This is a genomic window from Acetobacter oeni, assembly GCF_011516825.1.
Lineage (GTDB): Bacteria > Pseudomonadota > Alphaproteobacteria > Acetobacterales > Acetobacteraceae > Acetobacter > Acetobacter oeni.
Map to the genome: position 1 here is coordinate 1 of NZ_WOTA01000014.1, position 97,703 is coordinate 97,703.

Below are 97,703 nucleotides of genomic sequence, written 5' to 3' on the forward strand. Positions count from 1 at the left end.
TCGGTGAGAGGTCACATGACATGGCTTTCCGGCATAAAAAAGCCCGCAGCAGTCAGGGACTGTGCGGGCGCAATTCTCGATAATGTATGTCTGGATGCCTGTCCCTGTACAATAGGGCCACAGCTTTTTACGCGTGCTATAACTCTGTCGCCGGCCCCGACGCCCCGTCGACAGGCCTTCCCAGTTCATCGCCGGATCAAACCAGACCGTTTAAAGACCCACGCCGCTTCAGCGCAGCGTTGTAGGAAGGCCAGTTCGTCGTTCGACAGGTCACGGCTTGCTCATGACGACCGGCTATCAGACCGCACGCACTCAGTGAATCCCGCCGACCCCATTTACGCAACAGAGACCAACAGAACCGATATGGCCGGGATTTGCGAACGCGGATTTAGAATGCCCGCATGATGCGTTGATTTTTCCAGACCGGCGTGATTGTGTCGAATTCGATCCTTTTTCAAGAATCGACATGACCGAAAATTTCATCAAGATTGCTATTAATCGTATCGGAAGGTCTACCTCATTGAATGGTGCAGTCGAGACGCGCCCCGAGCTCTGGCCTCATGTGACCCACACAAAACGGCGGCGAGACACAACATCCTTGTTTCGTCCGAATATGTTTTACGCTCTCTCGCAGAACACGACTGGAATTAAATCAAGCACACTACTCGTTAATGGGCACCATATCGGAAATTATACACAATATTAAATAACATAAATTTATTATTGAATTACCGAAGGCCAGACATGGACAGAACCACCCGCTCACCTAACATGTCGTGGAGGATTATTTTAAGAAGAATCCCTCGGGCGCTCGATATCACGCGGCGCTCGTGCGTTTGTGTTGGCGCGATTGGTGTATTGTCGTTGACGTACGCTCACGCCCGAGACGCGCCTACACCACCCACCCGCTCCCCCAGCGAAACTATCGTCGTGCACGGGATGCCGCCCGACGTGGTGCAAGGGGAGGTCCAAAAAATATTTTATGAGCAGTGGGACAGCCAGATCCCACGTTGGGGATCGAAATTTTGTCCGGTTGTGTTGGGGCTAAGCGACCCCTTCGGCGGCATGGTTCTTGAGGCACTCAACCAGACGGCTCGCTCCCTCATTCCTGACATCCCTCCACAATGCAACGATAAGAACGTATTTCTTCTATTTTCAGACGATGGCACTGCATTGTTTAATATGGTCTACAATCGAATCCCGACACTCGGGAACGGTTACGATTCGAGCGGGATCAGCCCCAGTGATTTGGATTTACCGGATAAGCAGCTTGTCAAAGAACTCCGTCAAAACCGTCCAGTGCGCTGGTACCGAAGTATAAGCACGGACCACGAAGCAGGGACGCTGCTCGGCTCACGAGCTCAATCTGCATTGGTCGGCGCCAAAGGTACACAAGCGCGAACTACTTCGACTATTGTTATTGTTGACCAGAATCTCGCTTCCGGTGCGACATGGCAACAGCTCATTGATTATCTGACTGTGGTGGTATTGGCCGCACCAAAACTCGGAGGGACATTTAACGAAAATTCGATCATGAGTTTGTTTAATGACAATCATTTCCAAACGAAAGCTCCTCCGCGCCTGACTTCTTTCGATACGGAGTTGCTTCATGCGCTATATGAGGCCGATCCGGCGCAAGATGCGCACTCAGAACAAATGGATATCGCCCGAACTGTCAGTAAAAACGTCACGTCCACAATACAGAATTCTACGCCCTGAGAGCCCTTTTGGAAATTCACGGATGAGCGTTTCTGCGTAGCATGAGGCTTCCCATGGCGATGTGGATCATGGCCTCTGCGACGTCGATCCGCTGTTCGTAGTCCTTCACAAGGCGACGCCAGCGGATCATCCAGCCGAAGGTCCGTTCCACAACCCACCGACGCGGCAGGATTTCAAACCCTTTTGTTGTATCTGACCGCCGGATGACCTCCGACTGTGAAGTCGAGCGGGTGATGATGACTGACGCGGTCCGCCTCATAATAATGATCTGCCAGCACTTCCAGCACCAGTGCGATCTGCGCTGACGCCTGCCGGCATCCGGTCGGGGAGCCCGGAAACAACAGATCCCCGATCCGCGCGAACGGCAGTTCCTCGACCAGCATAAGGATGAGGCGTTGTTCGCCGGCACGGCCGATTGCGGCGCGCGCACCACGCAACGCCTCACCGGCACCGACGCGCGCCAGCTGGAAGCTCTCCTGATCGCCGGAAATACCGCACCGCAAAAGTGGATCCTGATCCCCGACGCCAAAATTGAAGAAGACATAATCGACACGCCATCTCTCGGCCGCAGCGGCCTGCGCCTCTGTAATACGGCTTCGCCGCAAAAGCGTCTGGACGGTGGTGATTACCCTTGAAACGCCGCCTGTTTCGTCGACATCGCTATGATATTTGCGCTCGGCCGTCGCCGATAGTCCAGTCAGCAAAACAAAATCCTTAAAAGTGCGCGTGTGGACAGGGAAATTTATGCGTCTTCACAACACGTGTGCATTACGTCGCACACCGATCCGGGCTGCCCGACGCTCGGCACGCTCCCCAGCAGCGCAGCGGCCATCGTTGTGGCCGCCTCGATTGCCTCAATGCGCCTCCTCGTGACCTCAAGCCTGTCCCCGCTCAGTTCCGGCAGGTGGCGCCTCAGTCCCTCTGACAGAGCAACGCCTGTCAGCCCGGTGCAGTCATCCGGCATCCATGCGCCATGCTCGCGAATTTTCCTTTCATCCTCTTCGCGTGCCCGACGCTCAGCATGCAACTCATCAAGCCCAGCCCGGACCGCAGCCTTTTCCTCGTCCGTTGGCTTCTGGCGCGAAGGTGCGCCGGGTTTCCTCTGCGCCATTTCAACAATCCGCCTCGCACCGATGACCTGACGCCTGAGAGGCTCACCAAATCGGTTCAGATGTGCGTAGAGTTCCGCGATAGACGGCCACCATGTTCCTTTCTCACCCTGGCGAACCCACGCCTTTCGCCCCTCCTCGGTAAACGCTCCAGCGGGAAGATCCCCGCAAATCTCAGTTGCCATCCGGGCATAACCGGAAGCCTCGGCTGAGGACGAAGGTGCGTTTCTGACGAGCGGGGCGAGCTTCTTCAGCCACGCTGAAACGATAAGTGGACCTGCGGCCTCAGTCATTCTAGCCCCCGAAGCAACAATTTCCCGCGCTTCCAAAACTCGGGATGGCGTGAGCTCTCGTGCCGTCAGGGCGCATCCGGACTGCATCACATCAATGACCGCACTCAGATCGGGCGAGATCGAAGGAGCATCAGATGGGATGGTGTGTTTTACGATAATGTTCATCAATCAAACTCCCTCAAGATCTGGCACCCCGGCCCACGCATTTTCCACGGCGATGCTTCGAGACCCGGTGCGTCCCCGAAGCGTTGCCTCGATCCACGCAACCGGCTCCGCAGGCCTCAAATCAGCAGCTTCGAGCAGGATCATGTTCAATAAAGCACAGTCATCTTTGGCGGTTTTCAGCCATTTGCCGATCAATGGGCGGGATTGAACCGGTGACTTCCCGGTCAGCCTCGAGACCACAGCCAGGCCATGGCGAAAGAGAGAGGTTCGTGCATCCAGCGGCGCATCCTCGTCGGGCCTGACCGGCTCTGATCGCGACTTCGGCGGAATGAGTTCGATCTGCTGACCGGCCGCAGATGGCGACGGAGGCTCGTCCGACGTCGTGAGCGAAGCGAACGTTCTTTCTTTATCTATATCCCTCTCCCTCTCCCTCTCCCTTGCATTGCCACGGGATATGCCGTGGCATGTGTCCGGCATATCCTCCGGCACGCCATTGGCATTGCCGGTCTCGGTGGTTTTCTTATTCCAGCGCTTTGCCGCACGATCTCGCTGAGCGATGCGGGCCTTCCATGCGTGACATGCTTTTTCCGATACCGTGGGATGATAGAGGCGTCCGTCAGAACACTTCACCCATCCACGAAGAGCCATATCCCGAACCTTCTTCCAGCGCGCTCCTGCACCGGACAGGTGGGCAAGAACACGGTCGTCGTCCGGGAGGCTGGCCGCAGGGATCTGAACCCATGACTTGCACCAAAGCGCAACCGCAGCCTTGAACTCATCTCCTGTTGAAATCGCAAAGAGGTCACAGTCGATAATACGAATTACGTCCAGCGGCATGTACGGAAGTCCGCGCAGGTCGCAGTCCTCCGGCGTCATTGGATCGGGTAGATCTATCATTCTTCTGCCTCCGATTGCGGAGCCGAATAATTCTTATCACGACCTGACGCGCGCAAAGTTTTTTCGTCGCTTTTCAGTGCAAGCCACGTCCAGGTCTCGCTGTCGCATGAGGGGGTTCGACTCATCCCACACCTTCCGCCATCGGATGCGGAACCCACTTCACCATGCGTGGATGCCCGGTCGCCTCGGTAAATGTCTGCTCAGACAGAGTGCGCAAAGATGGGCAAGTGATGACGGGTCTGCCTCCTCGCATCAGCCTTACCGGAGCGTCAGGCGCGCCAGCATCAACGAGCGCCCGTGCAAGTTTGCATGACGCTCCATTGCGGCTGCTCGCTGAGAACTTTCCAAACGTGGCCATATCCATTCCATCACTGCGCTGCGACATGATGAAGCAATATTCTTTGATCCGAATGGTCATCCCACGATCTCCTCAATCACCACTTCCGTGCGCTGTTCTGCGCGGCGGCATTTCACGCCCAGCACGACCAGCTCACAGTGAACCGGGCTGTCATCGCGGATCAGGCCGATACCGAACTTATTCCTTACTTTTCCATTCGCCATCAGCGACGGAGTTGTCATGCAGTCGCACAAGTCCTTCACAGACCCGACGAGATTGTCGTGATCCGGAACCCCGATCGAGAATCGCGTGACCGTTACCCGGGCCTTCTCGAACGGCTCAGGAGGGCGTCCGCCGATCAGGGCAGCAATCTGCACTGACGTCTTCCGTTTGTTCTCCGACCGGACACGGTAATGCTTGCGCATGAGCACGTTCAGCAGCGGCGTTGGTTCTGGAAGAGTAAATGATATTATCCGGGTCATCGGCATCACTCGGAGCCCCTGGCACCAACGCCTGTCGGAATATCCATAATCTCAAAATACGTTTTCTGTCGTATTCCAAGTTTCGGCAGCATCCCTTTCGGATACCCGCTCCGGCCACACAGAGCATCAGACAAATGGCTGTCCGTTACACCGATTGCTTTGGCAAAATTACGTTGTGTTCCGTAAATATCTTTAATCCGACGCTTGATGTGCGGGAGAACTCCAAACACATCAACCATTCCAGGTTTGAGCATGCCTTGTTTCATTTCCGCAATTCCTCCCCCATAAGTCGCAGCGCGCGACTTTCCAGATCAAACGCCTTCTGGTTCAGCCTCTCCGATCTGGCCCGAAGATGAATGGCTTTCTGGATGAGCCGCGTTGCTCGCTGCCGGAGGCGCGGAGCGCGCCATCTGAGAAATCCCTCTCGCATGCATCATCCCATTCTTTACTGAGCGCTCTGTAGATTTCAGCCTCATGACGGGCCTTTTCTTCCAAACGCCTGATTGTTGACCGATATTCAGAAACCAGACGCAAATAGACGTGCGCTGGCAGGTTGAGGCTTTCCCCGTAATAAATTGACCGGGCCATGCGCTCGGTCACGGAAAGGAGCCGCGCCAGTCTGTGAAAAATCTGCTTCACCGGCAGGCGATGGCCAAAGCCATCCGCGATGGCGCGAGCCTTCTTCTGCGCATCAGCAGCGATGGCCTCAGCGCTCGTCATCTGTTTTTCCATTCTGGCGGAAAACTGTGTCAGCAAATGCTTCATATCCTGCTCCATTCTCAGACTCGCCAGAGCAGAGAACGGGGAAATGAAACATGGAGGTGCAGAATCCGAAGGACACAGATGCGGACGGTTCACGCGAGGAGGACCGTCTGCCAGTGCTTGCGCGCCAGATGCTCACCTTCGCCCAGGCATGGGCGGTCATGCACCCGGCAGCAGACGCAGAGACGCGCCGGCTGCTGGTGGCAATGATCGAGGTAGAGATCATGGCGCACACGATGTGATCAGGTGCCCCGACCGCGGGAAAGCTTCTTCACGCAGATCAGCGTGCGGTTGCCGTCAGGGATTTCCTTCACTTCAACGCGGCGCTGCGCTTTCCAGAGATTGATCTGATCCATCGCGGGAGGGTTCGGCATCCCCGGCACCAGCCTGTCGCCATACCGGGCATAGGCAATGCGGAACCCGGCAGGGGCTACAGTCACCGCGCCATCCCTCGCAGGGAGATCGACCATCCGGCGCACAGAGCGATAGCGCCGACACACCAGATCGCGAGGCCGCCTGCTCCGATCATGAGGATCTGGATCATGCCGCTGGCTCGTTCGCCGGGGAGCGCTGGAACAGGTCGGGGCGCAGTTCCTCGCGGGGGATATCAAAAGCCCGCTCAATCGCAGGGCAGTGGTGCGGCGGAATTTTCTTCCACAGCATAGGGGTTGTCCGACAGACGCCGAGCGCCTTCGCGACAACTGAAGCTCCGCCAACGCGGTCTATGAGTTCACGGGGTGTCATGAATAAATGTTTGCCACACGAACGCATAAATGCGCAAGCATTTTGTTTGCCACATAAACACACGCAAATTCCGGGCGTGTCATAGTCCGCCTATGTATGACCGTCAGATCATGGCCGACAGACTACGCGAGGCACGCCTGAAGAAGGCTGCCGATATGGGGGTAAAACTCACTCAGGAAGATGTTGCGGCCGCGACGAACGTGTCTCGCTCGCATGTTGCGAACGCCGAAGGGGCTAAAACAGGCATCAGCCTTGATGCGGCATATGCCCTAGCGCAATTTTATGACGTCTCCCTTGACTATCTGACGGGCCTTTCTATTGCGCCGCTCCAATCTCCGGGAGGCGTTTTCCAGAACCCAGAGGAGAGAACCCTCATCCGGTCCTGGAGAGCTATGGACGAGGCTGAGCGCGTCGCGCTGGCAATCGTCATTGACCGCCTCGGCGCCAAGGCATCCCCATCCGATGCCGCTTAATTCCCCCACGCGCCCCTCCATCTTACTTGAGAGACACCATCTCACAAATGAGAACAGAATAGGAACACTCAATCCGTATCTGGCGGGTATGCGGGAAATTTTGTTGCGTAACGATAGAGACGGTGGCCGTGTTTAATCGCTGACCGCAAGGCAGCCACTGCATTCTGAGGAAATTATGAGCGTATTTTTTAAGATTCTAGCCGGTCTTGGTGTGATTTCGGTTGCTGCATGCGCCACCACAAGTGATGTGATGGACAGAGGAAACGGTGTGTATTCTATCTCAGGTTACGCGTCGCACCTCAGGGGTGGAGCGACGGGGGCCATTAACGTGGCGTATAGAGATGCTCAGGCATTTTGCGCAAAAACCAATCCAGGTGCTCACGCTATCGTTTTAAATGAATCTACTCGGGATGTTTACCAGTCATCGGGATCGTTTTCGTCGACACAAGGAAATGCGTCCGGATCTTATGGGAAATTCGCTTCAGGCAATGCTGATTTAATATTCCGCTGCGGATAATCGCAAGAAACTAAAGATTGCCAAAAAAAGGATTATGGCGATTGTCCAGCATTTTGGGCGTCGGCAAGCGTGATGCTTGGCCGTCCCTTCTGGAGCAGTCCGCTCCGAGGGGCGGGAACAGAAAATGTTCGTACGGGGGTTATGCGGGGAATTTAGCTTGCGGAGATGTGGGGCCGGTCATGGATCATGACATGCCCACGGTGCTGTGACGCCGAAATAAAGGGGCGCCACTTCTCAGATTTGCCTGCGCTCCATGCGCTTAGACACCGAGACGGGAGAGGGTTCCTATGCCGCCAACAAACCGCAAAAAGCTGATCCGGATCCTAGTGTTTGGCATCATAATGGTAACCATCGGAGTGCTGGTGTTTCTCGCTGCAGGACGGCGCGGTGGGCTGGATGGACACCGCCCGAACGACCAGTCAATTTCAGGGCAGGCGCCTCGCCGGTTCTGACGCCCATCGATCAGTACGAACTAAGGCGTGTGGACATTAGGGGATTCACTGGTTCCCCCACCCGGCAAAGCAGCCGGGTTTTTTTTGTGCATATTGCGGCCGCCTTCTCTGACATGATGTTGTCATCATGTTTTCATGCTGTTCCCAGCGAGGCCAGCAAGATATCGCCATGATGTAGCGAAGATCCATCTCATCGCGCCGGATTTTTTGCCGCGCTATGTTTGTTTCACAAACTTTTTGCTTGCACAGTAAATGTTTGTGTGACACACCTTCTCTATCAACGCTGCCCACGAGCCGAGCGGAGGATGGAATGACGACACCACACAAAAATCCACATGTAGTCCACCAGGGAGACGTGCTTCTTATCGAAGCAAATATATCCCCGCGGGCTGTGTCGGTTGCGACTGAGATCGCAGCATGAACCGGCGCGTAACCCTTCTCCCGATCGGGATTTACCCAAAAGCCGACGCAATGTCCGCTGGCTGCTCAGGTGTCATCGTCGGAAAATGCCTGAACGGTGAACCGGAAATCCGCCTGGACAATGGAAATGTCGTCTCGTGGCCGGCTGACCGGCTTGAATATGAGGACACGGGCAATGTGGTGCATGTGGATTTCAGGAGGGTGGCGTGACAACCACCATAGCCCGCGCACTGCTCTGGCTCGGTGCATCAGCAGTATTCGCATCGGTAATGGCACCGATGTTCCTTGAAGCGATTGCCTCCTGATCCCCCTGTGTTTTCCGGGTCGCGGCCCGGACTGCACAGACGGATTGCCCGTCACCGTTTCTCTGAAACAGGAGAGTAATCATGCCGTGTCCATATGGAATGGCTTTCACAAACACGCCGTCAGGCGCCCCGCATTTCAGACGCAACATCTGCTTGCCGGCAAGCGTTCAGCGTGACCAGCGGATCATTGCCGGCGTCGTGAATAAGCTTGAAGCTGCCGTGAAGTTTGCACGGGAGCAGCTCGCAACGCTCGACGACACGAAAGCGCCTTTGACCGTAACGGATGTTGTCGAGGGCATCGAGGCGAACATCGAGGCGAACATCGAGGATATGCGTGAAGATCCTCAGGTTGTCGAAGATCGCTGGATGGAGGATGCGTGATGCGCGCACCGAATGAAATCACAGTCGCCATCAGGGCCTTCTCTGACCGGGACGAGGCGCAGCATGACCGGGCGATGGGTTCTCTGGCGGTTCTGGTTGCGGAGCAGGATCGGACGATCCGCGAACTGGCAATAAAAATATCCGACCACGAGACTGCACTTGGCACAGTACGCGCTCAGGCGAATCTTCCTCTGGCCATGATTGTTTATGACCGGATGGAAAAAGCATTGGAGCGTATGTATGTGCGCTTCTCCGGGCGCATATTTCGTCTGTCACGTGTTTTCGGAACAACGCTTGTCTCGGCAGGAAGGTTTCTTGGGGCATGATCTCCCCGTTCACCATGACGGCCCTCTGCGAACTCGTGCTCGCACTGGTCCTCGTGGTCGCGGTGCCGGCAATGGCGCTGCGGTGGGGCAGCAAAGACATGCACCGCGATGATGATCTTAACTTTTGGAGGGGATGAGACGATGACGAAAATACTTGTGACGTTGCCGCTGTATTCGCCTGCACGCGCGGGCGGTAAATATCAGCATTTCTTTGCCGGACGCTGGATCGACGTCCCCTATAGGGTTTACCTGGATCTGCCGTCGGAAGAGACGCGATTGTTCGAGGATGCGCACCCGGCGCTCGTGCGGCAGGATGACGCGCTAGCGGCGCTGGCGGAGAAGGATGCAGAGATTGAACGGCTCAGGACTCTCCTGAAGCCGACGTGGTGGGGCGAATTCGGGGACGAAAACAGTTCATCCGATCTGGATACGCTGCTTGACGATCACTGCGAGTTTGAGATCGTGCAGGTTGAGGGATACGCAACCGTAGAAAGGAAATTCGCATTTTCTGGCGCAGGCACGGTGCATACCTTCGACACGTGCGAAGAAGCCGCAGAAGCGGCGCGTAAACAGTTGGAAACGGCGTCCAACGCAGAGAAACGGCCATGACCGACAAAAAACAGCGCAAGCCCATCAACATGCGCCCATGGACCCCTGAATGGAACGGCGAGACGTGCATGAGGAACGGAAGGCCGCTCTATGTTATCTGTAAGGATCGGGGCGCTCTGATCGGCAGTAACGATAAGTTCCTTAATGAATATCCGGTGGTGGCGTTAAACCGGGGCGGTTCTGTAAGTTCTTTTACCAAGGATGGCAGTTATCGTACTGACCGGGCATGCCCTGGCAGTGACCTGATGGCCTGCGCGAGTATGCCCCTGAGCCAATGGCGGTGTGGGTGAATATGCTGCCGATCAGCAGGGAGACAACAAGCAGAATGGCCTACAGGGACAAGGAAACAGCCCTGAAATGCCTCCTTGGGAGTGAGAGAACAGTAAAGTTCATAGAGGTTCCCGAAGATGACTGAAACCTCAAAGGGCGCCATCGATCCATTCGGATCAGTCGCACGGAATGGCAGCCCGTCCGTGAAGGCCGGGAAATGACGCTTCATTATCACGGCACGCCTATAACGCCGGAAAACATAATAATCGGTCTCGCGGGTTGTCATTTCTGCGTCTCGCATGTCCGACCCGACGATGTAATCCGGGCACATAAGCACGGACAGTCTGTGATGCTGGACAACGGCGCATTCTCTGTCTGGCGTTCCGGGAAGAAAATTAACTGGCCGAAATTTTATGATTGGTGCGACGAATGGCTACATTGTCCAACTACATGGGCTGTCCCGCCAGACGTTATCGATGCGGGAACGCAGGAACAGGACGCGTTGCTGCGGGAATGGCCGCACGGGAAAAACCAGTCGGCCCCGGTGTGGCATATGGATGAGCCAGTCGGACGCCTGCTTCAGCTCGTGGATTCCGGATGGTCGCGGGTGTGTATCGGATCAACCGCCGAATACTCACGAGTGATGTCAAAAGACTGGCAGGAGCGGATGGACGAGTGCTGGAATGCGCTTCTCAAAATGTTTGGCCGGGCACCCAAAATTCATATGCTGCGAGGAATGCAGTGCAGCGGGCACCGTTGGCCGTTTTATAGCCTGGACAGCACGGATATTGGCCAGAACCACCGGCGCCCGACAAACGGGGCGGCTTATATGGCAGCGCGGTGGGACGGGATGCAATGCGCGCTACGCTGGAACCCTACCAACAATTCGCAAAAGGAAATCGCGTTATGACCGGCGCGCCACGAACACGCGAAGAAATCATCGCCGGATTGGCAACAGCAACATCGCTGATTCTGGCTCTTGAGGGGGTGTGGCTAGACGGAAACGACCCGCGTGCCGTCAACGCCGCTCGGGGTCTTTACGACGAGATAGCCGCCCGCGTGCTGGCCGATGCCCCCGACACGAAGCGTCTGGACTGGCTGGAGTCATCAAAATACCCGCACGTCCAGAAATTCGACGGAGGCTGGATGTGCTGCATTGATCGGATATGTGGACCAAACTACGAGACAGCACGAGATGCCATCGATGCAGCGATGAAGGGGGCTGCTGAATGAGTGACGCCATCACCCCGCTCCTGACGGTCAGCCGGGCAGCATCAATACTCGGCTGTCACGTTGAGACCGTTCGCCGCGCAATCCGATCTGGACGCCTCGCTGCATTCCGGATGCGGGGCTGCACCCGAATTTCTCAGGCTGATCTCAAGGCCTATCTGGATACCTATCATTGCCCCGCACACGAAATGACAAACCCCATCTGGAACTCAGGCGGGGCAAGTGGTCCGTCGTCTGGTGGGAGGGCGGCAAGCGTCTCAGACGCTCTACGGGTTGCCCGGATGAAACATCAGCTCGGCGTGCTCTCGTAGATTTTGAGACTGAGCTGGCTAAGAGGCCTGTTCGCGTCACATTCGGAGAAGCGCTCGACCGATACATCGCATCCCGTGCCGGGAAAGTGCAGGCAATGAAGCGCCTGCTTGAGGCGATTGTGCCGATCCGATTGGCACTGGGTCATCTCCGGGTTGATCAGGTCACGCAAGCCCAATGGGATGGATATGCAGAAAGCCGCTTCCGAAAGCCGAAAGCTGGCGAGACGGAACCGGTTAAAATTGCGAACGGCACGCTGCGAAGAGAATTCAATGTTCTGCGGGCCGCCCTCCGTCGCGCATGGAAGGATGGATTTCTTCAGAGGCCACCCGAACTGGAGCCCCCGCGAGACAGCGCGCCCCACGATCGATATCTGACGAAGGACGAGGCCAGACGCCTGCTTGAGGCCTGTGAGACACCACACGTCCGGACATTCGTAGCTATCGCGATTTATACCGGAGCGCGCAGAGGGTCGATTCTGTCGCTCACCTGGGATCGCGTGAATTTTCAGACGGGAATGATCGACTTCCAGGAACCCGGACGTGCTCTGACAGCAAAGCGGCGCGCAGTCGTTCCGATGACGCGGGCTCTCCGGTCTGAACTGGAGAAAGCTATGGTGCTGGCTGATGGGTCATTCGTCGTTCACTGGCACGGGAAGGCGATCCCGACCGGCCTGCGGTGGTCATTCGCCAAGGCATGCGAGCGGGCCAGACTGGGATGGAGGCCCACACCGCATCACCTCAAGCACTCTCTGGCAAGCTGGTTCGCGATGGATGGCGTGCCAATCGATCAGGCGGCGGACTGGCTGGCTACAGACCCGGTGACGCTGAGAAAGACATATCGGAAATTCGATCCGTCCTATCTGCGCGGGATTGCGGATCGGTTTTCTCTGTAGTGGTCCATGTGGACCACAAACCACTGTGGATAAGTCACAAAAACTGTGGCGTCCCGTACGGGATTCGAACCCGTGTTGCCGCCGTGAAAGGGCAGTGTCCTAGGCCTCTAGACGAACGGGACGAGGCGGGTTGGTGGATAGACGGCGTTCAGAAACGCGTCAAGCGATCTTCGATAAAAACCACAAAAAATATGCACTTGATGTGTCTTACGGAATAAAACGTCCGCCTATCCGCTCTTGCTCACACGAGCACCGGCACCAAAAGCGGAACCGCTCAGCCGCATGGCTCTCTCAGGAACCCCAAGTTTTTTCAGTGCGTCCGAGAGGGTTTTCCCACGTAACAGCCCAAGCTCCACAGCCTGGCCCTGATCGGGCGCACTCATCGAAACGGCCTCACCACTGCAATGCAAGAAGAGCGTCGCGCCTCCCCGTGACCCTGCGAGCTTACTAAGCGCACTATCCTGTCCTGGGCTCAGCTGATCGGAGCCAGGAAGGAAGTGGATGATAACTCCATCCTGTGCGGACAGATCATAATCGGGACGGACCTTATCCAAGAGCCGGGCATCTGAAGGAACATCAAACCCGGGAAACGACGGAGGCGGAGGCGGCGCGGCAGGTATTTCCGGTAAAGTCTGAGGGGAAGCGCCTGCAACACCGGCTTTATCGCCTATGAATATTGGCAGAGCTACTTCAGGCTCATCAGCTTTTGAGGCGGGCGCTGTCTGTGATTTCGGGGGCGGCGCAGGAGAAGCCGGAGACTGCGAATCCGCAGCATCAAGGACAGCCCCCATCGAGCCGTCAGGAATTTTCGGCTGGGCTGTCTGGCCGGTCGTTCCCTGCGATGCCGGCTGGGCAAAGCCTGCTACAGAAGGCTTTGCATCCGTCGTTTGACCTGTTGCAGCCGCCTGCACCGGGGGCGGCGGAATCACCGGTGTCAGCGTCCCGTTCTGCGCCTCGGTTCGCAGGCTGAGATTCCGCGCGGTGATCAGATTGCTGGTGATTGACTGCCTGAGCGCCGGAGAGGGCAATGGAGGAGCAGCCGTGGGAGTCAAACCCACTTTCGGATACGGGCCGTTCAGCCCAGGCGCCGGAGCGCGCTGCTGAGCGATGATCCCGCCCTCATACTGATGGTACCAGTTCAGCGTGGTATCAACAGGATCCTGATGGTGACACCCGGCCAGTATCAGGAGCGAAGCCGGCAACAGCGCACTCAGCGGACCGCGCCGGGCCGGTCGACGTGAAACGGGTTGAAACCTGGGTGCTGTCATTACCATCTGTCTTATAAGTCATATGTTTCACGAAGAGCAGCAGTTGCGACTCTGAAGCGGACACGCCCCTCTTGGCATGAGCTGCGTAGCAGAGCAGGATAGCACTATGAAGCTGTATCACAGAACCAGGGAAGGTGTCCGGATGGACGCCGCCCGTATGCAGGATGGCGTTATGAAAAATCAGGTCAGATTCGATGATGAAGATCCTGATGGTCCGGATATTCCTGAACCTCAGGGACCGGATACAAAGGAGCCCGACGATAACAAAACACTCTCGTCTCCGATCAGCGAACTGGAGACCCGTCTGTTCGATCAGCGCAAAGTACTGATCTTCGGCGGCATCAATGACAAGATCGCGCGCGATGTAACCGGACGCCTGCTGGCTCTCGCCGGCTCGTCCGACAAACCCATCGACGTCTACGTCAACTCGCCGGGTGGTCATGTGGAGAGCGGCGATACCATCCATGATATGATTCGCTTCGTCGATTCCGTAGCGCCGGTGAATATGATCGGAACCGGCTGGGTCGCATCCGCCGGCGCGCTGATCTTTGCCGCCGGCCATAAAGATCGCCGGTTCTGCCTGCCGAACACACGCTTCCTGCTGCACCAGCCGATGGGCGGCGTCAGAGGTCCGGCAACCGATATCGATATCGAGGCCCGCGAAATCATCAAAATGCGCGAGCGGCTGAACCACCTGTTCGCACGTGAGACAGGGCAGCCCTATGAAAAGATCTGTAAAGACACGGATCGTAACTACTGGATGTCCGCTAAAGAAGCGATTTCCTATGGTCTCGTGACCAGAATCATTTCCGCACCTTCCGACATCCATTAACCCGCAGGATAACCCCGCGCTCCGGCGCGGGGATGGTCCAACATGCGCATGGGGCGGCATCTTCAGGTTCGCCCCATGACCAGCAAAACGTGAGCGCACAGCCAATGAATGCTCTCGCCGATATCTACACACGGCTCCCCGACAGCATCGACGATTTGCCCGCACCGCCAAACGAAGCTGCGGTTGAAGAGGCTGATTACAGATCCAGGCACTGGAGTTCCTCTATTCCCGGCCCGCTGAAACCAGGATCTCCCGAACATAAACGGGCCGTCGCGGACATGTTCCGGGAAACCTTCAATCCTTACAGGCCATCGGTTATCAACTGGCCGAAGCTCGACCCGGTTACGCTCAGACGTGTGACTTCGCTCCCGATCTGGGACATCGCGGTGCAGACCGAAGGCAAGGCCCGTCTCCGGATGGCGGCCTACGCCAATGTGGTCACGGACCCTGATATGAAGGACGCAATCTCGCGCAATGCGTGGGAAGAAAACCGCCACAAAGAAGTTCTTAGCAAACTCGTCGAAGCCTATGGCATCCGGATGGCTCCGGAACCACCTTATATAGAGCCGCATGACGTTGAATGGGCCTATCTGGTGACTGGCTTTTCAGAATGCGTCGACAGCTTCTTTGCGTTCGGTCTGTTCAAAGTTGCTCAGACCTCGCATTTTTTTCCTGAAGAACTGATCGAAACATTCGAGCCTGTCATGCAGGAAGAATGTCGCCATATTCTCCTGTTCGCCAATTGGCTTGCTTGGTATCGCGCCGTTATGCCGGCCTGGAAACGCCCGTGGTTCGAAGCCAAAGTTCTCGCTGTGTGGGTGTTCCTGATCTATGAACGCATCGGCCTTGCAAAAAGCGTTGATGGCGAGGGCAACGAGCAGGCGCAGGATAACAATTTCACCGTTACCGGCACAAAGGAAATGACAAACCAGGATATTACTCTGGCTGATTTTCTTGAGATTTGTCTGACGGAAAACGATAAGCGCTTCTCGGGCTATGACCCACGCCTCCTTTGCCCGAAACTTGCACCAAATCTCGCTCGGACAGCTTTGTGGGTGCTCGGCCTGTTCGGAAAAAAACCGGCTATTCTAAATAAAGCAGAAGTCGGGCTTGCCTGATGGTCAAAGCAATCCGGTGCTCATAAGCCTGTTCTGTGAGCATTTTGTGACCACGTAATAGTCTTTTGAGCAGGAAGACCTGACCTGAGTTTTATTATAGAAAACAACCGCGCTGGCACGAGCGCCGATGCCTTTGGCCTCCACGGCCACATATCCTGTTGTTCAGGAAGCCGTCGAACGGAAGGGGTTGCAGGAAGCACCTTCCGTCCCGGCGGGTCAGCACAATAATTGAATTGCTATGATATCAGCGCCGTTGAACAGTTCAGGGGAAAGTCATAAGGCGGCTTCATAAATTTTGAGTTTTTGATTCTGCTCGCTTCTGTCCTCATGTTACAAATCAAGCAATAGGAATGCCGGATCGCGATTAAGGATGATCGCAGACGTAATTTTGCCAGTTGATGATGAATTTTTCCAGTTCTGAGGTCCGGGTTTTGCGGATGTATTCGCAAGGTGTGAGCCCTTGCAGGGTTCTAAGGCGGCTGCCGAAATTACAGACGGCCTGGAAATCATTAAGCATTGAGTCATAGATTATGTCGAAACGCATGGAGCGCGACCATATCGTGTTCCGGCCAGGTAACTGTTCAGCCAACAGAATGCCGTTGTCGGTCAGGATGGTACGGATACGATAAGGCGCGATGCGTATCAGGTGCTTCTAAAACTCCCAGGCTGTTTTTCTGTCGACTTTGTCAACAAACTGCGCCATCGCAAACTTGCTTGTCCGGTCGATGACAACAAAGAGATGAAGTTTGCTCCGGCCGCCTGAACCCCGGCAATATCGATATGAAAGAGCCAGACGGGATAGCGTTTGAAGTGTTGCTTCCTGCCTTGTCGCCCACCATATCCGGTAATCGCGAAATCCCATGGCGCTGAAGGTTTTAGATCACCGCTGGGCGGGTCAGATGCGGAATGCTCGCCTGTGCAGAGCGTAAAGGCAGTCATCAGTGGCAGCAGAGCATGCCGCCAAAACAAACGGCTACCACCATTGCTTTTTCTGTTTTGGTAGAACCGCTGCGCCACTTCGATACTGTTTTTGGATTGATCCCAAACTCCCGGCCCACCGCCGAAAGCAACGATGTGCATTGCTTCGAGGGTTGAGGCTCAGCGCTCATAATCCTTCACGAGCCTCCTCCATCGTGTTGCGCATGTGAAGGATCTCTCTACAATCCATCGTTAGTGCAGAAGCACAAAAATATGCTTTTTCTGAAGAAAACTGATGATTTCAAGTATAATATTCAGCTCTCCGCCGGCTTTTGCTGCCTTTGAACTGATATAGCTCTGATCGGTCCCACGCCAACTCAACGTTCTCCTGAATAGTCTGCTGAATGGCTTCAGCCAGAGAGTTGGCTTCTGCCCGGTTATCCCGGTTTGCCGGGATACGTGCACCACCAGAAGATGCTCCAAGGTATCAACCACTATGTGCAGCTTCGATCTTTTATTTCTCTTTGCACCTTCATACCCGGCCCGGGAACTGCGTTCCGAAGTTGAGCGCAGCGTCCGGCTGTCGATGATCGCCGTTATCGGTTTTGCCTTCTTCTTTTTTGCCATACGCCGCATAGCCTGCAGATCGTGAACCAGAACCTCGAACATCCCGCTTCAATCCATCGCCAGGATTGCTGATAAACCGCAGACCATAGCTGAAGATCGTTCGGCATCGCGCAGATCATGTGCTTCGCGTCGTCCTTCAGCAGAAGCAGATACACAATAATCAGGAACCATTCTTCGTCGCCCACATTCTCAGATGTCTCCGTCTTTCGACAGATATATCAGGCCGCTGTTATCCGCACCCATTCACGCCGTAAAAACGTAGCTATAGTAACAAGATATACCAGACAATTTTTATTATGACATATGATGTCCAGCGCGTTCCTGTGTCTTCCCTGCAACAGTCTGATATTTCGCGCCCGCATAGGTGCGAATCATTTGCATTTGCAGAAAGTGATCACTATCAAAGCGTTGTCTTATTGTTACCTGTTAACGAATAGCCACTTCGCAAGTGCATATCGGGAGTATTACAAATGTGTCAAAAAGAGCCGCCTCCGGTCACTTCGCAGACCAGAGGCTTCCGGATAGCTATCGCCTTGGGCGTATCCGTCGGACTTGGCGCTATATCCGGAGACGCGAATGCTGAGGAAACCAGCCAGCCGGATCAGACTTCAACTTCCGATCGTACCATCAGGCTTCGCGCTGTCCGGGTAGGGGGGGAAAACCGATCAGATGATCCCGGTCTGGCCGCAGGCAACACGAATAGTCAGGTAATAAATATTGCCCGGATGCCTCTCTCCGTGAGGGACACACCACAAACGATTACGGTTGTACCGCAGGAAATCATAAAAGAGCAGCGTGCTTACACACTGGATCAGGCGCTGGCGAATGTTCCGGGAATCACACTGTCCACGGGCGAAGGCAACGGGGGCCTGAACGGCGATCAGTTCCGTATCCGGGGTCTTCAGGCGCGCGGTGATATGTATACCGATGGTCTGAAGGATTTCGGCACCTACACACGGGATATATTCAACACAGAGAGTGTGCAGGTTATCAAGGGGCCATCGGGGGAGTATTTTGGCGCGGGCAATGTCGGTGGCATTATCAACCAGTCTCTGAAGCATGCACATGCTGGTGATTCTTACAGATACGATCAGGCGTTTGGAAGCGCTTCGCTATTTCGCGGCAATGCGGACGTCAATTACCAAATCAATGATGACATCGCGATCCGGATCAACGGCATGTATAACCGGCAGGATGTTGCTGACCGGGATCGGGTGAATTCCAATCGTTACGGCACTGCTGTGGATCTTGGTGTGGGGCTGCGGAGCCGCACATCCTGGCATCTGAACTGGCAGTGGATGCATGCGGACAGTGTGCCGGATTACGGTGTTCCCATGATCCAGGGACCGGATGGCATTTACCGTCCGATTACGAGTCACGGGCTGGCACGCAATACAACTTATGTTCGTTCTTTTGACCGTGACAACTCAGATATTCATAATCTGACATCTTCCCTGAAATCTGACATCACAAACTGGTTCACCCTGACGAACGATACGCGCCTCTCTAAATACGAACGTGAATATACCGCGACTACTCCTAGTGCCTGCACAGGCACCTGTGCTTCCGAGTTCCGAGCGGGAGGTGATCCGGCGCTTATCTATGGCGCCGGTGGCGGTGCGGCTTACGACCAGAAGGGTTGGGGGGCGCAGAACATCCTTATGGGAAATGCGCATTTCCGGACAGGATTTATACATCATGAAATTAAGGCAGGCGTAGACATAAACTATGAGAACGACGACCGCTATTATGGGACGTTCTACGGGCGTGTAAACGATCAGACCATTCGCAATCCGACCCGCACGTCTGACGGTGCCTATGTAATATTTCCTAATTCCGGCTACCGCAATGCCGATGAGAGAGATGTCGGACTATTCTTCTCTGATCGTATTCATCTCACAAAGCAACTGACTCTTTTCGGAACAGCCAGATGGGATGCATTCAGCAGTAGCTATTACGCGCCGGGGGGAACCGGATATGGCCAGTCTCCGACCGCGACAAGGGGTACACAGAAGGCAGACCGGTGGAGTCCGTCGGGAAGTATCGTTTATTCGCCAGTTGAAATGGCATCTTTTTATTTTACATTCTCGCGATCTTACAAGCCGGTAGGTACCGATGTGTCCTCAATGGTAACGCTGTCAGGCACCACGGGCGAGACGCCATCAGCCAGCAAACCTTTCAGCCCGCAGCGGAGCGATCTTTTCGAGTTTGGCAGCAAGGCGGATTTTCTTCATAAACATCTTGGCACAACACTCGCTTTTTTCCAGATCAGCGAAAATAACTCTTATTACTATGATACGAATGGCGATCTGGTCACCGGATTTGCGGATCAGGGCAGCGGACGGCGTATTCGTGGCATTGAACTGAGTCTGACAGGCAAAATCACGCGAAACTGGCAGATCTACGGTTCTTATTCCTACATGGATGGCAGAGTCACACACAGCGCGGCCAGCGGCGGGAATGAAGCGCCTCAGGTTTCTCACAACAATTTCTCTCTGTGGACATCGTATGATTTGTCCAGAAGAATTCTGAATGATGGATGGGGACAACTCAAGATTGCCGGTGGTGCTCAGTATGCGTCCGGTTACTGGTCCGGACCCGATGTAACGAATACGGCCCGTATTCCATATACATTCTCACTCAACGGGATGCTGTCCTGGGAAATGAAACATTACCGGGTGTCCTTTAACGCCAACAACCTGACCAACCATCTGAATTACGGCTCGGCATTCTCAACTTCCCGCGCTGTGCCGCTGTCCGGTCGAACATTCCTGGGCAATATCGGTCTTACGTTCTGAATTGCAATGACAGAAAAATCGTCACCAGAAAAAGGTTGCCCTTACTACGGGGCAGCTCGGCCCGTTCCGGCTTCGGCTTCGGATCCGATTAACCATACGGAAGCACTTCTGCTTCTTGGGCAGATATGTCTTAATAAGGGAGAACAGCGTCAGGCATTTGAAATTTTCGAGATTGCCGCGCGCAGCAGGTCGGCTTTTGCCCTCAATATGCTCGGACGTGCCTATGAGCGGGAGTGGGGCACGCCCCGCAACACCGCTCTGGCAGCCGGCTTTTTTACTGAGGCAGCTGAAGCCGGGGATGCCTGGGCGATGTTCAATCTCGCAGATCTCTACATGACCGGAGAGGGAGTCGGCCGCGATCTGGCCGTGGCCTGGAACTGGTATGCCAGGGCGGCGCAGAAAGGGATTGTCAAGGCCCTGACCATGCTCGGACTGATCGCTGAGGAAGGCGTAATCTCTTCGGTAGATCAGGAAGCCGCCCAAGATTTTTTTCTGGCTGCGGCAACCGGAGGCGACTGCTGGGGCTGTCTGAATCTTGCGCGTATTTATCTGGATAAGATGGACACCGAACAGGCACTGATCTGGCTCCTTCGCGCTATCGATACTGGTTTTTCCGATGTTTTTCGATCTGTCATTGCACTTCTTGCCGGAGAGAAAGACCCACGACTGGCAGGAATTGCCGGATATGCTGAACAGCGACTACGCGATCATTGCTGAATTCCGTAATTCTGACACTAAAATATTCTGAAATTCTTTGCCTTTTCCCGACAATGGAACTTCGGGATGCATCTGATTATAGAGTATATTTATCACTGGTTGTCACAGTTTTTTCTGTTCGGATGATTTCCGGCGTGACGCTGTCTTTATTTACTAACCCGACAATTTTTCATTCCGTACATGCCCGGTTTGGCATGAAATTTCTGCAATACAGAGGAAGCAGATCATGAAGAACGTAATCCCGAATTTTCTGTCTCAGCCATCATGCTGATCCATATTCCGGAAGTTCTGACACGGAACGAGGTCTCTCATTGCCGTGCAGTGCTTGAAAAATCGCAGTGGGTAGATGGAAAGGTGACGGCGGGCGATCAGTCGGCCAAGGCCAAGTTCAACCTTCAGATTCCGCAGGACAGTGCCGAAAGCCGGGAACTGGGTGATCTGGTGCTGCGAGCGCTGGGACGTAATCCGGTTTTTAACAGTGCAGCCCTGCCCTTGCGGGTCTTCCCGCCCCTCTTTAACCGGTATGACAAAGGTATGTGTTTTCATGCACATGTCGATAATGCTATTCGTCCATTGCCAGGAACAGGGTTTCGTATCCGCACGGATGTTTCATCGACACTGTTCCTGAGTGAACAGGATGAATATGAAGGCGGTGAGTTGCTGATCCAAGACACATTCGGGATTCAGAAAGTGCGGTTTCCGGCCGGAGATCTGGTGCTTTATCCATCCACGAGTCTGCACAGAGTTTCCGAGGTGACACGCGGAAGCCGATGGGCATCGTTTTTCTGGTCACAGTCGATGATTCGTGACGATATGCAGCGAGTACTACTGTATGAGTTCGATCTCTCGATTATTGAAACACGCAAGATTCTGAAGGACGATCATCCGGCGGTGCTGGGTCTGACGGCGACGTATCATAATCTGCTTCGCCAGTGGGCGGAACTGTAATTCCGGGATATTGCTCAGGTTTTGAAAAGGGATACCTCTCCCTTAATTTCATTTTCCGGAATCATGTCATCTGCAATTCCCGCCCTGCGCAGGGCAGAGTTCTGTGTTGTGTAAACTACGGCGTCTAAACTTATTCGGGATCGGAATGCAGTGTGAATATATGATTGCGTTCCCTGACAGGCATTCCGTTGAGTGTGACGGGCTCTCTGGTAAACTGTTCACAATGTTTCAGGGCTGCTGTGTTATAATGCGGGTCTGTGGATGAGAGGACGCAGCAGTTTTCCGTGCTGCCCTGGTCGGTGATATCAGCAGCGATGACGACTGTGCCGGGCGGATGGTGTAGCGCTTATGGCCGATGAAAGGTTCATGATCACGAAGACAGCGGCCAGAAGGTATTTTATCAGCACAATATGATTTTTACTTTCTCTGCAGATCAGAGTCGATACGGCTTACGCGTTACTGACGGACAGTATTTCCTGTTTCTCTGACCTGTGTAATGAAGGGTTTTTAAGTCTCAGCTGATATCATCTGATTTCTGTTCTCTGCGTTCCTGTATCTGGCCAGCGACCTGGGCATGGTTGAGCATGGCGACAAGCGCGATTCCGCCGATACAGTTTCCGATCAGGGTTGGAAGAAAAAACTTCACGAGATAGTCAGTCGGGGCGGCGTGTCCGGTAAAAACAAGATAAGCGGCTTCGGCAGAGCCGGCAATGCTGTGTGGAAGGCCGCACATGGCGACGACGCTGGTGATGATGACGATAATACCTGGACGGGAAGTACCGGCAGCAGGGAGCATCCAGACCATGAGAGCGATGAGCCAGCCGGCAAAGGCGGCCTGCTCGCAGGTGGGCAGGAAAGGCTGGGCGACAACATGGCTGGCGACTCTGACCATGGCTTTTTGCAGAGTTTCGTCGCCTGGCACGCTGGCGGCGACTGTGGCGGCAAACAGGCAGGTACCGACAAGGTTGGCCAGCAGGACGACACTCCAGACGCGCGCCGTATCTCCGAGATTGCCGCGACCGCCGGGCGCAAGGGTGGGGATCAGCGCTGTAAGAGTAGTTTCGGTAAACAGTTGCTGCTGTCCGAGCACGACGATGAGGAAGCCGATGCTGTAGCCAGGAGCGGCGAGCAGTTTGGCCCATCCGGCTTCCGGGAGACCGGCGGCGATGGTGGCTTCGGTTAGAAATGAGAACCCGATGGACAGGCCAGCGGCGAGGCCGGACAGAGCGAGACTGCCGGTCGGGCGCTTCAGCTCCTCCAGCCCTTGTTCACGGATGACTTCATAGATAACCAGAGAACCAACGCCAGCGTGTTTTTCAGCCTGACGCCGTTCATCTTCGTTCAGGTAAGCGGAGCCCGAGTCTGCGGCTTCGACCATATTGTTTTGTCCCTTTTCTTTCCAAAATGGCTTTGGCGACCTGTCTTTGCTGAGACTGCCGTGCGAACTGTCGGATGCCTGTTTTAAAATGTGCGACCTATGACCAGAGTTCCCGAAACTGTTTCTGTCCTAACTGTGAACGCGCGTGCTGACATTGCCTCCTCTGCTGAAGCTTCCGGTCATCCCGGTCCGGCTCAGGTGCAGAGTGCAGGCGGCCCTGCCGGACCAGAGACGGTGCCAGGCGCGCCCCTTTCCAGTGGTGGCGTGTTTGTGGCGACACTGCGTTTCGCGGTTCGGCGGTGGCTGGACTGGCCGCGCGATCTGGCGGTGACGGTATCAGGAGTGGTGGTAGCGACACTGTCTGATGTGCTGACACCCCTGGTGGCAGGGCGGCTGATCTCGGATGTGACTCATGTGGCGCCTGCCGTCTCCGGTGGTGCGCCGGGTGAGGTTGTACTTGCGGCACGGGCTGATGCGATGTGGATGCTCGGGGCGATGGCGGGGCTCGGACTGATCAGTCTGCTGGGCCGGCGGATGTCGTTTCTCGGTATTACCTGGCTGACGCTCAATATGATGCGGGAAGTGGCGCAGACGAGCTTTGCGCGGTTGCAGCGATTTTCGACGGACTGGCACGCGAACACTTTTGCCGGCTCGACTGTTCGCAAGCTGACACGTGGGATGTGGGCGATTGATGCGCTGAACGACAATCTGCTGCTGATGCTGGTGCCGGAAATGCTGGTTCTGACCGGCACGACGCTGGTTCTGGGCTGGCACTGGCCGGTTATGGGCTTTCTGCTGGGCGGAATGTCTGTGGTGTTTGTGGCGCTCTCCTGTGCGTTGACACTACGTTATGTGGCGCCCGGAGCGCGGAAAGCGAACAGGTGGGACAGTCGCCTGGGAGCGGCGCTGGCTGATGCGATTACCTGCAATCCGGTAGTGAAGGCGTTCGGCGCCGAGTCACGGGAGGACGCGCGCCTTAGCCGGACGCTGGCGGTATGGCGACGACGGACTGGCGGAAGCTGGACGCGTGGGACGAACAGCGGGAATATTCAGAATCTGGCAGTAACGATCATGCGGGTTGTGCTGGCTGCCTGTGTTGTGTGGCTGTGGTGGAAAGGGCGGGCGGGACCGGGTGACGTCGCTTATGTGCTGACGATGATCTTTCTGGTTCAGGGATATCTGCGCGATATCGGACAGCAGGTTTCGGTGGTGCAGCGTTCGGTAAACGAAATGGAAGAACTGGTGGCCATCTGGAATCAGCCTCCGGCTGTGGCCGATGTGCCGGGTGCATTCCCTCTTGTGATTACGCTGGGAGAGATCCGGTTTGAGCATGTCCTGTTTCATTATAAGGGTCAGACGGCACCGTTATTTCGGGATCTGGATATGATGATACCGGCAGGAAGCCGTGTAGGACTGATTGGGCCTTCCGGATCCGGGAAATCGACTTTCACGAAGCTGTTGCAACGTCTTTACGATATCAATGACGGACGGATCCTGATCGACGGCGTGGATATTGCTTCGGTTCAGCAGTCGTCTCTGCGAGCACAGATTGCGATTGTGCAGCAGGAACCGATTTTGTTTCATCGTTCTCTGGCCGAGAACATTGCGTATGCACGGCCGGATGCGTCCCGGGCAGAAATCGAGTGTGCGGCGGAACAGGCGAATGCCTCCGGCTTTATTGCGCGTCTCCGGCAAGGGTATGAGACGCTCGTGGGCGAGCGTGGCGTGAAACTTTCCGGTGGCGAGCGGCAGCGTGTGGCGATTGCGCGGGCTTTTCTGGCAGATGCCCGGATTTTGATTCTGGATGAGGCCACGGCTTCGCTGGATTCGGAATCCGAGGCCCTGGTTCAGGAAGCGATGGAACGGCTGATGGCTAACCGTACGGTCATTGTGATTGCGCATCGCCTGGCGACGGTTGTGGGACTGGACCGAATTCTGGCATTTGAACGCGGCGTTATTGTCGAGGACGGGTCTCATGCGGAACTGGTGCTGCATGAAGGCGGGTTGTACCGACGGCTGTATGAATTGCAGATGCTGTGAAAGTCTTTTTAGAAATTTAATATTCCGCACCAGGGAAAGCAGATGCCCGACTGCATCCCGACAGGTCAGATTATTCAGGATACCACTCGCAACACAGGTTATAAGCAAAGTATCTGTTTACCAATAGATGGTTGAACACCTCGTTGAACCACTGGCACTGCTTTATCCGATACCGCGATCAGACGCATCACCGTGGTTGAAACTGTGATTTACGTCGCTACGGGAAGAGCTCTTCCTCCAACGTCTGAACGCCCATTTGTGTACTTTCCCAAAGAGCTCCGGAGACAGCCTGCACAAAGGTCTGAACACCCGACAAACGCCCCGAAAACCGCCGGAAGACGATATATGTGCTGATGATGTTTGCCCTGTCTGTGGCGTTCCATTGAAGGAAGCCGCGAAACCAGGGCGATACATTCCGCAATAGCTGAGGAACCAGGCGGCCGCCACACGAAAATTCCCAGTCCTGCTGACTGAGATTCATCAGCAAGGCCGGGTGACGTAAAGAGTTCTGACCGATATTATCCGATGGAAGCAGCGGCCAATATCATCAATCAGTTCACATATCCGGCTTTTCAACAGCCTTGCCAGCACTGGCAGATTTTCCGTCCGTCAAACCGGGGACTTCGATGTCAATCTCCAGCATTGAGCAACTGGCGCCGCGATCCAGTTTGACCTGAACCTTATCCTGATCGACCGAAACATGCCTACGGATAACCTCCATGATCTCTTTCTGAAGCTGGATCAGAAGGTCGGATTTTCCATCGCCAACGCTGGTCCGTTCATGAGCGAGCAGGATCTGCAGCCGGTCACGTGCAACCGGAGCCGACGACTTTTTCTGAAATAAACCGGAGAGGAAGCTCATGCCGCACCTCTTTTGAAGAGCCAGTCAAACAGGCCTTTTTTCTCGGTCGGGACCGTGACATCGATTTTTTCGCCGGTCAGGCGGCGTGCCGCTTCGATATAAGCCCGTGCCGGAGGACTGTCCGGAGCCGCCAGGGTGACGGGCGCACCGACGTTCGAAGCGGTGAGAACTTCCTGGCTCTCCGGGATAATCCCTATAAGCGGAATGGAGAGGATCTCCAGAACGTCATCAACACTGAGCATTTCACCGCGCGCTGCTCGGGCAGGATCGTAGCGCGTCAGCAACAGATGCTTGGGCATCTTCTCACCGGCTTTCGCCTTCTCCGTCGTACTGTCCAGCATTCCGATGATCCGGTCACTGTCGCGCACGGAAGAAACTTCCGGATTTGTAACAATGACCGCCTGATCGGCGTGAGACATCGCAAGCTGGGCGCCGCGCTCAATGCCTGCGGGGCTGTCACAGACCACCCAGTCGAACTTCTCTTTAAGCTCGGCCATGACCTTTGCCACACCTTCCGCCGTCAGTGCATCTTTGTCGCGGGTCTGCGAAGCCGGTAGCAACGACAGGTTTTCGAGGCGTTTATCCCTGATCAGAGCCTGCGCCAGCTTCGCATCACCCTGAATCACGTTCACCAGATCGAAAACGACGCGGCGTTCGGCCCCCATGACGAGATCCAGATTGCGCAGGCCAACATCGAAATCAACCACCACAACGGATTTACCGGTCTTTGCCAGAGCCGCGCCGAGAGCAGCGGTGGTGGTGGTCTTTCCGACACCGCCCTTACCCGATGTAACGACGAGAACCTGCGCCATAAACCGTTCGTCCTTTATACTTTTTTCAAAAAGCACTCAGCAGAGAGCAATTGATCCAGGTGTGTAATGTGCATGCCGGCCCCCGGCAATGTAAAACCGAAGACCTTACGGAAAGTTATTTAGCAGCGCCGCTCATGTCACAGGCCGGAGTGTCAGCGTTTCATCGACAAGAACAGCCTGTGCCGGTTTCCCGATCAGCGCAGCCGGCATCTCCTCGGCAATCGCATAAAACCCGTCGATGGCCAGAAGCTCCGCTTCCATCACCCGGGCGAAAATCCTCGCCCCGGGTCGCCCGACAATTCCCGCAATCGCCCTGCCCCGCAACGTGCCGTAAACATGGATTGATCCTCCGGCAGACACTTCCGCGCCCGATGCCACCGAACCGAGCACGATCACGTCGCCTTCGGCCCAGACAATCTGCTGGCCGGAGCGCACAGGCTCCTCAATAATCAGCGCTCCCGGCGGAAGCGGCGGAAGCTCAACCGAATCATCGGGAATATCGGCTTCAGGCGATGCGCGCCCCCCGGCCAGCCCCTCCGGCCAGATCCAGTCCGCGAAAACCGGTTCGTCACGATCCGCGCCTTCAATGCCGATCACATACAGCCCGCGTTCTGTCAGGGCCGGCAGAAATGCACCCAGTTCCGGCGTTTCGGGCGGAACGAGACTAAGGTCGAGAATGATCGGCTTACCGGCAAAAAAACCGGCGGAACGACTGACCTGAAGGTCAAGCGCCTCAAGCCAGATCGCAAGCGGCACTTCCGGGGTCAGAACCAGAGCCAGAAATGACCGACCTCCGGCCCGAAGTCTTGGCAGGGTTCCCGGGTCCGCCATTGCAGAGGACGAGTTCGCTGTCGGAGCACTCACTGTTCGGGCATTCTTTCTGTCAGATCTGATGACGCACCCGTCAGCAGCGCGCCTTTCTGTCACGGTGGTATCCTGAAGAAAACCCGCTGTCGAGGATCATCCTTACCGAACATTAATCCATCATATGATGACTGAAGAACCGATACGTTTCTTACACACTGGCGCACAGCCCGGGGATCGCTTAAATCCATGTCCATGCGGATACTCCATCACTTCCCTCTGTCGCCCTATTGTCGCAAGGTCCGACTGGCTCTTGGCGAAAAACGCCTTCCTTATGAGCCGCTGACAGAGCGGGTCTGGGAGCAGCGTCCTGAGTTCGCGCGTCTCAATCCGGCCCGGGAAGTTCCGGTGCTGGTCGAGGATAATGGCCTGACCATTCCGGACTCGAATGTTATCTGCGAGTATCTGGAAGAAGCCTACGCTGACCCCTGCCTGCTGGGCCGCACGCTTGCCGAGCGTGTCGAGGTCCGTCGGCTGGAAGCATGGTTCGACCATAAATTCGCACGGGATGTGACCAGTAATATTCTGGGTGAAAAAGTGTTCAAACGTCTGAGCGGTCGCGGCAATCCGGATGGCAACGCTCTCCGCGCCGGATATGCCAATATCCGCCCGCATCTCGATTATATCGGCCAACTTGCCGAAGCCCGCACATGGCTGGCCGGTGGTTTTCTCTCCCTGGCCGACTTTGCCGCCGCTGCGCATATTTCCTGCCTCGATTTCCTTGGCGAAATCGACTGGAGTAAATCTCCTGGCGCCCGCGACTGGTACGCCCGGATCAAGTCCCGCCCCTGTTTCCGGGCACTGCTGAATGATCGCGTCCCGGGTATCAATCCGCCAAGCTATTACGGAAACCTGGATTTCTGAGCGCACACGGTTCGTCGGACGGGTCATGTAAAACACGGCAGATCTCCGGTCATTACTGCCAGGGCATCAGCTGCGGCTCATAACGCACAGCCTTTATTAAGGTGTCCGAAATTCAGTTCGGTCTGTTTCTGCCCTCATGCCGGCTACTCTGAAGTGCATGATTTTTTCGCAAGGCTGAGCGACAACCGGACTGCCCCTTGCGGCAGGAAGGCCGAACGACGCATCATAGCCATCAGACAGATGCTGCTGCCGGACTGGCGGAGAACAGTGAAGTTAAGGGGACGGCCGTGCGGCGCAGAACAATGCGCGAGGAAGAGCGGGAGTTGTGGGCGCGCTTTGCCCGCAGCGTAAAGCCGCTCGTGCGGAGCGACGTTCCGAAAGTCCCGCCGAAAGAAACGGCTCACGCGCCGCAGAAAGAGGCCATTCGCCGGAACGCCGGATATCCCGCTGAGCCCGTCGTTCGCATCAGGCAGAAACCTGATGGCGGCGACACGCCCCGCACACCGATTCGCCCGCTCTCCCCCGGCGCCATGACTTTTCTTACCGTTGGCGAACTTGCTGTGGCCACCCATCTGCGAAACAGGGCCATCAAACGCAAAAACTGTTCAACTTCCGCAGATGCTGTTCATATCGGCAAACCCCAGCCCGGTCTCGACACCGGAAGCTGGAAGCGGCTGACACGTGGACAAACCCAGGTGGAACGGCGCCTTGATCTGCATGGTATGACTGCTCAGGCTGCCTTCCTGCGCCTGCGCGAATTTCTGGTCACAGCTCACCGTGAAGATGTCCGCTGCGTCGAAATCGTAACAGGCCTCGGTTCCGGTGCCGAAGGCGGCATCCTGCGCCGTGAGCTTCCTTTCTGGCTCGGTCGCGATGATCTCCGGCGCCTTGTCCTCGCCGTCACGCATGCACACGACGCTAATCATGGCGCCGTCAGAGTCCTGCTGCGTCGTCGCTCCGGCGTCCGGCGGTGACGGGCTGTTATTCGTGACAGCAACAGACTCTTCCGATATTACCGGATTGCAGCAGGCCTACCGCGCACTCATGTGGCGACGTATCCGTATCCTGGCCGGTCTTGTCGCCGTTCTTATCGTTTGTTTTCTGACAGATCTGTCGCTGGGGCCCGCGCATCTGTCATTGACGGATGTATTGCGGACATTGACTGGCGGCGATAACGGGGGGGCTGATACGGTCGTCGTGTGGAAACTCCGTCTTCCTTTCGCGGTGATGGCGATCCTTACCGGCGCAGCTCTGGGGCTGGCAGGCGCGGAAATGCAGACGATCCTGGACAATCCGCTCGCCAGCCCGTTCACGCTTGGCCTGTCTGCCGCTTCCGCTTTCGGCGCTTCACTGGCCATAGTGCCCGGCTGGCGTCTGCCGCTTCCCTGGATAGGCGGAGAGTGGATCGTCGCTGTCAACGCCTTCATTTTCGCTATTGGTGCCGCCCTGCTGCTGGATCTGGTCGCGCGATGGCGTGGCGCGGCAACAGGCACTGTGGTGCTGTTCGGTATTGCTCTTGTCTTCACCTTCCAGGCTCTCGTTTCATTGCTGGAGTTTCTCGCTTCAGAAGATGCCCTGCAGGAACTCGTATTCTGGACCATGGGTAGTGTCACCCGTGCCACCTGGCCGAAAATCGCCGTGTTGAACACGGCTTTTTCCATCATATTCCCCTGGTCGCTGCGTTCCGCATGGGCACTCACAGCCCTCCGCATGGGCGAGGACCGCGCCGCCAGCCTCGGCGTCGATGTACCGCGTATCCGCCTCGCTTCCCTGTTGCGTGTTAGCATTCTTGCCGCTCTGGCCGTCGCTTTTTCAGGAACCATTGCTTTTGTTGGTCTGGTCGCACCTCATATCGCCCGGCGTCTTCTCGGAGAAGATCATCGCGTTTATCTGCCAGGGAGTATCCTGGTGGGCGGCATCATCATGTCGGCCGCTGCCATCGCCGCGAAAAATCTTATCTCCGGCGAGGTTCTCCCGGTCGGAATCGTAACCGCTCTTGTCGGAATTCCGTTCTTTCTGGTGATCGTTCTCCGGCAGAACCGGGCAACGTCGTGATCTCCGAAACCACATTCCTGTGCGCCGGACCACTCACCGGCCACCGAGGTCGCCGCCTGGTCCTGGATGCAGTCGAAACCGGACCACTGCCAGGTGGCACAATCACCGCGCTTCTGGGAGCCAACGGCAGCGGAAAATCAACATTATTACGTGCGATTGCAGGACTCTTTCCGGTTCAGGGACCGGTATGGCTTGGTCCGCATGATCTCGGGGCCATGCGTGCGCCCGAACGGGCAAAATATTGCGCCTACATGCCACAGACCCTGCCGCCGCCCATTCACATACAGGCAATGGAAACAATCCTGATTTCCATGCAGGCTGGCGGCACGCGCGCCAATGACCACGCCTTCAAAACTGCTGAATCTGTTCTGGCCTGTCTGGGAATTTCAGATCTCGCCTTACGTTTTCTGGATGAGCTTTCGGGCGGCCAGCGCCAGCTCGTCGGACTGGCTCAGGCCCTGGCCCGCTCTCCGGCCCTCCTCCTGCTCGATGAACCGCTCAGCGCTCTCGACCTGCGGCATCAGTTCGAAGTGATGCGAATGTTGCGACGCGAAACCGAAGCACGCAACATGATCACGGTCATCGTCCTGCATGACCTTACAATGGCGCTGCGCCGGACCGATGCTGCCGTAATGCTGTCAACTGGCCGGGTCATCGCCCGGGGTGCTGTCGAAGATGTTATCACACCGGCCGGTCTCAGCCAGGCTTTTGGCGTACAGGCCCGGATCGAACGAAGCACGCAGGGAGATCCTGTTGTGCTTGTCGATGGCGTCAGCGACGTTTTATAGCGATCGTAACCTTTTCTTCGGTCAGATATGAGTGCCTGGTCGGATATCGTAAGCTTTCTGAACCAGATCCGACCGCGTTCCCTGATCATCCGTATAACGACGGTCCCAGATACCGGCCAGCTGGCTCTTCTGCTGATCAATAATCTCTTTTGGCTCAACATTCCGATAGAGTGCGATCTTACCCGTCAGAACTCCGATTGTTGTCTCAAACACCGGCTCAGGATCGTACTGCTCGTGGGGAAACGCAATTTTCTCATAATCAAAAAGTCGCGTTGCCGGATCATCCAGCCAGCTTTTCCAGGCCTCAAACATCCGATCGTTAAACCCGGTCAGAAACGGCCCCGGATTAATCGTGGCGACTTCAATGCCGAACTCACGCAATTCTTTATAAAGCGCCTCTGCCATCGCCTCGATCGCATGTTTGGAAGCCGAATACGCGCCGGAAAACGGATCCACCGTCAATCCCGCCACAGAGGACATGAAAACAATTTTTCCTTTCCGTCGCTTCACCATTTTTTTCGCAAGCCCCTGAGTCAGCATGACCGGCCCGATGACATTCACCTCAAACTGACGACGCAGATTTTCAGCTGGAATATCGACCATCGACCCGCCTTCGGAAATGCCGGCATTGTTCAGCAACACCTCAACATCCCAGGACTGCGCCTTCTGACGATCTCCCGGATCGGTGACATCAAGTTTCTCAACTTGAAGTGTCGCATTCCGGCTTTTCGCGGTCTCCTGCAACATCCTGACCTGCGCGGCGATCTCCACGCCCGCAATTACCCTGTGCCCGCTTTCGGCAAGACGCAGCGCAACCTCTTGGCCAAAACCGGTTCCGGCACCCGTGATAAGAATATGTCCTGTCGTCATCCTTATTAGTCTCCTCTGGTGGAGCGTTATGCCCGCTCCTGCAGAAACGAATGCAGGCAGAGGTGGTTTTACGGCAGCGATATTTCCATTTCGGCCAGCACCATCAAACCAGACCGCGCTCGGGACCCGCCTTTTCTCCGGCTCCGACCAGAAGCAGAGCAAGTGTCACGAGTCCTGCCAGCGCCAGCATCGGCAGAAATCTGCCGGCAAAGCCGACAGCCAGCACAGCCGCCGCGCCAGAAACATGAGACCAAGGAAAGCGGCCACCCGCGACACGTTTATAGACGGCCGTACCCAGCAGATAGATGACCGGGCCTCCGATCATAACCGCGGCATGAGATCCTTCCGCATGTTCCATCGGGTTTTCCAGAAGCAGATCGGTTCCGACAGCCGTGATAATAATCCCGCTGATCAGCACTGCATGAATGTAATGGAAATACGCCCCCATCCGCCCGGTATCGTCCGAACGGGTAATTGCATGTTCGGCCTCTTTCAAAGAAGTTCCGAAATACAGCCACCACATGGCAATCGAGCAGAGAAAGCTGACCAGAAACGCAAGTAGTGCCGGCGGCGTCCACAGCTCCCTCTCCGCCATCGACAGGCCGGATGCCATGATCGTTTCGCCCAGCGCGACAATCGTGAAAAGCTGACAGCGCTCAACGAGATGCGCGCCGTCGATCGTCCAGTCCCGCGTCCGCGACCGGCCGAGACCGGGCAGCGCGAATCCGAACATCGGCGAAATATATTCGCACAGAACAGCAACGATCCAGAATGGCAGACGCCAGACCGGACTGACGAGCCCGCCTGCAATCCAGAAACATCCGGCAATGCTTACCCAGCCCAGAATACGACGATAATTCGGAGCCAGCGGATGAGATGACGGAAGTTGCCACACAATAAAAGCAGAACGTCCGGCCTGCATTCCCACATAACACAGAGCAAAAGCGAGGCCACGCTCTCCCCATGCTTCCGGCACGGCCGCACCAACAAGCAACGCGAGAGCCATCGTCGAGAAAATCAGGCCACGTATCGCCGGTGTGCGTGGATCAAACCAGTTCGTCACCCATGCCGCATACTGCCAGCCAAGCCAGGCCGCGAACCAGAGGACTGCCGTCTGCAAAACCCCCATAAGTGTCAGGTGATGCAGCAATCCGTGGCTGATCTGGGTAATAGCGAACACATAGACCAGATCGAAGAAAAGCTCCTCGTTGGTCACCGGGGCATGTCCGCCATCACGTCGGCGCAGTAACGGATGAAACCCGATTTTGTCTCTGCTCATGCGTGCTCCGGCAAAAAGCCGGCCCGCGACAATCGTGGGCCGGCCTGCGATCCTATAATCAAAGGCGCTGCATTTTAACCCGCACGGGACAAAACAACCTCTGGCATGCTCAATGGTTACTTCGTTGTGTAACCGCCATTCACCAGAATTGTCTGTCCGGTCATCCACCAGCCATCCGAAACCATGAAGCGAATATAGGAGACAATATCCTCAATATCGGTCAGCCCCGTCTTGCTGAACGCTGACAGAGCGGCCGCAGATTTGTGATACGCCACCGCTTCGGGCGCTTCCTGGCCATAGAAAAACGGAGTGTCCATCGGTCCCGGCCCGATTGCATTAACCGAAATCCCCCGGTCGCCAAATTCTTTCGACGCTGCCCGCGTAAAGTGCTCAACAGGCGATTTGGAGCCAGCATAGGTCGAATAAAACGGCGTATAGGCTCCCAGAAGCGATGTGACGACTGTCACGATCTTGCCCCTGTCATTCAGGTTTCTGCCCGCTTCCTTGATAAAGAAATAGGCTGCCTTGGTATTGATGGCGAACATGCTGTCAAATTCTTCCTCGGTCGTATCGAGGATTGGCTTCTTCAGCACCTTGCCGACCGTATTGATGGCAATATCCGGTTTGCCGATCGCGGCAATCGTGTCCGCAAACAGCTTCGCATTCGCCGCAGCCGAGCTCAGGTCTCCCTGTAACGCCACAGCTTTAAGACCTTTTCCGGTCAGTTCCGCTACCAGTTTATCCGCCGCTGCCTTGGTCGCATCGCCGTGATGATGAATCGCGATTCCCGCTGCCCCATATTCAGCAAGTTCACGAGCGATAAGCGCTCCGAGATTCTTCGCTCCACCGGTGATGAGCACCGTTTTACCCTTGATACTATGATCAGACATCTCCGGTTCCCTTTCGCATTTCAGGCAGCTCTTTACCCGCCGACCTTATTTATAAAAGGTATCTTATCGTTCGAAGTTTCACGATAAATCTGCTATTAACGGACAACACCTGTCAGAATTTCCGAACAATCAGCGAAAACAGGGAGGAGCAGCCATGGACCGCATCGACCTGTTCCGCATCTTCGTTCGCGTCGTTGAAACAGGAGGTTTTTCCCGTGCCGCAGCCTCCCTCAATATGCCGCGCTCCAGCGTTTCCACCGCTATTCAGGAACTGGAATCACGTCTCGGCACACGTCTTCTCGCCCGCACCACGCGCTCTGTAGCAGCCACTCCGGATGGCCGCGCTTTCTACGATCACGCGACACGTCTGATTGCGGATATTGAAGACACGGAAAGCCTGTTTCGTCGCGACAGGACCTCACCCCGGGGAACGCTTCGTGTGGATATGCCCGGTCGGATCGGACGCCTGATCGTCGCCCCGGCCCTACCCGCATTCCTTTCACACTATCCCGAAATCGATATCGAGCTCGGCGTGACCGACCGCACCGTCAACCTGATCGAAGATGGCGTCGATTGCGTCGTGCGCGTTGGCCCGCTTCAGGATTCTACTCTGATCGCACGAAAGATCGGCATGCTTGATCTGATCAATGTTGCCAGCCCGACCTATCTGTCCGGACATGGGGTTCCGGCCACGCCACAGGATCTGGCACATCACCAGGCCGTCCGCTATGTGTCACCGTCGAACGGACGTATTGAAGACTGGGAGTGGTCAGAGGGGGGGCGGCTCCATACGCTTCAGATGTCCGGTCGCGTGACCGTCAGCAGCGCCGAAGCCCTGATTGCCTGCACACTTGCAGGCCTTGGTCTGATCCAGATTCCTGCTTTCGACGTAGCCACTTATCTGGACACAGGCACTCTGGTTGAAGTTTTGCCGGCTTACCGAGCAGACCCTGTTGCCATGACACTGCTGTATCCACACCGACGACACCTTTCGCCGCGCCTGCAGGTTTTTGCCGACTGGCTGTCTGTCCTGCTGACTGACCGAACGGGTTCAGCAGAATAAAAGTCATCGGAACACTGCCGGAGCCGGCACGTGCGACAATACAGACGCACCTTTGCGCGTCACAGAATCTGTCCGTGCCATAAAGGAACTTATTATTTCTCCGGTTAAAATAATGTCACATCAGGCATACCTGACCACGGAGCACCTCCCGGTTTTATGATGCAGTCGCACCAGCCATCAGACGGTATAATTCTGATGACGACCTGCCATCTGACAAAGGGTTACGAAACGTCGTGCTGCTGAATGTGACTGAACGCGGACCTGAGATGCCTGCAAACAACCGGCCACCGGTCGTGTTCCTCCACGGCCTGTTCGGAAGAGGACGAAATTTCGGTTTCTTCCAGCGCAGCCTCTCCACAACCTGGCGAACCCTGGCTCTGGATCTCCGAAATCACGGCGACAGTCCTCACGGTCCGATGGATTATCCTACCCTGGCAGCGGATGTGCGTGAGACGCTGGCCGCGCATAATGCCCTGCCCGCCATTGTCATTGGCCACTCCATGGGTGGTAAAACCGCCATGATGCTGGCGCTCACTTCCCCGAATGATGTTCATGCGCTGATGATCGCGGATATCGCCCCCGGTGAGGGAGGCCTTGCTCACACTCAGGATATCGCGGAGGGACTGATCAGGTTACCAATGCCCGCAACGCTGGATCTTTCGGGAGCTGACAAGTGGCTTTCACAGGTCATCAAAGATAAAAGCGTTCGGGATCTGATGGCTCAGAATCTGGAACTCGGCGATCATCCGTGCTGGCGCATCGGTCTGTCGGAAATCCATGATGCGCTGAAAGCAATCGTAGACTGGCCCGCGATACCGGAGGGCGTTCGGTACGATGGTCCGACGCTATTTGTCGCTGGCAGTGAATCAGATTATATCCGCCCGGTAAACTACCCTGAAATGCGCAGATTGTTTCCGCACTACCGTCTGGATGTAATCGAAGGCGCCGGGCACTGGCTTCATGCACAGAAGCCTCGGAAATTTCTTACTATTATCGAGACATTTATCAATAGCGTTTAATAATCTCTGATTTTATCAGATGCAGTGACTGCGGCCTTTGAAGAGTTTTTAGCCTGGCAAACAATTTTTTGCTATCCCCTTACCCGGCGAATACGCTGCACCGCCAGGCTGATCGCTCCACAAAGCACCGTATCAGAAGCCGTGCAGTTTTCCGCAGCATTTTCCTGAATGGCCTCCAGATAATCACCGGAACTTGTGCTGTTCAGATGCTTTAGCAAAAACATTCGCAGAGCCGTATCCCCCGTGAATTTCTGCGAAAGCGCCATGAAATCATCCCAGTGCATACCAAGCAGCATTTCCGTTTTGTCGGACATAATTTCTGCTGTCGCACTATCCTCACACGGCCTGTATGCCCGATACCAGGCCAGATACTGCTGCCATCCAGTAACCGCATCCGCCACACCGTTTGCCTGTTCGGATTTCACACCTGAGCACGCGCCCGACCTCGCCGATGCCGCAGGACAACTGAACACGACTGCGATGCAGACGATACCCGACATAAACAGGGAGCTAACGGAAACAGGAAACCAGCTGCCACCTTTCATCCGCAAGTTCTCCCGTCTGTTCCATCCACCGGAAAACATACGGGTCGCAGGAAACATAATCCACGGCACGGGGATGAATATCTGTGATGCCTTTTCCCTGGCGGCTTCCGGCACATCGAAACAGACCAAAAAAAGCCACCGACCCGAAGGCCGGCGGCTTTTCTGTAACCCGGTTCCCGAAGGAACTGTCGGACCAGATTCAGCGCTTGCTGAACTGGAACGAACGACGAGCCTTGGCCCTGCCATATTTCTTACGCTCGACCTGACGGGAGTCACGGGTCAGGAACCCGGCTGCCTTCAGGATGCTGCGCAGACCTGGCTCATAATGCGTCAACGCGCGGCTGATGCCGTGACGAACCGCACCGGCCTGTCCGGACAGGCCGCCGCCCGTCACCGTGCAGACGACATCGAACTGATTGTAGCGATCAGCAACCAGGAAAGGCTGCGTCAGCAGCATGCGCAGAACCGGACGGGCAAAATAGGTGCCGATCGGACGACCGTTCACTGAGATCTCGCCTTTACCAGGCTTGATCCACACGCGGGCAACAGATTCTTTACGACGACCCGTCGCATAGGAGCGGCCCTGCGCATCGCGCTTAACTTCGTAAACAGGTGCTTCCGGAGCCAGAGTGGCCGGAGCAACGTCTTTCAGGTCAGCAAGTGTGCCTGTGCGTTCCAGAGTCTCGGACATGGTTTCAGACCCCACTCTTCGCGATGGCGGTGTTTTTACGATTCAGAGCCGCAACATCCAGTTTCACCGGAGCCTGCCCGTCATGCGGGTGAGCCGGGCCGGCATAAACATGCAGGTTACGCATCTGCGCACGCTGCAAAGGGCCGCGCGTGATCATACGCTCAATGGCTTTCTCAACCACTTCACTCGGGTTTTTACCTTCGAGGCGCTGACTGATCGTGCGCGTCTTAATGCCACCCGGATAGCCGGTATGGTAATGGAACAGCTTCTGGCCGACCTTGTTACCGGTAAGTTTAATCTTCTCCGCGTTGACGATGACGACATGGTCACCGCAATCAACATGCGGAGTGAACTGTGGCTTATGCTTGCCGCGGAGACGCTGAGCGACAATGGTGGCGAGACGACCCAGAACGAGGCCTTCGGCGTCGATCAGGATCCAGTTCTTCGTCACCTCCGCCGGTTTAAGCGAGAGAGTGGTCTTCATTGGTCTTATATCCGTCCGGAAATCTTGAGCGGTTTGAGTGGCGCCTTAATGCTCATCCGTACACGCCGCGTCAAGCTGAATCGCACACTGAAGACGCTCTTTCGACGTTTTTCTCTGTTTTTTCTAATGTTTTCACTGCGGTAACATATTACCGCAACCATAAATTCACGTTTCCCTGACAGCGGCTGTCGCTTTCGAATCCTGCTGAGAATACAGACACGGACAGGTGCTCCCCGGCACGGTTCCTGTTAGAAAGAGCAGGAACCCGCTGACCTGAAAGACCTTTGCCCTTATGACCAGCCGCCGCAGTTTTCTGACCGTCGCCATTCTCTCTGCCACTGCCCTGGCTGGTCTCGGCGGCGCCGGCTGGATCTGGATGCACCGGCAGGCCAATACCGAACTGACGATGGAACTGGATCAGATCCGCAGTCAGTTGCCCCCCGGCACGGAACTGACATGGGGGCGAGCTGTCGCCATGCCTGTCAGCCATGGCGCACGGCTGACGGATGTGACTCTCAAGAAGCCTGATGGCACAATAACCGCTGCGGCGCTGGAACTGGTTGGCGCTCACCAGAAACCCGCCTCTGTGGACAATCCCGGCAGCCAGCTGCTGCAGTTCGACCATGTTCTCGCGCACACAATGCGTATTATAGTGGAAAAAGGCGTCATAGATATCCGTAGACTGGCTCTGGACGGGCTCACTCTGCCGACAGAATCGAACAGGCTGCCGGAACTCGTGATCGATCACGGCGAGCTGGCTGGCCTGACGTTACATTCCGCAGACGGAAAAGTATCTCTCACCCTGGACAACGCCGCGCTTGACCAGTTCGGAACCGGGCGGGCGTCCCGGCTTGTTCTGGGTCACTTTGCCGCAAACCACGACGTTCATCCGCTTCTGACCCTCTCCGTTGAACGCTTTTCCTCGGACGGTGACGATCTGGCGTCAGAATTCATCGCTTATCTGAACGGCCAGCATGTGCCGCCACGTGACGGCACGCAGAGCACCCATATCGAAAATCTCCTGGCAAAAGGCGAAGCAGGCCAGCCCGGTAAAGTGATGCAACCCATCGTCGGCATCGAGCGCCTGACCAGTTTCAGCAACACCACGGACCAGAAAAGCCATGTTGCTGTCAGTCTCACACATTTTCGCCTCTGGCCGACTGCCCCGCGCACGGCGATCCTTAAAACCCTCGGCTACGCACGACTGGACGCCTCGGTCGTCATAAACGCCATGATGGATTACAGTGCCGGTGTGACGCACATTTCACAGTTCGACATGAACGCCCCGACTTTCGGTCGCTTCGACCTTTCCGGCGATTTTATCAATGTCAACGGATCGACTGCCGACGCATTGACCGGACGCATGACACCGCCTGATGTCAGCCATCTCGATCTGAGCTGGCGTGACGACGGCCTCGTTTCTCATTTTCTGCAAAACGCCGCACTGGGTCAGGGCATGGACCCGGACGCCTATGTGCCGCTGCTGCAACGCTCACTCGCGCCACAGGGAAGCGCGCCGGACAGTATCGGCGCCCAGCTCGCAAATTATATCGCCAGCCCCGGCGCCGGTCCTCTCACCGCCATCGTCGCCCCGCAACAGCAATTACCCTTCGGAGCCGTCGTCGCGGCTCTCGCCACGGCGACCCGACCTGGCACAGCGGATGCAATCGGTCTCACCATCCAGGCGGCCTCAGCAGCAAAAGCAACGCCGGACAACGCACCGGATCCGGATATGACGACCGATGAACCTGTTGATCCCAATATTCTGAAAACACCGCCACCAGGTAAGCTTCCCCCCGTCACAGAACCAGCAGGCACAGCCCCCGTGACGCCCCCGGCAGTTCCAGCACCCACCGCGCCACGCCCGTGACGCCTTGCAGCATTCATGTGATCGGCGCTGGCGGCCGTTCCGGCGCCGCTCTCTGCCGTACGCTTCTTGTGCAGGGCAATAACATCATCCCTCTGATCCGGAACCCCGAACGCTATCGGACCGGTCTCGCCGGCGTCGGCCTGTCTCCTGGGGAACATATGGCGGGTGGGGGCTCTTTGCGGAAACCCCGCATCGTTGATCTTACCGGTCCGGCAAACACGCTGAAAGCCGCTCTGACCGATGCTGCCATCGTTGTCTGCACAGCCCATGCCCGGAATATCCCGGCAATACTCAACGCTGCGCCGCCAGAAGCCCGGATCGTCGCTCTCGGCAGCACCCGCAAATTCACCCGCTGGCCGGATGCGCACGGCAATGGCGTACTCCAGGGCGAGCAGGCTCTGCTCACTTCGGGACGTAATGGTGTCATCCTGCATCCGACTATGATTTACGGCGCGGCGGGCGAAAACAATGTGCAGCGCCTCGCCGCCCTGCTGAAATATCTTCCCCTCATCCCGCTGCCGGACGGTGGTCGCGCTCTGGTTCAGCCCATTTATCAGAATGACGTAACAGCCAGCCTTGTCGCCGCCATCAATAAAAACTGGACCGGTCCGCACAGTCTGGTCATCGCCGGAGCCGCTCCTGTGAATTATCGCGGGTTCGTTCACCTTGTTGCGCGTGCTGCCGGGCTAACAGTCCGACCAGTCATCTCTGTTCCGGCCGCACCGCTGATCGCAGCCGCTGCCCTGACGCGCCTGGCTCCCGGACTGCCCGATATCGGCCCCGCCGAAATTCGGCGGCTGCTGGAAGATAAAGCCTTTGATATCGGACCAATGGTCAGAACTCTTGGTGTCGTGCCCGTTTCGCTGGAAACCGGTCTCGCGCATCTCTTCGGAAAAAATTGATGTAAGACAGGCTGTGACAGGTTCACCGGAAACGGGCCATTGGCACAGCCTGTCGTCAGGATGTCTCTTACAGATTCGAAGCGATGGTGAAGCGAAATCAGCCCTGAGCCGCAGCTTTCGTTATTGTGGCTGTGGCGCACACTGCGCGGCAACAGGCTGTCCGGCCATCACAGCCTCCGTAAACGCGGCAGAATCCGGCAATGACGCATTGACTGTCTGGGAATGATCCAGACCTTTATAGATGTGAGCCTGCACAACAGTACCCGCAGCACAGGCGGCTTTCACCAGTCCAAGCTGGAGAGGGGGCGGTACATCCCTGTCAGCCGATCCCGTTCCGACAAACAATGGCTGAGCCAGCTTCAGGGTGGGATATTTCATATCCGTCAGCGCCTGGCCGAGCGCTTTCGCATAACCGGGCTGAAGTGTGTTACTGAAAGTCAGGCCATCCTCTTTCACTTTGTCCGTCATCGGCCCGACACATAGCCGGGAGGCCGCGCGATACGCAGACATTGCCTTCGGTGTGAAACCGGCCTCCGGACGGAAACCGGAATCGCGACCTGCCAGCGACGCTCCGAGATACAGCGTGTAAACAACAACAGGATTATAGCCAGCCCCGTTATCCGGCATCTTCAGAAGCGCCTGCATAATTTCCGGAGTAATATAAGGCACCCCGGTCGCTACTGTTCCGCGTATATCCAGATCCGGCGCATATTCCGGCGCGAAAGCGGCCGAAGCAAAGGCAGCTCCGCCTCCCTGCGACTGCCCCACAATCATCACCCGGTTCTTCAGACCCGGGACCGAGGCCAGAGCCGCCCGGACCGCATCGAGTACATTATAAGCTTCAGCCCGGGTATCCAGATAAGGATGCGCGCCAGGCGTGCCGAGCCCCTGATAATCCGTCGCGACGATAGCGAAACCACGCTCCATCCAGGCGGACAGATACAGGCGATTTCGCTCGGTATAAGGATTGAGTGAAGGGGTACAGCTGCTATTAAGTCCGACAGTCCCATGAGCCCACGCCACAACGGGCCACCCGCCGGCGGGTGGCTCACCCGGCGGCAGAATCACCTCCGCCGTCACGGGGACAAGACCTTTTCCTGTAACCCCATTGGTGGACAGATATCTGATCCGCAGCGCTTTCCCCGCATCCGGCAGACTGAAACTATCAGGCAGAGGTTCTGAACTGAGCAACGTGCCCGGACGGGAATTATCCGCTCGTGGCGCGGCACCGACCTGCGTCGTGATGGCAAGAAGGCACAGCCCTGCTGCAATCACACCGGCAGTCTTACGTGAAAAAGACGCGCGCACTGCATTTCCTTTTCAAAATATCAGACTGCACAGCCTGAAATGCTTTCCAAAAAACTTTACATCGTAAAGAATGAACCGGCACAAAAGCGTTCGTCAAGTGAAAATTACAATGTAAAGTTTGACGGGAGGAGAAATGTGACGGCGAAAACCGGAACCAGGAAAACCTATCATCATGGAGATATGCAGGCTGCTCTTTTGCGCTCAGCCCGAACTCTGCTGGAGAAGGAAGGCATCACAGCTCTCCGCCTGCGCGCCATCACCCGTCATGCAGGTGTCTCACCTATGGCAGCCATGCCCCATTTCGGTAACCTCACAGGTCTGCTCAGCACCTTAGCCGCTATCGGCTATGAGGAACTCGCTGATACGATGGAGCCTGTTATCACGCAGGATCATCACGCAATCGGAATGGCCTATGTGAACTTCGCCATTACCAGGCCCGGTCTCTTTACTCTCATGTTCCGCAGCGATGCTATCGACCGCAATCATCCCCGCCTCTCCGCTGCGCAGAACCGCACATCGGCAATGCTTACTCAGGTCGCCGAAACCTCCGGCCAGACTCAGGGGCCGCACACGCACACAGGCCTGAAAGCTGCCCTGTGGGGGAAAGTTCATGGTCTCGCTGTACTTGCCATCGACGGTCTTCTGGCTCCGTTGCTTCAGGACGAAACTTCATCCGAAACATTCGCAGAACTGATCAGTGATGCTCTCCGCTGATGTCTTACGCGCCGGGAACATAACGCTCCTTCGGCTTCCTGAGCCGACACTTTCTGGCAGACCACAAAATGCTGCCTCGCTTTGTTTCAACTGTCAGGCAAAGCAAGGGGCCATTCTATCCCGTCAGCACGCGCGCGAGCGGCCCCAGATAGCTAGCCAGCTTCACTCTCACCGGCATCAGATAGACATTCCCGCCATCATCACGAATATCCCGAATGGATGTCTCAGCGAACGCAATGTTCGCCTCCAGCGTCGGCTCAAAATTCCGTGGGAACACGACATGATTGGTTGTTTCCCAGTACGAACGTGATTTAGGGCCTATGACCGGAGAGAAACCCCAGAACACCTGCTCATCGCGCAGCCAGTCCCGGCACATATCCAGCATCCGGCTGTCAAAAACAGGCTGTGTAAAAAACCCGCGCGCCCCCGCATCTTTCTTGCGATCAACATCTTCAAGCTCACGATAAGGCGCGCGCCGATAAGGATCAAAGGCGGCATAAACACTCAGGTGTGGCGCCTCTCGCCGATATCGCCGGATAATAGTCTCTGATGTGTTCGGAAAGGTCCGGTGGTTCAGATCAGTCGGCGGATCACCCTGCACAACAAGAATTTCAGTCAGATCCGGCATTCCGACACCCGGAAGCGGTTTGCCCGGATCAATATCAATCGCTCGTATATGCGGAATCACGGAACCGAACCGTCCGGAAATCTGCGCAGCCGCGTCCCAGCTTCGCAAATCAAAGCGCATCAGGTCAGGAATATTGATCGTGCTGATCCCGGGCACACAAGCACGCAGATCTTCCACTTCACGCTCAAGAGTTTCCGGATCTCGGGCAACCAGCTCTATGGAAACTCTATTCATAGCACTTTATATCGCAATAATACGGCCATATGACTGGCTTACCGCACAGACCGCACGAATAAAATCCCTCGTGCCTGAATTGTTTTTCAGGTCAGGGCGTCATCCGGCGTCGCACCAGGCAGTCTGCCAAACAATCGTCGGACCGGGCCGGACGCGATAGCACCCTTTCTGACCTGCGCGAAAGCAGCAGGCCGGATACGAATCACTTTCGCCGAAGCGGGCAGATGGCGCATGACTGGTCTGTCAGAATCATCGTGACCAGACGAAGACGTGTGATCACGTCCAAGATGCTGTTGCCAGGCCATAAGCTGCAGATACATAATGACGCCGGACATATCCCCTTCTCCTGTTCGCACGGTTGTAAACGTTACAACGTGTGACAGACACGAAAGGTTCCGCTGTCCGCTGCCGGTCAGATGATATCTGAATAAGCATCGTGGAGCATCATTCCGGGTAAACTTTCGTTCGCCCGGCCCAGAATCCCTCTTTCTGTCAGAAACACTCAGAACGACGTGGAAATTGTCCCCGTCATATTAAAGCGCGGCATGACATAAAACTGCGCTCCTGTTCCTGCCGACGACATAGTGCCGTTCAGCAACATCGTGGGATACAGATTCGTCGCAATACCTTTTGGCATGGTGCGCTCAATCGAACCTGTAATGTTATTGAAATTCAGACGAAACGTCGGAGATTTCACAAAACCGAATGGTCTGAAATGATAACCGATCGCAATACTGTCAGACACAAAACCAGGCATCCGTTCATCACCTACCATCGTGACTGACTGCGAGCTGATATATTTGATCCCGACATTCCCAAAAAAATGGCTGTCATCATAAGCCAGATTAAACGACGCTGACACCTTCGGTGCCATGACAGCCTGCTTTCCTTTGGTGTGCATGTAAGTGTTAACCGTCTGACCTGCCGCATTTTCGTAGGAATACGGGACATTTGAATCCATGTGAGCATCAAGATACTCGAAGCCGAAAAACGGCGCCCAGTGATGCCACGGATGCGTGCTGAACTGCAGATCGAAACCACGCGCCGTCTGGTTACCGGCATTGATCAGACCCGTCTCATTAGCACCGATATAAGTGGTCAGCAGACGATTGGTGATTGCATAGTTAAAGAACGACAGATCAGCAATAATGATCGGTCCGTTATAGCGGTACCCGATTTCTTCCTTGATAGAGTATTGATTTTTCTGCAACTGACCTGTGCTGTTGCCTACAAGGCTGGTCGGATCAGGCTGCCTGAAATCCCCTTCAGCATTCACATAAATCTGATGATGATCGTTAAACCGATAAGCAATCGACAAATGGGGCAGTGGCGCCGTGCTGTTTTCGCTCAGACGGCTTTTACCACTGCTACCGCCACTCCCTGTATTAAAGGAAGTTTTTTCCCAGTAATTTGTCATTGCATATTTAAAACCGGCATCAACAACAAGTTTATTATTCAGATATTTTGCTGTATCGCCGATGAAGAGCGAATGAATCTCGTAACCACCATCAATAGTTGTGTTCGCAGGCAGAAGAGAACCATTCGCCCCGACAGTAAATAAACGATAAGCCTGAGCGTTCGGGCTCGGGTTCGCACCATTCGCCATAGTCAGACTGGTCGGAAGACTAAAAACCGAATCGTTGTTTTCATACCAGTAGCCGACAAAGAAATGATTATGGCGATCAATGTCGACGCCAACTTTCGCTGTCACACCGACGATCGTATCGGCATTCTGCTGATAATAGGATGTCAGCTGAGATCCGGCTGCAACAGGGTTTCCCTGATAGTTGACATATTCTCCTGCGGCGGCTGTCCCACCGTCGGCGCCATCCCACCCACGTCCGAGATTGAAATAAGGATTCAAGTCAAACGTCACACGCCTGGAAATCACGATATGTTGCGGCGCGGACAGAAAAATCTGATTCCAGTGATCGATATTATTCCGCCAGTAATTCCCGTTTTTCGGATCGGCGCTGCGCCCGTAGCCGTTCCCTGTATGCTTATAGTCGTAGAATTCAGAAGCTGTCGGATAATTATCGATTGTGAAGTCTTCATAATTCCATGACAGAAACAGATTATTCTGGCTTCCGTTGTCCCAGTTCTTCTGTAAGCCGTAATCAATATGATGCATGTCATTACTGCCGGCGCCCATCCATGAACGCGCGTGAGAATGACCATATGAGAGATAGCTGCTAACGCCCGTATTACCGATCTCGCCGCTCTCAAGCCGGATAAATTCGCGAGACAGATTGTTCGTACCGTAAGAGAAATCCATCATCCCGCCGGCTTTCGCTTCCGGCGTGTGAGTCCGCTCATCCATCACACCCGCCGCCGCGGAAGTTGTCGGCAGATCGACCGAAGAACTGCCCGGAGTCACCGTCACGGATTCCACATCCTCCGACATCGCCGTCTCGTTCAGATAGTTGGCATTGGTCGTGGGCGCACCGTTCAGCATCAGTCCCATATCAAGATCGGTAAGACTACGGATCTCGATGGCGCCGCCCTGCATACCCGAGCTGTCCGGGCTGACGGCGTTCAGGCTGGGCGAAAGCTTCACCAGATCAAGCACCGTGCTCGTCGGGCTTTGCATGTTGATATAAGCTTTGGAAATCGTCTGGACATTATGCGGTGCTGTCTCCACCCGCATCATTCCGCCTCCGCCTTCACGCGCATGGCGCGAGACCTGAACTGTAACGTCTTCACTCGTCTTCGCCTCTACATGATCCGGATGGCGCCGGACAGCCGACGGCATTCCCTTCGCCGGGACATTTTTAGCAGAGGCAAGCGCTGGATGATGACCAAAACGATGCGGGCTTTTCGTCGCCGGGGCGGCAGAAGCTGAGGATGCCGCCCAGGCAAGCCCAGCCACACAGGCCAGACCGGAGGAACATTTCAGCACTGACCGGGCACAGATCCGCCGGCGACGAACCATCTTTATACCAACCATAAACCCCCCAGGGAGCGTGATGCTCGAATACCTGCATCATCCCCGGAACCATCCCCCCTCAGAAACGTTCCGGGTCAGAAATACAACCCGTAAATAAGCCTTACACAACGCCCGGGTCCGGATCAATCCGACTGAAAAACATTTGTTGCAAATCGATAAGGCGCTGTTGCATTTTAGCGTCAGTACTCCGCACGGCCTTCGACAGAGCCATATGATCAGGTAACACGTCCGACTTCTTCTCCACCTGCATCAATCTGTAATCCCCAGGATTACCCGACGTCAGCCATCCAGTGCTGACGCGCGCCCGAGCCTGAAGCCGTCATTCTCTGATCCGTCAGATCAAAGTCGCGCCATATGAGCCAAAATCCGACGCGTGCGTGACAGAACAGCCCCGGCGCCATAGTCACGCTTCGCAAATGATCAAAATATATATCCCCGCATGATCAACTGTGCTGGCCATGTTCAGAAACACGGCGTCACCTGTTATGCGTGACAACCGGATCTGCTGTTGCCCTTGAGTTGAAAACGCGCGGAATATTTAACTGATAGCATAGTTAGCTGAGAAACCCCGGATTCAACCATGCCGCATTGTGGATCTTCAGATTAATAAAGCAAAACGGAAACCGCTCGAATTATGATCACTACAATACCGAAACCTGTAACATGCTTTCACCCGAAGCTGACGCAGCAACTATCCGTCTCCGGTTGCATGCGTCCTGCCCGCACGATTTGACCTCTTCGTAATATTTTTAGAAGTGCTTATTTCATCAGATTAATCTGTCATATTCACAGCTGATTTTTAAAATAAGGAGCAATAATCGCGCAGATTTACGAAACCATGTTCATCTTGAAAAAAAACTGATATCCGTCGTAAAACTGCTCCCGGCATAATCCGGATTTGTCTCCTCCTTTTTGCCGTATCTGCTACGTCAACCCTCAAAGATCCGGGCGCACTGCGTACTACAATACGAAGAGGCTAAGGCATGCCAGGCTGATGCCGTGGCGCGATCTTACGTTAGAATATAAAGCTTTCAATGAGGGAGCATTGTGGAAACGTTTCTTTCCACATCGGGTAAAGAATGCTCTACAGATAAGGGGTTGACGCGGCAGAAAAAGCAATAAAACCGACCGCGCGCAGCCAGCGAAAAGACAAAGGCGATCAGATGGTCGCCTCATTTGCGTCAGGAGAACAAATCTGGTGACCGACATTCCGGACCGTCCGGCCATCCGCACCCTCATTGATGTCGATCCGGCCAAAGCACAACAGGTCGCGGTCCTGCGCGCCCAGGCGGCTTCCGATCCCGAAAGCTTCTGGCTGGATCAGGCTCGGCGAATAGAGTGGGCCACCTTCCCCACAACAGCGTCCAACGCAACCTTTGATGGCGATGTCTCCATCCGCTGGTTCGAGGACGGCGTCCTCAACGCCTCCGTCAGTTGCCTCGACCGGCATCTCTCCACACGCGGCGATGAAGCCGCTCTGATCTGGCAGGCGGACGACACCGCCGTCTCCCGCACTCTGACATTCCGGGACCTGCATGCGGAAGTCTGCCGCCTTGCCAACGCACTTCGCAGCCTTGGCGTGAAACGTGGCGACCGTGTCGCCATCCACCTTCCCATGGTCGTGGAAGGCATTGCCTCTATGCTTGCCTGCGCCCGCATCGGTGCCGTGCATGTCGTCCTGTTTGGTGGCTTTTCGCCAGAAGGCATCGCCGAACGCCTGATCGACAGTGGGGCCGTCACCGTCATCACCTGTGATACCAGCCGCCGTGGCGCCAAACGAATCCAGCATAAAACAAGCATTGATGCCGCGCTGAAACAGGCAGGCACCATCTGCTCCGTACGGAACATCATCGTCGTCACGGTCACAGGCGACACCATACCAATGACTGAAGGACGCGACCACCGCTACGACGTTCTCGTCCCGCAGCAATCCCCGGCCTGTGAACCGGAAAAGATGCGCGCCGAGGACATACTCTTCCTGCTCTACACCTCCGGCAGCACCGGCAAACCGAAAGCCATGGTCCACACCACCGGCGGCTACATGGTCTGGGCTGCCTGCACCACGGACTGGGCGCTTTCGCTGAAACCGCAGGATGTCCACTGGTGCACTGCTGATATTGCCTGGATCACCGGTCACACCTACGTCGTCTACGGTCCGTTTGCCACCGGCGCTACAACCGTAATTTACGAAGGCATGCTCGGCTGGCCACAACCTGGCCGCTGGTGGGAGATCATTGACCGCTATCAGGTTGCCTGCCTTTATACCGCCCCCACCGCCATCCGTGCCCTGATCCGCGAAGGCGATGCCGTCCCGGAACGGTATTCGCTGGCGTCCCTGCGTCGCCTGGCCTGCGCCGGCGAACCCATCAGTCCGGACGCCTGGGAATGGTTCTATAATGTTGTCGGCCATCAACGCTGTCCTGTTGCCGATATGTGGTGGCAGACAGAAACCGGCGGTGGCATGCTCTGCCTGATCCCCGACGCCCAGCCCATGAAGCCCGGATGGGCCACCACTCCCCTGCCCGGCCTGAACGCTGTTCTCACAACCGAAAAAGGCGAAACCATTCCGGACGGTCCCGCCGAAGGTGCTTTATGCTTCACCACCTCATGGCCTGGTCAGGCCCGGACAATATGGGATGACCACAAGAGGTTTCGCGAAACCTGTTTCACTTTCAGTCCTGGAAAATACTTTGCCGGAGACGGCGCCCGTCGCGATGAAAACGGTTACTACATGATCACAGGTCGCATGGACGACGTGATTAACGTCTCCGGTCACCGCATCGGCACTGCCGAAATCGAGGATGCCGTCGCCACCTGCCACGCCATCTCCGAAGCTGCTGCTGTCGGCATAAACCACGATCTGAAAGGCCAGGGGATCGTTGTATTTGTCGTAGCGCGCAGCAGCAAAACCGCCCCGTCAGTTGCTTTACTATCCGGCATTATCGCTGACCGTGTCGGTCGTTACGCAGCGCCCGAACTTATCTATATTGTGAGTGACATCCCGAAAACGCGATCAGGAAAAATCGTCCGCCGGGTACTACGAAAAATAGCATCCGGAGAAACAGAAAATCTTGGCGACCTGTCTTCTCTTGCCGATCCTGCGGTAGTACCGGCTCTGATTAAAGCCGTCACAGAACAAAATGCCGACACATGACGGCACACTTGGAGTCTGCCATACAATGTTTCTGTTTGTTACGCCACTCTTAACGTCTTCTCAACGGCTAAAATGAGAAAATAGGGATGTTCCAGCAACAGGAGTAATCCCATGTCGTCTTCCATCTCCGGCCTTTCCGGTACATCATCAGTATCCAGCCTGTTCGATTCGTCGTCCGCAAGCTCATCTTCTTCTTCGAGCAGTTCTTCTGCCTCTTCCACAGACACAACAACGCAGACGATCAACAGCAATGGCACCATTACAATTACCGTGACAGATGCTTCTGGTAACGTCGTCTCGACAACGACAGAAGGCAGCCCAAGCACCGCCAGCAACGCGGACGACGGTTCACTCGACACCTTTGCTTAACCGTTCCCGGGCCAGGTATTGCTGCCTGACCCGCATTCACCATATAATATTCACAGATAATCAGAGAATATTATATAGATGATCTCCAAGTTTTCATCGTGATTACAATGCAACCAAATCCAAATTTTGCTTGACAACTCTAAATAATAACCAACACAATCACAATAAAAATTACTTACCATGAGAAAATAAATAATTATATTTTTTAACTGTGCTAAATAATTTGTTTTTGTATTTATATAATTAGGATATCAATTACTAAACAACAAAAATATTATTTACAATCACTAGTTAATGTAAATAATTACAAATCTACGCTTATGCAAATTTATTGAGTTGCAGATCAATTAACAACCATCAGAAATTCACAGCATATCCGGGCAGAGTTCAACGAACACCCAGCTTTCAGGCATGAATTCACTTAAGCCCGACAGTCTTATTCACTACCCTGATATTTATAGGCATAGTCAGCGTCCACTTCAGGTAGTCTGTCTGCCCGAAACAGGATAACAATCCAAAAAATCAGATTCATTTCTGTTCCCATCTTCAATTACCGGATCGCGTCCCCGTCAGTACGTAACAGGCTCCAGGGGATAACTGCCCCGTCAAGCCGTCTCACATCCACATTGTAAACAGCGCGCATTGCCGCATCAGTCATGATGTCTGCCGGTATCCCGCATCCAACAATGCGTCCTTCGTCCAGCAAAACGACCCGATCACAAAAGCGGGCCGCAAGCGTCAGGTCATGCAGAACAACCATCACGCCCGTTCCCTTACGCGCCAGATCACGAAACAGGGTCATCACGGACAGAGCGTGAGCAGGATCGAGCGCCGCAATCGGCTCGTCTGCAATCAGGTATGGAGTCTCTGACGCCAGTGCCCGAGCCAGCAAGACACGCGCCAGTTCCCCGCCAGAGAGCGCGGAAGCGGGACGATTCTTCAGCATTTCCGTGCCTGTTTCGGCCATCGCACGAAGAATAGCAGCCCGATTCGCCAGATCACAGCCGAATGGCAAGCGTCCAAGAGAAATCAGATCATATACAGACATGGGCGGCGGCCTGCCTCCATTCTGAGGCACAAAGGCAATATGTCGGGCACGCCGGTTTGGTGAGATCGCGGCAAAAGCCACATTATCCAGTGTAACGCGCCCGGTATCAGGCAGCCGAAGACCCGCCATTACACGCAGAAACGTACTCTTTCCCGCGCCGTTCGGTCCGATCAGCCCCAGCACTTCACCTTTCCGCGCTTCCAGCGAAACATCTTTTAATACATCCAGCTTACCAAGGCGGACACATATCCCCGAAGCACGTAGCGCACCTGTCTCCCGACTCATACCCCCGTCCGCCTTAGTCGGATAACCCGCCAGAAAAAGAGCGGCGCTCCGCCAACCGCCGTCAGAACACCGACGTGCAGTTCGGAACTGGTGGGAATCACGCGCGCAAGTTCATCTGCCAACAGGAGCAAAACTGCTCCACCGAGAAATGATGGAACCAGCAGCCGGGCAGGACGGTGTCCCGTAAAAGGGCGCAGCAGATGCGGCACCACCAGGCCAATAAATCCAATTGCTCCGGATACCGCGACACTGGACCCCACGGCCAGCGCAGCCCCGACAACGACCCGACTCTGCACTCCAAACAGTCCATCAAGCCGAAATCCCAGACTCTCCGCCACGTCTTCGCCGAGCGTCAGCGCATCCAGCGTCCGGGCCGTGGAAAACATCAGCCCGCAGCCGGCAACAATCCCCGGCAGACACAGCCAGACATGCGTCATCGTACGATCTGCCAGAGACCCCATAAGCCAGTGCATAATTTCAAAGGATGCATAAGGACTCGAAACCAGATTTAGCGTCAGCGAGGTCATGGCAGCGAAGAAACTGGTCAATGCAGCCCCGGCAAGCAACAGCGCCATCGTTCCGCCCTGTCCGGCCAGCCCCAGCAGCAACACAACAGCCAGCAACGCCCCGGCAAGCCCCCCTGCGGGCAGCGCAAGACCGATACCAGCCGAAAGCCCTGTATAAAACACCACCACCGCACCGAGCGCCGCACCGCCGGAAACGCCGAGCAACGCCGGATCGGCAAGCGGATTTCGCAGATATCCCTGCAGAACGGCGCCGCACAGTCCGAGTGTGCCACCGATCAGAACCGCAAGCAGAGCCCGCGGCAGACGAAGCTGTCCAAGAATGATCGCTCCGACAGAATGACGTCCATCAAGCAGATCTCTGAAAGCTGCCGGAATATCAAGAGATGATTCTCCCCAGAACAAAGCGGCAACAAACAGTGCAGCCAGCCCCGAGGACAGGACCAGAATCAGACGAAAATCCGGATGACGAATCACTGGCCTGCCTTCAGCGCCTGACGTGCGCGCACAAGTGCAACAAGCGCATCAAGTGTTTGAGGCAGGCCGCACAGCCAGCGGGCCGCCGGAATAACCAGACGATGAGGTCCTTCGAACGTACTTCGCAAAGCCGGATTATCGAGCATGGATCTGGCAAGAGAAACGTCCGCACCGGCGGGGTCGGACACCAGCAGATCCGGATGCGCCGCGATCAGGATCTCCAGCGGTACGCTCCGCGTATATCCATTACCCTGCGTGGCAGTGAAATTCCTGAACCCTGCATGACGAAGCACATCGTCAGGAAGCGATCCCTTGCCAGTGATATAACCGTTCTCCGTATAGATTGCAGCAACCGGTGCATCGCTCCTAACCGGTAAGGACAGGCTGGCGAGCCGCTCATTAAACACCTGGATTACGGCTTCCCCACGCGCGGAAGCGCCGAGCAGTTCCGCCATACGTCTGATTTGATCCGGAATTTCAGAAAGGCTGTTCACAGGCGGAAATTTTACCACGCGCACGCCAACGGACTGCGTGGCAAACGAAGCTGTCGTCGTCGTATAATCTCCCCCAAGAACCAGATCGGCTCTTTGCGTCAGGAGTGTCTCCGTTCCCGAATGTATTACAGGAAAACGTTTTGCTTCCTGACAAAGAACCGAAACGGAACAGTCACGTGCCAGCGACGTTATGCCGGCAACCTGCTCCGGTTCTGCGAGCATCATCAGCAACTGATCCGTGCAGAGATTGAGGGAGATCACCCGTGAGGGCGCTTTTGCCTGCAGACCAGAAGAAAACAGTCCACAGATCAGAAAAAGAAGCATGAGAGCAGAAAAACTTCTGATCAGAAAAGAAAATAGCGGACATCTGCCAGACGGGAACCACAGATTTCCGCACCTTGGTCTGTGCAACATAACGGTATCCCGAGCCCCGCGATCTCTGGCGGGTCTCAGCCAGATGCCCTGAACAGTCATGGACAAACGCATCACCGTTTTGTCAGTAAGTCAGCGTAAACCCGGCGTAACCACTTCGTCCGGGCTGAAGATAGCCTATCGCCTGTTCATACTGACGATTCAGCAGATTATCGGCGCGAGCGAAAACAGAAACATACCGGTTAATTTTATAATTCGCAGCAATGTCGATCGTGAAATATCCGTGTCCCTTCGCACAGATGCTGCATGTTTCATAGCCGACGACCGGGAGATCCCGCCAGCCGCTCGTGTAAAGAATATTCCCTGAAAATGTCAGATCGCGGACAGGGGTCCATGTCGTGTTGAAATTGAATTTATGTTGCGGACGACGCTGTAAAACCGCACCGCTCTCTTCATCCCGCGCATGCGTCCAAGTGTAATTCAGATTAAACTCCAGCGTCTCCAGAGCTTTCCAGTTCAGAAACGCCTCCACACCGTACATGCGGGCCTTCGCAACATTAGCCGACGAATAGATATAGTTGCCGGAGGAGTCGATCGCGAGAGTGGAATCGATCAGGTTTTTCACCCGGTTATCATACCAGGTCGCTCCGAAATTCAGATGATTATGCAAAAGCTTCTGCTCAATACCGGCATCATAGCCAATGAGCTTCTCCGCTTTCAGATTCGGGTTCCCCAGCTCCGCATATCCGGACCCGACCTGCTTCGCAAACAGCTGATAAAGCGAAGGGCCATGAAACCCCGAACCCGCACTGGCCTTTATAATCGTTCCTGTTCCCGGAACATGGATTGCCGGCGCCACACGCCAGGTCACATGATTACCATACCGCGAATTCGCATCGTAACGGACGTTCGCCGCACCATAGAGAATTTTGTTCCAGTTTCCCTGATACTGTCCGTATCCGGCCGTCGTATCCATGCTGGCGGAATTATTATAACCCGGATCCCAGGAAGCACTCGAGGTGTGACTCGTGTTGAACGTATCATGAAAATGTTCGGCGCCAATCAGCACAGAACCATACTGTTTCAAATTGAACGTGCCGTGCCAGTCAATTTTCAGACGATCTGATCTGTAATAATCCGGATCAGGGTTGAGTGCACTCCCGTAATCCGTTCCCGTTTCTGTCCAGCGATTGCGCGTCGTCATATATCCAAGGCCGATTACCTGATCGAAAAATCCACCACCAGACACCAGATGCGCCGTTCCACGCACAATCGCCTCGTTCTTATTATTCTGCTCTCTGACATTCGAGTCACCGTATTCGTTCTCGCTCTGGAGATCATAAACCGAATACGTGTGGTAATTGCTCTGAATCAGCCGCGTCGTCAGGCCAAGATCAAAATTATTCGTTACATCGTAACCCAGACGGATATTGGCCGTCCGGTTGTCATTACGATTGTTTTTACGCCGCTGCTCTCTGTCAGCATCGTAATATCTCTCGACATAACGGGGGATACTGTTGAACCCGTCCATCCGATAATGCGACAGTTCAACATTATAATGAAACCGCCCCGCACTGCCCCGCGCGCCCAGCACCTGATTGAACGTGCCGTATTCACCACCCTCGATCCGGACAAATGGCGTAAACCGCCCCTGCCCCTGGGCTGTCGTGATATCAATCACACCTGCCATTGCGTCCGCGCCGTAAAGACCACTCTGCGGTCCGCGCAGGATCTCGATCCGTCCCATTCCGTCCGTCGCGAACTGCGCGGGGTCAAACGCATTATTGGTCGCACTGCCGTCATTGATATCCATGCCGTCCAGCCGGACTTTGACTTCGTTCGCATTCGTACCACGCATAATAATGGATGTCGTGGCACCCGGCCCACCGGACTGCACCACATTCATCCCGACCTGACGCTCCAGAATATCCGTCAACGCACGCCGCTGCTGCGTCTGGATCTGCTGTTCGGTAATGATCGTCATGCTGGTGCCGATCTCATCCACCGAAGTCGGGTGCCGCGCAGCACTGACACTGATCTGCTCGGGGAGGCCTGTATTGCCCACAATTACCGTTGTCTTCGACTTTGTACCCTGCGACAGACCGCTCTGGATTTTACCCGCCTGTAATTTTCCTGTCTGCGCAACAACCTGTCGCGACTGCTTCTTTATACCCGCTTCCTGAACAGAAACATCGGCACGGGCTTCATGCAGTCCCATGACAGGAAGAATGGTCGAAGCAATCAGAAGTTTACGAAAAACAGACATGGCATTCGGGTCTCGCGGTCACGTTAGTTGCCACAAGAGCGCGCAATCTCCGGCCAGAGAAACAAAGAAGCCAAAAGACATTGCCCGTCGGAACACCCCGTCCAACGCTTCCTGGTCGCAACCAATATCGACGGCAGGTTTCCTGGCTTACGATCTGTCTCCGCGCATAGCCTTCCCGGGAACAGTGCTTATCCCAGTGGCCCCGGACCATCATGTCCGGCGTTACGTCGGTGTATCGCTTACAGTTGCGGGGACAGCTGCAGCTTCAGACGTCTCCGTCTGTTCTGCATTCCCTTTTGACCCCGCATCGCGGGGCACCGTCAAAACGGCTTATCTCTATTTCGAGTGGTTGCTGTCAAGGAACAGATCAGAGGTGCTGCCAGGGTTGCAGCCCAACAGATGCGTCCCGACGTTTACGCCGCTCCGTCGGACGCTCATCGGCCGGCGGGGGCAACATCGCAAGATAGTCACTCAGCAGCGATGATGGCTGTGAGCTGTCCACCAGAGACTCCGCCGTTCGCATCCGCTCCACCAGCGACAACCCCAGATGAGTATCTTCCAGAAAATAAGCCGCCATCCGTTCAGGGCCTGCCCGGTAATCCGCCGGACGGGAGAGAGCGCCTCCGATCGTCGCAAGATTACGCAGCCGCCGATTACCGCGCTCAAATGCCACCATCAGAGAATCCGGCCAGGATGAACGCGGCCAGCTGACCAGCAGATCCTCTGCGGTGACAAGATCGAATTGCAAACGGCTGGCCCGTGCCGCAGCTGTTTTCAGCTTCGCAGCCGCAAGCATATGAACAGAACAGCGGTTCGCGAAATTCACCAGCGAGAGAACAGTGGCCAGATCCGGCACATCAAGCCAGAGCGTGGTCCGTCGTGTTTTACGCGAAAGCGCGACCTCTCCCTGAAGCTCTCTCACAACCGTCTCGCACCGCGCTTCAAAAAGCGGAAAAATCTCAGCCAGCGCATCGTCGCAAACGCCGACATAGCGTCCTTTTTCCGCAAATGACAAAGCAACAGCACGGGCAGCCGGCAGAACAACGTCGATTTCGTTACGTGACGCCAGCAGGAGCGGCATCGCAAATGCCCAGGCCGTCAGTCCGGCACGAGCAATCCGGGTCAGCGTCGTTAACAGTTCATCCCGGTCGACAACAGTCGGCACCGGACTGCTTCCTCTGGGAAGCAGTAGCGAAGCCTCCGCAAAAATGACCGCCAGCGACGGCAGCAAACCACAGATCTCACTGGTTTTCATTCCCGCCGTATCCGCCATTTCCTCCAGAACAGGAGCCGGCACCGGGCGTGACAGCACATCCGCAGCGCGAGCCCGGAGCAGCTCACCGGCACGCTGCACAGGATCAGCCCATTCCGGTTCGGCAAGAGGATCGCGGTCTGGAAGCGTGCCACCGTCACCCGATGCAATGAGCCGCATGACCAGATCGGCATCCGGGCAGCAATCGAGAATCCAGATCGTCAGCGGTGTGGTCAGTGTATCAGGGATATGCGCCCTCGCTTCTTTTAGCGAACCGCGCCATTGCGTCGTGGGGACAATAAGCGGCCAGAGTGGCCGGAACAGCAGATCGACAGGCGCCGTGCCCGGACCTGCGACAGAGATAGCCCGATCAGAATCCGAAACGTCGGTGAGAAATGATGCAGAAAGCACGTCAGACTATCCTTGCGTCCAGGGCGATTTCCGTTCGGAGCATCCGTTCATTTCGTTCTGAAAGATATGTCACGTAATCGATTTCCCGCGGCCAGCCGGACAACACTGGACGCACTGCTCCAACACCTGGCGCATCATACTTGCCGGCGCTGTTTTTATGACCAAGAACCTGTGCAAGAGCAGCAAGATCCGCGACGGCATGTGCCCGACAGGGCGCATGCCGGATCTCCTGTGCCATCAGACAAAAACGAACCCAGCCGGCAAGTATCCCCAGTTCAGCGGCGAACGGATTACGTGCCGGGATCAGGCCGGTAAGACGCCCCGGCGTAAGCAGATAATCAGCCACGCCCGCATAAAACCCCTCAATCTGACTCAGCGCATGTTCAGCGAGCCGGACACATCGCCCCGCGCTGCTGCCGTTGTAATCTCCCGGCAGGATTTCCGGCAGGCCGCCGATTACCTTCCGCAACAGCGCAAGCCTGGGCGGAACCCGGGCAGCCAGAGCAGTCACCCGCTCCTGTCCGCCTGCACCGCTCTTCGGACCAGAAGGACGACGAAAAACCGATACCGCATGCAGCGGATTCAGACCGGTCTGAATCAGCGCACTGACGAGCCAGTCCGGAAGGTCTGAAGCGGCTCCGCGACGAAAAAATGTCGTGGCAATCTGGTTACGCAACGTATGCTGGCGGCACGCTTCAATTGCCCCGGTTTCCCGGGCAATGACCCGTGCCTCACGACCGGCAAACCCCGAAAGCGCAACAGCCAGGACATTGTCCCGAACATCATTCACCCGCGCCGGCTTCAGAGCGATACTCCGACGGATCATCACTCTGTCAAAGGCAGAAGGAACGAACCCGAAATCATCGAGCCGGTCCGGCGGCGCAACCAGCACTCCGGCTCCGAGCGGATTGGGCAGAAGAAGCTCTGCCGGCCGCACCGGATGAACCCGCAGCATCAGCCCGCCGAAGAGGGGACTGGTCGTCGGAAGAAAGATGGAGAGAGCCGGCGTTATTGATGCCGTCTGAATTTTCTGCGATTCAAGAACGCTCTCCATAGGTGCCGTGCTATCCTGTCTGCCAATATCGAAACGCGGTCATGCCAAAACGGGCTTGGCATCAGGACGAATGACGTGTCATGTCCTCGCCAAAGCACATTCAGACCGGGAACGATGAACATTCCGTCAAGCGAATCACAGAAGCCGAAACGTCCCGCTCGGGGCCATAACGCAGGATCACCAAAAAACCGTAACCGGAAAGGCAGCCGCCCCGCCCCCGTTACAAGCCCGGACCCGACGCGCGACATTGCCTTCGATATTCTCCGCGGCGTGATCGAAAACCGCCGGATGCTGGAGACCACCCTTTCCCGTTCTCCCGATGCAAAAACTGCGGACCCGCGTGACCGCGCCGCCGCCCATCGGCTGGCTGCCGCAGCCTTGCGTCACCTCGGCACCCTTTCCGCCGTGCTGGAACCTTTCCTGCGTAAAGAACCGCCCGAGCCCGTCCGTGCTGCCCTGCTGCTCGGCGCGGCGCAGCTCCTCTTCCTGGAGACTCCACCCCACGCCGCCGTCGGCACCACAGTCGACCTGATGCGCCGTCGCGGCCTCACGCCGTTTGCCGGCCTCTCCAACGCAGTCATGCGCAAAGTCGCAGCCGGTGGCGCTGGCCTGCTCGAAGGACTCGATCAGGACCGTCTCAACATTCCCCCCTGGCTCTGGTCTTCCTGGAAAACCCTTGGCCCCGGCGTAGCTCGTGCCATCGCGCGCGCTTTGTCACATGAAGCCGCTCTGGACCTCACCCTCCGTCCAGGCGTAGCAGCGCCCGAAGGCGGCGAAGTTCTGCCGACCGGCTCCATCCGTCTTCCGGCCGGAACCCGCGTGACAGAACTTCCCGGCTTCATGGAAGGCGACTTCTGGGTTCAGGACGCTGCCGCGACCCTCCCGGCCCGTCTCCTCGCCGTTAAATCCGGCGAACACGTCGCCGATCTCTGCGCCGCACCAGGCGGAAAAACTGCTCAGCTCGCCATCACAGGAGCCCGGGTCACAGCCCTCGAACGCGACCCGAACCGCCTTGAACGTCTGAAACAAAACATGGAACGCCTCAGGCTCGACGTCACCACCGTCTGCACCGATGCCGCTACCTGGCAGCCTGACGCGCCACTGGACGCCGTCCTCCTTGATGCCCCCTGCTCCGCCACCGGCACGGCAAGACGTCATCCCGACGCCCTCTGGATCAAACGGCCCCGCGATCTCGCAGCTCTGAACGAAGCTCAGGATTCTCTTCTCGTCGCTGCCGCCCGGATGCTGAAACCGGGAGGGCGCCTCGTCTACGCGGTCTGCTCCCTTCAACAGGAAGAAGGCCCCGATCGCGTCCGGGCCGCTGAAAAATACGGCCTGAAATCCGATCCGATCCGACCGAACGAGCTTGCCGATCTTCCGGAAGCCCTCACCCCGGAAGGCTGGTTACGCACCCACCCCGGCATGTGGCCGGATCGCGGTGGCATGGATGGCTTTTTTGCCGCCCGCTTTGTGAAAGCATCCTGAGAACGTCACCATGATGACCGGCAACGCCATTTCAGACATGACCGAAGCCAGCGGGTGCGCCTCCGAACATATCGACACCCCGGCAGGGCGCGCACTCTGGCGCGACATGCTGGAATATGCGCCGAAACTCGAAACTCTCATCCGCTACATTACACAGAAGCAGTGCACACTGCAGGAAAGCCACCTCTGCTGGTACCAGCGCGAACTCTTTGAACGCCGCTTCTTCCGGGTTCCCTCGCCTCTTACCGCCCGAATGATCCACTCCGGCGAATCCCGTCTCTCCGGCGAACAAGCAACTATCTTCCGTCTCCCTGCCGCCCCTGCCATCACTCTGATCAGTACCGGCACCGACAAATATTTCCCTCTGGATGCCGTAATTCTGCCCGGGATCGAAACCGGTCTCATCTTCGGATCGCGCAATACAAATCTGCGCGGGATTGACATACCCGTCTGGCAGCAATCCCATCCCGTTATCCATGCCGTCGCTCTATGCCGCATGGCTCCCTTGCAACAACAGATTCCATACCTGCGGGAAGTCACTGCACTCCGGCGTTACGTCGCACCCGCACATATCGAGGGACTATCGGCTTCCCGGGCAGACGTCCTTTCTCTTGTTCGGGAACTGTGCGACTGGCCCATAAGCGCTCCCGGAGAAAAAGGACTAAACAGATCAGGGCAGATTGTATTCCGGTTCGGTTAAAACTTATCATTACGAGAAGATGCGCCCTGCTGGAATTTAATCTGCTCTTCTAAAAATCAGCCCTGACACAATGTGAAAACCTCACTGCGGGATGCTGACAGCTACCATAACGATAGAATTTCTTAATCCAGCAACCTGGATTTCTTACAAATTCAGACAAACCTGACGGTAACCCGGTGATTTCGGAAAACCGGATTCCAGAACAACCGCTACGAACGGCGATATGACGTAAGCCCATGACATCTCCGGCCATGAGCTTACAAAAAACATTTCATGCAGCTGTTTTCAGCAGGCCATGCGGGTCAAGAACGAATTTACGAGGCGCCCCTTTGTCAAAATCACGATAGCCCTGCGGCGCATCCTCCAGACTGATCACTGTTGCATTGACGATCTCGGCAATAGGCAGCCGACCGTGCAGAATAGCCTGCATAAGCTGCCGGTTATAACGCAGCACAGGCGTCTGCCCTGTGTGGATAGACTGACTTTTTGCCCAGCCCTGACCAAGTTTTAAAGTGAGATTGCCTTTCTGTGCATCTGCCCCCGGCGCTCCAGGATCTTCTGTCACATAAAGACCGGGCACGCCGATTGCACCAGCCGGACGGGTCACTTCCATTGCCTGGTTCAGAATAACGGCGGGCTGCTCCCTGCCATCGTAACCACGAGCCTCAAAGCCGACAGCATCAATAAAACTATCGACTTCGGGAACGCCAATGATCTGCTCGATGAGATCTCCGAGCCTGTCATGACCCGTAAGATCTACAGGCTCAAAACCAACGCTTTTCGCATGGGCCAGACGCTCGGCATTAAAATCCCCGATCATGACCACAGCCGCCCCGAGAATCCGGGCGGAAGCCGCGGCGGCCATGCCAACAGGACCGGCGCCAGCGATATAAACAGTCGATCCGACGCCAACTTTAGCATTGATCGCACCATGAAAACCGGTCGGAAGAATGTCGGTAAGCATTGTGAGATCGCGGATACGTTCAAACGCCTGCGCCTTATCGGGAAAACGGAGGAGATTGAAATCGGCGTAGGGTACCATGACATAGCGCGCCTGGCCGCCGACCCAGCCACCCATATCCACATAGCCATAAGCACCACCGGCACGACCTGAATTGACCGTCAGGCAGACGCCCGTGTGCTGCTCACGACAGCACCGGCACCGGCCACAGGCAACATTGAAGGGGACGGAAACAAGATCGCCCTTCCGAACCATCTCGACATCCGAACCCGTTTCAATAACTTCGCCGGTAATTTCGTGACCAAGAACCAGACCGGCCGGAGCCGTCGTCCGACCTCGCACCATATGCTGGTCAGAACCGCAGATATTGGTGGAAACGACTTTGAGAATGACACCGTGTTCGATCTTTCTGCCTTCCGGCGTCACCATTTCAGGATCGTCAATCCGCTGCACTTCCACATGTTCGGGGCCAAGATACACGACCCCCCTGTTTGAATCAGACATGACCTATCTCCAGGTTCGGGCTGCGGCCGTTCCCTCGGGCCGGATTAACCCGGCCCGACGCTTTTCGTCGGGCAGAGCTACAACGCCCGGAAAAGCATTCGGATACCGGCAGATTCCGGCCTCATAAGAGATCGTTGCCGGAACTCCATGTTCTGCGGCGAGTTTGCTGATCAGGAGCCCAGGGACCCGCTCTTATCCCGGCCGGCTTCCGGACAAACCATCCCCGTCCATTTCGTAAAAAAGAGTTTCATCAGGTGGTTGCGCAGGAACCGGTGATTACCGATAACGGAGTTATGACGAATCCCGCCTCCCTCATCATCGCGCCGAGTGTTCTGGCCGCCAACTTCGCCCGCCTCGGTGAGGAAGTGACCGCCATTGAAAATGCCGGCGCGAACTGGATCCATCTGGATGTCATGGACGGTCATTTCGTTCCAAATATCTCCTTCGGCCCCGCTGTGGTCAAAGCTTTGAGGCCCTGCTCGTCTCTTCCGTTCGATGTTCATCTGATGATCGAACCCTGCGATCCTTATCTTGAAGATTTTGCGAAAGCCGGGGCGGATCACATCACCGTCCACGCTGAAGCAGGCCCCCATCTGCATCGCTCTCTCCAGCGCATCCGTGCTCTGGGCGTAAAATCCGGCGTTTCCCTCTGTCCCGCCACCCCCCCCGAGCAGCTCTCGCAGGTTCTCGATATGGTCGACATCATTCTGGTGATGACCGTCAATCCGGGCTTTGGCGGTCAGAAATTTCTGACCAGCCAGATCGCGAAAATTGCACGTCTGAGGGAAATGATCGACGCCAGCGGCCATGATATCCGCCTTGCTGTGGATGGTGGCATCGACGCCGAAACTGCCCCGCTCGCTGTTACAGCAGGCGCGGATGTCCTGATCGCGGGCAGCGCAGTCTACGGCGCAGCGGATTACTCCGCCGCCATTCATGGCCTGCGCGGAGCCGGTCAGACGCCGTGACTAAAAACTGCCACTGTCTATTGCGACAAGACGTTCACATATGAGTGTACGCCGCTGGCTGCGCGACATGCGCCTGTCCCTTGCTCTGCTCGGTCCCTTTGGAGGAGCGCGGTCCATCCCCGACGTTCCTGCGTGCACGGTGCGGGACCCATGGCCCGGCAATGCCGCCAACGGCGAACTGATCGTTCAGGGGTCTGCGACCCATGGTGGCGTTACCCGTATTTTATCTTATTTGCACTGGTCCGAGCCGAACTGGCCTGTCCCGTTTGTTAGCTGGTTTCAAGGCTTTGAATGGCTCCGGGACCTGCGGGAACTCGGCTCCGAATCAGCCCGGGCCAAAGCGCGCTCCATGGTTGCCACATGGACCGGTCAGCCAATGAGCGACACGGCCCTGCGCGACCCCGCCATCACCGGTGCGCGCATCGCTTCCTGGCTGTCGCACTACGATTTTTTCGCTGCCTCCGCAGACGACACTTTCCGCCACAACCTGATGGTGCATATCGCACTCGAAGCGCGGACCATCATGGCTCTGATGCCGACCGGGCGACACGACTGGACCTCGCTGCGCGCCCTGAAAGGCCTGCTCGCCGCCGCGATTGCACTTCCCGGTCAGACAGGATTCCTCGCCCGTTATATGCGGCTGATCGATCCTGAGCTGGACTGCCAGATTCTTGCTGACGGCTGCCACGCATCCCGCAGTCCCGAAGCCCAGTTCCTTGTCCTGCGAGAACTGGCCGAAATGCGGCTCATGCTGCAAACAGCCCGGATTCCCATGCCGACCGCTCTCGCAGCCGCGCTTGACCGCATGGCCCCCGTACTGCGCGCCTTCCGTCATGGCGACGGCCACCTCGCTCTGTTCAACGGTGCGGCACCACATGAACCGGCCCTGATCGACCAGGTTATCGCACGTGCCCTGCCTCGCGGTCATGTCCTTGCCCGCGGCATGCCGGACGGACGTTTCATCCGTGCCGCTTCAGGCAACACAGTGCTGTTTGCCGATGGCGGTCCGCCAGCGCCGCCTGGCTTCGACGCGCTCGCTCATGGCGGGCTGCTGTCCATGGAACTGTCCTCGGGCCGCTCCAGGATTGTCGTGAACTGCGGAGCCAGCGGCCTGCCAGCGTGGCGCGGTGTCCTGCGCGACGCGCCGGCTCATTCCGTCCTGTCCATCCCTGTCTGCCCGCCCGTGCAATGGGATGAAAACGACCATATCAAAACCCGCCCCACCGTCACCAGCCGGCATGAAGTGCTGGGTGCCGACCACCTGATCGAACTCAGTTCAGACTGTTACCGGCAGACAGGGGTTACGACTTATCATCGTCGCCTCTATTTAAGTCAGGAAGGCACGGATCTGCGCGGCGAAGACCGGCTTGATTGCGCCGGCCCGCTACCGGAATTTCTTCTGCGTTTCCATCTGCATCCGGACGTCAAGGTTGAGCTGGAAGATACCGACATTCTTCTCCACACCCAGGAAGAAATGTGGTGCTTCAGAAGTGATGGCTATTCATCGATTGAGGAAAGCGTCTGGTTCGGTGGCCCGCGACCGGTTTCTACGCTGCAGATCGTCGTGCGTCCTGCCGAACTGGCAGCGGAAACAGAAAAAGCCGCGCAAAGCAGCCTGGAAAGTGAGATATACGGCGATACATTGCCATCTGCTGAAACAGAAAACAGCATATCCCAGCCTGAACAGGACGAACGCTCAACAGAGACGGACGCCGATCACGCAGACACGCCTGAAACACTGCGGGCTGAGGTCTCTCAGCATTCGGAAACAGTCTCGGAGACCCGGACCGATACACCGGAACATGATACGAGCGCCCTTCATTCTGAAGAGCCCGCACCTGAACCACCGGTTTTCGCCAGCGCCATCCGCTGGGCCTTTACCCGTCTGGATGGCTGACAACACTCCGCACACGACCGGGGCCTGTAGAAGCGGATTTCCGGTATGAAAATCCTCGAAATCACCAACGTCGATTTTTCCTTGCGGCATTTTCTCCTGCCCCTGATGCGTGAACTCCGTGAGCGCGGCCACGAGGTTACAGGCGTGTGCGCCGATGGCCCGCTCATCAGAGACGTTCGGGACGAAGGCTTCAGCGTCGTCACCGTTCCGATGGCCCGCTCCTTCTCACCTATCGCACAGGCCCGTGCTTTCCTCGCGCTCGTTCGTCTCATTCGCCGTGAACGCCCTGACCTTGTCCATGCTCACATGCCGATCAGCGGTCTGCTCGCCCGCTTTGCCGCAAAACTCTGCGGTGTCCCGCATATCGCCTATACCTGCCACGGCTTCCTCTTCAACCAGCCCGGCTCCGGTCTGCGCCGTCTCACTGCCCTCGTCCTGGAATGGATCGCCGGTCACATCACCAGCACCTATCTCACTGTCTCCCGCGAAGAAGCCGCCGATGCGCGGCGGCTCCACATCCACCCGCACCCCCATGCCATTGGCAACGGCCGCGATCCACGCATTTTCATGCCTGACCCTGCCGCACGCACCCGCATCCGCGCCGAATTCAACATCCCTGAAGACCGCACCGTCATCATCGCGGTCTCACGTCTTGTACGTCACAAAGGTTATCCGGAGCTTCTTGTCGCCATGGAGGCCGTTCCCGACACAGACCTCTGGATCGTTGGCGAACGTCTGACCAGCGACCATGGCGAATCTCTCACTCCCGTCTTCGACCGTGCGCAAAAGACGCTCGGCAGCCGCCTCCGCTTCCTGGGCTACCGGACAGACATCCCCGCACTTCTCGCCGCTGCCGACATTTTCACCCTGCCAAGTCACTTCGAAGGGCTGCCCATGTCCATCATCGAAGCCATGATGACCGGCCTTCCCGTCGTCGCCACCAGTATCAGAGGCCCTCGCGAACAGGTGGTCCCTGAAGAAACCGGTCTCCTCGTTCCCTCCGGCGAAACCGCACCGCTGGCCCGTGCCCTCACACGCCTTGTCAGAAACCCCGACCTCCGTCACGTCATGGGCACACAGGCGCGCGCCCATGCTCTGAGCCGCTTCAACGAACAGACCGTACTGGCCCGGACAGCGGCATTGCTGGAAAAAGACAAGGCCTGAAAACATCGGCCAGACAGGCCATCATGATAATCGGAGCCGGATGATGCTCTGAATGTGGAACCCGCTGCATGTCAGGCTGTTGTTTTTCTGAAAGGGAGGACTTTGCCTTGACGACAAATGTTCCGGACGATCACTCCGGCCTGCCTCGCGGGATAGATCATGTCGGCGTCACCGTTCCTGAGATTGAAGAAGCTGTTCACTTTCTTGAGCAGGCCTTTGATGCTGTGCCGCTTTATCGCAATGTTACACCTGACCATGCGCAAAAAGGTCCGAAAACCGAGAAGACTCTCGGGCTTGTTCCGGGAACGGTGGTACGCGAGATGTGCATGATGGCGCTGGGGCATGGGCCGGGTATTGAATTATTTGAAATGCACGGACCGGATCAGCGCCCGGCCTTGCGTCCATGTGATTTCGGGTTGCAGCATTTTGCGGTTTATATCGACGACATCGAAACAGGATGCCGGCGCTTCGTGGAAGCTGGCGGTGTATTGCTGACAGAGCCTCAGGAGCAGCCTTTTCTGGAAGATGGCCCGGGAAATCTGTTTTGTTACGGGCGGACCCCATGGGGCATGATTATTGAGTTACTCGCAACACCGAGCCGGGAGCGCTTCGATGCCGTTTCGCCGGAAAAGCGTTATGAACCACCCCGGCGGGAGATTTCGTAATGCGGAGGTCCAGGTTCTTTTTTGCAGCGGTGGTTTTCCCCTGTCTTTTCGGAATTGCCCGGGCTGACAGCACGCCGTCACATCCGACAATGTGGTACTGGCATAACTGGACGGATCATGACGGTGTCAGCCACATGACACACTGTCCCGTTCAGAACTTTGATCTTAAAACGATGTCAAAACCTGCCGGACCGCAATGGCAGGACCGCCTGAAGGCAGGTCCGTCTCAGGTAATTTTTACCGTGCAGCCGGCTCACTGGGACGGATCGTGGCATCCCGACCCGAAGGTTCAGTGGATTATTCCTCTGAAAGGGTCGTGGTATGTCACAGCTATGGATGGCAAAAAGGTCATCATGGGGCCGGGCGACGTGTCACTGGGAGAAGACCAGAAAAGCAGGAAAGACGCCCGTGGTCATATCGGGCATTTTGCCGGGAATGTCGGAGACGATCCTGTCGAGCTGATGGTCATTCAGACGGATGAGACGCCCACGACCGATCAGCCCTGCCGGTTCAGATAGAAGACTGACAACCGTATATTATCAGTTTGCCGGCCTTTTTCGCGAAGCGCCAGTTTACTCGTATGCCATCGTAAGTGATGTGAACGCATTGCCTCAGAGGCGGGAAAGCGGCAGCTCAAGGCGATGCTCGGGTGTGTCTCCGACTATCTTCAGCACACCGAAATTCTCCGAGGTCATCGTAAAACTGACGGTCACCTTGCCATCTGTGACCGCCCATGTGTTGTCCGTCGTATGACCGAGTGCAAGATCGGCCTTACCGGTCTTCTGGAGATTTTTTGGAAGATGCAGCAGCAGGCGGCTCGCCGGACCGGCCGCGCGATTGGCTGTGATGACCACTGGCGGCATGCCCATTGATGACCACGTTCCTGCTATAGCCGAAGCAGAATAGATCGTCGTCTCCTGTCCGGAGGAAGATTCTGTATCAGCTGCAGCAGAGGGCGAGAGACTGAAGCCGGTCACCGCCAGAAGCACGGCTGCGGAGAGAAGAGCCTTGCGCATATGAGACATCCTTGCCTGAACAGCTGCCTATGGCCGACCGGGGCAGATCCATATTCAGCCGGAAAATAATCGTGGAACTGATGTGCCGCAGCCGGACAGCAGCGTCCAGCCCGGCAGATGGAAATCAGATCTGCACAATACTGCTGAAATCGAATGACTGGCCCGCCGGGCTCTCACCGATACGCACACGGGTGGGAGAGAGCATCCGGTGCGGGGGCACGGGAAGATTATACGGAGCAGGCACGCCAGCGAATACACGTCCGGCGATATCGAATTTCGACCCGTGGCACGGACACGCATAGCCACGCTGACCTGCGCTGGCATTACCGGCCCCGTATGTCGGGACACAACCCAGATGGGTGCAGACACCCACCAGAAATCCGTATTCGGGGACCAGAGAACGATGCCAGTTGGCCGCATAGTCCGGTTGCTGAAGAACCTTTGAGTCCGGGTCACGGAGCTTTGCCCGCAGGGCCGGTGATTTCAGCAGATCAAGAGACTCCGGCGTGCGGCGCGTAATGAAGAGCGGGTTAGCTTGCCACACGACAACAATCTGCTGACCCGGCGCAAGCGTCGAGAGATCGACGTCGACCGGAGCGTGTGCCGCAGCATTCTCGGGCGGGACAAGACTGTCGAGAAAGGGCCAGGCCATGGCGCAGATGCCCGTAGCAACCGTAGCACCTGTCACGAGTGACAGCATATCACGACGTGGCGGGTTTGCCGGGCCATCATCGACCGAATGAGAGGTGAACGGAGAGCCGATCATATCTGTTCTGCTAGCGTTCCATCCCTTGTCCCGCAAGGGCAAAAGCGCCGGGGGTCAGGGGATGGGATGGAATGTACCTGACGTGCCCTGATCCGTCTCGACCCGCTGCGCCGGGCGATCGACCCGAAGAGTGAACAGTTTCGGCAGGGACAGATCCGGTTTCGGACACGTTCCCGAATGTTTTTCCATTACGTCGATCATGGTGGCGGTCGGAGGCGAATTGCCATTGACGACGAACAGCAGACAATCGGGCCGGTCTCCGGTCATGCCATTTCGAGTGACGGTCATCCTCAGATGCTGCACGAGCGCGGTGTCATCAAACCAGCTTGTGGGCTTGAACGTGTACTGGTCGACGAGCCTGTCCATGAGACCCGACTTTGCCAGAATGATCATAAGCACAGTGAGGGGCAGGACGAGAATCAGCCGCCTCATGATGTGCTGACGCAGAGTCCGGCCTTTAAACGGACCGCTGGTGAAACGGCGCGGCCCGCTTGTGTCGCCCGGCATATCTGGGGCTGCCATCAGGTTTTTTCCTTCCATACAAAACCGTCGTCCCGGAGCAGTTCGTCAGCCGAGGCCGGTCCCCGGCTTCCGGCGGGATATGTTTCCATCGGACGCACATTTTCAGCCCAGCCATCGAGAACAGGTTCGATCCAGCGCCAGGAAGCCTGAACCTCATCTCGCCGGATAAACAGCACCTGATCGCCCCGGACAACCGCCATCAGCAGATCCTCATAGGAATCCGGATAACGGGTGCCGAATGTTTTTATATAGGACACGTCAAGATTGACATCCCGGAGGCGGAAACCTTCAGCAAGAGGGTCTTTGCTTGACAGCGACAATGACACTCCTTCGTCCGGCTGGATCCGAAGCACAAGGCGGTTTGGTTCCGGAGTGTCTTTAAAAATTGCCCAAGGCTGCGGACGAAATTCAATGACGACTTCCGATTCCTTATGAGCCATCCGCTTACCCGTGCGCAAATAGAACGGCACACCCGCCCAGCGGGTTGTCCGTATCTCCGCACGGATAGCGAGGAAAGTCTCCGTATTGCTTGCATCAGAGCCCAGATCTTCCAGGTATCCATCAACACGCTTTCCGTCGACCATGCCCGCCACGTACTGGGCACGCACGGTGTCAGAAGCGATACTGACTTTGTCCATTGGTTTCAGCGCACGCAGAATCTTAAGCTTTTCATCCCGCAGATCCATAGCGGAAAGCGCTGTGGGAGGCTCCATCGCAACGAGGCTCAGCACCTGCAAAAGATGATTTTGCACCATATCGCGCAAAGCACCGGCTGTGTCGTAATAAGGTCCGCGCTTACCGACGCCTACAGTTTCAGTGGCGGTAATCTGGACATGGGCGATAGAGTCAGCGTTCCAGACGCGTTCCAGGATCGGATTGGCAAAGCGGAGCGCCAGAATATTCTGCACTGTCTGTTTGCCGATATAATGATCGATGCGAAATATCTGTTCTTCCGCAAAATGCCGGCCTACGCCGTCATTGATCGCCCTGGCGGATACAAAATCCGTACCAATCGGTTTTTCAAGAACGATCCGCGTCGTTGCAGTAATCAGGCCGTGGTCGGCTATGGCATCGGCGGTCGCGACATAAAGCTTCGGAGCGGTTGCCACATAGAAAACCCTTACGCGCTGCGGATTTACCGAAAGCAGCGTTTCCAGAGGTCTCCATTCCGCAGAAGTATCGCTGGCGTCCAGAGAGACATAATGAACAAGCTCCAGGAACTTTTCAGCATCCTTATTATCGCTAGCAAAAGAAGCCGAGAACTCGCTCAGGGCACTCCTGGCCCGTTCTCTGTAAACCTCCACAGACAGGTCTGACCGCGCGACCCCGATAATTTTTGTGTCGTCAGCAATCTGGCCCATGCGGAAACGCTCGAAAAATGCCGGAAGCAATTTCCGCATTGTCAGGTCGCCCGTGGCGCCGACAATGACAAAATCGAACGAGGCCTGATGTGATTCGTTCGGTCCGGTGTCGGTCTCAGCCCACGCAGTTCCTGCTTTTCCGGCATTTTCAGCCATCCGCGATTTCCTTTCAGGTGACAAATACCTTGCCGTCAGACGCACCTTGCAGGTGTGCTGTCACGCCTCGCATATCGGGGTCACACGCGGCAATAGCGCCTGCGCATTTACGGTCAGACGCGAAAACGAAACCAACGCACCAGAGTTCCGTAATATGCGGCCCTCGTCATTCCTCAATTGACCCAGATGCCTTCAACGGGATAATCCCCCGCTTCGATCTGATCCCGAAGCAGGGATCGTCCGCACGAGGAGAGCCGCGAAATGGATACCGACGTGATGTCAGATGGCGATGACGCCGCGGTCGGAGGCATCGCAGCAGACCGCCTCCGGAGCATTATTGAGCGCGTTGAACGCCTTGAAGAGGAGCGAAAGGCGCTGGCTGGCGATATCAAGGATATTTTTTCTGAGGCAAAGTCCGCTGGTTTCGACGTGAAGGTCATCCGGCAGATTATCCGGCTGCGCAAGCAGGAACCGGCTGAAGTTGAAGAGCAGGAAACTCTGCTGGACATCTACCGGCGTGCGCTGGGCATGTAATGTCAGGGTGCGACTGTTTGATATGATCGGTTATGGCGCGGTTCCCCTGACTGCGCGATGACTGCATTGTCTGGTATCCGACGCTTCTGGATACAGGGCGTCCCTGTGGAGCGTTCGTCTGACAATGTCACCTGTGCTTCCTGAATGGCTTCCTCTCTGGGCACAACTGCTGCTCATCGTAGCCACCGCCCTGTTTGGCGTGTGCTTTCTGCTCATGCCGTTTGCGGTATTCGGCCTTAAAGGACGGTTATCTGAAATTGAATTACAACTCGCGGATGTACGTGCTGATCTGCGCGTGATCACGGCTCGCCTGGCCTCAGCAAGCCCTGAGCCTGCGGAGCAGCGGGAGCCCTTTGCAGCGGCACAGGAAGAATGGGTGCCGCCTGCAAAAAAGGAGCAAACATCGGCTGAACCGCGCTTTCAGTCGGCAAAATCTGATCAGGCCATCGCGAGTCCGGGTTTAAACGCCGAATCGGGAACCTTTTTTCCGCCTTCCGGAGGGAAGACGGAGGCCACATCGGAGACGAGGCCCGCTCACAGGAACGAGCCGGATGAAAATTCACCTGTCGGCGAGGCTCCACGTTCGGCTGCCGAAGGGACCGCAGCACGAGTAACATATGGGTTTTCTTCCGCGCCGCGTGTGTCTGACGCGTATCAGCCCGAGAAAAATATTCTTCCCGAGCTTCGTGCTTCGCGTCATGCCCCTCCGGTGCGGATCAATGAAAAAAAACCGGACGGGAACCACGACGGTCCCGGACGCCGCATGCCCTGGCATGAGTCTCCGTCTTCCGAGAGTGATCGCAAGGGGCCTGCTGCCGGAGAACGTGACAATGCAATGCGCACAGAACCAACGCTGCGATGGCCATCCCGCCGCCCGGAATAGCTGTCAAAAGAGGTGAATGCCTTTTTGCGTAATTAAATTCTCACGCACAGAGGAAAACGGGACAGACTTGGATTAATTTAATCCGGCAACGCACCGTCAACTTTGCCGACAGGTGGGTGCGCGGGCATACAGAAGATAAACCGGGTCAGTCTTCCGGTTGTTTCCACCCGAAGTGTGCCGCCATGCGCATGGGCTATTTCAGACGCGATATACAGACCGAGGCCAAGGCCTCGCTGTTTGTCGTCAGCATGTCCCCGCCTGAAGGGCCTGAACATCCCGCGAATAGTTTCCGGTGCGATCGGCTCGCCTTCATTGGTGACAGACAGTTCAAATTCAGATGCACGACTCACAGTCTGCACAATGATAGGTGCACCGGGCGTGCCGTAGGTCACTGCGTTTTGAAGAAGATTTGCGAGAACCTGCGAAAGCCGAACGATATCGCATGACACCTGGGCGCCGCACTCCAGTTCAGACCGAATATCGGCTTCCGGAAAGGCAGTCCGGATTTCCTCAATAATCTGATTTAACGCATCGCAAGGGCTGTCTGCTGTTTTCCGATCGAGAATGAGCCCCGAGCCAAATCTGATTTCAGTGAAATCCAGAGTTGTGTGGATCAGGTTGTCCATTCGTGCCGCGACACGACGAATTTGCGGGACGAGTTCAGCCAGACGTTCGGGACGACGTTCAAGCAGTCTCAGACCCGATACGATAGCCGTAAGCGGATTACGAAGTTCATGGATGAGGACTGCAATAAATTTTTCCCGATGCGACCCCAGCTCCTGTTCGTCCTCCAGTGCAGCCTCACTCTGGTGAAGGCGCCCCAGCGATTGCAGATTGTAGCCGATCAGTTCGGCAAAAAGGCGAAATATCTCACGTGTCTTCTTTGAACCAACCTCACAATATTCCCGACTGAAACCACATAAAGTGCCAAAAAACTGTCCGTCAGGAAGTGTGATCGGGACAGAAATATAGCTGCGCACACCAAAACTTCCCAGGATCTGATGCTGATATCCACCAGAAGCCGCAATGACGTTATCAATAACGACAGGAGCACACGCATCGCGAACATCCCGGCAGAGCGTCTGTTCAATTGGCAGCCGGCTACCCGGGATGATACCGAAATCGGCATGGTCTTCTACTGCGCAGGCGATCCAGCGGGATTCCGTAACGTGCGCAATAGCTGCAAAAGACACGCCGGTCGTTCTGCACACGGCATCCAGCACCGTAGCTACGCCTGGAATTTCCTGAACGGCCGTAACTTCCGCCGGAAAACTGGTGTCGCCGGTCACGGCGTGTGAAGATTATTCATAGGAGCGCCTCTCATATCGCGCACCATTTAACAGCCCGGCACCAGGAAGTCGATTATCATCCTCGTGACCACATAGGTTAAAAATACTTATAAAACTCTGTTTCTGTTCAGTTTTTGCTTCCACCTGAATGCTCGCGCACGATGTCCTGAAGAACGGATCTGATCTCACCGGCAGTTTCTGCGGCAGCAGCTTTTCCGTCCCCGGTAAGCGCTGATGCAAGCAGACGCATCTGGCGTCGTGCCGCATACAACTGGTCAAGAAGCGACAGAACGAGCGGAAGCGCGTCTTCTTCCACCCCGAGTTCATCGCGCAGTTCGATAATCAGACGGGCTCTCGCCTCATCCATATCCTGAAACAGGTAATGCCCGGGAACACCGTCCGCACGAAGCCAGTCTAGCCTGATCCAGTTCTCGATTTCCACCACACTTGTCCCGCCGAGGCGAACAGAGAGAGTCTCAATCGTGATCATTTACTCTCTCCGTCTGTTGCCTCCGCGAGGTCGGGTGCGGGCGCAATATTTTTCAGGAACTCCCTGAATTTATCATCAACCTTACCAATATGAACTTCGAGAGTCACATAGAGATTCCCGGCGGGATGTTTACCGTGTTCCTTTACACCGCGTCCCCGAAGACGCAGGACCGCCCCTGTGTCCGAACCGGCCGGAACATTCATGCGGACGGAACCGGATGGCGTCGGCACTGTAATCGGTCCTCCGAGCACGGCTGTACGGACGTCTACAGGAAGACGCTCACGCAGATCACGTCCTTCACGGGTGTACCGGACATCCGGAGTGATTGTGATTGTGATCAGCGCATCGCCGGTGGCGCCACCACGGCTTCCCTCCCCGCCCTTACCACGCAAACGCAACACCTGGCCGTCCTCAATGCCTGGCGGAATTTTGACGTCCAGCGTCGATCCGTCAGGCAAAGAGACACGGGACGTTGTCCCAAGCACGGAATCAATAAAACTGACCGTCAGCGAATAGGAGCGATCCGGACCGCGTTCAGGTCCGGCGGGACGACGATTAAAACCACCTCCGCGATTACCGAACATATTGCCGAAGATATCGCCAAGGTCATCCTGCGAAAACCCTTCCGCGCCAGCACCTCCGCCGTAACGAGAGCCATGCGCCCCTTCGGCAAAATCACGATACCCGCCGTTTGCGCCGTAACCTGGCGGAGCACGCTCCTGCCCCGCAGCATCGATTTCACCGCGGTCATAGCGCCCGCGCTGGGCCTCGTCAGAGAGAAGATCGTTTGCCCGGCTGACAGCCTTGAACTTTTCCTCGGCCTCTTTATCACCCGGGTTCAGATCCGGATGATATTTTTTAGCCAGCGACCGGTAAGCCTTACGGATATCATCCTGGCTTGCGGTTCGCGCCACTCCCAACGTCTGATATGGATCGGCCGCGCTCACTCACCCCCTCCTTCTGCCGGTATTTTTATACCAAAATTTTCTGTATCGAGCAGATCTGTCAGCACGGCGACAGCCACGTCAGCGGCAATACCATTCTTTTCGGCATCCGCTATCAGTGCATTCAGGCGCGGCTCAAGAAAATCAGCCGCTTTTCCCAGCGCCATCACTCAGCTCCAGTCTTCTGCGCGGTCCAGCCGCGAATTCATTATCGGCGCCTTGTCACAACTCCCTTTCAAAGGCGAGTCTGACAAGCCCGTCCTGTCTGTAACCAACCTGGTCCCCACAAATGCAGGAGCACCAGGTTTTACGGTATGCTTCTGAAAATAATGGGAACGCAATCGGGCCGGGTCAATGGCATGAGCAAAATGAAAGCACGGCCCGAACTTTCGCACCGGCCCCTTTTCCCAAAGACACGCCCCGTCAACCTGAAGTAATTTTCCTGACAGAGGGATGGAAAAACCGATCCGCACCGGGCACAGAGTGCCGGTATTGCTTTGCGAGAAGTGCATGATCCCAACGCTGACAGCTATCACTCTGCTTCTCGTGACCGGCCTGACCGGTGCTGTGGCCCGACTGCTCCCACTGGCAATTCCCCTGCCTCTTCTGCAAATTGCGGCGGGGAGCATGGCCAGTCTTGCCGGCTTCAATCTGCCGCTTTCTTCTGAACTGTTTCTGTTACTGCTGATTCCGCCACTCCTGTTTCTCGACGCTTATCGGATTCCCATGCGTGAGGCGGGGGAACTACGCGGGATCATTCTTTCGCTGGCACTGGGGCTGGTGGTTTTCAGCGCGGTAGTCGGAGGCTATTTCATTCACCGGGTCATGCTGGCAATTCCTCTGGCCGCAGCGATTGCACTGGCCTCGGCGCTTTCACCCACGGATGCCGTTTCGGTCGGGAGCATGTTGTCCGGCGGGGTTACGACGATCCGCCGAGCCACATCCTGCTTTCGCTTATGCTACCTTATGTGATCTGCCTCACGGCTGAGGAAATTAACTGTTCGGGCATTCTTGCGGCAGTGGCGGGCGGCATGACCGTGCGGCTGAGTGGCGTGATGAGCGATACGCAGATCGAGACACGGATAAAAGCCACAATGCTGTAGGACATGGTCGGCTCGACGTTTAACGGGCTGGTATTTGTCGTGCTTGGCCTTCAGTTGCCCCGACTTGTCGGAGAAGCCAATCAGGTCGTGCGGGCGGAGGGGTTTTCTCCGTGGGTTCTGCCGTTGATGATACTGGGCGTGCAGGTAGCGCTCAGTGTGATCCGGGCTTTCTGGATCACGATAACGGGCGGGCTTCAGTGCCTGACAGGCAGGTTACGACATCGCCCGGAAGTGATGCCCTCATGGCGCGGAATCCTGGTAATGACTCTGGCGGGAACGCGCGGTGCGGTAACGCTGGCGGCGATTATTTCATTACCTCCGGAGGAAGAACTCCCGGGACGAACAGTTCTCGTTGTCCTGGCAACCGGGGTGATTATTACTTCATTGCTCAGCGCAGCATTCGGCCTCCCGCGCGTGTTACGATTGCTGCCGCAAAATGAGGGGGAAACACCAGCGCAGCAAGAATTGACGGAGACGCGGATCGCTCTCACCCGGTCGGCTATCGCGGTATTGCAGGCAGAGCAGTTGCGAAGACAACCGGATGCCGCGCGCAGAACAGATGCAGTTACCCTGCTGATGAGCGAATATAGCGATCGGATGCGCCGGCTTGATACGAAGACGGCTGATCCGGAAGGAAAGCGGGCCACGAGCGTCAGGCAAAAGCGTGAGGAAATTGCTCTGCGACTGCGTATTCTGCGGCTTCAGCGTCAGGTTCTCAGCGGCCTGCTGTCTGACAGGGTAATCAATGATGTGACGGAGCGCACAGTCAGCCGGCAACTCGATTTCCAGGAACAGGAACTTCAGATAGAAGCTGCGGATATGCCGCGACTTCCTGAGCTTTTGCCGACGACATAAAACCCTTTCGCTCCGGCTGCCGCTTTTGTCCACGAAACGCCTGATGCGAGACGGCCTGATTTATCTCATCTCGTGCCCGCTGATACTTCGAAGGCTTCACCTGGATGCGTCCACTAAACAATGAATCGTGCGGGTGGAGCGTGGCGTGGATTGCGATTCACCGTTTTCATTGATGAAATGGTGACGGCCCGGACATTGAGTGATGATCTTCGGGTGCACATTCGTGAAGCCAAGGCAGCGGACGGCCTGGCCCGTTCAGTGGCGAACCGGTTCAGAATCGGTTTTCGACGGTGATCTGGTGGCCTCGACATGAGCACCAGAACGGCGGGCGGATGGCGAGCCACCCGGGCAGCAAGGCTTGAATCAAGAGTGGCCACACGGCGGCCTGTGGGAGGTTTATATATTTTACAAATGCGAATAATTATCATATGCATAGCGTATGATATTACGTCGAGTGGATGTGCCCTGTGACATCGCATGTTTCCATGCCACTGGTTTGGGATTCAAAAATTGTCGAGTCAGGCTTGTACTCTGGTCATGCAAATCGTGTGCAGGGTCAACCTGCCTATACTGTTTCAGAACAGATATCTGATGTTCTCGCGAAGGACAGCGTTTCCCTTCGTAAGGCACTGCCTCCGGATAGGTCCGACACCAGCGTGCCCATGACTGCGCAAAAGGCGCGGGAGCTCTGGCCGGCGGATTATATGTTGTGGACATGTGGTGCCATGCCGGTTGCACGAACCGGAAAACTGGCGATTTCCGGTCTGCCATTTGTTCTGCCGGGTCAACGCGTCTTACGACTGATGCTGTCCCAAACTGTAATTTTCATTTCTTTCATTGTGACTGGATGGTGGCCTGGTCGTGCCAGCCGCGTCGATCCGTCATTACCCGGAGGCCGCCCATGACTGATCAGTCTTTTTCTCCGTGGGAGATGTTTTTTTCTGCCGGTCCGGTTGTCCGGTGCGTGATGATCCTTCTGGCGACAGCAACGATACTGACCTGGACGATTTTTATTGCCAAATCAGTTGAACTGGCCAGTGTCCGGCTGAAACTGAAGAAGGCAGAGAACGCTCTGGAAGAAGCTGACACGCTGAATTTTGGAGAAGAATGGACTCGCGACAACGGGATCGCCCATACGCTGATCATGGCGGCAGAAACTGAATGCAGACGTTCCCAGGATATCCCTGATGACAATGAGGGACTTAAGGAACGAATTGTTCTGCATCTGGAGCGTCTGGAGGCTGCTGAAGGGCGGCGACTGATGCGCGGCACCGGTCTGCTGGCCACGATTGGCGCAACCTCTCCTTTCGTAGGGCTGTTCGGCACCGTATGGGGCATTATGACATCTTTTACCGGCATTGCAGCCAGCAAGGCCACCAGTCTTGCCGTGGTGGCGCCGGGCATTGCCGAGGCGTTGCTGGCAACGGCGCTGGGACTGGTGGCCGCTATTCCGGCTGTGGTGATTTACAATCATCTGGCTCGTCAGTGTGCGTCCTGTCGGGCGCAGGTAGCGGATCTGACGGCGCTGGTCATGAGGCTGGTTTCGCGCGACCTGAGCCGTATGCGCGTAATCCCGGCCAGAGGAAGTGTCGTGCGGTTCGGATCACGCCTGGCCGGGGAGTAAGGCGCCATGATCCGTATCCGTCATACTGATGACGCCATACATGAAGCTCATGAAATTAATGTCACACCATTTATCGACGTCATGCTGGTTCTGCTGGTGATCTTCATGGTTACAGCACCGCTGACGACTGTAAATGTTCCGGTAGACCTCCCTTCCTCAAGCGAAAAGCCCGCACCACGTCCGGATGATCCGGTATTCCTCACTGTTAAAGCGGATCACGGGCTGGCGCTCGGCGAAAGCAATATTTCCGGTGACACGCTCACTACCAGTCTTTTGACGGCGACGAAGGGAAACAGGAACGAGCGGATATTTCTTCGAGCCGACAAAACTGTGGATTATGGCACTCTGATGAGCGTGATGGATAAGCTGCGCACAGCGGGTTACCTCAAAGTGGCACTGGTCAATCTCCAGGGCCAGAACGAGGAGAACTCTCCCCCGTGACAACCCGCGTGTCCGATCAGGTCGGCGTCCCGGCTGCGTCCGAAAACATCGTGGCGGAACATGAGAGAAAAATCGTTTGTTTCCGCGACTGGCACGCTGCAAATCTGCGGGCAGCGCAGAAACGTGATATCCTTCTGTGGGGCAATTCTTTTCTGTCTGTTCTTGCGCTGTCAGGAGGGACTTTATGGTTTATTATATGTCTGCATCCCGTAGTTGCAGCTTTACCTGAGCCTGTGCCTGCCGCCATTGCCATTGACATGGCGCCCGAACCCGTGTCGGCCCTCATGCCACCGACCGATGTAGCACCAGGTCCGCAGCAGACACTCTCACAGTCTGACCCTGTGCCGGATCCGCCACCAAAGATTACGGCCCCGCTCTCCCCTGCGCCAAACCCTCCTGTTCCGGTGCCACAGGCAGAAAAGCAGAAAATCCTGAAGAAGAAGTCCAGGCCGTCGGTACAACTGCAGAAGCGGGTGTCGCCCCAAACTCCGGCAGCCGAGGCGACAACGGCACCGCCGTCCGCGGAAGCGCTACCTGCGCCGGTTCAGGCGGCTCCGACGCCAGGCTCATCCTCGTCGCCGACATCTTCTGACCAAGTAAGCTGGCAGGGTACTTTGCTGGCGCGACTGGAAAAATATAAGCGTTATCCGGAGGAAGCTCAGTCTGCCCGACAGGAAGGGACGGCGTTCCTGCATTTTTCGATGAATCGCAAAGGTCATGTAATTTCAGCCAGTATCGAGACCAGTTCGGGTCATAGTCTGCTGGATCAGGAAACAATGATGCTGGTCCACCGTGCTGAACCATTGCCGGCTCCTCCTGACAGCATCGCGGGCGACCCGATCACACTCACCGTGCCGGTTGAGTTCTATCTTAATCAGAACCCTCGCTGAGACATCCACTGCCCCTAAAGCGGATATGGACAGCGATCAGGTTTCCCGAATATCGTCTCTGTAGTCATTCGATGAATGATCCCTGATCTTTCGGTATTCTTGGAGAGTTTTTTGCAAAATCAGGCTTTTAATCTGATGTGAGCAGGAGGCCTTGCCTCCTGTGAGGGAGACGGGGCTGAGCCCCGCCAATATCGTTTCCGGACAGATCAGGCTTTCGGCTCGGTCTTTGCGCCTGGCTTTGGCTTCGGCAGATCAAGCGCGATGGAAAGCTCTTTCAGACGAGCAGATTCGACCGGAGCCGGGGCGCCCATCATGAGATCTTCGCCCTGCTGGTTGAGGGGGAAGAGAATGACCTCGCGAATATTTGGCTCGTCGGCGAGCAGCATGACAATACGGTCCACGCCTGGAGCGGAGCCACCATGCGGCGGAGCGCCATAGCGGAAGGCGTTGAGCATGCCACCGAAACGGGCTTCGACTTCGCTCTCCGGGTAGCCGGCGATCTCGAAGGCACGGATCATCAGATCCGGGAGGTGGTTCCGGATGGCACCGGATGAGAGTTCGATACCGTTGCAGACGATGTCGTACTGCCAGGCCTTGATGGTCAGCGGGTCCTGGGTGTTGAGGGCTTCGAGCCCTCCCTGCGGCATGGAGAACGGATTGTGTGAGAAGTCGATCTGCTTCGTCTCTTCGTTCATCTCGTACATCGGGAAATCGACAATCCAGCAGAAGCGGAAAGCATTCTCTTCGATGAGGTTCAATTCGGTGCCGATACGAGTGCGGACGAGGCCTGAGAATTTCACGACTTCATCACCCTTCCCTGCCGCGAAGAAGACGGCGTCTCCGGCTTTAAGCCCGGTTTTCCTGCGGATGGCTTCGACGCGGTCGGCTTCCAGATTTTTGGCGATCGGGCCTTTGCCGCCGTCCTGCTCAAAGATGATATAGCCGAGGCCGCCTGCGCCGCTTTCGCGGGCCCAGTTGTTGAGTTTGTCGAAGAAGGCGCGGGGGCGATCACCGGCTCCCGGTGCCGGGATGGCGCGGATTTCGCCGCCATCGGCTGCGATTTTAGCGAAGAGGCCGAAGCCGGAGCCGGCGAAGGCTTCGGTGACGTTGCTGATCTTCAGCGGGTTGCGGAGGTCGGGCTTATCGGAGCCGTAGATGGCCATTGATTCGGCGTAGGGAATACGCTCGAAGGGGGCCTGGCTGACGGTACGGTCATTGCCGAATTCGCGGAAAATGCCCTCCATGACGGGTTCGAGCGTGGCGAAGACTTCATCCTGAGTGACGAAGGCCATTTCGAAATCGAGCTGGTAGAATTCGCCGGGGCTACGGTCGGCGCGAGCAGCTTCGTCGCGGAAGCAGGGCGCGATCTGGAAGTAACGGTCGAAGCCGGCGACCATCGCGAGTTGTTTGAACTGCTGCGGAGCCTGTGGAAGAGCATAGAATTTGCCGGGGTGCATGCGAGCCGGGACAAGGAAGTCACGGGCACCTTCCGGCGAGGATGCGGTGAGGATCGGGGTCTGGAACTCGGTGAAGCCCTGTTCGATCATCCGCTTGCGAAGGCTGGCGATGACTTCAGCGCGGAGCATCATGTTGCGGCGGACTTTTTCGCGACGCAGGTCGATATAGCGGTATTTGAGGCGCAGGTCCTCAGGGTAGTTCTCGCTGCCAGCGACCTGGAGCGGGAGGACGGCGGCGGCGGACTGGACGACGAATTCCTTTGCCTGGACTTCGATATCGCCGGTCGGAAGGTTGGGGTTCCGCGTGGTTTCTTCGCGCAGGACAACCTCACCTGTGATGGTGACAACACTTTCGACGCGTATGTGTTCGGCGGTTTCCATCACGGGAGAGCCAGCCGGGATCACGATCTGGGTGAGACCGGTGTTGTCCCGGAGGTCGATGAACAGGAGGCCGCCGTGATCACGTTTGCTATGCACCCATCCGGAGAGGCGCACGGTTTTTCCGGCGTCTCCGGCGCGGAGGGCGGCGCAGCTATGGGTGCGATACGGATGCATGATCTGGTCCTGCCGGTTCGTTGTGTGTGACCACTGCGGTCCGCCGGGGCGGGTTTTGCGCAGCATTTTAAGTGGGGTCGGAGGAAGCCGGTCAGGGTCTGTTCTGTCAAGTCCGCAGGTCGGTTTGTTGGGGAGGAGTGCCTTTCTGCATCGTTTCCAGCTGTAGAGTGTTCCAGGCAGGTCAGGCTCAGGCTTATGAGGATTCAGGAGAGGTTTGGATTATGCCTCTTTACGAGCACCACGCTATGTCTGGTGAGCACGGACGATTGTGCTGTCGATCATCATGTATTCGTTGTCGTGATCAGCAGCCAGATGCCGGAAAATCCGTTCGATCATGCCACTTTCGCACCAGTGGTGCAGCCGTCTGTGAACATTCTTCCAGTCCCCGAACCGGGGTGAAAGGGTGCCCAGGGGTTGCCGGCGCGATAACGATACAGAACGGGTTCGACAAACAGAGGGTTATCGGCGGACGTCCTCCCGACATGCCCAGCGCGACCCGGGAGAAGGCCCTTTATCCGCTCCCACTGGCTGCCATTCAGACCATACTGCCGCATCTGCATATTCCCCTGAAAACAGGGAGAAAAACATCACAAAATGAGCGGAAGTACAAGGCCGCTATCGATGCTCCTTAACTAACGATCCGCCTCAGGCTCAGGCGCTGTTAATTTATTGAACTGAGTGACGTGGCTTTACTGCCTGAGCGCCAGATGGGATTGATTAAGCCCTAATTTTCTTCTGGCGCATGGAGTTCCGCGGGTGGATGACCGTCGTGTTCTGAGCGGGATTGTTTACGTGCTCCGCAACCGGCTTCAGTGGAAAGACGCACCGAAGGCGTATGGCCCGCACAAGACCTTATTCAATCGCTTTATCTGCTGGAGCCGCCTGGGCGTCTTTGACCGGATCTTTGCCGCCCTGACAGAACAGGCAGGCCGGTCGAAGCGACTGATGATTGATGCGATCCATCTTAAAGCGTACAGGACGGCAGCGTCCCTGCTTAAAAAGAGGCTTTTCTCCGCCATATCGGACGGACAAAAGGTGGCCTGAATTCAAAGCTTCATGCTGTTTGCGATGGCCAGGGGCGACCTGTTCGCCTTTATCTGACCGCAGGTCAGGTCGGTGATTTCAAAAAAGCCGATGTTCTGCTGGCGGATCTGCCGGAATAAACGGAGGAAATGACCGGCGGCCGGAGATATGACAGTAACAAAACCAAACTGTCTCTCGCGGAACAGAATATCACAGCCTGTATTCCACCGAAGAAAAACCGGAAATCAAAGCTGGCTTACAACCGGCATCTGTATAAGAAGCGCCACCATATCGAAAACATGTTCGCAAAGCTGAAAGACTGGCGACGGGTGGCAATCAGATATGACCGCTGCGCTCATACCTTCATGGCCGCAATCCACATCGCTGCAAGCTTCATCTTCTGGCTCAAGGAATGAGCCTGGCAGGGACGAACTCCTCGACGTCAAGCATAATGTCGTTCTCGTTGGAGCACGGGGACCGGAAAAACCCATCTGCCCGCGACCGTTGGCCGGAGCTGTACGGCGCTGCCAGTTCTTCAGCGTAGTCGATCCGGTCAACCGGCTTGAGACTGACAGCCGGGCCGCAAGGGCAGCCGTCTATACGAGCAGACCTCAGTCATCGTCACTACAAACCTGTTCTTTGGTGAATGGGCCAGCGTATTCACGGACGCCAAGATGACCACGGCACTGCTCAATCACCTACCCCACAACTGCGACATCATCGAAACAGGCGACGAAAGCTGGCGATTCAAAAACCGTAACTGAGCCTGCCTCCAGATGTGCACCAGTCCTTAGCTGTCTGGGGTTAATATTGCATGCTGATTGACAGGGCGGCGGCCAACCCGAACTCTGAAATATATCAATTTCAGACTTTAAAATTACTTCCTTTATCGTCCGGCAGTTTACCTGTTGAAGCTATCCTGTGTATTTACAGCAGAGAACCGTCATGCCCATCAGTCGCCGTGTTTTACTTGCCGGTTTACTCTCGGCCTCCGGCGCATATTTTCTCCCGAGGCATTCCGTCCGCGCGGCGTCGGGCCTCACGACCGGCATCGTGGTTCCGTTGCAATGGAGTCTGTTCGCCGGCGCCCCCATGCTGATTCAGGCGCTGACGGCCGATGCGGTGGATGTCGGCGTGATCGGCGATGCGCCTCTTGTTTTCGCTCAGGCCGGAGCAAGCCCGATCAAAGCTGTCGCGGCTATTCAAACGGATGGGACGATGACGGCGGTCATTGTGCGTAAAGACAGCCCCATACGCAGCGTGAAGGATCTGAAAGGACGGTCCGTCGCGACGCTGAAAAGCCAGACCGGACATTATCTGATGCTTGCCGCTCTGCGTGAGGCCGGCCTGCGCGACGACGATGTCCGTTTTGTCTTCATTCCGCCTGCCGCTGCAAGAATGGCCCTACAGACTGGCAGCGTCGACGCGTGGGCGACCTGGGGGCCCTACATCGCCGAAGCTAAAATCAATGACGGCGCCAGGGAAATCGTCAATGGCGGGCATCTGATGAGTGGTCTGAGCTATGTCGTGGCGACGACAGCCGAGCTTCGCACGCGACGCGACGACATCATCGCCTATACCCGACTCCTGCGCGACGGACACCAGTGGATGCTGACCCACGAAGAGGATTACGCGACGGCCTGGGGGAAAGAAACCGGTCTTTCACTCCCCGTGGCGCGCGAAGTTGTCCGGACCATGAAAGCTACCGTTACGCCGATTGATCCGGCCATCATACAAAAACAGCAATTCGTTTCCAGCTTCATGACCGAAACGAAGATGATCCCGGCCACGCTGGATGCCGGCAACGTGGTTGATTCATCCGTGACATTCTGAGGATCTTTCGCAATGACAATATCGCGCAGCGAGCGGGTTCCCTTTGTGCTGGGGACCTATCTCACCGGTTCCGCGACGAATGGCGATGCCTGGCGCGTACCGGGCGAAGACACAGATGCCGACCTGGAGTTCAGCCGCTATCGCGATTACGTCTCGCTCCTTGAAAAAGGCCGGTTCGACGCGATTTTTCTGTATGACAACGTTCTGCCTGTACGGACCCTTCCGCCGTTGCCCGCACGCCGGCCCTGTCGCGCTGGGATACGTTCACCCTGCTGGCCGCGCTGGCCGTAACCTCCTCCCATATCGGCCTGATCGGCACGGCATCGACGACGTTTAATGAACCCTACAATATTGCCCGCCGCGTGGCTTCGCTCGACCGGCTGAGTGGCGGGCGGGCCGGATGGAATGTCGTCACGGCCACCGGCGGCGGTGAAAACTTCAACCTTCCGTCCCATGTCGATCATGCGCTACGCTATGAGCGTGCTCATGAGTTTGTTGATGTTGTCAGAGGATTATGGAAGAGTATTGAACCTGACGCATTCATTCGCGACAAAGAAAGTGGTATCTGGCTTGACCCGGCACATGTGCATCCGCTGAACCACAAAGGACGTTTCTTCCGGGTCACCGGGCCGCTGAACGCGCCACCGCCCGTTCAGCATCCTCCGGTTCTCGCGCAAGCGGGGGCCTCGGGGGCGGGCAAGGAACTGGCCGCCCGTGTCGGTGAGGTTATTTATACCGCCGAATACAGTATCAGTGCCGGTCGCGACTTCCGTGATGACATTCTCGACCGGGCCGCGCGTTATGGGCGGGATGACAGGCACATCCGGATTCTGCCTGGCCTGGCGCCAATCATCGGATGCACGGAAACCGAAGCGCGAGAGAAATTCGAGCGCTATCAGAACTATCTCGACAAGCCTGAAGTGCTGCGGGCGATCTCATCCTATTCCAGTCTTGGAACAGATTTTTCTCTGTGGCCGGAAGACAGGCCCATTGAACTGGATGCCGTTGCGGAAACGAACAGCCACAAGAGCCGTCAGTCCCTGATCGTAGAGTGGATCCGGGAAACGCGACCGACAGTCAATGACGTTCTGCGGACGTTTACACGCGGCGGACATCGTCTTCTCGTCGGCACGCCGGCGTCTGTCGTGGATGAAATGGAGGAATGGTACCGAACCGGCGCATCGGATGGATTCAATATCATGTTTACGTCTTCCCTTGACAGAATCATAGATTTTTTCGAACTTGCGATTCCTGAGCTGCAACGACGTGGCCTGACTCAGGCGACATATGCCAGCCGCAATCTGCGGAAAAACCTCCGGATTCCACCGACATAAAAAATGGATATCAATTTCGTTCTGCATTACAGCTTTCTGTCATACACAGCGAAGAAAATGGATGTTCGCCTGATATCGGCGATGAGTAATGGTCGCTGATTATTCTGTATCTTCCGCCGATGCAGAAAGATATGGAGGGGCGGCATCATGATCCTCAGGTTAAGGGCCAGCGAACAGCGGTGACCGGACATTCCATCGACGCAGAACAGCGGAATGCGGGCAACACCGTGGAGAACTGTTGGGCTCCCGGATATTGCCGACCTTGTATTAGGGATAACCGGGCAAAGGTTATTCGCCCGGCTGACGCATTTATGATTTTCCGGGCGGATTTTTACAGCTGCAAATCGGCTCGAAAGTAGTAAAAGCCTCCTTCTTCTGAAAGCTGCTGGCTGCTCGTATCGTATTTGTTGTTATTATAGTCGGATGTATCGACCGGCACGCGGCTCGGGTAAGCATTGCCTATATTATTGCCACCGAGAGCCAGATGCAGCTGAGGCAGGACCTGGCAACCAACTTCGAGATTGGTCACGAAGCGCGGCTTGTTGACCTGCTCATAGAAGACAGAGTTCGAAAATGCATTTGGACCAGGCACGTAGGTCAGATCTGAAATCGTATGACCGTAGCGGATCTCATGCACAGTCACATCCCATTTTCCCCGGTGCCACGTGCCGCCAAAGATGAGTTTATTGGACGGATTTTCTGTGGAGATATAGTTGATCTGCTGCGCATCAAGAATGGTATTCCCATTCCCGTCTTTTGCGATATTGCTGACATTCGTATGATTGAAATTGACTGCGGCGTCCCAGATGAATTTACCAATATTTCCGAAATCCATTGTATAGCGCGCCGTGATGTCCAGACCTGTTGTGCGTGTGGTGACGCCATTTGTAAAATACTGTGCGCTGACTGCGCTGGGATCGGATGCGAAACCGCTTGTATCGATACCTTCTGACGCGTAGGCGTTGATAGCTGCCTGGCCATTGTACACGCCGCCGTCAACTATGCGATGCTTGATCTGAATCGTGTAGGCATCCACGTTGATATGCAGCGAGGGATCGGGTTAAGGATCATACCCGCGCTGAAATTCGTAGATGTTTCGGGACGCAATCCGGTTGATCCTAAGGCGCGGGCAGCGGCGGAATTGGCGACCACCTGACCGTTTGCGTAGTTCGGGCTGACGATGACGGCCGAGAAGTTTTCCTCTGCCAGCGTCGGGGCGCGGAAGCCCGTGCTGGCGGTGCCAAGAAATCCTATATATTTATTGATATCATATCGTGTCGATATTTTTCCGGTTTTGCCGAAGCCGACATCGGAATAATGTTCTATACGTCCGGCCAGATCGAACTGCCATCCCCGTAAAAACTGCGTCGAAAAATCGACATAGCCTGCGGCAACGTGTCTGGAGGCATTGACGCGATCAGCCGGGGTCAGGCCCTGATAGCCCTGGGCGCCGCTCCCGTAGCTGTAAGAATCCTCTTCTCCCTGATGAATCGAGTAAGTTTCGCGTCGGTACTCCGCGCCAAATGCGATGTTCAGTGGTCTGTAGAAAACCGGGATGTCGACGGGGCGGCGGATATCGAGGTTGTTGGTCCATTGCTGGTTGGCGTACGTGCCCAGGTAAAAGCGCGTCGGGGTATAAGCCGGTGGCGGCGTATTCGCCTGCGTTGGCGGAGTTATAATCGCTGAGATTGTCGTGGTCGCCGCCTATGGTTGAACTGAGATCCCAGTCCAAGCCGGCCAGTTTCTTGCCGCGCACGCCGGCAATTATACCGTAGTCGTTTTCGGGCATGGTCTCCACGGGTTCGAAACCATTGGGGTAGACGGCCGACAGTCCGTCCACGGCCGTGGCACTCGGTGCGCGCAAATAGGCCCAGCGCTCGGCATCCCGATGGGTAAATGTGCCGAATGCATAAGTCTCGATCTGATCAGTGACATGATAGCCGAAATTTCTGGCGATCGTTTCCCGGGTCACCTGTGGCTGGCCCGTCGCGAGGTCATTATTCTGGCCAGTGCGCGGATCTATGCCGGTGCGCTGCGTGCGGTCCTGGTGTTTGTATTCCGCACTCAGGTTAAAAAACCCCTTGTTGTTCAGATTAAAGCCAGCATTGAAGTTTTCACCGGTGGTGAAGCCGTCACCGGCGTAGTAGCCGCCATTTGTCGATTGCAGGTGGAGACCATGATTGGTGGATTTGAGAATAATATTGATTACGCCGGCAATGGCGTCGGAACCGTACTGGGCTGCGGCGCCGGCCTGCAGAATTTCAATATGACCGATCGCGGACAGGGGTAACATGTCCAGATCGACCGGCGTTGTACCTTGCTGGGACCCCGGATCGACGGTGACAGCGGCGGTTGTGTGTCGTCTCTTGCCATTGATGAGCACCAGGGTCTGATCAGCATTGAGGCCGCGCAGACTGAGTGAATCCACGATGGAACCCTGATCGGAGCCATTGACCTGGCGGCTGATGGACGGAGAAAGCTGCACGAGGGCTTCGCGAATATCCGTCATCCCGGTGATGCGCGGCTGATCCCCCCCGATAATGGTAATCGGGCTTGCGCTCTTTTGTGCCGTCTATGACGGATCACGGGTGCCGGTTACGATGACCTGCTCGACCTCTTCGGTACCTGCCTGACGCGCGTGAGGCAATGCGTGAAGAACGGGCACCGCATGTGCTGACGGGGCGGCGGCTTTCGGCGGCATGGGCTGAGGATATCAGGAAACCTGTGAATGACAGATATGGGATTATAGTTCGAATACGCAACGCAACTGCCCCTCATGTGTTTGGTGCGTATCTTTGTGGAAAATTACCTTTTAATAATAAAAAAAATCATGCGCCAGATTAAGAAGATGAATTATTTCGATAATAGAATATCATTAACTCAATACAAAACTAAACACATAAAATATATTTTCACACGGTATCATTAATACATCTTCTTTACTTAGATTTTACCCGATCAGTGGGAAATGACTATGCGGATTGTGATTTACCGTTTTCGCTGATGGATATAGCCCGGTTTCATGGTAGCGGTCTTCAGATCGTGTTCCGGAAACGGGAGCGGCCGGACCGTCGTACATAGCAGCCTTGTAACGTATGAGTATCTGGCGGCTATTCCCGCTCTTTCTTCTTCCGTCTTGCGCGCAATCCCGCGGAACGCTCGCTCACATCGATTGCCGCACGCAGATGGCTGATCATCTCTGCCTTCACCACATCCTCTTTGCGCCGGACAAGCGCATCGGCAATACGCCTGTGCTCAGCGATCGTGCCGTCGACCGAGTATTCCTGAAGTGAGACCAGATTACCCACTTTGGAAAACCAGATCTGATCGTAACTGACCTCAAGCTGATGCGTCAGAAGCCGGTTATCGCCTCCATTCGCAATAGCCACGTGAAACAGCGCATCCAGGCGCTCGTAGTCGTAGAAACGCTTCTGATCAGCCGCCTTCTGCTGCTCATCGATAATAGAGCAAATCTGCCGTAGCATCTCATCGCTTGCCCGGCGGCAGCACAGGACAACCGTGCTCGCCTCGATCGCCTCCCGGAATTCATACAACTCGCGAATACGTTCCAGCGGGGGTTGCACAACCGTATAAAACCGGCCTTTTCGTCCGATCAGATTGTCCTGATGCAGTCTTTGCAGGGCCTCACGGACCGGCGTTCGGCTCACTCCGTATCGCGCGGCAATCTCATTTTCCTGGAGGACAGCTCCTCCCGGCGTTCTGTCATTGATCAGATCCTGGCGAAGAATGAGATAGAGTTCCTCTCCGGTATAATGCCGCTTTACCGCACCATCCTCCGCCGTTTCGGGCAGGTCTGTCTTTGTCATGATACCAGTCATTGCCTTATTCACATACGTCACAGACTAACCTCAGAAAAAGCTGTGGCAATGTCATGCCACAATGCCGTCACCAAAGAAGCATGCACTGTGGCATTCGTTCGCATCGAAGTTATGGAACCTTCCTCACGAGGCCATAACAAGCACCAATCAGAAAATGCGCACAGGATTGCTTCCGGAAGATTGAACCCTGTGAAATCCTCAGTCATCGTTCAGATGAAAACGTTCCAGCCGGAACGGCGCTGCGGATGCCGCCGTCGCCTCGCCCATGACGATATCCGCCATCAGCCTGCCGGCAGCCGGTCCGATTCCGAAGCCGTGCGCCGAAAACCCCGTCGCGAGAAACAGACCCTGATACCGTGCGACAGGAGAGAGGACCGGCAGCGCATCAGGCATGACATCAATCGTTCCCGCCCAGGAAGATGCAATCCGCGAGGAACGAAAAACAGGTGAATCTTCCTTAAGATATTCAAACGTCTCCTTCAGCGTTTCGATATCTGGCACCGGATCGCAAGCCCGGAAATCCTCAAACGGGTTAGATTTCTCCGGACCGAACCGTCGCTCAAGCTGCAGCTCTCTGAAAAAGCTCGTCCCGGCCCGAACCCGGAGAAGTTGTTTCTGCTTCAGATAATTCGGGAGATACTGACGCATGAACCGCACTGAATCGGGTGTCACACAGGTCAGCGACGAATTGCGTCGCGCCACCGTGTAACCACCATCCCGCCGCGGTCTCAGACAGTACCGCGTCGATGCCACGTTGACATTGGGCCCGCCCTCGACTGGCGTTGTACGGAGAACCGACGCGGTCACCCGGAGCTGCGGAATGACAATCCCGACTGTCTTGCACAGCCACCGCGACCACGCTCCCGCCGCAATCACGATTTTGTCCGCCGTAACGCGTCCGGTCTCAGTCTCAACCGCACAGGCTCTGTCACCGGAAATATCGATGCGCCGGATTGCATTGCCGGGCACCATGACGACGCCGGCATCCAGAACCTTCTTCTCAAGAAAACGCATGGCCTGATCAGGCTCGATTCCGGCATCACCCGGCGCAAACAGGGCTCCCGCCCAATGCCTCTGAAACTGTGGCAGAAGAGTCGCCGTATCAGCGCTTTCCAACTCCCGGGTATCCAGCCCGCGACCAGCCGCGTGTTTCAGCCAGTTCTTCAGTCCGGCCCATTCCGCCTCGTCACCAGCCAGAGAGACAAGCCCGCACTGCCGGAAACCAAAATCCCCTTCCGCCGCCCACTGGCGCCAGAGTGGCCGGCTGGCCAGAGCCAGTTCCAGTTCCGCCATGTCCTGTCCGATGGTGCGCATCCAGCCCCAGTTCCGACCGGACTGTTCGTAAGCCACCTCTCCCTTATCGAAGACTGCAACCGAAAGCCCCCGCTCCCTCAGGAACAGAGCCGTCGAAAGCCCGATAATACCGGCTCCTGCAATGACGACATCATAATGCCGACTCATATTCTGCTGCGATATCATGACCTGCAGGCTCCGCATCCGTTTCAGGTGTCTCCGACCGGTCCCGCCCTCATATACGGTGTTCCGCATACCGGTTACGGCCAGATATAATCGATATGGGACACTAAGCCCATTTTGGGTATGCTGAAAAGGGGACAGGCAATCGATTCGCTACCGGATAAATATATTTTTCTCTATGTTTTCCAGCCAAATAAGAGAATTATAGATACAACACCAAAACGATATAGACAGGGACAACTTTTTCAGCATACCGTAAAGCCACGTCAGGACGAATACCCCTGCGGTTCTCCTGGCATGACAGACCATTCAGTATGCACGGCGGCCCAATCCTCCTTAGTCCCCACCGCGCCGACAGTGAGGCACTCTCATGTTCCGTTCCGGATTTCGTTCCTTTAGTGTAATGGCAACAGCGTGCACGGGTGCCTCCCTGCTCGCCATCACCATGGCCTCAGCACGGCCGGCACATTCCCGGTATCCGTTACACGGCGGCGCGACAAAGTCGCGCGACACGACGCCGCCCACATCAGCGGGGAAGCAGGTAACGACAAGTCCCGCCCCTCATGCCACCTCTATGCAGGGAGGCAACGAAACCATTGCCGTCCATGGCGCCGTTTCCGCGACCGGAATGACCGGAAGAACGCCAGGCGGCGGCCTGATGGCGAAGCAGACATCACCCTATGCCCGCAATACCATCACGCGCGATTACATCGCATCTCAGTCGCCCACCACCAACGTGCTGAATCTCGTGCGTAATACGCCCGGCGTCGTGGTCGCCAGTGCTGATCCCACCGGCGCCACCGACCGCATGAGCGTTTCCATGCGCGGCATGAATCAGAACGAAATCGGCTACGAATTCGAAGGTATGAACCCTTCGGACGTACTCTATTACAGTCCGGCATCCTCTACCTGGGCCGATACGGAGAACATCGGCTCCATTACTGTCTCGCCCGGATCGCCTGACCTCATGTCGCCGACTTTCAGCGCTGTCGGCGGTCTGATCAGCGCGAAAATGCGCAGCCCGTCAGCAAAAGCCGGAGGTCTCGCGGATTTCACGTTCGGGGGCAATGATCTTGAACGCGAATTCATCCGCGCGGAGACAGGCGAAATCGGACATTCCGGTTTCCGTTCCTACGCTTCGTTCTCCAACACCACCGCTACCAACTGGCGCGGTCCGGGAGGGCTTAACCGCTGGCATGTCGATTTCAAGGGTGAGAAAATCTGGGGCGATGGCAACAGCATTTCTCCGTTTATGTCCTACAACGATGTTACGGAGAGCCTTTACACCTACCCAACCATGGCGCAGTGGCGCGAATATGGAGATTCCTATAATTATGCAAAAAATTTCACCGGGTCGAATACTAATTACTACAAATTTCATCAGTATGAGTGGCGCCACGCCCATGCCAGCGTCCAGACGCATTTCAACCTCGGTCACGGGCTTGAACTGACCGCGACCCCTTACATCTACGATGTCGACGGCACTCTGAATGGTGCCACCACCCTTAGCCAGACCGGCAGCTATCTGGGCAATGAATCCGCCGGGACTCTCCAGTTCCCATCCGGCACGTCTGGCAGTGCCGTGGGTGTTTCAGTCGATCATTTCCGTGAATCGACTTTTGGGTTCAATAGTGCTCTGAGCTGGAAATATCGCCATAACGATCTTTCGATCGGATACTGGTATTCCTATGTGAACTACACTGAAGACCCCTCTTACTCACTGCCGGGCGCCAGCGGCGAGGCAGCAAATCTGTGGGGACAGTATCCCGTTCTGACGCAAAACGGTCAGAGACTTCTCCAGTGGAACGCGCATGTCATCCAGCAGCTCAATGCCATCACGTTACAGGATACGTACCGGGCGTTCGGCGACAGGCTGACCATCTCGGCGGGAATCAAAAACGTTATGATGACGCGGACAGCGACAAATCTTATTCCGGGCGCCACTTACGCAACCGGCTTCAGTGATTTCCAGCCGCTGCCTCGCGTTGCAATCAGTTATCAGATTACGCCCCGAGATCAGATTTACGTCAATGGCACGACGGCTTTTCGCGAGGCAGCCGCTGTCACGCCATCCATCGACATGTTCAGCGTGGCGACCGGTAAGATGACCAGTACCCACTCGGGCTACATCAAGCCGGAATATTCCATTGCGGAGGAAGTGGGTTATCGTCACTACGGTGCATTCAACCTCACTGTTTCTTTGTTCAACTACAATTTTACCAACAGGCAGCTAACCAGCAACTCGCTGGTTAACGGAACGACTATTACCACGTCACTGAGCGGCGGCGGCCAGACCACACGTGGCGTCAGCGCCGAATTCAGCCTTCCCGCCTGGCATCATTTTTCGCCCTATCTGTCCGGACAGTATCTCCACGCGACGATGAATAACAACATCGCTGCCGGTGGCGACTATCTTCCGACAAAGGGAAAAACCGCAGTTCTTACACCGAAGTTCATGGGGTCCATCGGCATTTCCTATGACGATGGAACGCTGTTCGGGAACTTCTCTTTTAACTACGTCGATTCTCAGTACACCACCTTCATGAATGACCAGAGCATCCCGGCCTACAAAACTGCCAATCTCGGCATAGGCTACCGGTTCCACGACGTCGGATTTCTTAAACGACCGCAAATTCAGCTCAATCTCATCAATCTCGGTGACACCCATTATCTTTCCGGTGCCTGGGGTCTGACATCGAATGCCGTCGCCACAAAGGGCGTTTACGGACACACCATCGCGGCCAGCCAGCCAACCTACATCACCGGAGGCAAATTCTCCGGGGTCGTCTCGCTGACCACCGGCTTCTGAGCATGGGACTTCCCGCTGCCATCTCCGCGCTTTCCTCCGACACCTGCCCGCGTCAGGCGTTCGGACACAGGCAGAAACGCACCATTCTGGCCACGACCCTGGGCGGTGCGCTGGAATGGTACGACATGCTGCTCTATGGCATGTTCTCGGTCACCTTCTCACGGCTGTTCTTCTCCACCGGCCAGGGTGGTCCCCTTGCCCTCGCCTTAAGCCTCGGCAGCTTTGGCGTCGCCTTCCTCGTGCGTCCGCTCGGCGCCGCGTGGCTCGGCTCCTGGACAGACCGTCACGGACGCCGCAGCGGTTTGATCCTTTCCTCTGTGCTCATGACGATCGGCACGGGCGCAGTCGCCCTTATCCCCGACAGCCGGACCATTGGCCCACTCGCTCCGGCTCTGCTCGTTCTCTCCCGCATGACGCAGGGCTTCGCCGCAGGCGGCGAGTTCGGCAGCGCGTCTGCCATGCTGGCAGAGCGCGACCCGGCACGCCGCGGCTTTTACGCCAGCCTGCAATGGTCTGCCTCCGGTGTCTCTGTCACCCTCGCCGCCTCTCTCGCATGGTGCGTCCATCACTTCTTCACTGACAGCCAGATCGACGCAGGCGCCTGGCGCCTCCCCTTCCTCTTCGGTCTGCTCATGGGGCCGTTCGCAATCTGGCTGCGCCTGCGCGGAGAAGAGTCGGAAGAATTCATCTGTCAGGAGAACCATCTTCCGCTCACCGAGATTGCCCGAAACGACAAAAAACGTATCCTTCTTGCAATCGGCGTCGTCGGGCTGGGCGCCACCGGCAGCGGCCTGAATGTCTACATGCCAACCTATGCCCGGACTTTTCTGCACCTGTCCGAAACAGGCTCCCTGAGCGGCACAATCGGCTCCGGCCTGCTTTCAATCATCGTGCCGCCATTCTTTGCTTCACTGGGCGACAAGGCCGGACGGCGGATAATGATGATCGTGGCGGCAACCATCGGCGGTCTCATCGCCTGGCCTCTCTTCGCCTGGCTGAGTGCTGCCCCTTCGGCCGCGCGTCTCATTGCCGTTCAGTCAGCTTTCATTTTCTGCATTTACGGCGCGTATTACGCCTCCGTACCGGCTTTGCTGGCCGACATCTTTCCTCCCAGAAACCGTGCCAGTTCCATCGCCCTCTCTTACGCTGCAAGCCAGCTTCTGTTCGGTGGCTTTACCCCCGTCCTGCTCTCCATTCTCACACGGAATTCCGGCCTTCTCAGCATGCCCGGCCTCTGGCTCCTTGCTGTGGCCTCGATGAGCGTCCTGTGCCTTTGTCTTGCAGGACCGCTCATCGGGGAACACCGTGATGGACTCATATCATGACCTGTCTCGCCATCTGTCCAGGCGTCAGCGTCGCTCTTCCGGAATGGACAGAATTTTTCGACCGGCTGATGTCAGATCCGGAGGTCACCGGCTGGAAAGAAGCTAGTGGTTGCATCCGAAGATGATCATCTCGCCCCGTTCCGCCGAAATCTCACGCCTGGCTAAAGCTGCCCACGCAGTCAGCGTCATCCGGGCCGCATCACGCGGAGAGGGGGCTCCCCTCCGGCTACAACTCCGATCGCAGCTACTGATTGTCAGGATCAGCACATGAGCACACGCCGTCTCGTCCTTGGTCTCTCCATGCGCTATCTTGGTTACCATGCCGCCGGGTGGCGCCATCCGGGTGCCAATGCAGCAGGAACAACCTCTTTCGCACATTATCGCACGGTCGCGCAGGCGGCCGAGACTGCCGGTTTCGACCTTGTTTTCCTCGCGGACGGCATGGCTGTCCGGGTCCGCGACGAACCAAAAGGTGCTTTCGCCCAGTCCTCCCAGGTCGCCGATTTCGAACCGCTCACCCTGCTTTCCGCCCTTGCCGCCGTCACCAGCCGCATTGGCCTGGTGGCGACGGCTTCCACGACCTATAATCAGCCCTATTCCCTGGCCAGACAATATGCTTCGCTTGATCTGCTCAGCGGCGGACGCGCGGGCTGGAACGTGGTCACCTCCTGGTCGGATGCCGAAGCCCGCAATTTCGGTCTCGACACGAACCCCGATTATGCTACCCGTTATCATCGCGCTGAGGAATTTGTTGATGTCGTCACAGGTTTGTGGGATTCATGGGACGAGGACGCCCTGCTTCATGACAAAGATAACGCCTGTTTTCTTGATCCCGCGAAACTGCACACCCTGAATCATCAGGGCGACGAATTCCGGGTACGCGGGCCGCTCAGCGTTCCACGCAGCCCGCAGCGTCGTCCGGTCATCGTCCAGGCAGGTGCCTCGGACGCAGGCATGAACCTCGCCGCGCGCACTGCGGATCTCGTCTACACAGCTCCCCAGTCACAGGATGCTGCCATCACCTTCCGCTCGGAGCTCCGTGAGCGTGCCGCTGCATTTGGCCGCGACCCGGACGCACTTCGTGTCCTCCCTGGTTTCGTCCCGTTTACCGGCCTTACCGAAGAGGATGCCCGCGCAGCATCCGGCGAACTCAACGAATTGATTCCCGACGAGCTGGCCCGTCAGTATCTCTACAACCAGATGGGCAACCTTTCCGACCACCCGCTGGACGGTCCCGTCCCTGATCCGCAGGCTGGCGCCTCTGTCGGAAGTATTGCCAGAAACCTCGCTGATATGGCGCAACGGGACAATCTGACTCTACGTGAACTCGCGCGCGTCATCGCCTCTGGCTATGGCGCGCGCGTTGTCGTTGACGCAGGAAAGCATATCGCTGCAGAAATGCTGGACTGGTTCCACAGCGGCGCCGCCGACGGCTTTAACATCTGTGCGCCATTGCTTCCTGAAACCATCGGGGATTTCTACAGACATGTCATGCCGGTTCTGGAAAAGTCCGGCCTTCTGACTGACCGGAATATTCCGACTTTGAGAGGGAGGATTGGCCTCCCGGCCCCGGCGAGCCGCTATGCGTAAAAACGGATTGCCGTGGCATGTTGCATGCACGGCTTAAATACGGTTACCGGTCTTTCCCATTCCATCAGCTATCCATTGCGCGCACGAGATCGATCCCTGCGGTCAGGCGCCGTGTAAGATAGGGTGATCATGTCCTCACACTCCTGCAATTCCGCTGTCTGGGCGATGACGACCTGAAGATAGTCCACGGCGCCTTCACGATACTGGATGGCGGCGAGCTGGTTTGTGCGGGAGGCGTGGAGACAGCTTCGGTCTGCCAGGAGGAAGCGCTTGCCAGAATCACCACGAAGATCACGCCCGCGACCGGAATAAACCAGCGGAAATAGTGTGGGCGGCGCCCGTCAGCGCCTGGCTTTCGATATGTTCGATATCATTGACCGTCGTGGTCAACGCCCTCTGAGTGTCTGACCGAAAATGAGTTGAGTGATTTCAGCGGGTTATGATTCATGGGTTTGCGATAACCTGATGAGATCAAGATGGCCTGGACTGAAATCACCCGAGCGCAGTATC

General features: G+C 56.2%; 94 protein-coding genes, 1 tRNA gene, 9 pseudogenes and 1 riboswitch. Of the genes and pseudogenes, 51 read left to right on the plus strand and 53 right to left on the minus strand.

The features are described from left to right. Positions 1 to 135: 135 nt before the first annotated feature. A pseudogene (locus GOB90_RS19675) lies at positions 136 to 274 on the minus strand (IS5/IS1182 family transposase); the annotation flags it as partial. A 665-nt stretch (positions 275 to 939) separates the two neighbouring features. On the opposite strand from GOB90_RS19675, the gene GOB90_RS10350 reads away from it, so the two are divergent. Beyond that, positions 940 to 1,719: a hypothetical protein gene (locus GOB90_RS10350; RefSeq protein WP_146893130.1), complete on the plus strand. Its 780-nt coding sequence runs from the start codon at positions 940 to 942 to the stop codon at positions 1,717 to 1,719. A 16-nt stretch (positions 1,720 to 1,735) separates the two neighbouring features. Here GOB90_RS10350 and GOB90_RS10355 read toward each other — a convergent pair. The 8 genes and pseudogenes from GOB90_RS10355 to GOB90_RS10385 form a co-directional block, all read right to left on the minus strand. Next, positions 1,736 to 1,930: pseudogene (locus GOB90_RS10355) on the minus strand (transposase); the annotation flags it as partial. Then, entirely contained in the window at positions 1,893 to 2,423 is a 531-nt protein-coding gene (locus tag GOB90_RS19185; protein WP_242011957.1) for a hypothetical protein, read from the minus strand. The pseudogene GOB90_RS10355 and the gene GOB90_RS19185, both read right to left, overlap by 38 nt. A gap of 38 nt (positions 2,424 to 2,461) precedes the next feature. Continuing rightward, complete coding sequence (locus tag GOB90_RS10360; protein ID WP_146887485.1) at positions 2,462 to 3,286, minus strand: hypothetical protein; 825 nt, start codon at positions 3,284 to 3,286, stop codon at positions 2,462 to 2,464. Between the two features lie 3 nt (positions 3,287 to 3,289). Then, entirely contained in the window at positions 3,290 to 4,183 is an 894-nt protein-coding gene (locus tag GOB90_RS10365; protein ID WP_146887487.1) for a DUF1376 domain-containing protein, read from the minus strand. Between the two features lie 121 nt (positions 4,184 to 4,304). Further along, positions 4,305 to 4,601, minus strand: a complete 297-nt coding sequence (locus GOB90_RS10370; RefSeq protein ID WP_146887489.1) for a hypothetical protein — start codon at positions 4,599 to 4,601, stop codon at positions 4,305 to 4,307. Beyond that, positions 4,598 to 4,945 (minus strand): hypothetical protein, encoded by a 348-nt coding sequence (locus GOB90_RS10375; protein WP_146887492.1) that lies wholly within the window; start codon positions 4,943 to 4,945, stop codon positions 4,598 to 4,600. Before GOB90_RS10375 ends, GOB90_RS10370 begins: the two co-directional genes overlap by 4 nt. 62 nt (positions 4,946 to 5,007) lie before the next feature. Next, complete coding sequence (locus GOB90_RS10380; protein WP_146887494.1) at positions 5,008 to 5,268, minus strand: helix-turn-helix domain-containing protein; 261 nt, start codon at positions 5,266 to 5,268, stop codon at positions 5,008 to 5,010. Between the two features lie 61 nt (positions 5,269 to 5,329). Next, positions 5,330 to 5,767 carry a hypothetical protein gene (locus tag GOB90_RS10385; RefSeq protein ID WP_146887496.1) on the minus strand — a complete coding sequence of 146 codons (438 nt, stop codon included), beginning with the start codon at positions 5,765 to 5,767 and terminating at the stop codon, positions 5,330 to 5,332. Positions 5,768 to 5,817: 50 nt separating this feature from the next. Between GOB90_RS10385 and GOB90_RS10390 the strand changes: the two genes are divergently transcribed. Continuing rightward, the gene (locus GOB90_RS10390) at positions 5,818 to 6,006 is read left to right on the plus strand and encodes a hypothetical protein (protein ID WP_146887498.1); all 189 of its coding nucleotides are present in this window, start codon (positions 5,818 to 5,820) and stop codon (positions 6,004 to 6,006) included. Here GOB90_RS10390 and GOB90_RS10395 read toward each other — a convergent pair whose 3' ends face one another. Further along, positions 6,007 to 6,204: a hypothetical protein gene (locus tag GOB90_RS10395; RefSeq protein WP_146887500.1), complete on the minus strand. Its 198-nt coding sequence runs from the start codon at positions 6,202 to 6,204 to the stop codon at positions 6,007 to 6,009. It lies immediately after the preceding gene. Between the two features lie 100 nt (positions 6,205 to 6,304). Beyond that, on the minus strand, positions 6,305 to 6,508 hold the full coding sequence (locus tag GOB90_RS10400; protein WP_173572041.1) for a transcriptional regulator: 204 nt from the start codon (positions 6,506 to 6,508) through the stop codon (positions 6,305 to 6,307). 110 nt (positions 6,509 to 6,618) lie between these two features. Between GOB90_RS10400 and GOB90_RS10405 the strand changes: the two genes are divergently transcribed. The 11 genes and pseudogenes from GOB90_RS10405 (at position 6,619) to GOB90_RS10450 (ending at position 12,695) form a co-directional block, all read left to right on the plus strand. Continuing rightward, on the plus strand, positions 6,619 to 6,981 hold the full coding sequence (locus GOB90_RS10405) for a helix-turn-helix transcriptional regulator (RefSeq protein WP_173572042.1): 363 nt from the start codon (positions 6,619 to 6,621) through the stop codon (positions 6,979 to 6,981). A 1,386-nt stretch (positions 6,982 to 8,367) separates the two neighbouring features. Further along, on the plus strand, positions 8,368 to 8,580 hold the full coding sequence (locus GOB90_RS10410) for a hypothetical protein (RefSeq protein WP_146887508.1): 213 nt from the start codon (positions 8,368 to 8,370) through the stop codon (positions 8,578 to 8,580). Between the two features lie 176 nt (positions 8,581 to 8,756). Next, a complete protein-coding gene (locus GOB90_RS10415) occupies positions 8,757 to 9,056 on the plus strand; it encodes a hypothetical protein (protein ID WP_146887510.1) in 300 nt (99 codons plus the stop codon). Then, positions 9,056 to 9,382, plus strand: coding sequence for a hypothetical protein (locus GOB90_RS10420; protein WP_146887524.1), 327 nt, complete (start codon positions 9,056 to 9,058; stop codon positions 9,380 to 9,382). Before GOB90_RS10415 ends, GOB90_RS10420 begins: the two co-directional genes overlap by 1 nt. Continuing rightward, the gene (locus GOB90_RS10425) at positions 9,379 to 9,519 is read left to right on the plus strand and encodes a hypothetical protein (protein WP_173572043.1); all 141 of its coding nucleotides are present in this window, start codon (positions 9,379 to 9,381) and stop codon (positions 9,517 to 9,519) included. Before GOB90_RS10420 ends, GOB90_RS10425 begins: the two co-directional genes overlap by 4 nt. Before the next feature lie 4 nt (positions 9,520 to 9,523). After that, positions 9,524 to 9,991: a hypothetical protein gene (locus GOB90_RS10430; RefSeq protein ID WP_146887526.1), complete on the plus strand. Its 468-nt coding sequence runs from the start codon at positions 9,524 to 9,526 to the stop codon at positions 9,989 to 9,991. Then, positions 9,988 to 10,281 carry a hypothetical protein gene (locus tag GOB90_RS18975; protein WP_146887529.1) on the plus strand — a complete coding sequence of 98 codons (294 nt, stop codon included), beginning with the start codon at positions 9,988 to 9,990 and terminating at the stop codon, positions 10,279 to 10,281. The genes GOB90_RS10430 and GOB90_RS18975 overlap by 4 nt, the downstream gene beginning before the upstream one ends. 329 nt (positions 10,282 to 10,610) lie before the next feature. After that, complete coding sequence (locus GOB90_RS10435; protein WP_146887531.1) at positions 10,611 to 11,171, plus strand: hypothetical protein; 561 nt, start codon at positions 10,611 to 10,613, stop codon at positions 11,169 to 11,171. Continuing rightward, a complete protein-coding gene (locus GOB90_RS10440) occupies positions 11,168 to 11,494 on the plus strand; it encodes a hypothetical protein (protein ID WP_146887533.1) in 327 nt (108 codons plus the stop codon). Before GOB90_RS10435 ends, GOB90_RS10440 begins: the two co-directional genes overlap by 4 nt. Continuing rightward, positions 11,491 to 11,646, plus strand: a pseudogene (locus tag GOB90_RS19785) (helix-turn-helix domain-containing protein); the annotation flags it as partial. The gene GOB90_RS10440 and the pseudogene GOB90_RS19785, both read left to right, overlap by 4 nt. Before the next feature lie 17 nt (positions 11,647 to 11,663). Next, positions 11,664 to 12,695 carry a tyrosine-type recombinase/integrase gene (locus tag GOB90_RS10450; protein WP_242011940.1) on the plus strand — a complete coding sequence of 344 codons (1,032 nt, stop codon included), beginning with the start codon at positions 11,664 to 11,666 and terminating at the stop codon, positions 12,693 to 12,695. A gap of 46 nt (positions 12,696 to 12,741) precedes the next feature. Here GOB90_RS10450 and GOB90_RS10455 read toward each other — a convergent pair. Then, positions 12,742 to 12,817: transfer RNA gene (locus tag GOB90_RS10455), tRNA-Glu, on the minus strand. A gap of 105 nt (positions 12,818 to 12,922) precedes the next feature. Next, positions 12,923 to 13,897: an OmpA family protein gene (locus GOB90_RS10460; RefSeq protein ID WP_242011941.1), complete on the minus strand. Its 975-nt coding sequence runs from the start codon at positions 13,895 to 13,897 to the stop codon at positions 12,923 to 12,925. Positions 13,898 to 14,105: 208 nt separating this feature from the next. On the opposite strand from GOB90_RS10460, the gene GOB90_RS10465 reads away from it, so the two are divergent. Next, the gene (locus GOB90_RS10465) at positions 14,106 to 14,795 is read left to right on the plus strand and encodes an ATP-dependent Clp protease proteolytic subunit (protein ID WP_173572047.1); all 690 of its coding nucleotides are present in this window, start codon (positions 14,106 to 14,108) and stop codon (positions 14,793 to 14,795) included. A 104-nt stretch (positions 14,796 to 14,899) separates the two neighbouring features. Continuing rightward, the gene (locus tag GOB90_RS10470; protein WP_146887539.1) at positions 14,900 to 15,913 is read left to right on the plus strand and encodes a ferritin-like domain-containing protein; all 1,014 of its coding nucleotides are present in this window, start codon (positions 14,900 to 14,902) and stop codon (positions 15,911 to 15,913) included. A 364-nt stretch (positions 15,914 to 16,277) separates the two neighbouring features. Here the strand turns inward: GOB90_RS10470 and GOB90_RS10475 are convergent. Together GOB90_RS10475 and GOB90_RS10480 are read right to left on the minus strand one after the other, a co-directional pair. Then, positions 16,278 to 16,980, minus strand: a pseudogene (locus GOB90_RS10475) (IS481 family transposase); the annotation flags it as partial. A 103-nt stretch (positions 16,981 to 17,083) separates the two neighbouring features. Next, a complete protein-coding gene (locus GOB90_RS10480) occupies positions 17,084 to 17,500 on the minus strand; it encodes a hypothetical protein (protein ID WP_146887541.1) in 417 nt (138 codons plus the stop codon). 428 nt (positions 17,501 to 17,928) lie between these two features. Between GOB90_RS10480 and GOB90_RS10485 the strand changes: the two genes are divergently transcribed. The 3 genes from GOB90_RS10485 to GOB90_RS10495 all read left to right on the plus strand — a co-directional run bounded on the left by GOB90_RS10485 (position 17,929) and on the right by GOB90_RS10495 (position 21,921). Continuing rightward, entirely contained in the window at positions 17,929 to 20,256 is a 2,328-nt protein-coding gene (locus GOB90_RS10485; protein ID WP_146887544.1) for a TonB-dependent receptor, read from the plus strand. Positions 20,257 to 20,262: 6 nt separating this feature from the next. Beyond that, the gene (locus GOB90_RS10490; RefSeq protein ID WP_146887546.1) at positions 20,263 to 20,973 is read left to right on the plus strand and encodes a tetratricopeptide repeat protein; all 711 of its coding nucleotides are present in this window, start codon (positions 20,263 to 20,265) and stop codon (positions 20,971 to 20,973) included. Between the two features lie 264 nt (positions 20,974 to 21,237). Then, positions 21,238 to 21,921, plus strand: coding sequence for a Fe2+-dependent dioxygenase (locus tag GOB90_RS10495; protein ID WP_146887548.1), 684 nt, complete (start codon positions 21,238 to 21,240; stop codon positions 21,919 to 21,921). 514 nt (positions 21,922 to 22,435) lie between these two features. Here GOB90_RS10495 and GOB90_RS10500 read toward each other — a convergent pair. Beyond that, positions 22,436 to 23,299, minus strand: a complete 864-nt coding sequence (locus GOB90_RS10500) for a formate/nitrite transporter family protein (protein WP_146887551.1) — start codon at positions 23,297 to 23,299, stop codon at positions 22,436 to 22,438. A 234-nt stretch (positions 23,300 to 23,533) separates the two neighbouring features. Between GOB90_RS10500 and GOB90_RS10505 the strand changes: the two genes are divergently transcribed. Continuing rightward, complete coding sequence (locus GOB90_RS10505; protein WP_261765947.1) at positions 23,534 to 25,339, plus strand: ABC transporter ATP-binding protein; 1,806 nt, start codon at positions 23,534 to 23,536, stop codon at positions 25,337 to 25,339. A gap of 556 nt (positions 25,340 to 25,895) precedes the next feature. Here the strand turns inward: GOB90_RS10505 and minE are convergent. From minE to minC, 3 genes are all read right to left on the minus strand, one after another. After that, positions 25,896 to 26,201, minus strand: coding sequence for a cell division topological specificity factor MinE (gene minE / locus GOB90_RS10510; protein ID WP_146887555.1), 306 nt, complete (start codon positions 26,199 to 26,201; stop codon positions 25,896 to 25,898). Continuing rightward, positions 26,198 to 27,013 (minus strand): septum site-determining protein MinD, encoded by an 816-nt coding sequence (gene minD / locus GOB90_RS10515; protein ID WP_146887557.1) that lies wholly within the window; start codon positions 27,011 to 27,013, stop codon positions 26,198 to 26,200. Before minD ends, minE begins: the two co-directional genes overlap by 4 nt. Positions 27,014 to 27,145: 132 nt before the next feature. Then, a complete protein-coding gene (gene minC, locus GOB90_RS10520) occupies positions 27,146 to 27,844 on the minus strand; it encodes a septum site-determining protein MinC (RefSeq protein ID WP_146887666.1) in 699 nt (232 codons plus the stop codon). 228 nt (positions 27,845 to 28,072) lie between these two features. Here minC and fzlA point away from each other — a divergent pair, with 228 nt between their 5' ends. The 4 genes from fzlA to GOB90_RS10540 all read left to right on the plus strand — a co-directional run bounded on the left by fzlA (position 28,073) and on the right by GOB90_RS10540 (position 31,584). Then, positions 28,073 to 28,741 (plus strand): FtsZ-binding protein FzlA, encoded by a 669-nt coding sequence (fzlA, locus tag GOB90_RS10525; protein ID WP_146887668.1) that lies wholly within the window; start codon positions 28,073 to 28,075, stop codon positions 28,739 to 28,741. A gap of 197 nt (positions 28,742 to 28,938) precedes the next feature. Then, entirely contained in the window at positions 28,939 to 29,715 is a 777-nt protein-coding gene (locus tag GOB90_RS10530; RefSeq protein ID WP_242011942.1) for a Smr/MutS family protein, read from the plus strand. 70 nt (positions 29,716 to 29,785) lie between these two features. Then, positions 29,786 to 30,796, plus strand: a complete 1,011-nt coding sequence (locus GOB90_RS10535) for a FecCD family ABC transporter permease (protein WP_242011950.1) — start codon at positions 29,786 to 29,788, stop codon at positions 30,794 to 30,796. Continuing rightward, on the plus strand, positions 30,793 to 31,584 hold the full coding sequence (locus GOB90_RS10540; protein ID WP_261765948.1) for an ABC transporter ATP-binding protein: 792 nt from the start codon (positions 30,793 to 30,795) through the stop codon (positions 31,582 to 31,584). The genes GOB90_RS10535 and GOB90_RS10540 overlap by 4 nt, the downstream gene beginning before the upstream one ends. A gap of 21 nt (positions 31,585 to 31,605) precedes the next feature. Here the strand turns inward: GOB90_RS10540 and GOB90_RS10545 are convergent, their stop codons facing one another. From GOB90_RS10545 to GOB90_RS10555, 3 genes are all read right to left on the minus strand, one after another. Next, on the minus strand, positions 31,606 to 32,454 hold the full coding sequence (locus GOB90_RS10545) for an SDR family oxidoreductase (RefSeq protein WP_146887559.1): 849 nt from the start codon (positions 32,452 to 32,454) through the stop codon (positions 31,606 to 31,608). 103 nt (positions 32,455 to 32,557) lie between these two features. Continuing rightward, a complete protein-coding gene (locus GOB90_RS10550; RefSeq protein WP_146887561.1) occupies positions 32,558 to 33,733 on the minus strand; it encodes a low temperature requirement protein A in 1,176 nt (391 codons plus the stop codon). Between the two features lie 116 nt (positions 33,734 to 33,849). Continuing rightward, positions 33,850 to 34,623 carry an SDR family oxidoreductase gene (locus tag GOB90_RS10555; protein ID WP_146887564.1) on the minus strand — a complete coding sequence of 258 codons (774 nt, stop codon included), beginning with the start codon at positions 34,621 to 34,623 and terminating at the stop codon, positions 33,850 to 33,852. A 154-nt stretch (positions 34,624 to 34,777) separates the two neighbouring features. Between GOB90_RS10555 and GOB90_RS10560 the strand changes: the two genes are divergently transcribed. Together GOB90_RS10560 and GOB90_RS10565 are read left to right on the plus strand one after the other, a co-directional pair. Further along, entirely contained in the window at positions 34,778 to 35,686 is a 909-nt protein-coding gene (locus GOB90_RS10560; RefSeq protein WP_146887566.1) for a LysR family transcriptional regulator, read from the plus strand. 233 nt (positions 35,687 to 35,919) lie between these two features. Beyond that, positions 35,920 to 36,705 carry an alpha/beta fold hydrolase gene (locus tag GOB90_RS10565; RefSeq protein ID WP_146887568.1) on the plus strand — a complete coding sequence of 262 codons (786 nt, stop codon included), beginning with the start codon at positions 35,920 to 35,922 and terminating at the stop codon, positions 36,703 to 36,705. A gap of 71 nt (positions 36,706 to 36,776) precedes the next feature. Here the strand turns inward: GOB90_RS10565 and GOB90_RS10570 are convergent, their stop codons facing one another. The 3 genes from GOB90_RS10570 to rplM all read right to left on the minus strand — a co-directional run bounded on the left by GOB90_RS10570 (position 36,777) and on the right by rplM (position 38,425). After that, positions 36,777 to 37,019: a hypothetical protein gene (locus GOB90_RS10570; protein WP_146887570.1), complete on the minus strand. Its 243-nt coding sequence runs from the start codon at positions 37,017 to 37,019 to the stop codon at positions 36,777 to 36,779. A 430-nt stretch (positions 37,020 to 37,449) separates the two neighbouring features. After that, positions 37,450 to 37,941 carry a 30S ribosomal protein S9 gene (rpsI, locus tag GOB90_RS10575; RefSeq protein WP_146887573.1) on the minus strand — a complete coding sequence of 164 codons (492 nt, stop codon included), beginning with the start codon at positions 37,939 to 37,941 and terminating at the stop codon, positions 37,450 to 37,452. 4 nt (positions 37,942 to 37,945) lie between these two features. Next, positions 37,946 to 38,425 carry a 50S ribosomal protein L13 gene (rplM, locus tag GOB90_RS10580; protein WP_146887575.1) on the minus strand — a complete coding sequence of 160 codons (480 nt, stop codon included), beginning with the start codon at positions 38,423 to 38,425 and terminating at the stop codon, positions 37,946 to 37,948. Between the two features lie 292 nt (positions 38,426 to 38,717). On the opposite strand from rplM, the gene GOB90_RS10585 reads away from it, so the two are divergent. Continuing rightward, on the plus strand, positions 38,718 to 40,295 hold the full coding sequence (locus GOB90_RS10585) for a 3-demethylubiquinone-9 3-methyltransferase (RefSeq protein WP_146887577.1): 1,578 nt from the start codon (positions 38,718 to 38,720) through the stop codon (positions 40,293 to 40,295). Then, entirely contained in the window at positions 40,292 to 41,197 is a 906-nt protein-coding gene (locus tag GOB90_RS10590; RefSeq protein WP_146887580.1) for an SDR family oxidoreductase, read from the plus strand. The genes GOB90_RS10585 and GOB90_RS10590 overlap by 4 nt, the downstream gene beginning before the upstream one ends. A gap of 120 nt (positions 41,198 to 41,317) precedes the next feature. Here the strand turns inward: GOB90_RS10590 and GOB90_RS10595 are convergent, their stop codons facing one another. Then, positions 41,318 to 42,505 (minus strand): lipase family protein, encoded by a 1,188-nt coding sequence (locus GOB90_RS10595; RefSeq protein WP_146887583.1) that lies wholly within the window; start codon positions 42,503 to 42,505, stop codon positions 41,318 to 41,320. A 180-nt stretch (positions 42,506 to 42,685) separates the two neighbouring features. On the opposite strand from GOB90_RS10595, the gene GOB90_RS10600 reads away from it, so the two are divergent. Next, on the plus strand, positions 42,686 to 43,219 hold the full coding sequence (locus GOB90_RS10600) for a TetR-like C-terminal domain-containing protein (RefSeq protein WP_146887674.1): 534 nt from the start codon (positions 42,686 to 42,688) through the stop codon (positions 43,217 to 43,219). A gap of 115 nt (positions 43,220 to 43,334) precedes the next feature. Here the strand turns inward: GOB90_RS10600 and GOB90_RS10605 are convergent, their stop codons facing one another. The 3 genes from GOB90_RS10605 to GOB90_RS10615 all read right to left on the minus strand — a co-directional run bounded on the left by GOB90_RS10605 (position 43,335) and on the right by GOB90_RS10615 (position 47,013). Continuing rightward, complete coding sequence (locus tag GOB90_RS10605; protein ID WP_146887585.1) at positions 43,335 to 44,081, minus strand: methylenetetrahydrofolate reductase; 747 nt, start codon at positions 44,079 to 44,081, stop codon at positions 43,335 to 43,337. A gap of 86 nt (positions 44,082 to 44,167) precedes the next feature. Beyond that, a complete protein-coding gene (locus GOB90_RS10610) occupies positions 44,168 to 44,416 on the minus strand; it encodes a hypothetical protein (protein WP_146887587.1) in 249 nt (82 codons plus the stop codon). 167 nt (positions 44,417 to 44,583) lie between these two features. Continuing rightward, on the minus strand, positions 44,584 to 47,013 hold the full coding sequence (locus GOB90_RS10615) for a TonB-dependent receptor (protein WP_146887589.1): 2,430 nt from the start codon (positions 47,011 to 47,013) through the stop codon (positions 44,584 to 44,586). A gap of 1,252 nt (positions 47,014 to 48,265) precedes the next feature. Here GOB90_RS10615 and acs point away from each other — a divergent pair. Beyond that, complete coding sequence (gene acs / locus GOB90_RS10620) at positions 48,266 to 50,182, plus strand: acetate--CoA ligase (protein ID WP_261765950.1); 1,917 nt, start codon at positions 48,266 to 48,268, stop codon at positions 50,180 to 50,182. A gap of 38 nt (positions 50,183 to 50,220) precedes the next feature. Here acs and GOB90_RS10625 read toward each other — a convergent pair whose 3' ends face one another. From GOB90_RS10625 to GOB90_RS10655, 7 genes are all read right to left on the minus strand, one after another. After that, positions 50,221 to 50,541 carry a hypothetical protein gene (locus GOB90_RS10625; protein WP_173572045.1) on the minus strand — a complete coding sequence of 107 codons (321 nt, stop codon included), beginning with the start codon at positions 50,539 to 50,541 and terminating at the stop codon, positions 50,221 to 50,223. 560 nt (positions 50,542 to 51,101) lie between these two features. Next, the gene (locus GOB90_RS10630; RefSeq protein ID WP_146887595.1) at positions 51,102 to 51,884 is read right to left on the minus strand and encodes an ABC transporter ATP-binding protein; all 783 of its coding nucleotides are present in this window, start codon (positions 51,882 to 51,884) and stop codon (positions 51,102 to 51,104) included. Then, positions 51,881 to 52,885: a FecCD family ABC transporter permease gene (locus GOB90_RS10635; protein ID WP_146887598.1), complete on the minus strand. Its 1,005-nt coding sequence runs from the start codon at positions 52,883 to 52,885 to the stop codon at positions 51,881 to 51,883. Before GOB90_RS10635 ends, GOB90_RS10630 begins: the two co-directional genes overlap by 4 nt. Beyond that, on the minus strand, positions 52,882 to 53,703 hold the full coding sequence (locus GOB90_RS10640) for an ABC transporter substrate-binding protein (protein WP_146887600.1): 822 nt from the start codon (positions 53,701 to 53,703) through the stop codon (positions 52,882 to 52,884). Before GOB90_RS10640 ends, GOB90_RS10635 begins: the two co-directional genes overlap by 4 nt. A gap of 172 nt (positions 53,704 to 53,875) precedes the next feature. Further along, the gene (locus tag GOB90_RS10645) at positions 53,876 to 56,017 is read right to left on the minus strand and encodes a TonB-dependent receptor plug domain-containing protein (protein WP_146887602.1); all 2,142 of its coding nucleotides are present in this window, start codon (positions 56,015 to 56,017) and stop codon (positions 53,876 to 53,878) included. 115 nt (positions 56,018 to 56,132) lie between these two features. Beyond that, positions 56,133 to 56,354, minus strand: a riboswitch (cobalamin riboswitch). A gap of 30 nt (positions 56,355 to 56,384) precedes the next feature. Further along, the gene (locus GOB90_RS10650) at positions 56,385 to 57,680 is read right to left on the minus strand and encodes a hypothetical protein (protein WP_146887604.1); all 1,296 of its coding nucleotides are present in this window, start codon (positions 57,678 to 57,680) and stop codon (positions 56,385 to 56,387) included. 1 nt (position 57,681) lies between these two features. Next, positions 57,682 to 58,734, minus strand: coding sequence for a hypothetical protein (locus tag GOB90_RS10655; protein ID WP_146887606.1), 1,053 nt, complete (start codon positions 58,732 to 58,734; stop codon positions 57,682 to 57,684). A gap of 114 nt (positions 58,735 to 58,848) precedes the next feature. On the opposite strand from GOB90_RS10655, the gene GOB90_RS10660 reads away from it, so the two are divergent. Together GOB90_RS10660 and GOB90_RS10665 are read left to right on the plus strand one after the other, a co-directional pair. Beyond that, positions 58,849 to 60,219 carry an RsmB/NOP family class I SAM-dependent RNA methyltransferase gene (locus GOB90_RS10660; RefSeq protein WP_146887608.1) on the plus strand — a complete coding sequence of 457 codons (1,371 nt, stop codon included), beginning with the start codon at positions 58,849 to 58,851 and terminating at the stop codon, positions 60,217 to 60,219. 10 nt (positions 60,220 to 60,229) lie between these two features. Continuing rightward, positions 60,230 to 60,919, plus strand: coding sequence for a hypothetical protein (locus tag GOB90_RS10665; protein WP_146887610.1), 690 nt, complete (start codon positions 60,230 to 60,232; stop codon positions 60,917 to 60,919). 271 nt (positions 60,920 to 61,190) lie between these two features. Here the strand turns inward: GOB90_RS10665 and fdhA are convergent, their stop codons facing one another. Further along, a complete protein-coding gene (gene fdhA / locus GOB90_RS10670) occupies positions 61,191 to 62,384 on the minus strand; it encodes a formaldehyde dehydrogenase, glutathione-independent (RefSeq protein WP_146887612.1) in 1,194 nt (397 codons plus the stop codon). 293 nt (positions 62,385 to 62,677) lie between these two features. Between fdhA and rpe the strand changes: the two genes are divergently transcribed. The 5 genes from rpe to GOB90_RS10695 all read left to right on the plus strand — a co-directional run bounded on the left by rpe (position 62,678) and on the right by GOB90_RS10695 (position 67,596). Further along, on the plus strand, positions 62,678 to 63,352 hold the full coding sequence (gene rpe, locus GOB90_RS10675; protein ID WP_146887614.1) for a ribulose-phosphate 3-epimerase: 675 nt from the start codon (positions 62,678 to 62,680) through the stop codon (positions 63,350 to 63,352). A 40-nt stretch (positions 63,353 to 63,392) separates the two neighbouring features. Further along, the gene (locus GOB90_RS10680) at positions 63,393 to 65,249 is read left to right on the plus strand and encodes a heparinase II/III family protein (RefSeq protein ID WP_146887616.1); all 1,857 of its coding nucleotides are present in this window, start codon (positions 63,393 to 63,395) and stop codon (positions 65,247 to 65,249) included. 45 nt (positions 65,250 to 65,294) lie between these two features. Next, the gene (locus GOB90_RS10685) at positions 65,295 to 66,413 is read left to right on the plus strand and encodes a glycosyltransferase family 4 protein (protein ID WP_146887618.1); all 1,119 of its coding nucleotides are present in this window, start codon (positions 65,295 to 65,297) and stop codon (positions 66,411 to 66,413) included. 107 nt (positions 66,414 to 66,520) lie between these two features. Next, on the plus strand, positions 66,521 to 67,078 hold the full coding sequence (locus tag GOB90_RS10690; protein WP_242011943.1) for a VOC family protein: 558 nt from the start codon (positions 66,521 to 66,523) through the stop codon (positions 67,076 to 67,078). Then, entirely contained in the window at positions 67,078 to 67,596 is a 519-nt protein-coding gene (locus tag GOB90_RS10695; RefSeq protein ID WP_146887622.1) for a cupin domain-containing protein, read from the plus strand. The genes GOB90_RS10690 and GOB90_RS10695 overlap by 1 nt, the downstream gene beginning before the upstream one ends. A gap of 93 nt (positions 67,597 to 67,689) precedes the next feature. Here the strand turns inward: GOB90_RS10695 and GOB90_RS10700 are convergent, their stop codons facing one another. The 4 genes from GOB90_RS10700 to zwf form a co-directional block, all read right to left on the minus strand. After that, positions 67,690 to 68,094, minus strand: a complete 405-nt coding sequence (locus tag GOB90_RS10700) for a hypothetical protein (RefSeq protein ID WP_146887624.1) — start codon at positions 68,092 to 68,094, stop codon at positions 67,690 to 67,692. A gap of 124 nt (positions 68,095 to 68,218) precedes the next feature. Beyond that, entirely contained in the window at positions 68,219 to 68,860 is a 642-nt protein-coding gene (gene petA, locus GOB90_RS10705) for a ubiquinol-cytochrome c reductase iron-sulfur subunit (protein WP_146887626.1), read from the minus strand. Positions 68,861 to 68,914: 54 nt separating this feature from the next. After that, positions 68,915 to 69,382, minus strand: a complete 468-nt coding sequence (locus GOB90_RS10710; protein WP_242011944.1) for a hypothetical protein — start codon at positions 69,380 to 69,382, stop codon at positions 68,915 to 68,917. Beyond that, positions 69,382 to 70,899, minus strand: a complete 1,518-nt coding sequence (gene zwf / locus GOB90_RS10715) for a glucose-6-phosphate dehydrogenase (RefSeq protein ID WP_146887628.1) — start codon at positions 70,897 to 70,899, stop codon at positions 69,382 to 69,384. The genes GOB90_RS10710 and zwf overlap by 1 nt, the downstream gene beginning before the upstream one ends. Before the next feature lie 261 nt (positions 70,900 to 71,160). Between zwf and GOB90_RS10720 the strand changes: the two genes are divergently transcribed. Both GOB90_RS10720 and GOB90_RS10725 read left to right on the plus strand, forming a co-directional pair. Continuing rightward, positions 71,161 to 71,433 carry a DUF2312 domain-containing protein gene (locus GOB90_RS10720; protein WP_146887630.1) on the plus strand — a complete coding sequence of 91 codons (273 nt, stop codon included), beginning with the start codon at positions 71,161 to 71,163 and terminating at the stop codon, positions 71,431 to 71,433. 124 nt (positions 71,434 to 71,557) lie between these two features. Beyond that, positions 71,558 to 72,316, plus strand: coding sequence for a hypothetical protein (locus GOB90_RS10725; RefSeq protein ID WP_146887632.1), 759 nt, complete (start codon positions 71,558 to 71,560; stop codon positions 72,314 to 72,316). Positions 72,317 to 72,393: 77 nt separating this feature from the next. On the opposite strand, the gene GOB90_RS10730 is transcribed toward GOB90_RS10725, so the two are convergent. The 4 genes from GOB90_RS10730 to GOB90_RS10745 all read right to left on the minus strand — a co-directional run bounded on the left by GOB90_RS10730 (position 72,394) and on the right by GOB90_RS10745 (position 75,206). Then, the gene (locus tag GOB90_RS10730) at positions 72,394 to 73,605 is read right to left on the minus strand and encodes a sensor histidine kinase (protein ID WP_146887634.1); all 1,212 of its coding nucleotides are present in this window, start codon (positions 73,603 to 73,605) and stop codon (positions 72,394 to 72,396) included. Positions 73,606 to 73,732: 127 nt separating this feature from the next. Continuing rightward, on the minus strand, positions 73,733 to 74,095 hold the full coding sequence (locus GOB90_RS10735; RefSeq protein ID WP_146887636.1) for a hypothetical protein: 363 nt from the start codon (positions 74,093 to 74,095) through the stop codon (positions 73,733 to 73,735). Next, positions 74,092 to 75,042: a DnaJ C-terminal domain-containing protein gene (locus tag GOB90_RS10740; protein ID WP_146887638.1), complete on the minus strand. Its 951-nt coding sequence runs from the start codon at positions 75,040 to 75,042 to the stop codon at positions 74,092 to 74,094. The genes GOB90_RS10735 and GOB90_RS10740 overlap by 4 nt, the downstream gene beginning before the upstream one ends. Then, positions 75,039 to 75,206 (minus strand): hypothetical protein, encoded by a 168-nt coding sequence (locus tag GOB90_RS10745; RefSeq protein WP_173572046.1) that lies wholly within the window; start codon positions 75,204 to 75,206, stop codon positions 75,039 to 75,041. The genes GOB90_RS10740 and GOB90_RS10745 overlap by 4 nt, the downstream gene beginning before the upstream one ends. A gap of 286 nt (positions 75,207 to 75,492) precedes the next feature. Here GOB90_RS10745 and GOB90_RS19190 point away from each other — a divergent pair, with 286 nt between their 5' ends. The 5 genes and pseudogenes from GOB90_RS19190 to GOB90_RS10765 all read left to right on the plus strand — a co-directional run bounded on the left by GOB90_RS19190 (position 75,493) and on the right by GOB90_RS10765 (position 79,952). Next, positions 75,493 to 76,011 carry a cation:proton antiporter domain-containing protein gene (locus GOB90_RS19190; protein WP_338077514.1) on the plus strand — a complete coding sequence of 173 codons (519 nt, stop codon included), beginning with the start codon at positions 75,493 to 75,495 and terminating at the stop codon, positions 76,009 to 76,011. Then, positions 75,996 to 76,997: pseudogene (locus GOB90_RS10750) on the plus strand (cation:proton antiporter domain-containing protein). The gene GOB90_RS19190 and the pseudogene GOB90_RS10750 overlap by 16 nt, the downstream one beginning before the upstream one ends. Before the next feature lie 901 nt (positions 76,998 to 77,898). Beyond that, the gene (exbB, locus tag GOB90_RS10755) at positions 77,899 to 78,621 is read left to right on the plus strand and encodes a tonB-system energizer ExbB (RefSeq protein WP_146887640.1); all 723 of its coding nucleotides are present in this window, start codon (positions 77,899 to 77,901) and stop codon (positions 78,619 to 78,621) included. A 6-nt stretch (positions 78,622 to 78,627) separates the two neighbouring features. Further along, complete coding sequence (gene exbD / locus GOB90_RS10760; RefSeq protein ID WP_146887642.1) at positions 78,628 to 79,062, plus strand: TonB system transport protein ExbD; 435 nt, start codon at positions 78,628 to 78,630, stop codon at positions 79,060 to 79,062. Between the two features lie 47 nt (positions 79,063 to 79,109). Then, positions 79,110 to 79,952 carry an energy transducer TonB family protein gene (locus GOB90_RS10765; protein ID WP_146887676.1) on the plus strand — a complete coding sequence of 281 codons (843 nt, stop codon included), beginning with the start codon at positions 79,110 to 79,112 and terminating at the stop codon, positions 79,950 to 79,952. Between the two features lie 206 nt (positions 79,953 to 80,158). Here GOB90_RS10765 and aspS read toward each other — a convergent pair whose 3' ends face one another. Further along, positions 80,159 to 81,964, minus strand: a complete 1,806-nt coding sequence (gene aspS / locus GOB90_RS10770) for an aspartate--tRNA ligase (protein WP_146887644.1) — start codon at positions 81,962 to 81,964, stop codon at positions 80,159 to 80,161. Between the two features lie 249 nt (positions 81,965 to 82,213). After that, positions 82,214 to 82,518, minus strand: a pseudogene (locus tag GOB90_RS19195) (transposase); the annotation flags it as partial. 153 nt (positions 82,519 to 82,671) lie between these two features. Between GOB90_RS19195 and GOB90_RS10775 the strand changes: the two are divergent. The 5 genes and pseudogenes from GOB90_RS10775 to GOB90_RS10790 form a co-directional block, all read left to right on the plus strand. Continuing rightward, a pseudogene (locus GOB90_RS10775) lies at positions 82,672 to 83,403 on the plus strand (IS5 family transposase); the annotation flags it as partial. Between the two features lie 13 nt (positions 83,404 to 83,416). After that, positions 83,417 to 83,751, plus strand: a pseudogene (locus GOB90_RS19790) (ATP-binding protein); the annotation flags it as partial. A 181-nt stretch (positions 83,752 to 83,932) separates the two neighbouring features. Further along, positions 83,933 to 84,820 carry an aliphatic sulfonate ABC transporter substrate-binding protein gene (locus GOB90_RS10785; RefSeq protein ID WP_146887650.1) on the plus strand — a complete coding sequence of 296 codons (888 nt, stop codon included), beginning with the start codon at positions 83,933 to 83,935 and terminating at the stop codon, positions 84,818 to 84,820. Between the two features lie 12 nt (positions 84,821 to 84,832). Then, positions 84,833 to 85,111, plus strand: coding sequence for a hypothetical protein (locus GOB90_RS19200; protein WP_242011945.1), 279 nt, complete (start codon positions 84,833 to 84,835; stop codon positions 85,109 to 85,111). Continuing rightward, on the plus strand, positions 85,102 to 86,154 hold the full coding sequence (locus tag GOB90_RS10790; protein WP_242011955.1) for an NtaA/DmoA family FMN-dependent monooxygenase: 1,053 nt from the start codon (positions 85,102 to 85,104) through the stop codon (positions 86,152 to 86,154). Before GOB90_RS19200 ends, GOB90_RS10790 begins: the two co-directional genes overlap by 10 nt. 331 nt (positions 86,155 to 86,485) lie before the next feature. Here GOB90_RS10790 and GOB90_RS19205 read toward each other — a convergent pair whose 3' ends face one another. The 6 genes and pseudogenes from GOB90_RS19205 to GOB90_RS10805 form a co-directional block, all read right to left on the minus strand. Beyond that, the gene (locus tag GOB90_RS19205; RefSeq protein ID WP_242011946.1) at positions 86,486 to 87,190 is read right to left on the minus strand and encodes a hypothetical protein; all 705 of its coding nucleotides are present in this window, start codon (positions 87,188 to 87,190) and stop codon (positions 86,486 to 86,488) included. Then, entirely contained in the window at positions 87,154 to 87,843 is a 690-nt protein-coding gene (locus tag GOB90_RS19210) for a TonB-dependent receptor domain-containing protein (RefSeq protein WP_306309438.1), read from the minus strand. The genes GOB90_RS19205 and GOB90_RS19210 overlap by 37 nt, the downstream gene beginning before the upstream one ends. Positions 87,844 to 88,372: 529 nt before the next feature. Further along, positions 88,373 to 88,711, minus strand: a pseudogene (locus GOB90_RS19215) (TonB-dependent receptor plug domain-containing protein); the annotation flags it as partial. 15 nt (positions 88,712 to 88,726) lie between these two features. Further along, positions 88,727 to 88,855, minus strand: coding sequence for a hypothetical protein (locus tag GOB90_RS19515; protein WP_260175958.1), 129 nt, complete (start codon positions 88,853 to 88,855; stop codon positions 88,727 to 88,729). Between the two features lie 409 nt (positions 88,856 to 89,264). Continuing rightward, complete coding sequence (locus tag GOB90_RS10800) at positions 89,265 to 89,981, minus strand: GntR family transcriptional regulator (protein WP_242011947.1); 717 nt, start codon at positions 89,979 to 89,981, stop codon at positions 89,265 to 89,267. Between the two features lie 210 nt (positions 89,982 to 90,191). After that, the gene (locus GOB90_RS10805) at positions 90,192 to 91,454 is read right to left on the minus strand and encodes an NAD(P)/FAD-dependent oxidoreductase (protein WP_242011948.1); all 1,263 of its coding nucleotides are present in this window, start codon (positions 91,452 to 91,454) and stop codon (positions 90,192 to 90,194) included. A 418-nt stretch (positions 91,455 to 91,872) separates the two neighbouring features. On the opposite strand from GOB90_RS10805, the gene GOB90_RS10810 reads away from it, so the two are divergent. From GOB90_RS10810 to GOB90_RS10820, 3 genes are all read left to right on the plus strand, one after another. Continuing rightward, entirely contained in the window at positions 91,873 to 94,278 is a 2,406-nt protein-coding gene (locus GOB90_RS10810; RefSeq protein WP_242011949.1) for a TonB-dependent receptor, read from the plus strand. A 2-nt stretch (positions 94,279 to 94,280) separates the two neighbouring features. Continuing rightward, positions 94,281 to 95,603: an MFS transporter gene (locus GOB90_RS10815; protein WP_146887658.1), complete on the plus strand. Its 1,323-nt coding sequence runs from the start codon at positions 94,281 to 94,283 to the stop codon at positions 95,601 to 95,603. Between the two features lie 267 nt (positions 95,604 to 95,870). Beyond that, positions 95,871 to 97,193, plus strand: a complete 1,323-nt coding sequence (locus GOB90_RS10820) for an LLM class flavin-dependent oxidoreductase (RefSeq protein WP_146887660.1) — start codon at positions 95,871 to 95,873, stop codon at positions 97,191 to 97,193. The last annotated feature ends 510 nt before the right edge of the window (positions 97,194 to 97,703 follow it).

Bases quoted from the DNA above. Each gene is read 5' to 3' on its own strand.
- GOB90_RS10350 (WP_146893130.1), top strand. From the start codon at position 940: ATGCCGCCCGACGTGGTGCAAGGGGAGGTCCAAAAAATATTTTATGAG.
- GOB90_RS10360 (WP_146887485.1), bottom strand. From the start codon at position 3,286: ATGAACATTATCGTAAAACACACCATCCCATCTGATGCTCCTTCGATC.
- GOB90_RS10365 (WP_146887487.1), bottom strand. From the start codon at position 4,183: ATGATAGATCTACCCGATCCAATGACGCCGGAGGACTGCGACCTGCGC.
- GOB90_RS10370 (WP_146887489.1), bottom strand. From the start codon at position 4,601: ATGACCATTCGGATCAAAGAATATTGCTTCATCATGTCGCAGCGCAGT.
- GOB90_RS10375 (WP_146887492.1), bottom strand. From the start codon at position 4,945: ATGCGCAAGCATTACCGTGTCCGGTCGGAGAACAAACGGAAGACGTCA.
- GOB90_RS10380 (WP_146887494.1), bottom strand. From the start codon at position 5,268: ATGAAACAAGGCATGCTCAAACCTGGAATGGTTGATGTGTTTGGAGTT.
- GOB90_RS10385 (WP_146887496.1), bottom strand. From the start codon at position 5,767: ATGAAGCATTTGCTGACACAGTTTTCCGCCAGAATGGAAAAACAGATG.
- GOB90_RS10390 (WP_146887498.1), top strand. From the start codon at position 5,818: ATGGAGGTGCAGAATCCGAAGGACACAGATGCGGACGGTTCACGCGAG.
- GOB90_RS10400 (WP_173572041.1), bottom strand. From the start codon at position 6,508: ATGACACCCCGTGAACTCATAGACCGCGTTGGCGGAGCTTCAGTTGTC.
- GOB90_RS10405 (WP_173572042.1), top strand. From the start codon at position 6,619: ATGGCCGACAGACTACGCGAGGCACGCCTGAAGAAGGCTGCCGATATG.
- GOB90_RS10410 (WP_146887508.1), top strand. From the start codon at position 8,368: ATGAACCGGCGCGTAACCCTTCTCCCGATCGGGATTTACCCAAAAGCC.
- GOB90_RS10415 (WP_146887510.1), top strand. From the start codon at position 8,757: ATGCCGTGTCCATATGGAATGGCTTTCACAAACACGCCGTCAGGCGCC.
- GOB90_RS10420 (WP_146887524.1), top strand. From the start codon at position 9,056: ATGCGCGCACCGAATGAAATCACAGTCGCCATCAGGGCCTTCTCTGAC.
- GOB90_RS10425 (WP_173572043.1), top strand. From the start codon at position 9,379: ATGATCTCCCCGTTCACCATGACGGCCCTCTGCGAACTCGTGCTCGCA.
- GOB90_RS10430 (WP_146887526.1), top strand. From the start codon at position 9,524: ATGACGAAAATACTTGTGACGTTGCCGCTGTATTCGCCTGCACGCGCG.
- GOB90_RS18975 (WP_146887529.1), top strand. From the start codon at position 9,988: ATGACCGACAAAAAACAGCGCAAGCCCATCAACATGCGCCCATGGACC.
- GOB90_RS10435 (WP_146887531.1), top strand. From the start codon at position 10,611: ATGCTGGACAACGGCGCATTCTCTGTCTGGCGTTCCGGGAAGAAAATT.
- GOB90_RS10440 (WP_146887533.1), top strand. From the start codon at position 11,168: ATGACCGGCGCGCCACGAACACGCGAAGAAATCATCGCCGGATTGGCA.
- GOB90_RS10465 (WP_173572047.1), top strand. From the start codon at position 14,106: ATGGACGCCGCCCGTATGCAGGATGGCGTTATGAAAAATCAGGTCAGA.
- GOB90_RS10470 (WP_146887539.1), top strand. From the start codon at position 14,900: ATGAATGCTCTCGCCGATATCTACACACGGCTCCCCGACAGCATCGAC.
- GOB90_RS10480 (WP_146887541.1), bottom strand. From the start codon at position 17,500: ATGTTCGAGGTTCTGGTTCACGATCTGCAGGCTATGCGGCGTATGGCA.
- GOB90_RS10485 (WP_146887544.1), top strand. From the start codon at position 17,929: ATGTGTCAAAAAGAGCCGCCTCCGGTCACTTCGCAGACCAGAGGCTTC.
- GOB90_RS10490 (WP_146887546.1), top strand. From the start codon at position 20,263: ATGACAGAAAAATCGTCACCAGAAAAAGGTTGCCCTTACTACGGGGCA.
- GOB90_RS10495 (WP_146887548.1), top strand. From the start codon at position 21,238: ATGCTGATCCATATTCCGGAAGTTCTGACACGGAACGAGGTCTCTCAT.
- GOB90_RS10500 (WP_146887551.1), bottom strand. From the start codon at position 23,299: ATGGTCGAAGCCGCAGACTCGGGCTCCGCTTACCTGAACGAAGATGAA.
- minE (WP_146887555.1), bottom strand. From the start codon at position 26,201: ATGAGCTTCCTCTCCGGTTTATTTCAGAAAAAGTCGTCGGCTCCGGTT.
- minD (WP_146887557.1), bottom strand. From the start codon at position 27,013: ATGGCGCAGGTTCTCGTCGTTACATCGGGTAAGGGCGGTGTCGGAAAG.
- minC (WP_146887666.1), bottom strand. From the start codon at position 27,844: ATGGCGGACCCGGGAACCCTGCCAAGACTTCGGGCCGGAGGTCGGTCA.
- fzlA (WP_146887668.1), top strand. From the start codon at position 28,073: ATGCGGATACTCCATCACTTCCCTCTGTCGCCCTATTGTCGCAAGGTC.
- GOB90_RS10535 (WP_242011950.1), top strand. From the start codon at position 29,786: ATGTGGCGACGTATCCGTATCCTGGCCGGTCTTGTCGCCGTTCTTATC.
- GOB90_RS10545 (WP_146887559.1), bottom strand. From the start codon at position 32,454: ATGACGACAGGACATATTCTTATCACGGGTGCCGGAACCGGTTTTGGC.
- GOB90_RS10550 (WP_146887561.1), bottom strand. From the start codon at position 33,733: ATGAGCAGAGACAAAATCGGGTTTCATCCGTTACTGCGCCGACGTGAT.
- GOB90_RS10555 (WP_146887564.1), bottom strand. From the start codon at position 34,623: ATGTCTGATCATAGTATCAAGGGTAAAACGGTGCTCATCACCGGTGGA.
- GOB90_RS10560 (WP_146887566.1), top strand. From the start codon at position 34,778: ATGGACCGCATCGACCTGTTCCGCATCTTCGTTCGCGTCGTTGAAACA.
- GOB90_RS10570 (WP_146887570.1), bottom strand. From the start codon at position 37,019: ATGTCCGACAAAACGGAAATGCTGCTTGGTATGCACTGGGATGATTTC.
- rpsI (WP_146887573.1), bottom strand. From the start codon at position 37,941: ATGTCCGAGACTCTGGAACGCACAGGCACACTTGCTGACCTGAAAGAC.
- rplM (WP_146887575.1), bottom strand. From the start codon at position 38,425: ATGAAGACCACTCTCTCGCTTAAACCGGCGGAGGTGACGAAGAACTGG.
- GOB90_RS10585 (WP_146887577.1), top strand. From the start codon at position 38,718: ATGACCAGCCGCCGCAGTTTTCTGACCGTCGCCATTCTCTCTGCCACT.
- GOB90_RS10600 (WP_146887674.1), top strand. From the start codon at position 42,686: ATGCAGGCTGCTCTTTTGCGCTCAGCCCGAACTCTGCTGGAGAAGGAA.
- GOB90_RS10605 (WP_146887585.1), bottom strand. From the start codon at position 44,081: ATGAATAGAGTTTCCATAGAGCTGGTTGCCCGAGATCCGGAAACTCTT.
- GOB90_RS10610 (WP_146887587.1), bottom strand. From the start codon at position 44,416: ATGTCCGGCGTCATTATGTATCTGCAGCTTATGGCCTGGCAACAGCAT.
- GOB90_RS10615 (WP_146887589.1), bottom strand. From the start codon at position 47,013: ATGGTTCGTCGCCGGCGGATCTGTGCCCGGTCAGTGCTGAAATGTTCC.
- GOB90_RS10630 (WP_146887595.1), bottom strand. From the start codon at position 51,884: ATGAGTCGGGAGACAGGTGCGCTACGTGCTTCGGGGATATGTGTCCGC.
- GOB90_RS10640 (WP_146887600.1), bottom strand. From the start codon at position 53,703: ATGCTTCTTTTTCTGATCTGTGGACTGTTTTCTTCTGGTCTGCAGGCA.
- GOB90_RS10645 (WP_146887602.1), bottom strand. From the start codon at position 56,017: ATGTCTGTTTTTCGTAAACTTCTGATTGCTTCGACCATTCTTCCTGTC.
- GOB90_RS10655 (WP_146887606.1), bottom strand. From the start codon at position 58,734: ATGGAGAGCGTTCTTGAATCGCAGAAAATTCAGACGGCATCAATAACG.
- GOB90_RS10660 (WP_146887608.1), top strand. From the start codon at position 58,849: ATGAACATTCCGTCAAGCGAATCACAGAAGCCGAAACGTCCCGCTCGG.
- GOB90_RS10665 (WP_146887610.1), top strand. From the start codon at position 60,230: ATGATGACCGGCAACGCCATTTCAGACATGACCGAAGCCAGCGGGTGC.
- fdhA (WP_146887612.1), bottom strand. From the start codon at position 62,384: ATGTCTGATTCAAACAGGGGGGTCGTGTATCTTGGCCCCGAACATGTG.
- rpe (WP_146887614.1), top strand. From the start codon at position 62,678: ATGACGAATCCCGCCTCCCTCATCATCGCGCCGAGTGTTCTGGCCGCC.
- GOB90_RS10680 (WP_146887616.1), top strand. From the start codon at position 63,393: ATGAGTGTACGCCGCTGGCTGCGCGACATGCGCCTGTCCCTTGCTCTG.
- GOB90_RS10685 (WP_146887618.1), top strand. From the start codon at position 65,295: ATGAAAATCCTCGAAATCACCAACGTCGATTTTTCCTTGCGGCATTTT.
- GOB90_RS10695 (WP_146887622.1), top strand. From the start codon at position 67,078: ATGCGGAGGTCCAGGTTCTTTTTTGCAGCGGTGGTTTTCCCCTGTCTT.
- GOB90_RS10700 (WP_146887624.1), bottom strand. From the start codon at position 68,094: ATGCGCAAGGCTCTTCTCTCCGCAGCCGTGCTTCTGGCGGTGACCGGC.
- petA (WP_146887626.1), bottom strand. From the start codon at position 68,860: ATGATCGGCTCTCCGTTCACCTCTCATTCGGTCGATGATGGCCCGGCA.
- GOB90_RS10710 (WP_242011944.1), bottom strand. From the start codon at position 69,382: ATGGCAGCCCCAGATATGCCGGGCGACACAAGCGGGCCGCGCCGTTTC.
- zwf (WP_146887628.1), bottom strand. From the start codon at position 70,899: ATGGCTGAAAATGCCGGAAAAGCAGGAACTGCGTGGGCTGAGACCGAC.
- GOB90_RS10720 (WP_146887630.1), top strand. From the start codon at position 71,161: ATGGATACCGACGTGATGTCAGATGGCGATGACGCCGCGGTCGGAGGC.
- GOB90_RS10725 (WP_146887632.1), top strand. From the start codon at position 71,558: ATGTCACCTGTGCTTCCTGAATGGCTTCCTCTCTGGGCACAACTGCTG.
- GOB90_RS10735 (WP_146887636.1), bottom strand. From the start codon at position 74,095: ATGATCACGATTGAGACTCTCTCTGTTCGCCTCGGCGGGACAAGTGTG.
- GOB90_RS10745 (WP_173572046.1), bottom strand. From the start codon at position 75,206: ATGGCGCTGGGAAAAGCGGCTGATTTTCTTGAGCCGCGCCTGAATGCA.
- GOB90_RS19190 (WP_338077514.1), top strand. From the start codon at position 75,493: ATGGAAAAACCGATCCGCACCGGGCACAGAGTGCCGGTATTGCTTTGC.
- exbB (WP_146887640.1), top strand. From the start codon at position 77,899: ATGACTGATCAGTCTTTTTCTCCGTGGGAGATGTTTTTTTCTGCCGGT.
- exbD (WP_146887642.1), top strand. From the start codon at position 78,628: ATGATCCGTATCCGTCATACTGATGACGCCATACATGAAGCTCATGAA.
- aspS (WP_146887644.1), bottom strand. From the start codon at position 81,964: ATGCATCCGTATCGCACCCATAGCTGCGCCGCCCTCCGCGCCGGAGAC.
- GOB90_RS10785 (WP_146887650.1), top strand. From the start codon at position 83,933: ATGCCCATCAGTCGCCGTGTTTTACTTGCCGGTTTACTCTCGGCCTCC.
- GOB90_RS19200 (WP_242011945.1), top strand. From the start codon at position 84,833: ATGACAATATCGCGCAGCGAGCGGGTTCCCTTTGTGCTGGGGACCTAT.
- GOB90_RS19515 (WP_260175958.1), bottom strand. From the start codon at position 88,855: ATGCCGCCGAAAGCCGCCGCCCCGTCAGCACATGCGGTGCCCGTTCTT.
- GOB90_RS10800 (WP_242011947.1), bottom strand. From the start codon at position 89,981: ATGACAAAGACAGACCTGCCCGAAACGGCGGAGGATGGTGCGGTAAAG.
- GOB90_RS10805 (WP_242011948.1), bottom strand. From the start codon at position 91,454: ATGAGTCGGCATTATGATGTCGTCATTGCAGGAGCCGGTATTATCGGG.
- GOB90_RS10810 (WP_242011949.1), top strand. From the start codon at position 91,873: ATGGCAACAGCGTGCACGGGTGCCTCCCTGCTCGCCATCACCATGGCC.
- GOB90_RS10815 (WP_146887658.1), top strand. From the start codon at position 94,281: ATGGGACTTCCCGCTGCCATCTCCGCGCTTTCCTCCGACACCTGCCCG.
- GOB90_RS10820 (WP_146887660.1), top strand. From the start codon at position 95,871: ATGAGCACACGCCGTCTCGTCCTTGGTCTCTCCATGCGCTATCTTGGT.